The following is a 111748-nucleotide window of genomic DNA, read 5'->3' as shown; positions in this document are numbered from 1 at the left end:
GTCGATCTGCCCGCAGGCGATCCGGAACGGCCTGCCGTCCAGCGAGATCGACTTCGTCAGCCCGGTGATCGCGTGCTTGGTGGCGGTGTAGGCGGCGCTGCCCGGGCGGGGCGTGTGCGCCGAGATCGACCCGTTGTTGATGATGCGCCCGCCCTGGGGATCCTGGGCGCGCATCGCGGTGAACGCCTCCCGGGCGCACAGGAACGAACCGGTCAGGTTCGTGGCCACGGCGGCGCTCCAGGCATCCGGGTCGATCTCGTCGAGCGTGCCGGCGGGCCCGAACGTGCCCGCGTTGTTGAACAGCAGGTCCACCCGCCCCCAGCGCTCGCGGACGGCGCCGAACAGCGCTGCCACCGAGGCGGTGTCGGCGACGTCGGTGGGCGCGACCAGCGCCTCCGGGTGGCCCGCCGCCGTCTCGTCGAGCGCGTCCTTGCGCCGTCCCGCGAGCGCCACCCCGTAGCCCGCGCCGAGCAGCGCCTGCGCCACCACCCGCCCCAGGCCCGATCCAGCACCCGTCACCACCGCGACCCCGCCGTCCGTCATGGGTCGATCGTGCGCCATCCCGGGGGCGGCGACCAGCCGGGGTCAGATCGCGAGGGCGGGTGCGGCGACGGCGCGGTGTGCAGGCGGGCGGTACTCGTGCCAGGCTCGCGCGAGCCTGCGGACGGCCTCCTCCTGCCGCTCGGGCGGGAGCCGGAAGTGCAGGCGCACGCAGGCGTCGCTCGCCCCGGACACGTCCAGGCCCGAGCCGGGCAGCACCGCGACGCCGCAGCGGAGCGACTGCTGGGCGAACGAGTCGCCGTCGCCGTACGGCAGGCGGGCCCACAGGGTCTGACCGCCGCGCACACCGTGGACGCTCCACTGCGGCAGCAGCCACGACAGCGCGTCGAGCAGCCGGTCGTGACGCACCTGCAGGTCGGCGGCCTGCCGGTCGCGGATCGCGTCGAGATCTCCGACCAGCGCCGCCGCCGCCAGCTGCGCCGGGGTGTCCCCGCCGATGTCGTGGACGGCCCGCAACCGGGCCAGTCGGGCGACGGCCGGCGCCACGGCCCGGATCCAGCCGATGCGCAGGCCGCCCCACACCACCTTGCTGAGCGACCCCACGGTGATGGCGGTGTCGCCGAGCGGCACCGGGAACTCTTGCGCGCCGGGGAAGCCGAGCTCGGCGGCGACGTCGTCGATCACCAGCGGCACGCCTTCCGCGGCGGCCACCTCCGCGATCCGACGCTGCTCGGCCGCGGGCAGCACCGCACCGGTCGGGTTGTGGAACCGCGGGATCAGGTACGCCAGCGCCGGCCGGTGGGCACGGACCGCGTCGGCGAAGCCCACCAGCCCGACCGGCAACGGTCGCAGCACCGCCGCCGCCTCGCGGAAGGCCTCCAGCGCGCCGGGATAGGTCGGCGCCTCCACGAGCACCGCGTCGCCGGGGGACACGAGGCAGGCGGCGATCAGCGACAGCGCCTGCTGCCCGCCGTTGGTGACGAGGATCTGGTCGCTCACCGTCGGGATCCCCTGTGCCGTGTAGCGGGCGGCGATCGCGGCGCGCAGGCGCGGGTGCCCGCTCGGGTAGTAGCCGATGTCGCCCGACAGCGCTGCCAGCTCCGGCACGACGCGGGCGTAGGCCCGTGCCACCTCGGGCGGCGGCCCGTCGGGGGCGGCACAGGCGAACAGGATGACGTCGTCGGCCCGCGCCTCGAGGTGGTGCAGGAACATCGGGGCCGTGGTGATCTCGGCGCCTGCCGTGCCCACCTCGCCCGCGACCCGGGTGCCGCTGCCCTGGCGGCGCACGATCCGGCCGTCGGCACGCAGCCGCTCGTACGCGGCCACCACCGTGGACCGGCCCACGGCCAGCACGGCGGCGAGCGTGCGTTCGGGCGGCAGCAGCACGCCGGCCGGCAGCTCGCCGCCGTCGATCAGCTCGCGCAGGCGGGCGGCGAGCAGCACGTAGAGGGGGCCGCGGGCCGACGACCACCGCCCCAGACGCTCACCCAGCTCGATTGGCTCCATGACCAAACCAATTCTGGCCCATTGGCTCTGTCAGCGCCAGCGCAGCCGTCGCACGATGTTGGGCATGGGTCCTCTCCACCGTTTCCCCGCCAGCAACATGATCTCCCTGGTCGGCGCGTCACCCCGGCACGACCTGGGCGAGAGCTTCGGCCCCGAGCTGCTGCTCGGCGACCTGCTGGACGGCGGGCTGCTGGACGGCGACCGGGAACTGGCCGGGTTCGCGCTCGGCTACGGCACCGCCGCCGGTGATCCGCAGCTGCGCGCGGCGATCGCGGCCGCCAACGGGGTGACCGCCGAGGACGTCGTGGTGACCGCGGGCGGGATGCACGCCCTGTTCCTCATCGCCTTCACGCTGTGCGATCCCGGCGACGAGGTGCTGACCGTCGCGCCCCTGTTCCCGCTGGCCCGCAACGCGCTCGACGCCGTCGGCGCCACCGTCCGGGTGCTCCCGCTGTCGTTCGACGACGGCTACCGGCTCGACCCGGAACGGCTGCGCGCGCACCTCACACCCGCCACCAGGCTGGTCAGCCTCGCGTCGCCGCAGAACCCCTCGGGCGTCGCGCTGCCGCAGGCGACCGTCGAGCGGGTACTGGAGATCATGGCCGAGGTGGCGCCCGGTGCGCACCTGCTGCTGGACGAGACCTACCGCGAGGCCGCGTTCGGCGACGACCCGACGCCGCCGAGCGCCGCCGGGCTCGACCCGAGGGTGATCTCGGTGGCGTCGCTGTCGAAGTGCCACGGCGCCGCCGGCCTGCGCATCGGCTGGGCGATCAGCCGCGACCGGGCGCTCGTGGAGCAGCTCGTCGTCGGCAAGTTCAACACCGTGCTGACGTGCGCGGGCGTGAGCGAGCAGCTGGCGCTGCGCGTGTTCGAACGAGCCGACACGATCCTGTCGCCGCGCCGCAAGCAGCTCGCCGCGGCACTCCGCACGACGGCGGACTGGGTGGAGCGCAATGCCGAGCTCGTCGAGTGGGTCCGGCCCGACGCCGGCGCGCTCTGCTGCGTGCGCCTGCGCCCGACGGCGTTCCCCGACAGCGAGGTCGAACCGTTCTACGCGGCGTTGACCGCTGCGGGCGCGCGCGTTGCGCAGGGCGCCTGGTTCGGGGACGAGGCACGGGTCTTCCGGCTCGGCTTCGGGTTCCTGCCCGCCGGGGAGCTGGAGGTGGCGCTGGAGGCGCTGACGATGGTGCTGCACCAGCGTGCCGGGACGTCAGGAGGGCGTCCTTCCTGACGTGGGCGCGGGGCCCAGCAGGTGGTCCACCAGCTCCACCGGGCGGCTCAGCGCGTTGAGGTGCCCGCCCGGGATCTCCTCGAAGGTGACGTCGCCGAGCCGATCTGCCACCACCCTGCGCTGGAACTCCGGCGGGAAGAACCGGTCGTCGCGGCCCTGCAGGAACAGGGTGGGCACGCCGGGCCACGCCGCGAGCGGCCACGGCTTCTCGAACGGGGTTCCCGACTGAGGCGGCTCGCCCTGCTCCATCGCTGCAGCCACGACGTCGGCAGGCACGTCGTGGAAGAACGCGTCCAGGACGTCGGCGGGCATCACGTGCCCGAGGTTGCCCCACCACTCCCCCGGGGACTCGCCCGGCGCGGGCACCATGGCGTTGACCAGCACGAAGTCGGTCATATCGCCCATCCTCCCCCGGCCCGGATCGCAGCATGGTGGCCATGCTGCGATCTGACGCTTGGATGGCCACCATGCTGCAGTTCGGGGCGGTCGGGGGCCGGCGGATCCTTCCCCGCCCGGCGACGGTCCCTTGTTGAGGCCGGGAATAGGGAGTACAAAGTTGGGCACGGGCTCATCGCAAGGCCAAGGCCGAATCGGTGGAGAAGGTTCGTCCTCCCGACCGTTGCGCCCCAGTTCGAGTTCGGGCACCCACGCGGAGCACGCCGCGACGAGGCACAGCGCCGCGGGTTTGCGTCAGCAGCCGATCACCGGTTCCTGACGCCGAGACCACTGAAGCACGGCGCATCAGTTTGCACGCTTGGTAACCCGATCTTCGAACTGTCGGACGTCGCCCCTCGCATGCGGGGCGACGTCCGACATCGTTTGTGGGGACTTCATCGCCGCCGGAGCCGGCCGCGCCAACCCCGGTGTCCGGTGGCTGCCGGTGCTCGGATGAGTCGTGGCGGGTTTCTTGCTCGCGGCCCGGGCGATCCGGCGCCTCCTGGAACCTTGTGGCAGTCCAGGCGAGCCCGGCAACAGCCTCATGGAACCTTGTGGCAGTCCGGAAGTGCTGGCGGCTGCCATGTGGAACCTCGTGGCTGCCAGCAGCGCCGGCTGAGAGCCACTTGGAACCCTGTGGCTGCCAGCAGCCCCGGCCGAGTGCCACATGGAACCTTGTGGCTGTCCGCTGGGCCGACACCAGCCTCATGGAGATCGGGCGCGATCAGGGGTTGCAGCAGTTCACCGACTCGCAGCGAGGCGCGCGGCACGCGCGTCGAGGTAGCGCTGCTCGGGCACGCTGAGGGTGCGCCGCGCGGCCAGCCGGTAGGCCTCGCACGCCGCATCGACCTCGCCGGCCCGCTCCAGCAGGTGTGCCCGCACCGCGTCGACGCGGTGGTGCGCGGCGAGCGCCGGATCGTCCTGCACCGCGCCCAGCTGCGCCAGCGCCACCTGCGGGCCGTCGACCATCGACACCGCGACGATCCGGTTCAACGTGACCATCGGCCCCGGGGCCAGCGCGTCCAGGTGCTGGTAGAGGGCCAGCACCTGGGGCCAGTCGGTGTCCTCGGCCCGAGTCGCCTCGTCATGGACGGCGGCGATCGCGGCCTGCAGCTGGTAGGGCCCGATCAGCGTGTCGGCGAGCGCCGCCGTGACCAGCGTGATGCCCTCCGCGATCGCCGCGTCGTCCCATCGAGTGCGGTCCTGCTCGTCCAGCGGGATCAGCTCGCCGTCGGCCCCGGCCCGGGCCGGCCGGCGGGCGTCGGTGAGCAGCATCAGCGCGAGCAGGCCCGCGACCTCGCCGTGGTCGGGCAGCCGGGTGTGCAGCATCCGGGTCAGCCGGATCGCCTCCGCACTGAGCTCGACCCGGTTCAACGCAACGCCCGAGCTGGCCGTGTAGCCCTCGTTGAAGATCAGGTACAGCACCTGGAGCACCGTGTCGACGCGCTCGGCACGCTGCTCGGGCGGCGGCATCCGGAACTCCGCGCCGCTCGCCTTGATCCGCGCCTTGGCGCGGCTGATGCGCTGCGCGGTGGTGGCCTCCGGCACGAGGAACGCCCGTGCGATCTCCGCGGTGGTCAGCCCGCCGACGGCCCGCAGCGTCAACGCCACCTGGGACGCGCTGGTGAGCGACGGGTGGCAGCACAGCATCAGCAGGGTGAGCGTGTCGTCGACGCCGGGGGCCGGATCGGGATCGGACGGCGCCAGCGCGACCACGGCGTCCTCACGGCGACGGCGCGCGGTCTCGCTGCGCCAGGCCTCGGTGCGCCGCCGCGACGCGACGGTGATCAGCCACGCCTTCGGGTTGTCGGGCAGCCCGGCGGCCGGCCACTGCTGCGACGCGGCGAGCAGGGCCTCCTGCACCGCGTCCTCGCAGGCGTCGAAGTCGCCGTGGTGGCGCACGACCGCCGCGAGCACCTGCGGCGCCAGTTCCCGCAGCAGCCCGTCGGTCGGGGTCAAGCGAGGAACTCCGCGAGATCGCCGCGCACCGGTCGCACCTCGACGAACCCGGCCTGGGCCTCGGGGATGCGGGCCCCGATCTCCACCGCACGCTCCATGCTGTCGCAGTCGACCAGGTAGAAGCCTGCCAGGTGCTCCTTGGACTCGGCGAACGGGCCGTCCGTCGTGGTCACGGTCGCCCCCCGCGGCGTGACGCGCTTGGCCGTCGAGGCATCGAGCAGCGACTCGGACGCGACCCGCTCACCGGACGCGTCCAGCTCCGCGTTGAAGGCCTGGTACTGCGCGATGCCGGCAGCCCGCTGCTCGACCGACAGGCTGCGCCAGACCTCACGCGACGCCGGGTTGCCGTAGATCAGGATCAGGTAGCGCACGGGCACCCCTCCGAAGTTCGGCCGAAGTCCCTTCGTACCGCATGTCGAGAAGCGCCGCCCAGCAGCTACGTCCCTGCTGACGGCGCCCGACCGGGGCGCCCCACCCGAAGGACGGCCACCATCATGCGATCGACCTACATCGGCCTCCCCGCAGCCGACGTCGCGAAGGCCACCGCGTTCCTCACCGCGCTCGGCTTCACCCTCGACCCACGGGCCTCAAGCGATCGGACGGCCTGCGTGCTGATCAACGACTCGACCGCGGTGATGCTGCACGAAGCCACCTACTTCGCCGAGTTCACCGGCGCCCCGGTCACCGACCCGGCCAGGGCGAGCGAGGTGTCGGTGGGCCTCTCGGCCGAGAGCCGCGCCGAGGTGGACGAGCTCACCGAACGGGCGGTGGCGGCAGGCGGGCAGGACGTGGGGGCCCAGGACCTGGGCTACATGTACATGCGGGCGTTCCGCGACCTCGACGGGCACCGGTGGAGCTTCATCCACATGGCCGGATAGTCAGTACATCATCCGCGGGTCGGCGTAGTACTTGAACTCCAGCAGGTTGTTGGACGGGTCGGAGAGCACGAACGCCTCGTGCTCCTCCGCCCGCCCGGCGAAGCGGTGGAACGGCTCGGCGAAGAACTTCAGCCCGCGGTTGCGGGCCAGCCGCAGCAGCCGGTCCCAGTCCTCGCGATGGCGGAACGTGACGCCGAAGTGCCGCGGGTAGAGCTCGGGCGACTCGTCGATGCGGTCCGACAGGTGGCAGACGATCTGGTCGCCGAAGAAGTCGACGGTGATGCGGTCGTCGTAGCGGCGGGCCAGTTTGCAGCCCAGCTTCGCCACGTAGAAGTCCTGCGCCGCATCCAGGTCCGACGCCGGGATGGCGAGGTGGAAGACGTCGTGGGTGTCGCGCATCAGGCCTCCGACCGGGTGTCGATGGAGAGCCGGTCGGATCCCAACGTGTCGGAACGCAGCCCGAGCCGCAAGGTCTCGCAGGCGATCACGTCCTCGGCGTGGACGTTGCCGAGGTTCACCGCAGCCGACAGGCGCTGCACGAAGTATGTCTGCAGTTCCTTGTTCGGCGCCTCGAAGAGCAACCGGTCCGGGTTCACCCCGGACGCGAGCACCGCCTCGATCACCTCGTCGCGCGGTCTGCCGTCGGCGTCGCAGATGCCGCTGCGCCCGCTCTCCCGCGCCTCCATCGTGACCAGCCGCGCACCGGCGGCCAGGTCCTCGTGCACGAACGAGACCCAGTCGGCGGGCATGAGGGCCGCCGAGCGAGCGCTCTCCTTGAAGCCGACCTCGCTGATCACCACGAACTCGGAGGCGAGCTCGCGGACCCAGCGCGACTTCTCGGCGTTGTCCATCTCGATGGTGCCGTTCGAGACCTCGACGTGGGTGGCGCCCATCGTGCGACACAGCGCGCGCCAGTCGTCGACCTGGTCGTCGACGGCGAAACGCTCGAACAGCGTGCCGCCGAGGTAGAAGTCGATGCCGGCCCAGCGCAGGATATCGATCTTGCGCTTGATGTCGTGCGTGACCAGTGCGGTTCCCCACCCGAACTTCACCATGTCGATGTACTCACCGACGCTGTCGATGGCGTCCTCGAACTGGCCGGTGAACATGCCGGAGTCGATGACCATCGTCAGCCCGCGCGTGCGCGGTGCGGACTCACGTTCTGGCAGGACCAACCGGGTGTCGATCATCGTTTCTCTCCTCGTGTCCGGCTGCCTTCCACGCTCGTCGCCGAAGCTGGGCGCGGCCAACGAGCCACCTGGGAACGAGCTGTGAGCGCTGTGGGCGTCCGGTCAACGGCGTGGCGAGAGGGGTCCGCTGCAGCACCTCGACGATCAGGAGCGACCCGACCACCGCCACCGCGTACGCCGCGAAGCTCGACCACGGCGGCGTGAGCTGCGCAGCAGGTGAGTCGACGCCGGCCACCGTCACCGCCCAGAGGATCGCCGGATGCACCAGGAAGACCCCGAACGAGCGGTCCGACGCCCCCTCGACCATGCGCGAGAACCGGCCACCGGCGCGCCGGTCCGACCACGCCGACCCGATGACGAAGAAGACCGCGACCACCGCGACCGACCACGGGATCATCAACGGCTGGAAGACGTCGGTGGCGAACTGCGCGCCGACGCCCTGCACGATCGACCACCAGTACCAGCCCTCTGCCGCGGCGCCCGTCAACACGAACCCGGCCACGACGAGCACGGGGTGGCCCCGGATCCAGGCCTCGACCCGGTCCAGGTGCAGCGCGACGATCCCGCCCAGCACCAGGAAGAACTGGTAGCTGAGCAGGAACGAGCCCAGGTAGGGCAGCAGGTCGGCCTTGGTGCCGGTCGGGGCCGGGTCGTGCAGCCACAGGTCGATCGCCACCTGCAGCAGTGCGCTGCCGGTGAGCAGCAGCAGGTGGTGGCCGCGCGTCGCTCGCAGCAGCCACCGGAACACCGGGAAGACCAGGTAGAACTGCATCGAGACGAGCAGGAAGTACATGTGGAACCACGCGGTGCCGGTGAGCAGGTTGCGCAGCAGCGTGGTGGCCGCATCGGCGGGCGCGAGCGGCGCCGTCACCAGCCCGAGGCCCGTGTAGATCACCGACCACACCACGTACGGCACACCGACCAGCAGGAAGCGGCGGCGCCAGAACGGCGCGACGCGCAGGCTGCTCACGCGGTAGCGGTGCATCAGCACGAACGCGGTGAGGATGAAGAAGGCCTCCCGCGTGAAGTGCAGCAGCATCACCACAGCGCCGCCGGGCACGCTGTCGAGCGGGTTCACCGTGGAGACCGTGTGCACCGCGATCACGCACGCGAACGTCAGCACCCGCACCATGTCGGCCTGGAAGACGTGCTTCGTCGCGGCCTTCCCGCTGGCCGGCGCGGCCGTGGCCGACTCCGCTGTGGCCGACCCCGCGGTGGGCGGTGCCGTCATCGGCCGCTCGCGACGGAGTCTTCCGCTACCAGCCTGCGCACCTCCGTGCGGCGGACCTTGCCCGTCGGGGCCAGCGGGAAGGCGCCGAACAGCTGGATGTCGGCCGGGCGCTTGTAGCGGGCCAGCTCGCGGGCGCACCGGGCGGTGAGCCGCTCGACGAGCGCGGCGCCCGCATCGTCGGCCAGTTCCTGCTCGGTGCGGATGCACGCCACCGGGACGGCCCCCAGCACGTCGTCGGGCCGCCCGACGACCACCGCGTCGGCGACCCCGGGCTCGCCGAGCAGCACCTCCTCGATCTCGCGGGGGTAGATCAGCTCGCCGCCCCGGTTGACGACGTCGTCGGCGCGGCCGACCAGGTACAGGTACCCGTCGGCGTCGAGCCTGCCGAGGTCGGCGGTGTCGAGCCAGTGCTCGGCGTCGATCCGGTCGGCGGCGGCCCCGTCGGCGTAGCTGCGGATGACGCCCGCGCCCCGGATCCGGACCCGGCCGACGTCACCGGTCGGGCACGGCGTCCCGTCCGGGCCGATGACCTGCAGCTCGACGTCGACGGGCCGGCCGGCCGACCCGGGTCGCACCGCGCCGTCGAGCGGGGTGGCGGTGATCTGGCTGGCGGCCTCGGTCATCCCGTAGCTCTCCACGAGCGGCACGCCGGTGCCGGCGACGACGAGCTCGCGCACCGCGGGCGCCAGCGACGCCGATGCCGACCGGACGAACCGCAGGCGCGGCGGCAGCACCGGGATCTCGTCGCGGGACAGGATCGTCAGCACCGCCGGCACCGCGTTGAGCCAGGTGACGTCGTGCGCGGCCAACCGCTCCCAGAACCCGCTGCGGTGGAACCGGCTCTCCAGCACGAGCGTCGCTCCCGACACGAGCGTTGCCAGCAGCGCCACCACCTGGGCGTTGATGTGGAACAGCGGCAGCGCGTTGTAGCCGCGGTCGGCCGGGGTCAGCCGGTTGTGGCGCGCCACGGCGCCCGCGACGTGCAGCAGCTGCTCCTCGCTCAGCACCACGGTCTTCGGCGCGCAGGTGGATCCGGAGGTCAGCAACGCGGCCGAGCCTGCGACGGCACCCGCGTGCCCCGGCGTCGGGTTCGTCGGCACCGCCGGCATCCCGGTGGCCGCGTCGACGCGCATCCCGGGCCGCCCGTCGCGATCGGTCACGACGAGCACCGGTCGCAGTGCCCTGCGGGCCCGCTCCAGCTCGGCGGCGCCCGCCTCCGGGCTGACCGGCGCCGAGCAGCGGCCCGCGGCGATCACCGACAGGTGCACGACCGCGAACGCGATCGGGTCGTCGACGTCGATCAGCACCCGCGCACCGGGCGGCACGCCGTGCGACGCGAGTGCTCGCGACCAGCGGAGCGCGGCAGCGGCCAGGTCGGCGTTGTGGACGACACGATCGCTGCGGGCGTCGACGAGGTACTGCCCGTGCGGGTCGTCGGCAGCGCGGTTGCGGATCACGTCGCGCAGGCGGGTACCCATGGGAACCGACTCTGGTCGCGCATCCTGTGAGCCCCATGTGCGTGCCGTGTGAGGAGCTGATCCACTCATCCCGGTCGCCTTCTCCATGCGGGGTTCGCCCGCGCATAATCCGTGGGTGACGCAGTCGCGGCCGGCCCGCCGCATCGGAGGCATCCGGTTCGTCCACCTCCTCGTCCTCGCCCTCGCGGTGGCGTTGGGGGTCGCGCTGTCCGGTGCCACCGAGGTGTCCTCGACGGTTGCCGAGGCCGCCACCCAGTCACCCCCGACGGGCCCCCGGGCGGTGGAGCACACCGTCGTGGTCGACGGCGCCGCACGGACCTACCGCTCCTACACCCCGTCCGGTGCCGTTTCCCACCTCCCGCTGCTCGTGGTGCTGCACGGGCGGGGGCAGTCGCCCGACACCGTCACCGGCCAGACCGGTTTCCTGCCGCTCGTCCAGAAGCAGCGCGCGGTCGTCGTGTTCCCGGACGGGCTGGGCCGCTCGTGGAACGCAGGGCACGGTTGCTGCGGCGCCTCCGGGCAGCGCGACGTGCCCGACACCGCGTTCGTCGCATCGGTGGTGGCCGACACCGAGCGCTCGCAGCCCGTGGACCCGGCACGGGTGTACCTCATCGGCTACAGCAACGGCGGCAAGCTCGCCTACAGCCTGGCGTGCTCGCACCCGCAGCTGTTCGCGGCGATGGCCACCTACGGCGCCGTCCCGCTCGAGACGTGCCCCAAGGCCACCCCGATGCCGGCCCTGATCGCGGCGGGCGGCGTGGACACCGTCCTGCCGATCGACGGCGAGGCGGCGGGCCATCCGGTGCTGGCGTCGATGGCCACGGCGGTGCACTGGCTGCTGCAGCGCAACGGCTGCACGGGCACCCCACCCAGCAGCACCGAGGGTCCCGCCCTCGTCCAGCGCTGGACGGCCTGCCGCGCGCACAGCGACGTGGAGTCCGTCGAGTACCCGGACCTGGGCCACCCGTGGCCGGCAGCGGCCGTCGTCGGGCAGGCCGCGGCGGGCGCCACCCTGATGTGGACGTTCCTGAGCCCGCACCACCGCTAGATTTCCCCCATGGATCCGCTGATCTACGCCCACCGCGGGGCGAGCGCCCGGTTCGCCGAGCACACCCGGGCCGCGTACCTGCAGGCCATCGCCGACGGTGCCGACGGCGTGGAGTGCGACGTGCACCTGACCCGCGACCTGCAGGTGGTGTGCCTGCACGACGACCTGGTGGACCGCACGTCGAACGGGTCGGGGCCAGTGCACGAGTACACGCTCGCCGAGCTGCGGGAGCTGGACTTCGCGTCCTGGAAGGGCGCAGCGATCCCCGCCGCGTTCGGCACGGTCGCCGAGCAGTTCCTCTCGCTGCACGACCTGCTGGAGATACTGCGCGGCGCGGGGCGCGACATCGGCATCGCCGTGGAGCTCAAGCATCCCTCGCCGTACGGGCCACGGCTCGAGGACGAGGTGCTGGCGCTGCTGGTGGCCGAGGGCTGGGATCCGGCGACGTCGCGGCTGGCGAACATCACGGTGTCGTTCATGAGCTTCGACCCGGCTGCGGTCCAGTACGTGAACCTGCGCGTCGACGCGACCCACCTGTGCATGTTGACCGGGGGCGTCGAGGCCGCCGAGCTCGACGGGCTGCCGGAGGTCGGGATCGCCGGTCCCGGCATCGACGGCGTGCGCACCCACCCCGACACCGTCCGCGCGGCCGTTGTGGCCGGGCAGCGCTTCCGGGTGTGGACGGTGGACGACCCCGCCGACGTCGCGCTGATGGCCGAGCTGGGCGTGCAGGAGATCACCACCAACCAGCCGGCCGAGGTGCGGGCGCAGCTGCCGAAATCGCTGGCCTGAGCCGTCCTCGCCTTCCATCCTGGGCCGATGCCCGAAGGTCTTTCCCCCCACCAGATCGCCTCGTTCGTCTCCGACGGCTTCGTGCACGTACCCGGCGCGTTCCCGACGAAGGTCGCCGACGAGGCGCGCGCCGTCCTGTGGGCCGCCACCGGCTGCGATCCCGACGACCCGGCCACGTGGAGGCAGCCCGTGGTGCGGCTGCCCGGGTTCGGCCAGGCACCGTTTCGCGCGGCCGCCAACACCCCGCTGCTGCATGCCGCCTTCGACCAGCTCGTCGGCGCGGGCGGCTGGGTGCCGCGGACGGGCCTCGGCACCTTCCCCGTCCGCTTCCCGCACCCGGACGACCCCGGTGACGACGGCTGGCACGTGGAGGGCAGCTTCGGCGATCCGGCGTCGGGCTACCGCACCAACCTGCGCTCGCGCGGCCGGGCGCTGCTGATGCTGTTCCTGTTCTCCGACGTCGGCCCCGACGACGCTCCCACCCGCATCCGCGTCGGCTCCCACCTCGACGTGCCCCCGCTGCTGGCCCCGGCGGGCGACGCCGGGATGGGCTTCATGGAGCTGGCGCAGGTGGCCGTTCCCGCCTCGGAACACCGGCCCGTCACGGCCGCGACGGGAGCGGCGGGAGACGTCTACCTCTGTCATCCGTTCCTCGTGCACGCCGCGCAGCGCCACACCGGAACGGCGCCCAGGTTCATGGCACAGCCACCGCTCGACCCGGTGGGCGAGCTCGACCTCGACGGCCCGTCGCCGGTGGCGGTGGCCGTGCGACAGGGGCTGGGCGACGCGGGCTGAGCCGCTGATCAGGACAGCCGGTCGACCTGCTCGCGCAGGTAGCGCTGCTCGGGCAGGCTGGTGGCCCGGCGGGCGGCCGCCCGCGCGCGGGCCGTGCACCTGCCGACCGCGACCACGCGGTTGAGGGCGACGGCCGGACCGGGCGCCAGCCGCAGGAGCAGATCGTAGAGCGCCAGCACCTGCGGCCAGTCGGTGTCGACGGCCTGCTGCGCCTCGGCGTGCACGGCCGCGATGGCCGCCTGCACCTGGTAGGGCCCCACCGGTGCCCGCGCTCGCGGACCCGGCAGCACCTCGCTGCGCGCCCACGTCGCCCTCACCTTCCGGACGTTGACCCGGCGCGGCCGGCTGCTGCCGATCGTCACGATGTCGGTGTTGACGGCGCTGCTCGTGCAGGTGGTCGTGGAGTTCGGTCCGCTGTGGCTGGTGGCGCTCGCCGCCCCCGCGGTCGTCTACGGGCCGTACTGGGCGGGCGTCGTGTCCTCGTTCGGGCTGGGGGGCGTGCTCGCCGGCCGCATCGACCTGCACCGGCCGCGCACGGCCGGCACCGTGGCCGCGCTGACGGTGCTGGCGGCAGCCGTCCTGTGCGTCAGCGACGACCTGCTGGTGATCACCGCGGTCCAGGCTCTGCTCGCGCTGCTCACGGTGGCCGCCGGCATCCACGTCTCGCAGCTGCTGCACGACGCCGTGCGCCCGATCCGGGCCGGCGTCACCTCCGGCACCGGCACGCTCACCTGGCTGGCGTTCCTGCCGCTCACTGCTGTTCGGGTTCGTCAGCGAGCACAGCGGCGTGCACACCGCGGGCGGGCTGCTCGTCGCCCTCACCGTCGTCGCGGGCGGGCTGCTGGTCCGTCAGGCCATGCGGCGATCGAGGGCCGATGTCACCCCGGTTCGATCATCTTGACAACGCTGCAGCGTCATGACTGACTGTCCCACGATTCGGAAACGGCCGTTTCCCGAATCGCGGATCCCGGAGGTGCCGGTGCGACACCGCCCTCGCACTGCGGTTCACGCACAACGCCTCCCCGCTGCCGTGACCCACATGGCCCCGCGGCCGGGTGGCCCATGGTCCGCACTCGCCCGCCGGACGGGCGTCGCCGTGGCGCTGCTGGCGATCGGGCTGGTCGCCGGCGCCACCCTCTTCCCGGACAGCCGCCACGATCTCGCACCGATGGCCGTCGCGGCACCGCACCGCGTCGACATCGGCTTCAGCCAGGACATGATCGTCCACCACCAGCAGGCCGTGGACATGTCCCGGATGGTGCGCGGGCGGGTGAGCCCGCCGATCGCCGCGATCGCGGACGCCGTCGCGACGAACCAGCTGCGCGAGATCGGCCAGATGCAGGGCTGGCTCGCGCTCTGGAACGCACCGCAGCTCACCAGCGGCGAGCCGATGGCCTGGATGGCGGCAGGCGACCCGGCGATGCACCACCGGCGCGACGCCGGGCCGGGCTCCGGTGACGCCAGGATGCCCGGGATGGCATCGGTGGCCGAACTGCAGCAGCTCGGCGTGCTCAGCGGCACCGCGCTCGACGCCTGCTACCTGCAGCTCATGATCCGCCATCACCGCGGCGGCATCGAGATCGCCGCGGCAGCGGTGAAGTCGGCCGAGACCGTGCAGGTGCGCAGCTTCGCCGACAACGTGGTGATCGACCAGCAGCGCGAGAGCGACAGCATGACCGCCCTGCTCACGGGGATGGGGAAGCAGCCCCTCCCGTTCCCCTGACCAGCTCCCGCACGTCGCGGGGTCGGTGCAGGACGTGGACCCGGGCGTCGGGGGCGCGCTGCGCGATCGCCGCCATGATCGCCGGCAGCCAGCGCCTGCGGTAGGTCACGACCCAGCGCCAGAAGTCGATCCGCTCCCGGGACCGGCGCAGTGCCCGCCAGGCGCAGCGGGCGAGGGAGAGATCGAGGACGACCACGGTGTCGGCGCGCCGCAGCCGCACGTCGAGCACGTCGTAGGGACCCAGATCGCCGTCGAGGATCCAGGACGACCCCGCGGCGAGGTCGCGTTGCACGGCCGCCCACTCGGCGGGCGGGGTGACCGTCAGGTCCGCGTTCCAGAACACGGTGTCGAGCTCGATGACCGGCGCCCCCGTGATCGCCCCGAGCCGAGCGGCGAGCGCGGACTTCCCCGCCGCACCGCGGCCGAGCACCACCATGCGCACCATGGCTGATCAGTACCAGTCGCAGTACCGCTCCGCACCCGCGTCGCATCCCGTCGTTCAGAATCGAGGGGTGAACGTCGAACCCTCGCCGCCCGACCAGCCCGGCCGTGTGCAGCCCGGCCGTGTGCAGCGGGGCCTGGCGCTGCTCGTGGCAGGCAGCTTCTTCATGGAGATCCTCGACGGCACCGTCATCGGTCCGGCCGCTCCCCACATCGCCGCCGACTTCGCCATCCCGGCCGTCTCCGTCAACGTCGCGATCACGGCGTACGTGCTGACGCTGGCGGTGCTGATCCCGATCAGCGGCTGGCTGGCCGACCGGTTCGGCGCGCGGCGGATCTTCATGCTCGCCATCGCCGTGTTCACGCTGGCCTCGGTGGGCTGCGCGCTCGCGATGAACCTGCCGATGCTCACGACGACGCGCATCCTGCAGGGCGCGGGCGGCGCCATGATGGTGCCGGTCGGGCGGCTGGTCGTGCTGCGCACCACCGCGAAGTCGGAGCTGGTGAAGGCCATCGCCTACCTGACGTGGCCCGCGCTCGTCGCGCCCGTCATCGCGCCGGCGCTGGGCGGCGTGCTCAGCACGTACGCGTCGTGGCGGTGGATCTTCCTCGTCAACGTGCCGCTCGGCATCGCCGGGTTCGTGCTGGCGCGGCGGCTCGTACCCGACGTGCGCGGTGCCGCGCCGACGAGCCTCGACTGGCGCGGCTTCGCCATGACAGCGGTCGGGGTGGCCGCGCTCGTGATCGGGTTGGAGGCGATCGGGGCGGGCTCACCCGACCGGGCGCTCGTCGTGGTCGCGCTCGCCGTCGCCCTGATCGCGCTGGGGGCGGCGATCGGGTACCTGCTGCGCACGCCGCGACCGCTACTGGACCTGCGCATCCTGCGCGTCGCCACCTACCGCGTCACCGCACTGGGCGGGTCGGCCTACCGGGCGGTGATCACGGCGATCCCGTTCCTGCTGGCGCTGTTCTTCCAGATCGGGTTCGGGTGGTCGGCAGCCCGGGCCGGTCTCGTGGTGATCGCCCTGTTCATCGGCAACGTCGCGATCAAGCCGACGACCACGCCGATGATGCGCCGCTTCGGCATCCGCACGGTCATGCTCACCGCGGTGGCGGCATCGGCTGCCTGCCTCGTCGGCATCGCGTTCCTGCAGCCCGCGACGCCGCTGCCGGTGCTGCTGGTGCTGCTCCTGCTCAGCGGCGTCTTCCGGTCGATCGGGTTCACCGCGTTCAACAGCATCGCGTTCGCCGACGTCGAGCCGGAGCGCATGACGCACGCCAACACGCTGATGTCCACGCTGCAGGAACTCGGTGCCGGCCTCGGCGTGGCGGTCGGTGCGCTGCTGGTAGGTCTCGGCGGGCCCGTCGCGGGTGCCGTCGGGCTGGGTGGCGGTGCCGATCAGCCGTTCCGCGTCGCGTTCGTGCTGCTGGCGGTGATCCTGCTGGTCCCGGCGATCGAGGGGCTGCTGCTGAGCCGGACGGCCGGGGACAAGGTGGCGGGCCGCACCTGACCGCGCCCACCCACCGCGCCAACCCCACCGCGCCAACCCCGTAGCCACCGCGCCGACGTCACGACATCGGCGCGGTGGCCAACCGGTTGGCGCGGTCAGGCTGTGGTGACCCGCATCGGCAGCGCACCCCAGGCCCGCATCGTGTTGTTGAGGCGGCGCCGGGTCGGGCCCGCGATCTCGATCGTCCGCACCCGGGCCGCGAGCGCGGTGAGCAGGCACTCCGCCTCCAACCGCGCGACGTGCTGGCCGACGCACTGGTGGAGGCCGAACCCGAATCCGACGTGGCCGGACGGGTCGCGGGAGAGGTCGAAGACGTCCGGGTCCGACCAGCGGCGGGGGTCGCGGTTGGCGGCGCCGAGGAACATCAGGATCTTCTCGCCGTCCGGGATCACCACATCGCCGATCCGGACGTCGGCGGTGGCGGTCCGGAAGAAGGTCTGCACCGGTGACGCCCAGCGCACGGCCTCGTCGAAGGCGATCCGCGCGAGGCCGGGCTGCTCGCGGAGCCGCTGCCACTGCCGCGGGTGGGTCGCGAAGGCGTGCAGCGCGGCGGCGATCCCCTGCACGGTGGTGTCGACACCCGCCGACAGCAACGACCGGACCACCAGCGGGGCCTGTTCCGGAGTGATCTCGCCGCGGTCGGCCGCGGCCCAGATCTGCGCACCGAACCCGCCCTCGGCGAGCTGGTCGCGCTGGCACTGCGCGGTGACCCAGGCCTGCAGGGCGGGCGCGCGCTCGGCGCCCTCGGCCACCCGCTCGTTCGCCGGTCCGAAGACGTTGAACAGGTGGCTGCCGTAGGGCAGGAGGTTCTCGCGGCCCGCGGCCGGGATCCCGACCGCGTCGGGGAACACCCGCAGCGGGAACGCCTCGGCCAGCGCGGGCACGGCGTCGAACTCGGTACCGGCGGCCAGCACCGTGTCGACGAGCTGCTCGGCCACGTCGCGCCAGCCCTCTCGTAACCGGCGCAGCGCGCGGAGGTCCAACAGCCCCGACAGGACGCGCCGGGGTGCGTCGTGGCCGGGCGGGTCGGCCTCCAGCAGCAGGCTCGGGGGCCGCCACGGCTTCTCGTGGCGGAAGTTCGACAGCCCGACACCGGCCCCGGACTGGAAGCCCTGCCAGTCGCGCAATGCGGCGTGCACCTGCTCGTGGCGCGCCATCGCGTAGACGCCGTGCGCCGACAGGTACACCACCGGGCCGGCGTCGCGCAGCGCCGCGTGGAACCCCGACGGGTCCTCCAGCACGTCGTCGGAGAAGGGGTCGACCGTGCTGGCCGGCAGGTCGGTGCGGATGGTGTGCGTCATCGGTGGTCTCCGTTCACAGATCGAGCACGAGCCGGTCGCTGCACGACCGGGAGACGCAGATGAACATGCAGTCACCGGCCGCCCGCTCGGCGTCGGAGAGGATCGAGTCGCGGTGGTCGGGGATGCCTTTCACCACAGCCGTCTCGCAGGTGCCGCAGGTGCCCTGCCGGCACGACGTCAGCACGTCGACTCCCGCGGCGCGGACGGCGTCGAGAACCGTGCGCTCCGGGGGCACCGTCACGGTCGCGCCGCTGCGTGCGAGCGTGACGGCGAAGGGCTCCGCGCGCACCGGCGCCGGCTGCTCCCTGGCGACGAACCGCTCGGTGCGCAGCGCGGGTGCCGGCCATTCCCGGCAGGCGTCCTCGACGGCGTCGAGCAGCGCCCCCGGACCGCAGCAGTAGATCTTGACGTCGTCGCGCGGGCTGCCGAGCCAGGCCGGCAGGTCGAGCAGCCCGGCCTCGTCCTGCGCCACGACGTGGACCCGCTCCCCGTACCCGCCCAGCTCGTCGAGGAACGCCATCGACGAGCGGCTCCTGCCGCCGTAGACGAGGTCCCACTCCGCGCCGAGCAGATCGGCCTGGTGGATCATCGGCAGCAGCGGCGTGATCCCGATCCCGCCCGCGATGAACAGGTAGCGCTGCGAGGGCACGAGCCCGAAGTGGTTGCGCGGCCCGCCGACCCCCACGAGATCACCGACGCGCAGCACGTCGTGCACGTGCGCCGAACCGCCGCGCCCCGCGGGCTCGCGCAGGACGCCGACGCGGTAGCTGAAGGCGTCCCACCGGGATCCGCACAGCGAGTACTGGCGGACGCTGCCGGTGGGCAGCACGAGATCGACGTGGGAGCCGGGCGTCCAGTCGGGCAGCCGCGCCCCGTCCGGGTGGACGAGCGTGAGCACCACCACCCCGTCGGAGGCGGGCTCCTTGGCGGCCACCCGCAGCGTCAGCACCGCCGAGGCCTGACTGCCGTCTGCATCGAGCACGAGGCGCCTCCCGTCGTTGGTCCTTGGAGGATGCCGATCGGTGTCAGCCCGTGGCCAGGCCACTCTCATTCATCGAGAGCGCGATCCCTCCAGCGTCCGCCCGACCCCACGAGCGGCGGCCATCAGCACGGGCACCACCGCGTGGCCGGTCTCGTCGTTCGGGACGATCGCCGACAGCGCGGCGACGACCGCCCGCGCCGGGTCGAACACCGGCACCGCGAGACCCAGCGCCTCCTCGTGGATGTGCCCGGCACAGTGGACGAAGCCCTGCTTCCGGATCCCGGCGAGCGTGACGCGCAACCGCGCCGCCGTCGTGATCGTGTGCGGGGTGAACGCGCGCAGCGGTCCGGCCAGCACGCTCTCCTGCAGCTCGCGGGGCGCGTGCGCGAGCAGCACGAGTCCCGATGACGACACGTGCAGCGGCAGGCGGCCCGCGATCCGCGTGTAGTTGATCACGGCACCCGGGGCCGAGAGCCGTTCCAGGAACAGCACCTCGCGCCCGTCGAGCACGCCGAGCTGGACGTGGTGGCCGACCACGGCGTGCAGATCCTCCAGGAACGGCATCGCGGCCTCGCGCAATGACAGCGCCGGTGAGGCCCGGGAGGCGAGCTCCCACAGCCGGACCCCGATCCGGACGCGCCGGTCGGCGTCGCGCGCCAGCAGGCCGTGGTCGACGAGCTCGGCGACCAGCCGCGACGCCGTCGCCAGGTGCAGCCCGGTACGCGCCGCGATGTCGGAGACCCGCAGCGTGCGGTCGTCGGCGCTGAAGGCCTCGAAGATCCGCAGGGCGCGGGAGATCACGGACTCCCCGTTCCCCGTGCGGACCATCCCGCGAGTGTCCTCGCTGCGGGCCGGTCCGGTCACGTCCCGGGCGGTCCCGTCGAGCAGGGTGGCGAGGCCGACCGACGCGCCTACCGCGCGAAGGCCGTCAGGAACCGGTCGCGGAAGGTGTCCATCCGCGTGACCGGGGCCTGCGGGCCGGGTCGCAGGCCCGGCTGCCAGCCCCAGCCCGACACCCGGTCCAGCACCGACCGGTCCCGCGTGACGATCGTGATCGGCACGTCGCGGCCGGCGCCCTCCCCCGTCACGATCGGAGCCGCCTGGTGATCACCCAGGAACACGAGCACGAGATCGTCGTCCCCGTAGGTCTCCACGTAGGAGATCAGGCTGCTCAACGAGTACTCGATGGAGCGCCGGTACTCGGTGCGCACCTTGGGACCGTCGCCCCAGATGGTGTCGGGCGGGATGCCGGCGGCCGGCATCGGGCCGAAGACCGAACCGTCACCGACGGCGTTCCAGTCGATCATCTTCGGGATCGGCGCCCAGGGCACGTGGCTCGAGGTCAGCGGGATCTCGGCGAGCAACGGCGCGCGGCCGGGCTTCGCGTGCTCGGCGTGCTCGAAGGCCGACAGGACGTACTGGTCCGGCATCGTGGACCAGCTGAAGTTCGGCCCGCGATAGCCGATGGTGTGGGCGTCGTACACCCGGTCGAAGCCGTAGAACCGGCTCTCCGGCCAGGCGTAGGTGGTGCCGGGCACCATCGCGACGGTCTGCCAGTCCGCGCGGCCGAACGCGGCCGGCAGCGTCAACCGGTCGCTGGCCACGAGGCTGCGGTAGCGCTGCTGGTTGTCGATCCACAGTCCCGACAGGAACGTGGCCTGCGCCAGCCAGCTGCCGCCGCCTGCCACCGGTGAGGTGAGGAACGCGCTGCGGCTCGCGAAGCCCGCAGCGTCCAGCCGCCGGGTGCCGTCGTCGAGCACCGCGTCCACGTGCGGCGCGAACTCCGGGTCGTCGAGCGCGGCCCGCCCGTAGCTCTCGACGAACGACAGCACGACGTCCTTGCCGCGCAGCCCGCCCAGCAGGTCGGGCCCCGGCGTGTCGCGGAACGCGTCGACGGCGGACTGGGCGGCGAACTCCTCCTCGTCCCGCAGGCTGGCCGGCACCTGCGCCGCCTTCTGGTAGACCAGCGCCGCCGCGCTGCGGGCGGCGATCGGGACCGGTGTCACGAGCTGCGCGCCGAGCGCGGCGAAGCCCAACCAGGCCACCGCCAGCACCGCGACGGCGCGCCGCGCAGCGGGCCGGTGACCAGCAACAACACGACTCAGGCGCAGTGCTGCCAGCGCCATCAGCCCGACGACGGCGAGGGTGAGCACCACGGCCGCGATGACGGCGACGATCGCGCCTGCCGGGCCGATCGAGTCCGCCAGTACCGACACCGCGCTCACCAGCAGCGGCCAGTCGAGCACGAGGTCGAACGGCCGGGCGAGCGCGGCGAGGAAACCCATGTCGACGGCCTTCAGGATGGTCAGCACCCCGAGCACCGTCCCGCCGATGACCGCCACCACCCGCCGTGGCCGCGGTGGCAGCACGAGCAGCACCGCGACAGCGACCAATCCCTCCACCGGGATGCGCAGGAACGCGGCGGGCGTGAGCTGGCCGAGCTCGCGGGGAGCGATCAGCGCGACGTAGACGGCCACGGCGGCCAGGCCCGTGATCACCCTGGCCGGGAGCGGGCGGCGGAGCCCATCACCGATCCGGCGCAGGCGCGTGGACAACGACACGAGAGGTCCTTCGGTCCGGAACGCGGCGACGGTGGCCACCGCGGGCGTGCTCTCGGGTGCACGGCCGTTCCGCGCGAGCAGTTCAACGGCGACGGCCGAGTTCGGCCGAACAGCCCAGGCTTGCGCAACCCGTCCGGGCCGGCACGGCACACTGCGCGCATGACCGATGCCCAGCCGGCCGCCGACCCGGTGCCGACCGAACCCGCCGCACCGCCCCGCGTCGCGGGCGAGGGCAACCCCGCGCACCCGGCGGCGCACAGCGGCGGCCTGTTCGGGCTCGCGCTCGGGGCGCTGGGCATCGTCTTCGGCGACATCGGCACCAGCCCGCTCTACGCCGTGCAGACGGTGTTCTCGATCGACGACAACGCCGTCAGCCCCAACCCGGCCGACGTCTACGGCGTGGTCTCGCTGATCTTCTGGTCGGTCACGCTCGTGGTCACGATGAAGTACGTGCTGTTCATCCTGCGCGCGGACAACGACGGCGAGGGCGGCATCATGGCGCTCGCCGCGCTGGTCCGCGCCGTGTCGGCGCCGTTCGCGCGGCGGGCGTCGATCGCGCTCGCGCTCGGCGTGCTCGGGGCGTCGCTGTTCTACGGCGACTCGCTGATCACCCCGGCCATCTCGGTGCTCTCGGCCGTCGAGGGGCTCGAGGTCGCCCGGCCGGAGCTCGCCGAGGCCGTGCTGCCGATCGGGGTGGCCATCCTCGCGCTGCTGTTCGGCGCGCAGCGTTGGGGCACCCACCGGGTCGGCAGGCTGTTCGGACCGGTGATGGTGCTCTGGTTCGTCACGCTGGCGGTGCTCGGCCTGCCGCACATCATCGCGCGCCCCGGCGTGCTGATCGGGCTCTCGCCGACCTACGTCGTCTCGTTCATCGCCGACCACCCGTACACGGCGTTCATCGCCATGGGTGCGGTCGTGCTGGTGATCACCGGGGCCGAGGCGCTCTACGCCGACATGGGCCACTTCGGACGGCGGCCGATCCGCCGGGCGTGGTTCGCCGTCGTGTTCCCCGCGCTGATCATCAACTACCTGGGCCAGGCAGCGCTGATCCTCGACGACCCGCACGCCATCAGCAGCCCGTTCTACCTGCTCGCGCCGGACTGGGCCCGGCTGCCGCTCGTCGTGCTGGCCACCTTCGCCACGGTGATCGCCTCGCAGGCTGTGATCTCCGGCGCCTTCTCGGTGTCGCGCCAGGCGGTGCGGCTGGGCTTCCTGCCGCACCTGACCGTGCGCCACACCTCAACAGAGGAGAGCGGCCAGATCTACGTGCCTGCCGTCAACTGGCTGCTGTTCGGCGGGGTCGTCATCCTGATCGTGGCGTTCCAGTCCTCGGACCGGCTGGCCACGGCGTACGGGCTCGCCGTCACCGGCACGCTGTTGCTCACGACCACGCTGTTCCTCACCTACGCGGCAACGGCGTGGCACTGGGCGCGCTGGAAGATCGTGCTGGCCGCGGTCGTGTTCGGTGGCGTCGAGCTGATCTACCTGGCCGCCAACCTCACGAAGGTGGCACACGGCGGCTGGCTGCCGCTGCTCATCGCGGCGATCGTCGTCACGGTGATGACCACGTGGCAGCTGGGCAGGCGGATCATCACCGCGCGCCGCGTCGAGCTCGAGGGCCCGCTGCCGGCGTTCGTGGAGCGGCTGCACGCGGAGGGGATCAGCCGGGTACCCGGCACCGCGGTCTTCCCGCATCCGACCAACCTGACCGCGCCGCTGGCCCTGCGCGCCAACGTCGAGTTCAACCACGTCCTGCACGAGCGGGTCGTGATCATCTCCGTGCAGTCGGAGAACGTGCCGCACGTCGCGCCGTCGGAGCGGTTGACGGTAGACGAGCTCGGCCATGCCGACGACGGCATCGTGCACCTCTCGGTCCGCTACGGCTTCCAGGACGAGCAGGACCTCCCCGAGGTGCTCCGGGCGGCCCGCGGGCTGTCCGGCGAGCTCGGCATCGACCTCGACCCGGACACCGCCTACTACTTCCTGTCCCGCATCACGATCGAGCGCGGCAGGCAGCCGGGCATGAGCAGGTGGCGCAAGCGGCTGTTCATCGGGCTGTCGCACAACGCGGCCACCCCGGCGGCCTACTTCAAGCTGCCCGTCGACCGCACGGTGGTGATGGGCACCCGCATCGAGCTGTGACGCCGGTCGGCCCACGCAGTCGACGCACACCCTGAGGTGCTGGCGCACACCGTCAACGGTGTGCGCCGGCCCCTGACGGTGTGCGTCGCGGCGCGCCTGGCCTGACCCCGGAACGGATGACGCTCAGGCGTCGGCACCCTGCATCGCGTCGGCGGTCAGCTCCACCGAGCGCAGCCGGTCGGCGATGTCCTGCGAGTGGTGCGCGACGATCAGCTCGTCGGCCTGCACGGATGCGGCGAACTCCTCGAGGAAGCGGCGCACGTCGCTCGCGGTGCCGGTGGCCGTGTACCGCATCATGTCGGCGATCTGCCGGCCGTTCGGCGTGGTGAGGAAGGCGTCGATCTCGGCGTCGCTGTACTCCGGGGTGGCCGGGCCGCGCGCGATCATCGAGCGCACCCGCCTGCGGCGCACGATCTCGAACTGCTGTCGTGCATCGTCGGCGTCATCGGCCGCGATCACGTTGGCGCCCGCCATGACATAGGGCTCGGCGAGCTGCGCCGACGGCTGGAACTCCCGGCGGTAGAGCTCGACGGCCTGGTGCAGCGCGTCCGGGGCGAAGTGGGAGGCGAAGGCGTAGGGCAGCCCCACCGCCGCGGCGAGCTGTGCCCCGAACAGCGACGAGCCGAGGATGTAGAGCGGCACGTTCGTGCCCGCTCCGGGCACCGCCTGCACCCCGGGAACGCGCGACTTGCCCGCCAGGTAGCCCTGCAGCTCCAGCACGTCCTGCGGGAAGCTGTCCGAGGACGAGGCGTCGCGGCGCATCGCGTGCATCGTGACCTGGTCGCTGCCGGGGGCCCGGCCCAGACCCAGGTCGATACGGCCGGGGAAGAGCGTTTCCAGCGTGCCGAACTGCTCGGCGATCGTGAGGGGCGCGTGGTTGGGCAGCATGATTCCGCCTGCGCCCAGCCGGATCGTGTCGGTGTGGGCGGCGACGTACCCGATCAGGACGCTCGTGGCCGAGGACGCGATCGACGCCATGTTGTGGTGCTCGGCGTACCAGACCCGGCGGTAGCCGAAGCGCTCCGCCGCCCGCGCCAGCTCCACGCTCGCCTCGAAGCTGTCACGCGGCGTCTGGCCGGGTGCAACGGGCGCGAGATCAAGGATGGACAGCGTCAGTGACATGTGGAGCGCCTTCGGCTTGACGGGTGCGGGAGGAGCGGGTCGACGCCCCGTGATCCTCAACCCGCAGGGTGCGGAGATGCTTCCCCGGTGATCATGACCGGAGGTCCCGCACGGTGGTGGCTGGTCTGCTCACGGCGCGTACTGGTAGACATCCAGGCGTGACGACCGCGGGGGGCTGGCCGGATGCGGCCCCGCGCCGGGCCACGGCGCTGTTCCCGGAGGGCACCCCGCGACGGCTCGTCGCGGCCACGTGCGTCATGTTCGCGGCGCTGGCGGCGTTCCTCGCCTCGGGCGTCACGATCTCCGCGGTCCGTGCGGCACCGCCGGCGCTGACCGCCCCGGACTTCGACACCGCCGGCACACCCACGCAGCTCGACCGGTTCGCGGCCGTGCCGGACGCGCACGCGGGCGACCCGGCCGGGCTCACCTCCGCTGCCGGCCCGGCCGCCGTCGGCCCGGAGGCAGCGGCGAGCTGCGGCTGTCCCGCGCAGGCCGTGCTGCTGCGCGACGGCATCGCCGAGCGGGAACGGTCCGGGATCCGTTCACACCTCGTCGCGCGGGCCCCACCCCGCACCAGCTGAGCACCTTCGTACTCCCGCGGTCCTCCGCTGTCCGGACGGCCGCGCTCAGCCGACCAACCGATCCCGCAGCACCCCGTGCCCGCACGCCTCGCGGCGAGCCGGCCCGCTGCCGGGGATCGACGTTCCCGAGGGTGGGTCCTCCGTCATGCTCCGTACCGTCCGATCGCTCCTCGCCGCGCCCGACCTGCGGCGCCGCATCCTCATCACGCTGGCCGTTGTCGTCGTCGCCCGCTTCGGCTCCGCCATTCCCGCGCCGGGGGTGTCGTTCCCGAACGTGCAGCAGTGCGCCGCCGACATCGAGCGCACCAGCGGGGGCACCGCCAACATCTCCGACCTGTTCAACCTGCTCAGCGGTGGCGCGTTGCTGCAACTGTCGATCTTCGCGATCGGCATCCTGCCGTTCATCAGCGCCAGCATCATGATCCAGCTGCTGACCGTCGTGATCCCGCGCTTCACGCAACTGCGCAGCGAGGGGCAGTCCGGTCAGGTCAAGCTCAACCAGTACACGCGCTACCTGACCATGGCGCTCGCCACGTTGCAGGCCGCCAGCGTGGTGACGCTCGCGGTGCGCGGCACGCTGTTGCAGGGGTGCGCGCTGCCGGTCATCCCGAACGCCGATCCGGGCACGCTGGCGGTGCTCGTCGTCGTGATGGTCGCCGGTGCCGCGGTGCTCATGCGGCTCGGTGAGCAGGTCACCGAGAAGGGCATCGGGAACGGGATCTCCATCCTGATGTTCACCTCGATCGCCCACCGCATCCCCGCCGACCTGAAGCGGGTCTACGAGAGCACCGGGCTCTTCGGCTTCATCGGGATCTGCGTGTTCGGCGTGGCGATCATCGCCAGCGTCGTGCTGGTCGAGCAGGCCCAGCGCCGCATCCCCGTGCAGTACGCCAAGCGCATGGTCGGACGCCGCATGTACGGCGGCACGTCCACCTACCTCCCCATCAAGGTGAACCAGGCCGGCGTCATCCCGGTGATCTTCGCGAGCTCGCTGCTCTCCCTCCCGACGCTGGTCGCGCCGCTGCTTGGCGGCTCCGGGCCGGTCGCGAAGGCGATCCAGGTGTACCTGCTCGACCAGTCGAGCTGGGTGCACAACGTCCTGAGCAGCCTGATGATCGTCGGATTCGCCTACTTCTACATCGGCATCACGTTCGACCCGGCGGAGCGCGCGTCGGAGCTGAAGAAGTTCGGTGGCTTCATCCCCGGCCTGCGACCCGGCCGGGTGACGCTCGAGTACCTCCGCTTCGTCGTCAACCGGATCACGCTCCCGGGTGCGGCCTACCTCGCGATCATCGCCGTGCTGCCCAACCTGCTGCTCGGGTCCTCCGGCGGGCAGGGCCAGTTCCTCCCGTTCGGCGGCACCACCGTGCTGATCATGGTCGGCGTCGGGCTGGAGACGCTCAAGCAGCTCGAGGCCCAGCTCATCCAGCACCACTACCAGGGGTTCCTCCGGTGACCCGCCTACGGTGAGCGGCATGAGCGTTTCCCTGAACGAGGCGGTCCGCGCGCTCGTGGACGGCAAGAACTACCCGGTGCTCGCCACCGTCAACGCGGACGGCAGCCCGCAGACCTCGGTGATGTGGATCGGCCGCGACGGCGACGACCTGCTGTTCTGCACCGTCGCCGGGCGGCAGAAGGAGCGCAACCTGCGGCGCGATCCGCGGGTCAGCATCACCGTGTTCGACCTCGCGGACCCGGAGAGCTACGCGGAGATCCGCGGCACCGCGGCCATGACCACCGAGAACGCCTTCGAGCTCGACGACGAGCTGTCCTGGAAGTACGACGGCAAGCCCAAGGAGCCCGACCCCGAGGGTGTCGTGCGCGTGGTCGTGCGGGTGACGCCGACGCGGGTCACCGGCTACGCCGCCTGATCGCCGGCCCCGGCGCCACCGAGAGAGGTGGCTCCGGGGTGACAGAACCCTTACCTCCCGCTACAGCCACGCCCCCGTCATGGCGAGCGCCCCGGCCGCCGCCGGCTCGCATGATTGGCATCACCACAAACCAGCCGGAACCCAAACCCCCGGCAGCGAACTCGGGAGATCATCATGAGCAACGCTCAGGGCGGCAACGGCGGCAACGGCGGCACCGCGACGGCCAGCAACTCCGGCAACGTCAACGTCGGTGGACACCAGGACAACTCGGCCAGCGCGAACGCCAACGGCGGCAACGGCGGGGCGGCCACCGCGGGCCACGGCGGACACGCCACCGGCGGCAACGGGGGCAACGGCGGCACCGCCAGCGCCTCCAACGAGGGCAACGTGAACGTCGGCGGCAGCCAGCACAACGACGCCTCGGCCAACGCGAACGGCGGCAACGGCGGCGCGGCACACGCCGGTGGCCACGGCACCGCGACCGGCGGGAACGGCGGCAACGGCGGGCACGCCGACGCCAGCAACTCCGGCAACGTCAACGTCGGCGGGCACCAGAGCAACCACGCCGACGCCAACGCGAACGGCGGCAACGGCGGCGCCGCGACCGCGGGCCACGGCGGACACGCCACCGGCGGCAACGGGGGCAACGGCGGCACCGCCGACGCCCACAACACCGGAAACGTGAACGTCGGCGGGCACCAGGACAACTCCGCCACCGCGAACGCCAACGGGGGCAACGGCGGCGACGCCACCGCCCACGGCCACGGCACCGCCACCGGCGGCAACGGGGGCAACGGCGGCACCGCCAGCGCCTCCAACGAGGGCAACGTAAACGTCGGCGGGAGCCAGCACAACGACGCCTCGGCCAACGCCAACGGCGGCAACGGCGGCGCGGCCACCGCGGGCCACGGCGGCACCGCGACCGGCGGCAACGGGGGCAACGGCGGCACCGCCGACGCCCACAACGTCGGCAACGTCAACGTCTTCGGGAACCAGGACAACTCGGCCACCGCGAACGCCAACGGGGGCAACGGCGGCGACGCCCACGCCACCGGCGGGTTCTTCGGGCACGGCACCGCGACCGGCGGCAACGGGGGCAACGGCGGGCACGCCGAGGCCACCAACGAGGGCAACGTCAACGTCTTCGGGCACCAGAGCAACACGGCCACGGCGAACGCGAACGGCGGCGACGGCGGCAACGCCGAGACCCACGGCGGGTTCTTCGGCACCGGTGCGGCGACGGGTGGCAACGGGGGCAACGGCGGCGAGGCGCACGCCGGGAACTTCGGCAACGTCAACGTCGGCGGGGACCAGACCAACTCGGCCACGGCCAACGCGAACGGCGGCAACGGCGGCGACGCCCACGCCGACGGCGGGTTCTTCGGCCACGGTGACGCGCTCGGTGGCGACGGTGGCTTCGGTGGCCTGGCCATCGCGGTCAACGCCGGCAACGTGAACCTCGGGCACGGCTCGCAGACCAACTCCGCCACGGCCAACGCCAACGGTGGCGACGGCGGCAACGCCGGCGGCAGCCCGGTCACCATCACCCACGGTGGCGACGGCGGAAACGGCGGCATCTCGCTCGCCGTCAACGCCGGCAACATCAACTTCGGGGACGGTGTCCAGGAGAACTCGGCCACGGCCAACGCAGGAGGCGGCAACGGCGGCGACGCGTTCGGTCACGGTGCAGGCGGAGCGGGCGGCGACGGCGGGTTCGCTTCGGCCATCAACGTCGGGAACGTCAACTTCGGTGGCTTCCAGCACAACGACGCCACGGCCACCGCCAACGGTGGCGACGGCGGCGACGCCTTCGGTCACAACCCCTTCGGCGGCTTCGCCGAGGGTGGCGACGGCGGCTTCGGTGGCGAGGCCTTCGCCAGCAACGAGCACAACGTCAACATCTTCGGTGACCAGGACAACCACGCCGACGCCAGCGCTAACGGTGGCGACGGCGGGGCGGCCCACCTGTTCGACTTCCACATCTGATCCGAACCTGCGGTGAACGCCGCGGCGTGAGGTGCCGGCCTGCTGATCCAGCAGGCCGGCATCGCCGTTCCTGCCCTCGTGACCAGCGCGGATGCCTACTTCCCGGTCCGGCGAAAACATCCTCGGATCCGGACGCAACCTCCCCCGCGGTTGTACGTCTTGGGTAGTAGCTGCTGGGGAGTAGCGGAGCCTGCAAGCTGCTGGGGAGCGGCCGACCAGGTCAGACCGGGCCCGTCTCTGACATCAGGGACGGGCCCGGTCTCGTTTCCGGGACCGTGGCTCAGAGCTCGCGGCCGCTGGCCCGCTGCGCCCGGCCCTGCGGCCCGTACGGGTAGTCGCCGATGATCGGCTCGCTCGCGCCGTCGAGCAGCGCCGTCTCCTCGTCGGAGAGATGCAGGGTGGCGGCGGCCATGTTGTCGTCGAGCTGCTCGATCGTCCGGGCGCCGAGGATCACCGACGTGACAGCGGGACGATCCGCCGTCCAGGACAGCGCGACCTGCGCCATCGAGACGCCGTTCGACTCGGCGATCTTGGCGACGGCATCGATGACCTGCCAGGTGCGCTCCTGCGCGTTGCGCGGCGCGTAGGCCTCCATGCCGCGCTCGGGGTTGTCGCCGAGTCTGCTGGCGCCGGTCGGGACCTCGTCGCGGCGGTACTTGCCGGTCAGCCAGCCACCGGCCAGCGGCGACCACGGCAGGATCCCGATGTTCTCGTTCTCGCAGACATCGGTGAGCTCGAACTCGATCTCGCGGACGAGCAGGTTGTACTGCGGCTGCAGCGTGACGATCGGGGTCAGGCCGAGCACCTCGGTGAGCATCGCGGCCTTCTGCAGCTGCCACCCGACGAAGTTGCTCACGCCCGCGTAGCGGATCTTGCCGGCGCGCACGGCGTCGTCGAAGAACCGGAGCGTCTCCTCGATCGGTGTCAGAGCGTCCCAGGCATGGGCCTGGTAGAGGTCCACGGTGTCGACCTGCAGCCGTCGCAGGCTCGCGTCCAGCGCCCGGGTCAGGCTCGTGCGGCTGAGCCCGACGTCGTTGGGCCCGTCTCCCATCGCGAAGCGGCCCTTGGTCGCGATGACGACCTGGTCGCGGACGTCCGGGCGCGCGGCCAGCCAGCGCCCGACGATCTCCTCCGAGACACCACGGGAGTAGACGTTGGCGGTGTCGATGAAGTTGCCGCCCTGCTCGACGAACCTGTCGAGCTGCGTGTGCGACACCTCCTCCGTGCTCTCGTTGCCGAAGGTCATGGTGCCCAGGCACAGCGATGACACGATCGTCCCGGTCCCACCCAGCGTGCGGTATTCCATGCCGTTCCCTCCACAGCGGGCCGCCGCGGTCGCGGCCGCTCGGCTCCCAGCCTCCCCCCGCCTCGCGGCGAGCGACCGGCCGGGTCCCTCGGGTGCGAGGACATGGCCCGACGCTGACGGCGCCAACCAATTGGCCTCGGCGCCGACGTCCGGACGTTGGCGCGGTGGCCACGAGGTTGGCGCGGTGTGCACAACGTCTCGCCCGACGAGTTCTGTCGGCCGTCGCACCGTTCCTCGGTGCCGGCAGACCGAGGGCTCAGCCCGGCAGGTCCACCGACAGGTGCGGGGTCAGCGCCTTGAGGAAGTCCACGGCGTCGAACACCGCGCCGGCCGAGGCGACGCCGACCGTCCGGGTCTGCCCGGCCAGTATCCGCTGGACCGCCTCCACCGCCAGCGGGGCGGTGACCGCGTAGATGTCCTGGCCGCGGGCGGTGGCACGGCGCTCGACGCCACCCTTGGTGACCACGACGTCCACGACGAAGGTCTGGTCCGATCGACCCTGGTCGTCGATGGCTTCCGGCGCGGGCGTGCGCGCATCGCCCAGATCCCGCGCGGCCTCCACCGACATGTAGGTGTGGACGGCGGGCACGTCGAGGTGGCTGGGGACGGTGACGACGTCGGCCATGATGAACCCCGCGATCACCCGGCGCGCCCCCATCGGCTCCGGGAAGTCCCAGTCCTGCTCCGTCGGCGGGTCGTCGTGGTACTCCAGCGTGCCGTTCGCGAACCGGACCCGGCGCCCGGCGCGCCGCTCGTGCGACACCGCACCCGCCAACCGCGTTCCCGCTGTCGGCCGCCAGCTGCTCAGCCCGTACGCGACGTGCGCCGCGTCCGCCGCGGTCCACTCGCCCATCGCGGCCGTCACGAGCAGGTCACCGAGCCCGCCGTAGAAGGCCATCGCGGGCACCATGACCGTGCCCGCCGCCCGGGCCGCGTCGGCGTGGTCGGCGAACGTCGCGACGTTCGCCTCGATCTCGGCCGCCACGTCGACGTACGGGATCCCCGCGCGCAGTGCCGCCTCGACCACGGCTCCGGCCGTCACCGCGAACGGGCCCGCGCAGTTGATGACGGCCACCGCGCCCGCGAGCGCCCGGTCCAGCGAAGCCGGGTCGTCCACCGTCGCCGGTCGCACCTGCGCTGCGGGCCAGCGCGCTGCCAGCGCCTCCAGCCGGCTCGCGTCGCGCCCCGAGAGGATCGGGGTGAAGCCACGCTCGATCAGCTCCGCCACGACGAAGCGTCCGGTGTGTCCGGTCGCCCCGTAGACCACCACGGCGTCCGCAGCATCCACCACAGCCATTGCTTCCCCCAGATCTCGATGTCCGACCAGCCCAGTCTGGGGCGCCGGAGACCCCGATCGTGAGCGTCTGGAACGACACCCTTCGTACATTTTCGGACAACTCAGGTGTCGAGGCCGGCGCGTCGCCCGCGCAGGAAGGCCTGCTCGGTCTCGTTGGTGGCCAGAGCGATCGCCTCCTCGTAGGCATCCCGGGCCTCGGCGACGCGGCCGAGCCGGGAGAGGAAGTCGGCCCGGGTCGCGGGGAGGAGGTGGTAGCCGGGCAGGACCAGGTCCTCGATGGTGGCCAGCGCCAGCGCCGGGCCGTGCACCTCCGCGACCGCGACGGCCCGGTTGAGCGCGACGATCGGCGTCGGGCTCAGGCGCAGGAGCTGGTCGTAGAGGGCCAGCACCTGGTTCCAGTCGCTGGCGGAACCGTCGGTGTGCACCGCGTTGATGGCGGCCTGGACCTGGTAGGGCCCGGGCCGGTCCCGGCGCAGGCAGGCCCGGACGAGGTCGTGGCCCTCGTCGATCAGCGTCCGGTTCCAGAGCGAGCGGTCCTGCTCGGCCAGGGTCACCAGCTCACCGCCGGGCCCCACCCGCGCCGGGCGGCGGGCCTCGGTGAGCAGCAGCAGCGCGAGCAGGCCGAGCACCTCCGGCTCGTCGGGCATCAGCGTGGCGAGCGCCCTGGTCAGCCGGATGGCCTCCAGGCACAGATCGGTGCGCAACAGCTCGCCCGACGTCGAGGTGTAGCCCTCGTTGAAGATCAGGTAGAGCACGGTCAGCACCGGCGGCAGCCGGTCGGGGAGCTCGCCCGCTTCCGGAACCCGGTACGGGATCGCCGCGTCGCGGATCTTCTTCTTCGCCCGCACGATCCGCTGGGCCACCGTCGCCTCTGGCACGAGGTAGGCCCTGGCGATCTCGGCGGACTCGAGCCCGCCGAGCAGGCGCAGGGTCAGCGCCGTCTGCGCGAGGGGCGAGAGCGACGGGTGGCAGCAGGTGAAGATCATGCGTAGCTGGTCGTCCTGCACGGGTCCCACCTCCTCGGACTCGTCGGTCTGGTGCAGCAGCAGCGCCTGGGCGTGCCGGGCCTCGCGCGTTGACTCGCGGCGCAGCCGGTCGATGGCCCGGTTACGGGCGGTGGTCACGATCCAGGCGCCAGGGTTGGGCGGTGGCACGATCCACTTCTGCAGCGCCACCGCGAACGCGTCCTGGACGAACTCCTCGGCCAGCCCGATGTCGCCGAGGATGCGGGTCAGCGTGGCCACGCACCGGCCGTACTCGTCACGGTAGACGCTCGCGATATCCATTCCGAACCCCCCGGTTCCGGGCTCAGGCCTCGGGCTCGTCCTCGAAGGGGCGCACCTCGACGGGGTTCATGCACGCCACGGAGCACTTCGCGGCCCAGGCCAGCGCCTCGTCGAGGTCTGCGCAGCGCAGCACCCAGAAGCCACCGAGCTGCTCCTTCGTCTCGGCGAACGGACCGTCGGTCATGGTGGTGGCGCCGCCGTCCACCCGGACGACGGTGGCGGTGGCGGGCGGCATCAGGCCGGCCCCGAACACCCACACGCCGGCCGCCTTCAGCTCGGCGTTGACGCGGTCGGTCTGGGCGTAGGCGATGTGCATCTCCTCCGCCGAGGGCACCGGTGCGCCCTCGACGCCGTGCACGGCGAGCATGTACTGCTTCACGGTCACTCCTCCACGATTGGGTCGACAGCGAGTCGGGCCGGGAGCCGGCGCGCGACTGCGGGGATCACGATGGCAGCAGCCACCAGGTGCGTCAGCATCAGCAGCACCTTCGTGGCCGGCGCGGCGTCCGCGAGCAGGTCCGGCACGAACGACAGCGCGGTGAGCACCACGGTGGTGCGGACGAAGACGAGGCGCGGGCGGCGGGCCACGCGGCGCAGCACCGCCGCGATGACGAGCCCGATCACCGAGAAGACGGCCGTCAGCATCGCGAAGCCGGACACCGGGATCGGCGCGCCCTCGATGTCGAGGCTGATCCCGACGGCCTGACCGGCGGCGGCGACGATCGCGGTGGCGGCGCTGGCCACCACAACGGCGACGAGTCCGCCCTTCGCGAGCGAGCCGGTCGTGGCGGCGACGGCGGTGGGGGCGGCGATGTGGGTCGTGGTCATGTTGGCCTCCGGTGTGCGGGACCGGTCTCGTGCCGGTCTCTCATCCGGGCTACGAACGGGATCGACGCCAGTCGACATCTCCGCCAGAAGTTCTGAAGAACTTTTTCGCCGGGGTCGAAACACCCCGCTGCAGGACGGCCTCACACCTTCTCGGCGTGCACGACCCGTTCGATCTCGGTGACGGGCAGGTCCCGGCCGCTCGGCAGCACGTAGCGCTCGGCGAACTCGGCGGCTCCCACCTGCTCGACCAGCCGCCAGCCGTTGTCGGCGAGGAACCCGGCGACCTCGACGGGATCCATCCCGAACTTCCACAGCGGGCGCCGGACGACGAAGTCCTGGTACGCGGCGTCGGCCCCGTAGCGGTTGCGACCGTCGAGGAAGTCACTGCGGACGTAGGTGAAGAGCAGCCTGCTACCCGCGGGCGCCTCGCCGAGCGTGTCGAACGTGTCCTGGACGGCCGCCGCGGTCAGGTACTGCGTGACCGCCTCCATGACGAAGACGGTGGTGCCGTCGCGCCGGTAGCCGGCGGCAGCGAGCGTGCCGGCGAGGGCACCGGCTTCGAAGTCCGTCGGCACGAGCGTGACGTGGGCGGGAACGCTGCCGTAGATCGCCCGCAGCCGGGCCCGCTTGCGGTCGATGGTGGCCGGCAGGTCGACCTCGTACACCGGCATCGCGGCGAGCGTGGGCAGCCGGTAGGCGCGGGTGTCCAGCCCGGCTCCGAGCACCACCGCAGCAGCGGCGCCCGCACCTGCATGCTGCGACACCACCTCGTCGATGTAGCGCTTGCGGCACAGGATGCCCGCCCACAGCCCCGGGATCCGCTTCTCGGAGAGGCCGACGACCAGCCGTCGCACCGGGGCCCACCGCGCGAGCGCGGCGACGGGCCGCGCACCCGCCGGCAGCATGCGGGCCGCCAGCGCGTCGCGGACCAGCGGATGGGTCTCGTGCTGGTCGAGCGCCACGATCACCATCGGACCGACCGCGGTACCGGTCGCTGGATTCGCCATCATCTGCCCTTCGGGACGTGCTGGGAGGCGAAGACTACGGCGGAGATCCGCTGCGACCGTGCCATGACGATCGACCGCCCGCGACAACCGGTGAAACGGCCAGTGCTGTCGCACCGAGAGAGCAACGGCATCTCGGGACGCAGCAAGGGGGCACGGGTGGTCGAGTTACCCAAGGGTGGGAACACCGCCGTGCCGGGGCCGGTGATCCGTTCGACGCTGCAGACCGGGCTCGCACCCGGCGACATCGACATCTGCGCGCTGCTGGTCGACGAGCATCGTCGAGCCCGCTCCGATGACGACTTCGTGTTCTTCAACAACGAACGCTCCCGCTGTGGGAGCACCCGCCGGCTCTCCCCTCTCGAGATCGAGGTCGACCTCAGCAGCGTTCCGAACACCATCGACGCGATCATCATCGCCGCGGCGATCGACGACGGCGTCGCGGGTTCGGTCGCCGACCACGGCGGAGGAGGGATCACGATCTCCGGCGGATCGACGGTCACCCACACCTTCACCGGACTCACCACCGAGCGATGTGTCATCGCTGCCGAGGTCTACCGCCGCGGCGGCGGGTGGAAGGTCCGCGCGGTATCGCAGGGATTCTCCGAACTGTCCGGGCTCATCGGCGTGTTCGGTGTCGAGACCGACGACGAGTCGCCCTCCGCGCCGCCGGCATCCCCGACAGCGCCATCCGAGACGAGCGAGATCGTGGACCGGATCCGATCCGGCGCCGCTGCCCGTCGTGCCAACGCCGCGTCCGCTGCGCAGCGGCCGGCATGGCCGGCCCGGCGCAACCGGCGCGCCGCCGGCTCACCGGCCCAGCAGCAGGCCGCCTACCGTGCGCAGCGGCGCGCCGAGGCCGCACAGATCACCGCCGACATGGCCGAGCAGGGCCTGCGCCTCGAGCGGGTCCTGAACCACCTCCCGCACTGCGACCTCGAGATCCCCACACTGCTCGGTCTGATCGATGCCTCCGTCGTGCAACCGCGACAGCCTCGGGTCCGGTTGTTCCGCCGCAGCGAGCCGTCACCCCCGCCCCCGCAGCCGTCGGCCCACCTCTCGTCCGCGCTGCGCCGGTTGCACGGCGCCGCCGGGTCGACCGCGAACCACGATGCGGTACACGCCTGGTTCTGGCTGGGCATGCACGCCACCGGTCTGCAACCCAGCTTCGGTCATCCCGAGAACATCAGCGTCGCTCCCGATGGCAGCAGGGTCGTCGTCGATATCAGCCTCCCCGACCGCGCCACGTTCGTTCCCGCACATTCCCGGGCCGTCTACACACCCGGCGACGACACCATCCGGTACCAGCCTGCGAAGCCGAAGGAGCAGGCGCGGCTGGCCGGGATCCTGTTCAGCGCGTCCTTGCTCGCTCACGTCCACGTCGTGGCCGGTGCCGCCGCAACTGCTGGCCTGCCGTCCGACCTGCTGCTCGTGATCAACGGTTGGGAGGACACCCTCAACCCGGCCACCGGGCTGCCCGAGCGGATCTGCCGCGCCACGCTCGCCACGAACACCCGGAGCCTCGCCGGCATCGACTTGCGCGCCGTCGATCCGCTGGCCTGCCTGCGCGGTTTCGCCGGTTCGCTGGACGAGGCCGGCCGCGTGGCACCCATCGCCATTCGCACCGGTCGCGTGCCACCCGGGCGCCGGATCGACCTCGCCACGATCGACTCGTACGAGTTCGAAGGCCTGATCACCGAGCTCGCCGAGGCCATGGGCTACACCGCCTACCGCACTCCACGCAGCAACGACCACGGCGTCGATGTGTACGTGGAGTCCCGCGACACGCTGGCCGGCGGCAAGATCGTCATCTCCGTCAAACGCTACAACCACACGGTCGGCCCCGATCACGTCCGCGCTCTCGACAGCGTGATCGGCGACCAGGGGGCCATCAAAGGCATCCTGGTCACCACCTCGGGGTTCGGTCCCGAGTCCTACCGCATCGCGCGGGACAAGCCACTGGCCCTCATCGACGGCCCGAAACTGCGGGAATGGCTCCACGAGTACCTCGGGGTCAGCGCGCACTGATCGAGCGTGGCAACCTCACCGCCCCGACGCCGCCACCCGGACGCGGTGGTGCTCGCCGCCGGACAGCAACGATGCCAGTTCCCGGCCCTCCTCGGTCACGTCGACGCGATCGACACGCGAGAAGCGGCGAAGGGGTGTGACGACCACCGTGTCGGCCTCGGTCGTCCAGGTCGCGGCGACCCGGCCGTCCACCAGCACGACGCGCTCGCCTGCCACCGACAGGCCGCGGTGCTCGCGGTCGATGATGCGGCTGCGGTCGTCGTAGCCCAGCACCGCGTTGTCGAAGGCCGGCAGGAACCGCACCGGCGCCGGGGTGTCGGGGTCCGGCCGCGGCGCGTCGGGGAGATCCAGCAGCTCGCGCCCCCGCTCGTCCCGGAACGACACGAGCTCCTCGCGCACCGCGGCGACGGCGGCGGGCAGTCCGGCGAGCCCGCTCCAGGCCCGCAGGTCCGCCGTTGCGGCCGGGCCGAACGCCGCGAGGTAGCGGCGGACGAGCTGCTCCCCGACCGGATCGGAACCCTCGGCGGCCGGCGGGTCCGCGGCTCGACCCAACCATGCCGCGAGCGGCACGTTCTGCACCCCCGCTGTCTGGCCCCACACCCCGCGCGGCGGCAGCTGCACCATCGGCACCAGCGCCGCGACCGCCGCCTCCCCGAGCACCCGAGGCGCCACCTGCGGCCAACGCTCGACGAGCACCCGCCCCAGCTCACCCATCGCCCGCGGCTCACCGTCGGCCATCACGTCGACGGCCGCCGCCGCGAGCTCGTCGAGATCGATCCCGTCGAGATCGCGGCGGTAGACCCCGAGCATCCGCTGGCGCAGCATCGCGTCGTGGCGGGACCGCCACGCTAGCGCGTCGGCCGCCGTGACCAGGTGCACCGTTCGTCGCATGAGGTGGGTGCGCACCACCTTCCGGTCCACGAGCAGCTCCGACAGCGTCGCCGGGTCGAACCCGCGCAGTCGTGACCACAGCCCGACGATTGGTTCCTGCGGTTCCTGCGCCTGCAACCCGCCCAGTTGCGCCACCGCGTCCAGGACCGGGACATCGGCGCGGGTGAGCAGGAACTGCCGGGCGAGCGTCGCGCGGTTGAGCGCCCGGACGCCGAGACGGGTCACCATGCCCGGATCATGCCGTGGCGTACTGGACCGCGACGTCGACGACCCAGGTGATGCCGAACCGGTCGGTGAGCATCCCGTAGAGCGGTGCCCACTGCGACGGCGCCAGCGGTGCCACGACCGTCGCACCGTCGGAGAGCTTCTCCCACAGCGCGCTGATCTCCTCGGCGGCCTCGCCGCGCAGCGAGATGAAGAACGGGTCCTCGCCGCGGCTCCACGGCCGGGCGGACGGCACGTCGTAGGCCATGACGTGGAAGCCGTTCGCGGCGGTGACCTGGCCCCACACCACCTGCTTCGCCTCGGCCGGGTCCTGGACCTGGTCCCCATGTCCTCGTAGGTGATGATCGCCAGCGCGCCGTCGAAGACGGACCGGTAGAACTCGAGCGCTGCACGGGCGTCGCCGCGGAAGTTCAGGTGGGTGACGCTGGTGACGGTCATGAGGTGCTCCTGCGGTGGCTGTTCTCGTTCCCTGACAACCACCATGGTCACAGGAGTAGAGGTCAGCTCCTGGCCTCTACTCGTGACAACATCAGGGCATGATGGAGACCTCGGCGCGGCTGCTCTCGCTGCTCTCGTTGCTCCAGGCGCGCCGAACTGGCCCGCCGCTACGCCGGTGCCGCGCGCTGATCGAACCGACGTCGCACCCGTTCACCCGTCCTCGCACGGCGTACAACCCGTGCGAGGACCGGAGCAGGTGTGCGACGACCGTCCCTGCGCCGGGAACCGGCCGCGGTCACCCGGAGCCGGCGATGTTCACCATCCACGCCACGCCGAACCGGTCGGTGCACATGCCGAACGAGTCGCCCCACGGAGCCTTCTCCAGTGGCACGCCGACCGTCCCGTCCGCAACGAGCCCGTCCCAGTAGCCGCGCAGCTGGGACTCGTCCTCACCGGAGAGCGTCAACGTGCCGTTCGCGCTCACCTCCATCCCGGTGGGGACGTCGGCGGCCATGATCGTCATGTCCGGCCCGACGATCAGCATGGAGTGCAGGACCTTGTCCTTCTCCGCGTCGTCGAGGCCCATTCCGGGCGTCTCGCCGAAGGTGTTGACGATCAGATCGCCACCGAAGACGGACTTGTAGAACTCCATCGCGTCCCGGGTGCCGTCACGGAAGTTGAGGTAGGGCGTCAGCTTCGTCGTCATGCGGCGCGATGCTACTCAGCCGGCCCACCCCAACCGCGCGATCCGCGGATCGCCGCTACCCCGGGTGCAACGCGCGCGGGGTGGTGCGGTGGCACCCGGGAGCGCCGGAACCTCGACGACACCATCGTCTCGTCCGGAGGTCCGCCCGACGGTGCCGACGGCGAGCGGGTGGCGCGCGTCGAACTGGCACCCGTCGCTGCCCGCAGCGAGCCGCTGTACGAGGTGATCGACCGCCGCCACACCAACCGTGGCCCAGCCCATGCCGGTACCGGTCGCCGAGCTCGCCGACCTCACCGACCAGGGCCTGCCGGGGGGCCTCGCACTCCACTGGATCACCGCAACCACGTTCTCGACGCCCACGGAAGGGCCATCGATCGGCGGCATCCTTGTTCGCAGTAGCGGCGGACGGGCACGATCTCGGGATCGGGCCCGTCCGGGCCGGATCGAGGGGGTACGGATGGCCGAGCCACCGGCGACCGGGACCGTGCCGCCCGGGGCTGGGCCGCCCGGGGCTGGGCCGACCGGGACTGGGCCGACCGGGACTGGTCTGATCGGGGCTGGGCCGTCGGGACCAGCCGAGCTCGGTCTCACCGCCACCGAGGTCGCCGAACGCGTTGCGGCCGGCCGGACCAACGCCGTCGACGCACAGACCAGCCGCAGCATCGGCCAGATCATCCGGGCGAACGTCGTCACGCCGTTCAACGGGCTGCTGACACTGCTGTTCCTGATCATCCTGGCCACCGGCCGCTGGCAGAACGGCCTGTTCGGGCTGGTCATCGTCGCGAACACGGCCATCGGCGTGTTCCAGGAGGTGCGCGCCAAGCGCACGCTCGACAGGCTTGCCGTGCTCAACGCACCGCGGGCGCACGTCGTCCGCGACGAGACGACCACCGACATCGACGTCGCCGGCGTCGTCGCTGATGACCTGCTCGAGCTCCGCTCCGGCGACCAGGTCTGCGCCGACGGCACGGTGACGGCGTCCGCCGGGCTCGAGATCGACGAGTCACTGCTGACCGGCGAGTCCGATCCGGTGCCGAAGGGGCCCGGCGACCACGTCCGGTCGGGCTCGATCGTCATCGCCGGTTCCGGACGGTTCCGGGCCACCGGCGTCGGACCGGATTCCTACGCCACCCGGCTGACCGCGGAGGCCCGGCGGTTCACGGTGGTGCGGTCGGAACTGGTGGCGGGCACCAACCGGCTGCTGCGGTGGATCTCGCTGATGATGGTCGTGGTGGCGCCGGTGCTGGTGTGGAGCCAGTTCCGCAGCGTCGACACCTCTGGCTGGAACGAGGCGGTGACCGGCACGGTCGCGGCACTCGTGGGCATGGTGCCCGAGGGGCTGGTGCTGCTCACGAGCCTGGCGTTCATGGTCGCGACGATCTCGCTCGCCCGCAAGCAGACGCTGGTGCAGGAGCTGCCTGCGGTGGAGGTGCTCGCCAGGGTCGACATGGTGTGCCTGGACAAGACCGGCACGCTCACCCACGGCGACATCGTGTACGACCGGCTCGTGCTGCCGGACGGGATCGAGCCTGCGGACGAGGCCGGCGTGCGGCAGGCGCTCGCGCTGTGCGCCTGCGGCCCCGACCGCAACGCGACGGCCACGGCACTGGGGGCCGTGTTCACCGAGACCGTGTGGACCGCCACCGACCGGGTGCCCTTCTCGTCGGCGCGCAAGTGGTCGGCGGTCAGCACCGAGTTCAACGGGACGTGGGTGTTCGGGGCACCCGAGATGGTCTTCCCCGGCGAGCCGGACGCCGGGTCCGGGCTGCTGCTCGACCGGGCGCTCGCGATCGCGGCGGAAGGGCGTCGCGTGCTGGTGCTCGCGGCGACGGACACGGTGCCGGACCCGGGCGACAGCGCTCCGGAAGACAGGGAGCAGCACGAGGTCACGCTCCCGCCGGACCTCGTCGCGCAGGCGCTGGTGGTGCTGGCGGAACGGGTCCGCGAGGACGCCGCCGACACGCTCCGGTACTTCGCCGAGCAGGGCGTGGCGTTGAAGGTGATCTCCGGGGACAACCCGCGCACCGTCGGCGCCGTCGCGATGGCGGTCGGCCTCCCCGGGATCACGTCGGCCACCGAGGCGATCGACGCCCGCACGCTGCCGGAGGACCCCGACGCACTCGCCGACGTGCTGGCGGGCGCCGCCGTCTTCGGTCGGGTGACCCCGCAGCAGAAGCGGGCGATCGTCGGCGCCCTGCAGCGCCGCGGGCACGTCGTGGCGATGACCGGCGACGGCGTGAACGACGCCATGGCACTCAAGGACGCCGACATCGGCGTCGCCATGGGCAACGGGGCCGCCGCGACGCGGGCGGTCGCGCAGCTCGTGCTGCTCGACGGGAAGTTCTCGCACCTGCCCGACGTCGTCGCGGAGGGGCGCCGGGTGATCGCCAACATCGAACGGGCGGCGAACCTGTTCCTGGTCAAGAACATGTACTCGCTCGTGCTCGCCCTGATCGTCGTGGTGACCGCCACCGCCTACCCGCTCGCGCCGATCCAGCTGACGTTGATCTCGACGGTCACGATCGGCATCCCCGGCTTCGTCCTCGCGCTGGGGCCGAACCGGCGCCGCTACGTCCCGGGCTTCCTGCGCCGCGTCCTGCGCCTCTCGGTGCCCACCGGCCTGGTCATCGGGGTGGCGGCGTTCGCGGGCGACCGGGTCGTCCGCGCCATCGATCCGACGGCGGGCCTCGCGGGTGGGCAGACGGTCGCGACCGTCGCGGTGCTCGTGGCATCGCTGTGGACGCTGACCCTGCTCGCCCGGCCGTTCACGGCCTGGAAGGCCGGGCTGGTGGCAGCGATGGCGCTGGTCGTCGGCGTGATCCTCGCGGTGCCGGCGCTGGCGCACGGGGTGTTCCTGCTCGAGGTGACGTGGCTGCGGCTCGGGCTGGCGGTCGGGATCGGCCTGGTGGCGGGCCTGATCGTGGAGCTCGTCGGCCGGGTGATCCTGCGCGACGTCGAGCGGGCCGCCTGACGACCGCGCCAACCGGTTGGCCACCGCGCCGACGTCGGGACGTCGGCGCGGTGGCCAACGGGTTGGCGCGGTGGCCCAGGTGCTCCGGGAAGACCTCACGGCCGGCGCAGGATGTCGGCATGCCCGGCGTGGCGGTTGGTCTCGGTGAGCACGTGGACCATCACGTCGAACAGCTGCACGTCCGGGCGCGGCCACCATGGCACGTGCCCGGGTGCGTCGATGGCGAGCGCGGCGATCGTGGCGACCGCGTGCTCCCACGAGCGCCGGTACCGATGATTTCGAGCGGTATGCCGGGTCAACAGCACGACAGACAACGAAGGGACACCCCCATGACCGAGCTGAACGCCGAACGGGCCCGGCAGGCGATCGTCGAGCACACCCGCCGCCTGGCGGAATCCGCCGCGGCGGCCGGACCGGATGCGGCCGTGCCGACAGCTCCGAAGTGGACCGTCACCGACCTGGTCGAGCACGTTGGTCGGACTCAGCACTGGGTCGCGGAGATCATCGAGCGACGCATCACCGACCCCACCCAGCTGCCCACCGAGCTGGCCGCACTCCCCTCCGGTCCCGATGCGTGGCAGGCGTGGCTGACGGAGTCCGCGCAGCGGGTCGCGAACGCGTGCTCCGACGACGCGCTCGACGCGCCGGTGTTCAACCCCTCGGCCGACGAACGGTCGGGGACGCGATTCTGGATGTCCAGCATGGTCAACGAGGCGGTCGTCCACGGCTTCGACGCGGCCGGCGCGGCCGGGCGACCGGTCGAGGTCGACGCCGACATCGCTGCCGCGCTCATCACCAACCACCTCGCGATGCTCACCGCCCCCACCTGGGCGATGCAGCGATCCGAGTCGGCCAACGCCATCCGCGGCACCGGCCAGACCCTGCAGTTGCTCGCCACCGACACCGCCGACGCCTGGTCGGTCGAACGACGGCCCGACGGAGCGACGTGGCAGCCCGGCACCCGACCCGCCGACGTGACGGTGACCGGCCCCGCCCGATCGCTGCTGCTGACGCTGACCCGTCGACTCCCCCTCGCCGACCGCGACACCACCGGCATCGGCGTCGACGGCGACATCGCCCTCATCCAGCACTGGATCGACAACACCGCCCACGACAGCGACTGACCGGAACCGAACGCCCTTCACCACGACGGAGCGAGCGTGGAGCAGCAATCCGCGGCCACATACGCAGCAGCAACGGTCGCCCCTGCCCGAGACGATCCCCCGGCGAGGCGTCACGGGCTCCGGCTCAGGAGGTCGTGACCTGCGGTCGGGCGTGCAGCCGGCGGCCGAGCACCAGTGCGGCGATCGCACCGAGGTAGACGAGCGGGGCGAGCTGGAGGGCACCCTGCAGCCCGAGGCGGTCGGCGAGCACCCCGACGACCAACGGGCCGAGCGCCAGCCCGAGCACGTTGTTCGCCACCGTCAGCGTGCCCATCGCCGAGGCCCGGACGGAGCCGTGCGTCAGGCTCGCGACCATCGCCGCGGTGGGGCCCGATGACCCGGCGGCGAAGAAGGCTCCGATCGCGATGAGGGTGAGCTGGACCGGGCCCGGGGAGAGCTGGAAGCCGAGCCCGAGGCACGTCAGCGAGATCGTGCAGTAGGCGATCGTCGTCGACCACCGGCGCCGCGGATCGTCGCGCCCGAGCCGGTCGGTGATCATCCCGCACACGATCATCCCGCTCCCGACCAGCAGGACCGCACCGGCGGCCAGTCCGGCGGCCTTGTCCGGGCCCAGGCCGTAGTAGCGGTTGAAGTAGCTCGGCGTCCACGACAGGAGCACGGCGGCCGTGAACATCTGCAGGCCGCTGCCGAGGTACGCGCACCACACGGGTGGGCTGGTGAACAGGCTCGACAGCGGCGCGCGGCCGGGCGCCTCCTCGGTCACCTGTGCGTGGCGGGCGAGGCGCTTCTCGGTCACGAGCACGCCGAACAGCGCCACCAGCACCAGCCCGAACACGGCCATCGCCACGAACGACCAGCGCCACCCGAACTGCACGGCGAGCACACCGCCGAGCCCCACGCCGAGCACGGACCCGAACGACCCGCCCGCCATGAAGGCGCCGCTGAGAGCGGCGTGGCGGCGGCGGGCGAAGACCCCGAGAACGACGGCGATGCCGACGCTGCCGTAGGCCGCCTCGCCGACACCGACGAGGAACCGGGCGCCGAGCATCTGCCCGTACCCGGTGGACAGGGCGCACAGCAGGGTCGCGATGCTCCACAGCACCGCCATCACCACGAGGCTGCGAACCCGACCCCACCGGTCGGCGACGATCGAGAGCGGGAACGTCAGCAGGCCGACCATGAGGGCGACGACGCTGCTCAGCGTCGCGAGGTGGGTGTCGGTGAGCGTCCATTCGGACTTGAGGATCGGGAAGACGGCGCTGAGCACCTGGCGCGACATGTAGTCGGCGAGGAGCAGCCCGAAGGCCAGCGCGAGGACGATCCGGGGGAATCGGCGCGCGGTGGCGGCGGGCGCCACGGCGACGAGATCGGGAGGGGCGGTCGGTCCCATTTCGGACTCCTGTGGCCGAGGGGGGTGGGCGGGGAGCATCCGCTCCCCGCCCGCAGACGGGTCAGGCGTGGGCGGTGAAGCCGACCTGGCCGGGCTTGCGGTTCGGCGCGAAGCCGATCTTGGCGAGGGTCTCGTCGGCGTCTGCGTAGCGCTCGTCGAGCTTGTAGATCTCGCGCGCTTCCTTGCCCGTCGCGACGCCCCGACCGAGCTCGCCCGCGATGCGCACCAGCTGCTGGATCTGGGCGACGGAGCTGATCTTGCGACCCCTGTCTCCCCAGATGGTGTCCTCGTTGCCGCAGCGGGCGTGCAGGCCCATCGCGATCGCCATCGTGTTGACGGGCAGCACGCTGCGCATCAGCGTCTCCAGGGTGAGCACCGCACCGTCGGGCACGCGGCGGACGAACTCCATGATGTTGTACGGGTTCGGGCCGTCGAAGCCCCCGCCGATCCCGACCCAGGTGAGCATCAGCGGTCCGGTGTAGACACCGCGGCGGATCAGCCGTTCGACGGTCTCGAGCTGCGGGATGTTCGCCAGCTGGAAGTGCGGCTGGATACCGGCGGCCTGCAGCCGGCGCAGGTGCTCGACCACCCAGCCAGGACCGGCCGGCACGTACATCTCGCGGTAGGCCTCGGCCACCTCGGGACGCTCGAACGAGGTGCCCGCGATGTCGTCGCTGGTCATCAGCTCCATGATGTTCATCTGGCTGGTGTTGATCGCGATCGTGACCTGGTCGGGCGCCGGGTCCAGCGCGGCCAGCATGTGCCGGGCGTCATCGGAGAGCCACTTCGCGTCGGCGCCCTGGCCCTCCGGCGCGAACGAGATCGAGCCGCCGACCTGCAGGATCATGTCCGGCACGGCCTCGCGCAGCCTGCCCAGCAGCTCGTTGAACTTCGACAGCCGCTTGGATCCCTTCCCGTCCAGCTCGCGGACGTGGATGTGCAGCACCGTGGCACCGGCCTCGTAGCAGTCCACCGCCTGCTGGACGTGCTCGTCCATCGTCAGCGGGAGGTCCTCGCGGAAGTCGTCCAGCTCCCACTCGGGGCCGTAGGGCGCCGCGGTGATGACCAGCTTCTCCTGGTTCTCGGGGAACAGTGCGTCGTCGTGGAAGTGCATGGTCTGGCTCCGTTCGATCGGGTGCGGGTGTGGCTCAGAACGGGCGGTCGCCGACGATCCCGGCGCGTTCCATCCGGCGGACGGCGGGCCAGTAGTCCTGCACCGCGTAGTGCTGGGTCGAGCGGTTGTCCCAGATGGCGACGCTGTTCGGCGTCCACCGCCAGCGGACCTGGAACTCGGGGACGGTGGCCTGGCTGATCAGGTACGACAGGAGGCTCGCGGCCCCCGGTGCGAAGTCCAGGCCGAACCGGACGTTCTCCGGTGTGTGGAAGTTGACGAAGTGCGTGGTGAACCCGTTGACAAACAGGGCCTTCTCACCGGTCTCGGGGTGCGTGCGCACCACGGGGTGCTCGGCGTCGGGGAAGCGCTCGCGCAGCCGGTGCCGGTCGGCGGTCGGCATCGCCGCTCCGAAGCTCGCCTCGATGCTGTGCCGGGCGCGGAGCCCCGCGATCCGCTCCTTGATCTCGACGGGGAGCCGCTCGTGGGCGGCGACCATGTCGACCCAGATCGTGTCGCCGCCGACCGCGGGCGTCTCGACGCAGCGCAGCACAGAGCCCATCGGCGGGCACTCCCGCCACGTCGCGTCGCAGTGGAAGGCGTTCTCGTAGTGCTCGGCGGGGCTGTCGAGGTCCTTGTAGATCCGGACGAGCCCGGGGTGGTCGGGATCGCCGCCGAGTACGGGATGGTCCTCCAGGTCGCCGAATCGCCTGGCGAGCGCGACGTGCTCGGCGCGCGAGAGGTCCTGGTCGCGCAGGAACAGCACCTTGTGCCGGAGCAGCAGCTCGCGCAGCCCGGCGAACAGTGCGTCGTCGCGCACGACGTCGCCGAGCTGGAGGCCGGGCAGCTCGGCACCGATGGTGCAGGTCAGCGGCTCGGCACGCAGGGAGGTCGCGGTGGTCATGGGTTCACCTCTCCGACGGTGAGGACCGAGGACCCGACACTCCGGCCGGCCTCGAGGTCACGATGGGCGTGCGCGGCGTCGGCGAGCCGGTAGCGCAGGCCGATGTCGATGGTGATCCGGCCCGCGGTGACGTGGCCGAACAGCTCGCCTGCCAGCTCGTCGCGCTCGGCACGGTCGGCGATGTAGTCGGCCAGTGCGGGCCGGGTGACGAAGACGGAGCCACGGCGGGCGAGCTCGGCGGCGTCGATCGGCGGGACGGGGCCCGACGCCGTGCCGAAGCACACCACCAGTCCCCGCCTGGCCACACAGCCCAGCGAGGTCGCGAACGTCGCGCGGCCGACGCCGTCGTAGACGACCGGCACGCCGCGGCCGTCGGTGAGCTCCCGGACCCGGGCGACGACGTCGTCACGGGAGGGCAGCAGGACGTGGTCGCAGCCGTGGCGGCGGGCGACCTCGGCCTTCGCCTCGCTGGACACCGTGCCGATCACCCGCAGCCCGAGCAGCTTCGCCCACTGCGTGACGATCAGCCCGACGCCGCCGGCCGCCGCGTGCAGCAGCACGGTGTCACCCGCCGCCAGCGGGGTGATGCGGCGCAGCAGGTAGGACGCGGTGAGACCGCGCATCGTCATCGCGGCCGCGGTCTCGAAACCGATCGCGGACGGCAGCCGGATGAGGTGCTCGGCCGGCATGATCCGCTCCGTGCTGTAGGCGCCCAGCGGGCTGCCGGTGTAGGTGACCCGGTCGCCCGGCTCGACCGACCGCACCCCCGGCCCGACCTCCTCGACGATCCCGGCGCCCTCGACGCCGAGGCCCGCGGGCAGCTCCGCCGGGTAGAGGCCGGTGCGGAAGTAGGTGTCGGCGAAGTTCAGCCCGACCGCGCCGTGCCGGACCCGGACCTGTCCGCGACCCGGCCTGCCGACCTCGATCGACTCCCACCGCATGACGTCCGGGCCTCCCGGCCTCGCGAAACGGATCGCCTCGGCCATTCGCCCACCTCCTTGTGTCGCCTTGTGACAAGGACGACGCTATGGCGGCCGGACGTGCCAAACTTGTCCCTCTGGGACAGCTCTCTAGTCATTTCGGGACAGGAGCACCGTGGCGCCCGGACCGTTGGCCCGCTACGCAGCGCTCGCGAACTTCGTCGAGCTCAGCACCGCGCTGTCCGCGGACCCGGCCGCGATGATGCGCGCGGTCGGGCTCGATCCCGCGGGTCTGGCGAAGCAGGACCGGTGGATCCCCGCCTCGTCCGTAGCCCGGCTGCTGGAGCGAGCGGCCGTCGCCACCGGGCGGCCGGACTTCGGCCTCCGGCTCGGCGAGCTGCGGCGGCTGTCGCACCTCGGGCCGCTGAGCATGGTGATCCGTGAGGAGCCCGACGTGCGCAGCGCGCTCGACGTGCTGATCCGCTACGAGCACCTCTACAACGAGGCGCTCCACGTGCGGGTCCACGAACACGCCGCGGTCGCGACCGTGTCCGTCGAGATCGCGCTCGACGACGCACCGGTGCGGCAGTCGGTGGAGCTCGCCGTCGCCGTACTGCACCGGCTCGTCCAGGGCTTCGTCGGCCGGCACTGGCAACCGCTCGGGGTCGACTTCACCCATCCCGCACCGCAAGGCCCGACGATCCACCACCGCGTGCTCGGCCCGGCCGTCCACTTCGGACGCGAGCGCAACGGGCTGACCCTCTACGCCACCGACCTGCACGCCCCCAACGCGATGGCCGACCCCCAGCTGCGCGAGTACACCGCCCAGCTCGTCGGGCCGCTCACCCCATCCGAGGCAGACATCGTGAGCCGGGTCCACGACCTCGTCGAGATGCTGTTGCCGACCGGGCAGTGCTCCGTCGAGCAGGTGGCTCGCAGCCTGGGCGTCGACCGCCGGACGGTGCACCGCCACCTGGCCCGCGAGGGCGAGACCTTCAGCTCCGTCGTGGAATCGACCCGCCACAGCCTGGCCGGGCAGCTGGTGCGGCACGGCCGCCGCCCGCTCGCCGAGGTCGCCGAACTCGTGGGTTTCTCGTCCCACAGCAACTTCACCCGATGGTTCCGCCGCAGCTTCGGCACCAACCCTGCGCGGTGGCGACGACGACCGGAGTGAGCGCACCACGGATGCGGGTCAGCCCTTGGCAGTCTCCCGGATCGCGCGGGCGATGTGGGCCGCGAGCGCCTCGGTCAGCGGCGCGAAGAACGCGGGCTCGAGCATGTGCCCCATCCCGTCGACGGTGTGCAGCGTGGCGTGCGGGATGGCGTCGACCGTGAGCCGGCCGGTGGGCGGCGGGAAGATGGGGTCGTCGGCGCCCTGGATCACCTGCACGGGCACGGCGAGCTCGCCCAGGCGGGGCGCCAGGTCGAGCCATGCGGGGTCGGTACGGTCGGCCGCGAGCTTGTGGTCGAAGGCCAGCGTCGTCTCCGGGGAGTCGGTGACCCGCGCGATCTCCGCCAGCCAGTAGGCCTCGTCACCGTCGCCACGGCTCCCGCCTGCCAGCCGGAAGGCCGCCGCCAGCAACTGTGGGTACGGCTGGTCGACCGGAACGGCCGCCACCGCCGCCAACCAGTCGGCTCGCGGCGCCGGGAACGTCGGGTTGCGCGGCTCGCGACCGTGCAGGGTGGCGGCGAGGAGCACCGTGTAGTCGGCGGTCGACATCATCGACGTCACCGACGCGACCCGATCGGGGTGGCGAAGTGCCGTGAGCAGGGAGAGGAACCCACCCATCGACAGGCCTGCGAGATGGACCCGCTCGCGGCCGAGCGCATCGGCCACCGCACAGACGTCGTCGGCGAGGTCCAGCAGGTCGTAGGGCTGCTGCGCGAACGCCCCGGGCGTCGAGCCGCCGACGTCGCGGTAGTCGTACTCGGTGACGTGCAGCCCCGTGGCGGCGAGCCCGGCGCAGAACTGCGGTGGCCAGAAGCCGCCGGGCATCGTGTTGCCCATCAGCAGGATCAGCGCCGGGTTCGCCGGATCGCCGTACGAGCGGCAGGGGAGTGTCGACCCGGGGACCGACACCAGCCGGTCGTGCGTCGTGCTCACCGATTTGATCCTAGTAGGCCGAGACAAGAGTGATTCCGCCCGATCCGGTCTCAGACCGAGACGGACACTAACCCTCATATCAATTTTGGAAGGTTAGTTTCGCTGCGCAGCGTCTCCCGCCTGCCACATGGGGAGGAACGGGTTGTGAACGAAGAAGAGCTGATCGCGGCCGAGCCGAGTGCCACCACCGCCGCGCCGGTGGGTGGCCGCGCACCCGCCCCGCACGGTCGTCGCCGGCCCGTCGTTCCGTTCGCGATGATCGGCGCCGGGGTGGCCCTGCTGATCGTCGGGATCAACATGCGTCCCGCGATCGTCGCGCTCTCCCCGCTCCTCGCGGAGATCCAGGCGGCAACCGGGATCTCCAGCAGTACGGCGGGAGCGCTCCACGCCCTGCCGGTCCTCTGCTTCGGCATCTTCGCGCCGCTCGCCCCGCGCCTGATCCACCGGTTCGGCATGGAAGCGCTGCTGGCGGTACTCCGCCGCTCGACCTGATCTTCAGTCGGACACGCGGGAGATGAACGCGCCCGCGTGATCCAGTGCGTCAGCGGCCTCGGGCAGGAATGACCAGAAGTAGTGGAACACATGCGTGGCGGCCGGATAGATCTCGAGGCGTGCGTCGACGCCGAATGAGCACGCCCGTTCGACGATCCGGCGGGCGTCTCCCGTCAGGGGGTCACCGGTGGCGGTCTGCACGAGGATCGGCGGCAGGCCGGACAGGTCCGCTGTGAGCGGGCTGACCCGCGGGTCGCCGGGATCGTGGTCGCCCAGGTAGGCCGCGGCGAACGCTCGTTGCTGCTGGGGATCGAGGAACGGCTGCGGCTCGTGGACCGGCTGCTGCAGCTCGCAGGTCAGATCGACCCACGGGCACAGCAGCAGCGCCTGCGCGGGCAGTGGCACCTGCTGCTCCTTCAGGGTCATCAGCAGCGAGAGCGCCAACCCACCGCCTGCGGAATCACCGGAGACGGTGATCCGCTCCGGCGGTACGCCCGAGTCCAGCAGCCACTCGTAGGCGTGCACGGCGTCGTCGACTGCGGCCGGGAAGGGGTGCTCGGGAGCGAGTCGGTACTCCGGCACCAGCACACCGACACCGGTGGCGACCGAGAGCGCCCCGGCCAACGGGCGGAACCCGAAGGCCGATCCCCCCACGTACGCGCCCCCGTGCAGGTGCAGCACGGTGAGCGGCCGATCCGCCGCATCGGACACCGCGAGCGCAGGCACCCCACCGGCGTTCACCGGTCGCACGACGGTGCCTTCCGGTGGAGCCAGGTCGGCGTGGAACTCCTCCATCGCGGCCCGGACCTGGTGGATCTCGGCACCGCCGTTCGTCAGATCGTGGACCGGCCGCCAGGCGCGGTCGACCCGTTCGGCCAGCTCGCCACCCGCCGAACGGGTCGACCGGACCGCGTCGTCGAGGTCGGCCAGCAACCGGCGCGCCCGGTCCAGCAGCGCGTCACCGGCAAGCGTGAGCTCCACCCGATGCGTCGAGCGGCGCAGCAGGTCGCTGCCGATCAGCCGCTCGAGCGCACGGATCTGCCTGCTCAGAGCCGGCTGGGAGAGGAAGAGCCGGGCCGCGGCCCGGCCGAAGTTGAGCTCCTCGGAGACGGCCACGAAGGCCCGCAGGTGTCGCAGCTCGATCGCGTCCGGCGCAGGCGGGAGAGGCAGCACCTGCCCGGGCCGCGCTCGCTCGTCCCGTTCTCGCTCGTCGGCGGCCATGGGGCGATTATCAGCCCGGAACACCCGTCAGTGGTGATGCGCGATCGGCAAGACTGCGATGCGCCATCAGCCTTTCCCTCACCGCCTGCGTCGCTGCCAACCTCGTCGCATGGCCGATCGATGCCCCGTACGCCTCGTCGCCGACACCCGGCTGCGAGGTCTGACCGGTCCACAGCCGGCGCGCACGTACTGGCCGTCGACGGCAGGCGACCCGCCGATGCTGGTGTTCCTGCCTGCCGAGGGCATCGAGCACGCGGACCGGCTCTGCCGTGCCGTGTGCGCCGCCGCCGGCGTCGTCGTCCTGTCCGTCTCGTACCGGCAACCGCTGTGGCCGGACGGGTGGAGCGACGCGACCCTGGCCACCGAATGGGCCGCCGACCACGCCCGCGAGCTGGGCGCCGATCCCGATCGCCTGCTGCTCGCCGGTGCCGACGGCGGCGCCGAGCTCGCGGCCGCCGTCACGGCGCACGCACGCACGCAGGGCTGGCCACCCCTGGTCCACCTCGCGATCGACGACCTGCTCGATCCCACCCACCTCAGGAAGGAAGTCCTGTGAACAAGGTCCTCACCGTCCACGCGCTCTACGAGGTGTCCCGATGATCCTGGTCACCGGAGGGCTGGGCATGATCGGCGCCCACACCGCCCGTGCGCTCCACGACCTCGGCCACGAGGTCGTCGTCACCGCGCACCGCCGCACCGGGGTCCCGTCGTTCCTCGCCGGCCGGGTCGTCGTGGAATCCTTGGACGTCACCGATCGCGACGCCGTCCTCTCCCTCGCCGACCGTCACGACATCACGGACATCGTCCATCTCGCCGGCACCATCCCCGACGAGGACCCGGTGGACTTCTTCCGCCGCGACACGATCGGCCTGCTCAACGCGCTCGACGCGGCCCGTACGTGGGGCGTCCGCAGATTCGCCGCCGCCAGCAGCCTGGGCGTCTACATCGGACGATCCGAGATCCCGTGGCACGAGGGGCTCGACCTGCCCTCGACGGCGCTCCCGCACCTGATCGTCGCCTTCAAGAAGGCCGTCGAACCGCTCACGACACACAGCCTCGCCGGCAGCGGTGTCCAGCCCATCGTGCTGCGCATCGGGAGCATCTGGGGACCGCTGTTCGATCCCTGCTCCCCGTTCGAGGGCATCGTGACCTACATCAGCACCGTGCTCCGCGGCGAGCAGCCGCCGCCCGTGCACGCCGACGACGGTGGCGACTGCTGCTACGCCCCCGACGCCGGACGCGCGATCGCCCTGCTGATGACAGCACCGAACCTGCGTCACGACACCTACAACGTCTCCGGCGGTCGCCCGGTCACCAACGGTGAGATCGGCGCAGCCCTCGAAGCACTCGTCCCCGGACTGCAGCTCGATCTCCGTCCGGGCCGGCAGCACGGCCCGGGCACCGACCCCTACCTCGACATCGGCCGGCTCACCGCCGACACCGGCTTCACCCCGACCTTCGACATCGCGAAGGCGGTCGCCGACTACCTCGCGTGGCGCGCCGACAACCCGCGCTGACGAGACGACACCACTCACCACGAGCGCTGGAGGACCGACCCGTGCCACACGTACGACGCTTCGACCACGTCGGCATCACCGTCGCAGACCTCGACACCGTGACAGCGTTCTTCGTCGGCCTAGGCCTCGAAGTCGCGGGTACGCGCATGGTCGTGGACGGCAAGTTCCTCGACACGGTCATCGGGATCCCCGACTCCCGCACCGAGATCGTCATGCTGCGACCGCCCGGGGGAGGAACCACGCTGGAGCTGTCGAGCTTCGTCCGACCCGACCACGAGCCGGGATCACCGAGCGCGATGGCCAACGAGCTCGGGCTGCGCAACGTGGCCTTCGAGGTCGGTGACCTCCGGACCACCGTCGATCAGCTGGCCGCGGACGGATACAGCCTGGTCGGCGGCATCGGCGAGTACGAGCACATCTGGCGCATGGCCTACGTACGCGGCCCGGAGGGGATCGTCGTGTCCATGGCCGAGCGCATCGACTGACGCCGCGGTCTCCGGCGTCATCCGCACGACCACGAACCACTACTCACATCGAGCCGGCGCTGGCCTGCAGCTCGACCGCATGAGCAGGACCGAGAATTGGGGTTGGTCAGGATTCGGCGGGATCGTTCGGACCGGCCTTGCGTCGCGCGCGGTAGGCGCGCATCGACGCCTGCGACCGGCATCCGGACGAGCAGAACCCGGCCGTTCTGTTGCGGCTGTGATCGAAGAACCCCGTGTGACATGGCGGATTCCGGCAGGCCTTCACCCGCGCCCAGTCGCCGCTCAACGCCGACTCGACGACCGCTGCCAGCACCGTCCCCATCAGATGCGGAACCCCCGCCTGGCGCGAGACCAGGTTCGCGCCCCTCGCCGTAACGACTGACGTCAGCGGGAACCGTTCGGCAATCGACCACAGGAAGGTCTCCGCGTCGGACTGGGCCTCGCCGGCGACAGCGTCGTCGCCGGAGTGCGCCAGCAGCACGGTGATCAGTGCGTCCCGCAGCTCCCTAGCATCGGCGGCGTCGACATCCGATGCCGTGGCCCCGCCTGCGGCGGGCGTCCCGATCACACCGCGAACAGCCCCCACTGCGCCTGGCGCTCGGCTCCGCCAGCGCCACGGACATGCGCGCCGCTCTCCAGGCTCGCCTCGCCGATCTCGACAACTGGCAGAACGTGTCGAACGCCGTCAACGCCTGAGCCACGTCACGGGCTCCGGGTGTGATCTCGGAGTTCAGCGCTTCAGCACCGACCGTCACGCCGCCGACCGGGCGGCGTGACGGCTTGCGTTCGCCAAGTCGTGCGCGCGGCCACCGGTCTCTCGACCCTCCTGCGCTGTACCCGTGGCTCTGTCGGGTTCCACAGCGGGTATCGGTTGGCGTACCGCGTCGATGACGGTGCCGGCTGATCTGACGCTGCACCCCTGACCTGCACACCGTCGGATTGGATCATGGGCCAGTGGGCGCTCGCGACCCGCACAGGCGTGTCGGTCGATCGGGGGACAACAGCCTCACCCGGCGCATCGACCAGCACGTGGACAGATGCGCTCGCAGGCCAGCGCGAGAGTTGGGGACATCGCAGACACCGAGTCCGCGCCCCACCGAGGAGCCACCAGCCATGATCACCAACGCCATCGTCCGCGGCGCATCCACTCTCGCCATCGCCGGACTGCTCGCCGGCTTCGCCGCCACCAGCGCCCAGGCCGCCACCCCCACCACGACAACCGCCCCCGTCGCGCTGACCGCCCAGACCACCGCGGCCAGCAGCCCGTCCGGGCCCGGTCACCTCACGCCGGCACCGCAGATCAGCAAGCACTTCACCATCAAGAACGAGTTCTCGGCATGCACCATGAAGCTGGTCAGCGCTACCGGCGACAACGAAGGCATGCCGGTCGACGGCAGCACCATGGACGAGGGCGGCACCCAGGGGTTCGAGGTCCAGTACAGGGCCGGCAACATCGGCATCATCAACGCCACCTACGACATCTACCAGATCGGCAGGCCCACCAAGATGGGCACCTTCACCGTCCGCATGACCTACGACTGGACCGGCGAGACCAGCATGGCCATCACCAGCCGCAGCGGAGACCACGACTCCCACTACACCCTGCTCCAGCCCGACGACTCCACCGACGCGTGGGTCGAGTTCACCTGATCCGCCGGCCCGCAGCACTACCGGTGGGGCGCTGAAGCGGAGGATCTCCGATCGGCGCGACTCCCGGAGCCCGACCACCTCCTGTCAACCTGAGTTGACACGCGTTTGCTGTCAACCTACATTGACGATATGGGGAGCTGCAGCGACTCTGGCGGATGAACGGATTCCCATCGCTTGGACGAACCAACGCCATCCTCGACGTTCGTCGGGATGGTTCGAACGCGGCGCCAGGCTGACCACCGGCGACGGCCCGGCCCTGATCAGCGCCAACCAGCTTGTCCTGGCCGGTCGCGGACTGAGCATCGCTGCGGCGCGTAGCACCGACCGCTCCGAGCGAAACGGGCGAGACCGGTGAATCGGGTGATCGAGTGCCGGGCGCTGCGGATGCGCTACGGGAACAAGGACGTCTTGGCCGGTGTGGACTTCGATGTGGCGGGATCGGCATCGTGTTGCAGTCGTGGCGTGATCACCCCAAGTGGCGGGTGGATGAGTTGCTGGCCTACCAGAGCTCGCTCTACGACCCTTCGCCGCTGCCGAGGCGTCGAGACCGTGGGAGGTGGCCGATCCGATGCGGTCACTGGGTCTCACCGACCTGGCCGATGCACGCATTCACACTCTGTCCGGTGGACACCGGCGACGGCTCGACATCGCGATCGGGCTCGTCGGCAGTCCCGAAATCCTGTTCCCTGATGAGCCGACCGCCGGCCTCGATCCAGGTGCCCGACGCGAGTTCCTCGATCTCATCAAGGGAGTCGGCAAGGATCGCGGCTCGACGGTCCTGATCACCACGCACGATCTGATCGAAGCCGGCGAGCTCGCCGATCGCATCCTGATCATGGCCGGCGGCTGCATCATCGCCGCCGGCACCCCGCAAGCGCTGCCGCCAGACCCTTGCCCGCCCAGGGCGCACCGCCCAGGGCTAATCACGAGCCCACCGAGTACACGGGCACGTCAGGTCTCGTCGCGTCGATATCGCGCGACGTAGCGGGCCTCGGCGGCGGCACGCTCGTCGGATCGGGCAGCGTCACGCTGCGCTTGTGCGGTGCCCGATGGGTAGCCGGCTTGTCGGACGCGATGCTCGACGGACAGGTGCATGTTGAACACCGCGAACTGCAGTGCGACGAGCCAGCCCAGCAGAATCCCGACTAGCGGAACCCATCGTGGTCCCGGAACGATCAGCAGCACCGGCGGTGCGATCAGGCTCATCTGAACGAAGGCCCGCGCTAGGTGCCGTGCTTGCCAGGTCCGGCACGTGGTGTCGTAGAGCACCCAGGTCTTGTGGCGGGTTGGTAGTCGACCGCCGAGCGCGTACCAGAGCCACAGGAAGGGATTCGGCCGTTGCGGTGTCATGGCAGGACGCGACAATCTCTTGTTGGTCCGGAGCCGAACCGGGGGAGGCAGTAGCGCGCTCCGTGACTGCCGTCAGTGGTGCGCGATCGGGAGGCGCACGGCATCAGGCGAGCGCCTTCTGCAGATTCTCGGCCAACGTCGAGAGGAACTCCTCGGTGCTGCTGTACGGCGCCGTCGGGTTGATCAGCAGCGACAGGTCCTTGGTCATGTTGCCCCCCTCCACGGTATGGATGACGACGTTCTCGAGTGTTTCGGCGAAGCCGAGGAGTTCGGTGTTGTTGTCCAGCTTGCCGCGGTGGGCGAGGCCTCGGGTCCAGGCGTAGATCGAGGCGATCGGGTTGGTCGAGGTCGGTAGGCCCTTCTGGTACTGGCGGAAGTGGCGGGTGACGGTGCCGTGCGCGGCTTCGGCCTCCATGGTTTTGCCGTCGGGGGTGATGAGTACTGAGGTCATCAGGCCGAGTGACCCGAAGCCCTGGGCGACGGTGTCGGACTGGACGTCGCCGTCGTAGTTCTTGCAGGCCCAGATGTAGCCGCCCTCCCATTTGAGTGAGGCGGCAACCATGTCGTCGATGAGCCGGTGTTCGTAGGTGATGCCGGCGGCAGCGAACCTGTCTTTGAACTCGGTGGCGTACACGTCAGCGAACAGGTCTTTGAACCGGCCGTCGTAGGCCTTGAGAATCGTGTTCTTCGTGGAGAGGTAGACGGGGTAGCCGCGACTGAGGCCGTAGGTCAGGGATGCGCGGGCGAAGTCCCGGATGGAGTCGTCGAGGTTGTACATGGCCATGGCGACGCCGGCACTGGGGGCCCGGAAGACCTCGTGCTCGATCGGGGTTGAACCGTCGGCGGGGGTGAAGGTGAGGGTGAGGGTGCCCGCGTCGGGGAAGGTGAAGTCGGTGGCCCGGTACTGGTCGCCGTAGGCGTGTCGGCCCAGGATGATCGGCTTGGTCCAGCCTGGTACCAGGCGTGGGATGGTCGAGATGATGATCGGTTCGCGGAAGATCACACCGCCGAGGATGTTGCGGATCGTCCCGTTCGGGGATCGCCACATCTCCTTCAGGCCGAACTCTTCGACGCGGGCCTCGTCGGGGGTGATCGTGGCACATTTGATACCCACGCCGTGGCGAGCGATGGCGTTCGCGGCGTCGATCGTGATCTGGTCGTCGGTCGCGTCACGCGAGTCGATGCCGAGGTCGTAGTACTCCAGATTCACGTTCAGGTGCGGGCGGATCAACATGTCCTTGATGAGCTGCCAGATGATGCGGGTCATCTCGTCGCCGTCGAGTTCGACGACGGTGCCCTCAACCGTGATCTTCGCCATGGATGTCGGGCTCCTGTTCTGAAACTTGCTGAGGACAGCGGATTGCTGGATCGCGGGGCGTGCTCCTGGGCCCGGGCCCTGCTCAGCCGCAGTGGGTATCGCTGCGGCTTCACTGCATCGGCGGCTACGGTCGGCCAGCGAGGATTGCGGCAGCGTCGGACATGCCCTGATCGGCGGCGTCGTGCGCGGCGACCGGCGGGGACGGACTGAACGCGGTGACGAGATCGCTGCTCGCGATGGCCGTCAGGTCCTTCGCGAGCAGCACCTTCCGGCCGCCGCACCGATGGGAGAAGGACCGGGCCACGCCGCATCGTTGAGGTCACGACGGGGCCCCTGACCGGCCGCAGGCGGTGTGGGGCTCGGCCAGTTCGGTGGGCGTGTAGTACTTGGCCAGCGCGGCCGGTCCGAAGAGTTCGAGCAGGTCGGTGCGCACCAGGAGTCGGTGTCGCCAGTCGGGGCGTCCATCGCGGGGTAGCCGTGCGGGTGTGCCCGCTGCGGCTCTCGATGCGCGCCAGTGCTGCTGTGGCGACGCGTTGGGAGACAAGCAGCATGTTGCGCGGATCCAGGGCGAGGTGCCAGGCGGGGTTGAACTTCCGGTCGCCGCCGACGGTGACGGTGCGGGCCCCGTCGTCGAGGCCGTTGAGCCGCGATCTGGAGATGATGGCGGTCCGTTTGCCGTGGGCGCGGGCCTCGATCGCGGCACGAAGCCCGGAGCCGCCGCCGATGACCACGACGTCGTAGGTGTGCCGCTCGATGTCGGTCATCGCCGCTTCTCTCTCGACGGATGGGCTCAACGCAGGGGGTGGAGTGGGGTCCGGCCGAGGCGGCGGGGCTGTTCTCGGCCGGAACCCACCGCTGGGGACTGCTGCTCAGCCGAGGCGGTGGCGCAGGTGGTCGAGCTCGTCGCGCAGCACGCCGGGCAGCTTGTCGCCGAGGGTGGCGAACCATTGCTCGATCAGGGGTAGCTCCGCTCGCCACTGCTGGCTGTCGACGGCCAGGGCGGCGCGCAGGTCCGCCGCGGGCACGTTGAGACCCTCGAGGTCGAGTGCCTCGGCGGTGGGGACCAAGCCGATCGGTGTCTCGAGCGCGTCACCAGTGCCTTCGATGCGGGCGATCGCCCAGGCCAGCACTCGGGAGTTCTCGCCGAACCCTGGCCACAGGAACCGGCCGTCCTCGCCGCGGCGGAACCAGTTGACGTAGAAGATCTTCGGCAGGGCGGCGGCGTCGGCGTTCTTGCCGGTGTCGATCCAGTGCTGCAGGTAGTCCCCCACGTGGTAGCCGATGAAGGGCAGCATCGCCATCGGGTCCCGCCGTACGACACCGACCTGCCCGGTGGCGGCGGCGGTGGTCTCCGAGGACAGAGTGGCGCCCAGGAACGTGCCATGCTGCCAGTCACGGGCCTCGGTGATCAGCGGCACGGTCGTCGCGCGGCGGCCACCGAAGAAGATCGCCGAGATCGGCACGCCCTGCGGATCGTCCCACTCCGGGGCGAGGATCGGGCATTGGGCGACCGGGGTGCAGTAGCGGGAGTTGGGGTGCGCCGCGGGCTCGTCGCTGGCCGGGGACCACTCCTGGCCTTTCCAGCTCAGCAGGTGCTGCGGTGGGGTGGCGGTGGCGCCTTCCCACCACACGTCGTTCTCGTCGGTGAGCGCGACATTGGTGAAGATCGAGTTGCCGCGGGCCAGGGTGGTCATGGCGTGCGGGTTGGTGTGCTCACCGGTGCCCGGGGCGACACCGAAGAAGCCGTATTCGGGGTTGACCGCGTAGAGGCGCCCGTCGGGGCCGAACCGCATCCAGGCGATGTCGTCGCCGAGCGTTTCGACTCTCCAGCCGGGGATGGTGGGTCGCAGCATCGCCAGGTTGGTCTTGCCGCATGCCGACGGGAACGCTGCGGCGATGAAGTGGACCTTCTGCTGCGGTGAGGTGAGTTTCAGGATGAGCATGTGCTCGGCGAGCCAGCCCTCGTCGCGCGCCATCACCGAGGCGATCCGCAACGAGTAGCACTTCTTACCCAGCAACGCGTTGCCGCCGTAGCCGGATCCGTAGCTCCAGATCTCGCGGGTCTCGGGGAAGTGGGTGATGTACTTGGTGGTGTTGCACGGCCACGCCACGTCGGGCTGGCCGGGTTGCAGCGGGGCACCGACGGAATGCAGTGCCGGCACGAACTCGGCCTCAACAGCGTCACCGCCGCCGAACAGGTCCAGGGCTGCCGTGCCCATCCGCGTCATGATGTGCATCGAGACCACGACGTAGGCGGAGTCGGTGATCTGTACCCCGAGCTTGGGTTCTGCCGCGGTGAGCGGGCCCATGCAGAAGGGCAGCACGTACAGGGTGCGACCGCGCATGCATCCGCGGTAGAGCTCGGTCAGCCGCTGCTTCATCGCGGCCGGCTCCATCCAGTTGTTCGTCGGCCCGGCGTCGGCCTCGTCGGTCGAGCAGATGTAGGTGCTGTCCTCGACCCTGGCCACGTCGGCCGGGTCGGACGCGCACCAGAACGAGTTGGGTTTGCGATCCTGCGCCAAGCGCACGAACGTGCCGGCGTCCACGAGTTCGCGGGTCAGCCGCTGCCACTCCACCGCAGACCCGTCACACCACAGCACCTCATCGGGGGTGGTCAGCTCGGCGATCTCGCGCACCCACCGCAGCAGCTTGCGGTGGGTGGTTGGTGCCGGGTCGAGCCCGGGAATGGGTACTGCGGTCATGGGTGTGTCTCCTCACGAACGCGAGCGTCATCGCTCACGTCCGTCGTCATCGATTCGGGTGGAGGTGCTGATCGCGGTGGATGAGCACGGGGTCGGCTACCGCTGCGAGGCCGGATCCGACACCGCCGAAGCCGACCGAGCGGGATCTGACAGTGCGGGCGGGAGTTGGCCGGGTGGGTTGTGTTGCGCCAAGGCGTGTGCACAGGCCAGGCACTCGGGGAGGGCCGGTGGGTGGCCACGTTGGTGAGCCATGGTCAGCAGGTACGGCAGGGCCAGCAGCGCGGTGGTGGGGTCGTCGACAGCGATGATCGGGGTGCGTGAGGTCGCTGCAGCAGTGGCCTCGCCGCAGGGTTGCGTGGCGCCGATCAGATCGATGACCAGCGCGCCGCGGCGAGTCAGCGTCGATAACGGGAAGTTGTGCGCGTCATCGAGGCCCCATCGGTCGATCTCGCCGATCCCGGCCGCGGCCGCGAGCGCGACCAGCAGCGGGTTGTGTTCTGCACCCACGATCACCACATGCCCCGCTGCGGGAGGAATTCCCCGGCGGTCCAGGCTGCTCAACATCGCGGCAGTTAGCGCGATCGCGGTGGTCTGCCGGTCGGTGATCACCGTGGAGGTGCCGGCCAGCGCAACCTGTGCAGCAGCAGCTCGGGCTGGGTTCGTGAGGGTGAGGTAGACCCCGGAGAAGTCGACTGCGACGCGACGGAGTTCAGCGATCAGCTCGTCGGCGTCCTCGGCCGTGACCAGCAGCGCGGTCGCGGCGATCCCGGTGTGCTCGCGCAGCAGTGACGCCGTGCCCAGCAACCCGGTCAACAGGGTCGATCCGGGTTCTCGGTGAAAATCGCTCGCGTCGCTGACCACCGCCACGCGCTGGGCAGCGGCGGTGGGGGCTACGTCGGCGGGGGCTGCGGCGCTCACGAAGAACGGGTCGTGCCCGGGGCGGGAGATGTCGGGCGAAGGGGGGGTGCCCGCCGCTGGACCTGCGCGTCCCGGGTCGGATCGCGGTCCAGCTGCGTCCAGCACGCCGCCGCGTCCACCGCGATGCCCTGGCCGCGTGTCCTCGCCGCTTTCCGTCGCGGCACCCGCCTGGGCGCCATGGTGGAGCTGGCCCGGGTGGATGTCGCTGCGGATCTGGTCGTCATCTCACCGAGACCGGCCTCTTGCAGGAGTGCAGGGAGTGGCTCGGCCACGAGGGCCTCGGTCGGCGGGGGCAGCGTGCTCAGCGGCGGATCAGTGTCGGATCGCTGCGCTGCGGAGCCCGGCAGGGAGGAGTCCTGGGGGCTGCTTCGCTTCACCGCGATCCGCCCTCGGCCGGTGACGTCAGCAGCGAGCGGTCGACCCAAGCGCTGACATCGATGCCGTGGCGGGTGGCCATCTCAACCAGGTCCTCCAGTCGGGCGCGATGCAGGGTTGCCTCATAGGGCAGACCGGCTTCGGTGGCGAGCCCGAGGTTGTGTTGGACCGTCTTGATCTGTGCGTGCAGCTCTCCGATCACGACTGCCATCCCTTCCACGACGCCAGAACACAATAATGTCTGCACTTACGAAATTGTGCAAGTCTTGGGTCGGTGGTGTGTGCCAGGACGCAAATGGTGGTCAGGGCGTTCGTCATCCGCCCGGGTGGGGACGCCACTGGAACTGCGGGGGCGGCCAATTGTCGGGATCTTCCGCGGTGAGCGCGACGTGGATGGAGTGGGCGACCGCGGCAGCGATCGACTGGGCGGCCACGGTGGGGATCGGGCCACCGATGGAAGGGTCGTCCGGACGACGTCGCGGCGGCATGGCGCGCGCTACTGCTTCGGCGCACATCTGGTAGATGCCCAGCCCGAGAGGCACTGCTCCAGCGGGGTGCTCGGCAACGGCGCGGAGCAGCCCGGGCGCGATGAGCGTGCGGGGTTCGAGGCCATGGAGGGTGATGACCGATCCTTCGGGACGGTCGAGGTCGAACTCGGTGGTCTCCGCCCGGGTAGCTCCGGCGGGGTCGCCGGGTGGGTCCTCCCGGAACAGGTCGATCACGACGTCGGCGTCACGAGCGGCGCGGTGCAGCGGGAACCAGGCTGCGTCGGGGGCGTTCCACAGGGAGATGTCGGGAAATCCGCTGGCGACCAACATCGGGGACAGGATGGGCATGCGGAGGGCTTCGGCGATCAGGATCCTGCTGCGGTAGGGGTCGCGACCCAGCCGGCGCAGGTAGAGCAGGGCTGCTGCGGTCAGAGCGATCGCGGTGGCGTCCTCGGCGGTGAGTACCGGCGCTCCACCTGCCTGTTCCACTAGGCGTTGCACGGTGCGCGCTCGTGACAGGTCCGTGCGGGTCAGGTAGATCGCAGCAGCCGAGTCGGGGAGCTGCAGGATCTTCGCCGCGAACTCGTGCGCGGTATCCGCGTCGGTGGCGGTCTGGACCGTGGTGGGAATCCCGGCCAGTTGTCGGATGAGGGTGGCGTCAGCGGCCAGCGCGGCCTGCAGCACCTGGGCCGGCGACGCGGGCGGGTTGGTGGTGTTCAGGTGGGGCACGTCGGGCCCGGGTGCGGTGCCGTCGCCGACGACCAGGATGTGACGCAGCGCCGGGGACTCAGCGTTCCCAGATGCGTCGCCGCCGGTCGCGCCACGAAGATTCACGGCGTGGGTTCGAGACGTCGACACGTCCGGTGCCCAGCAGCGGCAGTCGCGGCGGTGGCGGTGGAAGTGGTGGCGGCGGCAGTGCCCGTGCCGGCGTCGGTCGGCCGGCAACGAACCGCTGCGATCAACAGTCTGTGCATGTGCAAACTCCTGCAAGTCTTCGGTGTGGGTGTCCGCGTGCGAGATTCCTGGTCTCGCGGGGTTCGGGTTGGCTACAGGTCGTTGCCGGCGTAGGAGAGGTTGAAACTCTTGTTGACCAGCGGGAAGTCCGGGACGATCGTGTCGGCCAACGCGACCGGTAGTGCCGGCCAGTTCAGGAAGCTCGGATCGACGACCTTGACCCGGGTCAACCGGTCGTCGGGACCGATTTCGACGCGGTGCACGATCGTGCCGCGCCAGCCCTCGACGATCCCGACACCCGACATCCCGGCCTCGGCGAGGGGCGGGATGAGCGGGTGGGGCTGCGGTGCTGCTGCTGTGCCCAGGTCGCCGCCGAGGTGTGCGGTGAGCGTGGTGAGAATGCTGACGGAGTAGTTGATCTCCTCGGCGCGGGCCGCGAAGCGGGCCAGCACGTCGCCGCCGGTATGGGTGTGGGTGAGGCGGGGGAACCGGGCGCTCAGCGCGGGGTGGTCGTGGCGGGCGTCGACGGCGAGGCCGCTGGCCCGGGCGACGTAGCCCAGGGCGCCGATGTCGCGGGCTTGCTCCGTGGTCAGTACAGCGGTTCCCGCGAAGCGGTCACGGACCACGCTGTGCTCGAGAGCGAGGTCGACGATCTCGGCGACGTCGGCGGCGATGGTCGCGAGCATGTTCGGGTCGGGCAGCGCGCGCAGGACCGTGGCACCGGGGCGGATCGCGCCACGCAGCAGTCGGTGCCCCGTGACCTGGTCGTTGATCCGCAAGAGTTGTTCGCGGATGCGCTGGGCGTGGGTGTTGAGAATGGGGTGAGCAACGTCGTTGCACAGCGCACCGATGTCGGTGATGTGGTTGTAGAGCCGTTCGAGCTCGAGCAGCACTGCGCGTCGGCGTGCGACGTCCTCGGTCACCGGCATCGACCGGGCGTCCTCGATGGCCTGACAGAACGCGAGGGTGTGCCCGACGGAGGTGTCGCCGCTGATGCGTTCGGCCAGTTCCACACCGTGCTCGGGGGCACGGTTCTGGAAGAGTTTCTCGATGCCGCGGTGGACGAACCACAGTCGCGCTTTGAGGTTGAGGATGGTCTCGCCGACCACGGAGAACCGGAAATGGCCAGGTTCGATCATGCCGGCATGCACCGGGCCGACCGGGATCTCATAGACGCCGGGGCCTTCCACGGTGCGGAACGGATATGGGCCGTCCACGTTGCCGAACGCGGGTGGCTCGCCGGCGTCGGACAGCATCGGGTACCAGCCCTGTGGCCAGTGGAAGTGGCGTACCAGCCGTTGGGGAAGCGGGTGATCGATCGGGGTGATGCCGAACAGGTCGCGCATCTCGCGTTCGAACCGGCCGGCCGGAAAAGACATGCCCGCCAGGCTCGGCACACGCGGCGCGGCCGGATCGAGCCCGACATGCAGCTCCACCCGAGACTCCCGCGCCGTCTCTTCCCGCGGTGCCCGCTCCTCGTGCGGTGCCGCCTCGGCGGCGCGGGTGAACAGGTAGACCGCGCGCAGCCCCCCGCCGCGGGTCCGGTCATCGTGCCCAGCGACCAACGCAACGCGGTGCCCGGTGGCGAGCAGGGTCGCGGCACGGGCCGGAAGCTCGTCGGGATCCAGGGCGACAGACCGGGTGCGGGCCAGGGGCCCGCCGGTGGGGACGCTGGTCATGGTGCTCCGGACACGGTGTGGGCTGCCGCGGTGAGCAGCGTGGACAGCGGGCCGGTACTGACCCCGAGCGCCGCCGCGACCGCCAACCCCAACACCAGCGCAGCGGTGACCGAACGCGGTAGCAGGATCGGCGCGGCCGCGGCGCCGGGGCCCTCCACCCAGACCCTCGGCTTCACCGCAGCATCGTGAGGCTCACCAGCGGTGTCGTCAGGCCTCGCGGCGAAGTCGTTGGCCCTGGCGGCGGTGTCGCCGAGCAGCATCCGGCTGGTGTGCCCGATCATGGCGGCGGCGATGACGATGACGATGAGCAGCGCGACCGCGGTGGCCCATCCGAGGGCGGGGAAGGCACTGCTGAACCCGGCACGCACGATGCCCAGTTCACTGGCGAAGATGCTGAACGGAGGTAACCCGATCAGCGCAAGAACCCCGAGCCCGAGACAGCCCGCCAGCGCCGGTTGGCGACTCGCGAGTCCCTGAACCCGATCTATCTGGGTGGTCCCGCTGCTCTGCAGCAGCCGGCCGGCTCCCAGGAACAACACGCTCTTCACCAGAGCGTGCCCCAGAACGTGCAGCAGAACCGCGGCCATCGCCACCGGTCCGCCCACTGCCGCGCCGAGCGCGAGCAGCCCCATGTGTTCGATGCTGGAATAGGCCAGCATCCGTTTGTAGTCCCGCTGGGCCAGCAATAGTGACGCGGCCACCAGGAGGGAGGCGAGCGCGGCGGCTATCAGCAACGCCCGGGTGAACCCCGGCCCGAGAGCGATGTCGGCGATCACCTTGATCCGCAGGATCGTGGAGAACGCCACCGCGAGCAGCACCCCTGACATCAGCGCCGACACCGGGGCGGGAGCTTGGCTGTGCGCGTCGGGCAGCCAGGCGTGCAACGGCGCCAGCCCGGCCTTGGTGCCGAACCCGATCACGAGCATCACCACCGCAATGCGGGTGACCCCGGGGTCGAGGTGCGTCGCGGCGGCGGTGAGACCGCTCCAACTCAGCCCAGCACCGGTGCCGGTGTGCAGGGAGGCGAAGTTGAGCAGCACGACGCCGAGTAGCGCGAGCGCGATCCCGGCCGAGCAGATCACGACGTACTTCCACGCGGCCTCGACCGCGGTACGGGTGTGGTGCTGACCGACCAGGAACGCGGTGATGATGGTGGTGGCCTCGATCGCCACCCACACCACACCGAGGTCAGCGGCCAGCACGGCCAGCGCCATCGCCGCGAGAAAGGCTTGCACGAGCATGCTGTGACGCGCGGCAGTGCGGGCACTCGCCCGCCCTGCGGTGATCTCGGTGTGCAGGTAGGCCGGGGTGGCGAGCGCGGTGAGCACCGCTACTGCTCCGATCACTGTCAGCATGAACACACTGAGCGGATCCACCAGCAGCAACCCGACCACCGTGACACCCTCGCCACCGCGATCGGGGCCCAGCACGTGGGGTGTGAGGCCGATCGCGGCAAGCAACACCAAGATGGCGCTACCGGTCCCGACCCACACCGTCACACGGCGCCACCCGAGCAGCGCGTAGATGGCCGCGCCCACGGCGGGAACGACGATCGGGGCGAACGCGAGCAGTGGCGTCGCGAGCAGTGGTGTCGGGAGGAGGGGTGTCATCAGTCGTGCAGCTCCCGCAGCTCGTCCAGGTCGGTTCCGCCGAACACCTGCCGCATCCGCCCGGTGAGGATCTGCAGCACCAGCACCACCAGCAGCACGTCCAGGGCCACCCCCACCTCGACGACCAGCCCGATCCCGGCCGTGGTGAGGAACCCGACTGCGGTGATGCCGTTGTCCATCAGCAGGAACCCCACCAGCTGCGAGAGCGCGCGCCGGCGGGTGACCAGGACGAAGAATCCGATCAGCACCACGGCAGTGCCGATTGGGACGGCCTGGGTCGCCGGGGAGGGTGCCAGCGCCACCAGTGGTTGCGACACCGCCATGGCCAGCAGGGTCAGCACGGCTGCGGCCAGCAGCGACGCGGCGACGTTGACCAATGGCCGGGTCTCGCTGCGTTCGGCGCCGGACGCGGCCAGGGCGCGGCGCAGGAACCCGGGCAACACCCCGGCCCGCAGCACCAGCACACCCAGCGCTAGCGCGCCCAGCTCGATCGACTCCTCGTGTGCGGCGAGGACGGCGACGAGCCCGGCCAGCGCGACACCTTGCAGCGCGAACACCCGGATGATCACCGACAGTTCCCGGCGCCACAGCACCAGGACCGCGGTCAGCAGCAGCGCACCCGCAGCGAGGTTGAGCAGCTGCACGTACAGCGCCTCGGTCATGTCCTCCCCGTTCTCAGGAGCTGGACGGTCATGAGAGGAAGTAGGACGAGGTCACGGCGAGCAGCGCGAGCAGGAACGACCCGGCCAGCAGTTCCGGCACCCGGAACAACCGGACCTTGGCCAGGAACACCTCGGCGTAGGCCAGTGCCGCTGCGAGCACCGAGACCTTGATGATCAGCGCAGCGATCCCGACGACGATGGCGAGCACGCCGAGGTCGGTGGCGATGCCCCATGGCAGGAACAGGTTGGCCAATAGCCCCAGATAGACCGACAGGCGCATCGCGGAGCCGAGCTCGATCAGGGCGAGGTCCGGTCCGGCGTACTCGAGGACCATCGCCTCGTGCACCATGGTCAGCTCCAGGTGCGTGGACGGGTTGTCCACCGGCAGCCGCCCGGTCTCGGCGACGACCACCACGATCAGCGCGACCGCGGCCAGCAGGCTCGCCGGGGACAGCACCCGCGCCGGCTCGGCCAGGCTGGAGCTGACGATCGCCGACAGGTTCGTCGATCCCACCCGCACCGACAGTGCGAAGATCGCCACCAGCGCGGTCGGCTCGACCAGCGCCAGGATGGTCATCTCGCGGCTGGCACCCATCCCACCGAACGCGGTGCCGGTGTCGATCCCGGCCAGGGCCAGCACCACCGTGCCGTGCACGAGCAGCGCGATGACCACGAACAGGTCAGCCACCGCGGGCAGCGCGGACGCGGTGGTGACAAACGGGGCGATCACCGCCACCACCAGCGTCATGGCGACCAGCAACACCGGTGCCACCCGGAACATCTCACTGGTGCCGCGCGGGGTGATCGGCTGCTTGCGCGCCAGTTTGCGCAGGTCCCGCCACGGCTGCAGAACCCCCGGCCCGACCCGTCCTTCGGTGCGTGCCTTGATCTGGCGCATCAGCCCCAGCAACAGCGGGGAGCCGACGATGATGAGTACGCCCTGCAGCGCGCCACCGAGCGTTCCGAGCAGGGTCACCGGGTCACCACCAACAGGATCAGCAGCGCGCACAGGGTGTAGAAGCCGTAGCCCAGGTAGCGGTGCACGCTGCCGGTCGCGAGCCTGCGCCCGGCCCGTCCCCACACCTCGGCCGCGGCAAGCACCGGCTGGTAGAAGCGCCGCTCGACCCGATCGGGCACACGGCGCCGGTAGGCCACCGACGCCACCAGGTAAGCCGATTCCCGCAGGTGGGTGACATCGATGTCCTGGTCGGGCTGCAGCACGTTGTCGAACACCCGCTGCAACGGTTCCGCGAACGAGGTCGCGGTGTATTCCATCCGCTCCGACAACGGGCCCGCACCGCAATCCCACAACCGGGCCGCGCGCCGTGCCCTGCTGCGCCTGGTCCTCGGCGCGATCAACAGCCGCGGCACCGCTACCACCAGCACCATCACCAGCACTGTCGCGACTAGGAGTGCGACGACGAGCAACACCGGCGACAGCGACCCGGAGATCCCGACCAACTCCGCGGTGAGCGCTCCGCTCACCGGTGGACCCGACCCGACGAGCTGACCGGCTATCCGGCCCAGCACCGGAAGGAACGTGGTGGGCGCGATGGCCAGCCCGACGCAACCCAGCCCGGCCACGGCCAACGCGAGCAGCATGCTTGGTGAGCTCTCGTGAGCGTGCGCTGCCGCGTCGCTGCGCGGGCGGGCCAGAAAGCCCACCCCGAACGCTTTGACGAACGTCGCGACCGCGAGGCCGGCGGTGAGCGCGACCGCCGCGACCGCGACCGGGAGCACGATCGATGTGGCCACTCCCTGTGCCGGCAACCCGTGGATCAAGGCCTGCAGCAGGACCCACTCGCTGACGAAGGCGGTACCCGGTGGCAGCGCGGACGCCGCCAGCGCGCCGAGCCCGAACGCCGCGGTGGTCACCGGCATCACCGGGCGCAGCCCACCCAACGCGTCCAGGTCGCGGGTGCCGGTGGCGTGCACCACCGACCCGGCCGCGAGAAACAGCAGCGATTTGAACGCGGCGTGGCCCAGCACGTGCAACAGCGCGGCCGTCAACGCGAGCGCCGCCAGCACTGGACGCCCGGTCGAGGCGAACAATCCGCTGGCCCCGACCCCGATCAGCGCCAAACCCATGTTCTCGGTCGTGGAGTACGCCAACATCCGTTTCAGATCGGTGCTGATGACGGCCTGCAGGATCCCGTAGACCGCCGAGATCGCCCCCAACGCCAGAGCAAGCAGCCACCACCACTGGGTGCCGCCACCCGTGAGGGCGCCCATCAGGTCGAGACCGACCCGGATGATCCCGTACACCCCCAGGTTCACCATCGCGGCCGACATCAGCGCCGACACATGGCTGGGAGCCTCCGGGTGGGCCCGAGGCAGCCACGCGTGCAGTGGCACGATCCCGGCCTTCGAACCGAATCCGATCACGCACAATACGAACACCAGACCCGCCGTGACCGGCGACAACGTGGCGGCTGCTGCCCGCACCTGCACGTAGGAGTCACCCGAGGCCGGGGCGGCCAGCACCAGCAGCCCGATCAGGATCGCGACGAACCCGAGATGGGTCATCACCGCATACCAACGCCCCGCCGACGCCACCGCGGCACGGCGGCGGTGCTCGGCGACGACCAGCAGCAGCGAGGTCAGCGCCATCAGCTCCCAGCACACCAGCAGCGTGGCCACACTCCCGGCGGCCGGCACCAGCAGCAGCGACACCACGAACAGCGGCAGCACCGCCTGCACACCACGACCGTCCAAGCCGTGACCGCCCGCGACACCGGGTCGTGAGTACCCGATCCCGTAGATCGCAGCGACCGCAGCGACCGCGCCGCTCACGGCTATGAAGACCCCGCCCAGTGCGTCCACCGCGACCACGACACCCGACAGCGGTAGCAGGCCAGGCAGCTGCACCGACAATGTCTGCCCGCCCATCGCAGCAACCCCGGCGATGGCGCCGAGCACCCCAGCCCCAGATGTCAGCACGCCGACCACGACCGGGCGCGCGGCCCGCATGGTCAGCAGCGCGGCCAGCAGCGCGGCCACCCCGAGAACCAGCGCCGAGCCGAGACCTAGTGCGACCAGGTTCATCGGCCGGTCAGCGTCCGCAGCGCGGCAACGATCGCGTCCGGACGCGGCGGACAGCCAGGCACCTCGAGGTCCACCGGGACGACATCACCGACCGCGCCCACCACCCCGTAAGCGCCAGCGAACACACCACAGTTGCGGGCGCAGTCCCCGACCGCCACGACCAGCCGTCGCTCGGGCACGGCGTCAAAGGTGCGGCGCAGCGGCTCCGCCATGTTGCGGGTGACCACACCAGTCACCAGCAGCACATCCGCGTGCCGCGGCGACGCCACCAGCCGCGCCCCGTACCGCTCGGCGTCATACACCGGCCCGAAGGCTGAGGCGATTTCCACCTCACACCCGTTGCACGAACCGGCATCGACGTGGCGGACCTGCACCGACCCGGCCAGCTCCGCTGCCGCCACCGGTCGCGGACCCGAGGAGGCCGGTGGCGCTGGTTCTGCCACCCGGCCGGTCCGGCGGATCTTGCGCCACAAGCTCAGCACGACAGGTGAATCGTTGCTGTGGAAGCGGTTACCCCACCAGCGGAAGGTGGGATCACATGACGGGCTGACCGCAGCTGAGGCAGGCCCGGCCGGACCAGGCTCAAGCGGCCCCCAGCCTCATCCCGGCGCGACACTGACGGTGGCCGGCCTGACCCTTTCGAGATCAGGACGTGCGCAGGTCCTGCAGCAACTCGATCTGTCCCGACAGCATGCCCGTCAAGATGGCGCGCGCCACCGCCATCAGCTCGGACACCTGCGGGCTGGTCACCGAGTAGTGCACCGTGGAGCCCTCCTTGCGCGTGGTTACCAACCCGGCTCGGCGCAGGACGGCCAACTGCTGCGACAGGCTCGCTGGTTCGACCTGGGTCGCGACCAGCAACTCCGACACTGCATGCTCGCGGACGCTGAGCAGCTCCAACACTCGGATACGTACCGGGTGGCCCAGCGTCTTGAAGAACTCCGCCTTCAGCTGATAGAGCGGGCGACTCATCGGCGAGCTCCCGCGGCGCCAGCTTCGGTGCCCACCATGCAGACACGCCGCGCCGCCGCATCGCTTTCGCTGCCCACCTGGACCTCCGCGCCCGTGCCTCGCCACCCGCTCGCCGGACCTCGTCCGGCCGAGATTTGCAGACCTTCACAACTATAGAAGTCATAAATGCCCTAGGTCCACTCGAACAGCGAACGCCTGGCCCGGCGGGTGCAGCCGCCCGGTGATCCTCCTCGGCGAAGTCTTCGGCATTCATCCCAGACCCCATCTCTTCCAACACCCGACGAGCACGGGACACTGCGCGACCCCGCAACAGGATCCCGAAAAGTGCAATTGCAAACATCGGCAACTCTTGAAGCCTAGTGCACCGCCGGGTCCCAACCGGGACGGGGGGAAGCTGAGCGCTGGACTGGGTCAGCGGTCGATCGGGTCGCTCAGGTGATCGTGGTGCGGGTGGAGCTGCGAACCACGGCATAGGTTTCGGTGCGCGGGAACGTCGCACCGACCCGCGTCGCGGCGACCTCACGCAGATCGCCGATGATCTTGTCGGTGTTCACCGCGTCAGACTCGGCGGTCCATCCCGTCAGGAACAACCCGGTGCCCGAGTCCCGATCGATCAGTACCTCAGCACCGCGGAATCCGGTACCGGCCTGCAACGGCGGCAGAACCTCGTCGCGGACGAACGTCAGCCCCTCGGCGATCCGTGCCGACTCGATCTGGACCCGCGTCAGCCGCACCACGGAGCCTGGCTCCAGGGCCGACGCGCTCTTCCGCGTCGCCACCTCGTAGGTTTCGACGACCAAATTCCCGTCAGCGGCGGCGACCGCACTCTCGCGGGCACGGGTCAGTGCGGCCTCCGAGGAGTGGGCAGGCTCATCCCAGTAGGACAGCGCCACGATGACACCAGCATCACGGTCAACGAGCGTTGTCAGCCCACGGTTGCCGACCGTCGACTCGACCGCCAGGCGATCGAACTCCTCGAGCTGGGCGATTCCGTTCTCGACCTTGTCTGGCTTGCCGAAAATGATGTTGACCCGTGCGAACATGGGAACCCTCCTTCGTTCTGCCTACCGTAGGGACGTCGTCACTATGGCCCGGCCCGTGGAGCCTCGAGCACGGCGACACGAGCCGATGATGTGCTCTACGACACACGCAACGTCGGCAGGGGCGATCAAGTGCGGCCTGATGCCGTTCCGCAACGAGGATGAGCGCGTCGTCCCCGTCGCGCCGCGACCCCGCCGAGGGGAGTCGATCATCGGTCCGGTCTCGTCTCGCGGCCGGCTCCAAGTTGCCCGCATGGCTCCCGTCATGGGGTCGTTCGCCCCTCCGGCGGCGTGATCGGTCGCGTCGCGTTCATCGAGGCAGCACCACCCTCCGCGCAGCCAGTCAACTACCTCCTCGACGAGGAAGAGATCATCCTCCGGACAGCGAATGGCAGCGAACCTGCTGCGGCGGCACGCCATGCCGTTGTGGCCTCCCAAGTCGACGAGTTCGACTCGCGAACCCGCCAGCGCCATCTCGCTGCAACTGCTCGGTGGCCGCCGACTTGTGGCACACGACAAACGCGACACGCACCAGCCCGGTTGAGCGGGCGTTGCAGCCGTGGGATCGCGGCACCGGCGTGCTCGGCGGTGATCCAGCAGTTCTTCGGGGGCAACTCAGCGAACAGTCGAAGAGGAACCCGCGGCCCGATGCCGCGACTCAACCCGAGCGAACCGCCACACCGGACCCGAGCAGCCTGCCCGGACCCGCCACACCAGACGAAGATCACGCAATACCGCTCGAATACTAGTGGACAATCAGCGCTATGCGCGATTTCCCGTCATCACCGGCTGAAGCCTTCCTCGAGTTGATGGAAGGCAACTACCGCTTCGTGCGCGGGGAGCGTTCACACCCGAACCAGGACGCCGACCACCGGGAGGCGCTCGCACCCGCGCAGCGACCCTTCGCTGTGCTGTTCGGATGTTCCGACTCACGGTTGGCCGCCGAGATCATCTTTGATCGAGGCCTGGGCGACTTGTTCGTTGTACGCACCGCCGGTCACGTATCGGGTCCCGAGGTGATCGGCAGCATCGAATACGGCGTCGCGATGCTCGGCGTGCCGCTGGTGGTGGTGCTGGGCCACGACTCCTGCGGCGCCGTCACCGCCGCTGCCGAGGCCGACCGATCGGGTTCCACCCCAGCGGGCTACCTGGGAGACGTGGTGGATCGCGTGATGCCCAGCGTGCTCGCCGGCCGCGCCGCGGGTTTGCACACGGTGGACGAGTTCGTGGATGAGCACATCAAACGGACTGCCGCGTACCTTCTCGGACGCTCATCGCTACTTGCGGTCGAAGTCAACGAGGGCCGCTGTGCAGTGGCCGGACTCTCCTACCGGCTTACGGAGGGGACAGTGCGCCTGGTGGCCAGCCACGGCCCGTTGTCGGCAGGGACACCTGACGGTGTAGGTGTGGATGCGGAGAAGCTGACAGGTCTCTAGCTTCTGGCCCCGCCGATGTCGTCGCCGTTGCGTGCCTCGCACAGGGTGCGGGTCGCGGCGGAGAAAATGCGTCGCTCGCGGCTCGCAGCGTTGACGGAAGGAGTCGCCGCGCCCTTGCCGCGATCAGCGGGAGCAGCAAACCCGGGGGCATGAGGCGACTGACCCACGTTCCACGTCGGTTGCTGCCCTCAAGAAGGGTCCGCGCGGCCGCGCAGTGCACAAGAGGTGCCCGCCGCCGTGCCCGAAGGGATGTATCGGACACGCCCGTAGCTGCTCTGATCGGCGTGGCTGCATGGTCTTCCGCCGGCCGAAGCGCAAGTCCCGACGAGTCGTCACCTTCCCCGTAGAACTCGTGGCGGCACTGCGTGAGCAGCGTGCAGCGCAGAACGTAGAGCGGCTGCTCGCCGGGTCGGTCTGGGAGGAATGGGATCTGATCTTCGGCCAGCCGAACGGCCGTCCGATCGATCCCCGCGCCGGCTGGGCGGAGTGGTCGACGTTGCTCGAAGCAGCAATGGTGCGACGCGTTCGCGTCCATGACGGTCGGCACACCGCCGCAAAGCTATTGATCGAGCAGGGGGTCCACATCCGGGCGGTCCGGCACATCCTGGGTCACTCCGACGCCCGCACGACCGAGGCGTACACGCACGTCGGAGATCACACGGTGCGAGACGCCGCGGCTCGGATGGGGAGTCGAACCCCAGACCTATGCATTACGGGTATTTCCGTCATCGGGTACGCCATGCGCACCGAGTACATCCGTGCACGTCAACGTGCTCACGGTGCACACCGAGGGCATCGCTGCGCCCACGTTTGAGGCCACGAAGGAGGCCACCCCGGCTGACTGGAAGCGCGCGATCATCACCTGAAGCCCGGCGTCCGCACGCGAATCAGGCAGTGCATCCTGCGATGCCACCGTCCACGGGTAGAACGACACCGGTGAGATAGGACCCGGCGGGCGAGGCGAGATAGCGGATGGCGCCGATGATGTCGTCGGCAGAGCCGAGCCGCCGAAGGGGAATGGTCTGCTCGATCAGCGCTCGACCGGAATCCGACGCGAGCGCAGCGGCCGTCATGTCACTCGGAAACGCGCCCGGGGCGACCGCGTTGACGAGTACGCCGTCCCGCGCGAGGACTGCGGCGAGGTGGCGGGTCATCATGTGCACAGCGGCCTTGCTCGCCGAGTAGGAGTAGTTCTCGAACACCGGTACCCGCAGCCCGTCGACCGAGCCGATGTTCACCACCCGTGCCGGGTGCTCGGCGCTCGCCGCACGGCGCAGCGCGGGTAGCAGCGCCGTGGTGAGTTCGAACAGGCCGACCACGTTGGTGCTCAGCACGCGGTCCCACCCTTTGCGTGGGAAGGCGTCGAGCGGGGCGCCCCAGGTCAGGCCCGCGTTGTTGACCAGCACGTCGAGGGATCCGTCGAACTCCGCGTCCACGGCGCCGACGACCGCGGCGACCCCGTCGGCCGTGCTGACATCCGCGGGCACCGCGGGGCAGCCGAGCCGTTCGCCCGCGGCGCGGCAGGCGTCGGCCTTGCGGGAGGTCACCAGGACCCGGGCCCCGGCGTGGAGCAGGCCCTCGGCGGCCATCGCACCGATCCCCCGGGTCCCACCGGTGACGACGACCGTCCGGCCGCCGATGTCGAACAGGTCCTTCGTCACGCGTCCACCGCCGGGTTCCAGTCCAGGTCGGTGGTCACGGGCTCGGAGCCGACGGCCTGCGCTGCGGCGACGAGCGCCGGGCCGAGCAGGTCGGACTCGGTCATCCCCGCAACGGGGCAGCAGCGCTGCACCTCGTTCAGGATCCGCGGGGGCGTGTCGGCCACCCCGATCCCGGTGTGCTCGGCCCACTTCTGGGTGGAGTTGCGGAAGTACCGGGTCACGGTCGGGGGCACGATCTGGTTTGCCGGGTCGCTCATCGCCTCCTCGAGGGTGACGAACTGGACGCCGGCGGCCGCGTAGGCGGCGAGGACCTCGGCGTAGGCGTCGGCGGCGATCGGGGTCCCGTGGATGAGCGCGATGTGCGGAGGCTGCCGTCCGAACACCTCCTGGGCGGCAGCGGCCTGGTTGCGCAGGGCGTCGACCGCCGTCTCGGCGAAGCGCCGCCGCACCCATGCCGCGGCCTCGGTGTCGCCTGTGACCAGGGTTCGCAGGTAGGCCACGAGGAACTGCACGTCGTAGAACCAGTGGGTGATCGGCGCGGGCAGCAGGGCGCGGCGGACGAGGTGGGTCTGCACGTGGTCGGTCTTGTCCCGCGTGTCGCCCCACATGTCGAAGGCGTAGCGGAAGTACCGGGTGGGGGCCTTCGCCAACCACGGTTCGAGAATGTCGACGTTGCGGTCGAGGTCGGCGATGTACGACGCGGCGTCGGTCCAGTTGAGGCTGGCGTGGCTGTGGGTGTGCGCCGCGACGTGGTGGCCGCGGTCGGTCCAGTGGTCCAGCGCCTTGAGCCAGTCCGGGTGGTCGTCGACCGGCGCGGTCGACGTGAAGGCGTACACCTCGGGGACCCGGTACTGCTCGAACGCGTCGCACAGTCGGCCGAGCACGATGTCGGGGTCGTAGCCGGGAGGGAAGCCGGCCCCTCTCCACATGAACGGGTCGTCGAGCGTGACGGCGAGCCGCAGTGGCTCCTGCGCGCGTCCGCTCTCGTCGATGAGCGCGGTGGTGTCGGTCATGGGTCGAGCGTGGGGGACGCCGCAGGATCCCCGCGACGCGTCCGGCGCACACCGCCCGGTGTGGTCTCGCCACACCCGACCGGACCGCGGGCGACCCTACGATGCGCCCATGCCGAACTCCGGGACCGGAGCCAGGTCGACGACGCCGTCGGACCCACCCGTTGCGGAGTTCGTCACCTGGCTCGACCAGCGCGTCGCCCGCATCGTCGACGACATGTTCGCCGCCGTCGTCGCCGCCACGCCCTCCGTGGTGCGCGACGATGCGGACGTGCGGCTTCTCCGCGAGGCTCTGGACTCCCACATGCCGCTCCTGCGGGACGCCGCTCAGTCCGCGACACCCAGGGTGGATGTGCAGCTGGGCCGGCCCGCGGAGCGCTGGGCCCGCCATCTCGCCAGAGCCGAGACCGACCTGGCCGACCTGGTGCTCGCCTACGACGCCGCCGCAGACGTGATCGTCGCGACCTTCGCGGCGCACCTGCGCGAGAGCGGAGTGTCCGACGCCCGCCGGGCTGACGCCCTCGAGACCGTGCTGGACCGGCTCTTCCGCTACCTGCGCACCGCCTGCGCCGCCGCGACCGCGGCCTACGTCCAGGAGTGCGAGCTCCTGCGTCAGCGCGACGCCTCCGACCTGCGGGCGGTGATCGTCGACGTGCTCGCGGGGACCGCGGACAGCACCGCTGCCGAGGCACGTCTGGGCTACCGCTTCGCCGACGCCCACACCGCCTTCGTGATCTGGGGATCACATGCCACCTCCGCCGAGCTCGACCGCGCCGTCGCCCGGCTCCGCGCCGTCGCCCGTCCCCGTCAGCTCGTCGCGGTTCCGGACGGCCCCACGGCCATCCACGGCTGGTTCTCGGGCGGCGACGTCGAGGCCTGGGTGTCCGGCACCTCGGGATTGCGCCTCGCCCTCGGCAGCTCGCACCCGGGCCTCGCCGGGTTTCGGGCCTCGCACCGGGAGGCTGCCGAGACGTGCAAGCTCGCGACGCGCTGGGTCGACGGCCCCGTGGTCCGGTTCGACGACGTCGTGGTGCTCGCCCTGGCCGACGGCACCCCCGGACTCGCCGCGCCCTGGGCAACCGCCCGGCTGGGTGCCCTCGCCGACCCCGCCCACTCCGACCTCCTGCAGACCCTCCGGATCTGGCTGGCCGAGCTGGGCAGCCCGACCCACGCGGCACGCAGGCTCACCGTGCATCCCAACACGGTCGTGAAACGGCTGGAGCGGATCGCGGCGCTGCTCCCGGTCCCGTTGGATCCGAGGTCGGCCGTACTGCGGGTCGCGGTGGAGCTCGCACCCCTCACCCGAGGCTGACCACGAGCTTCCCCACGTGGCCGCCGTGGATCGACCCGACGAACGTCGGGACGACGCTGTCGAAGCCCTCCACCACGGTCTCGAACGCGCGCAGCCGGCCCGTCTCGACCTGCGTGCCGAGTTCGGCCTCGCACCGCGCCGCGCGGTCGGCGTGGTCGACCACGATGAACCCCTCCGCCCGGATGCGCTTCGTCACCAGCAGGCCGAAGTTCCGCGGCCCCGGAGGCCGGACGACGTCGTTGTACCCGGCGATCAGCCCGCACAACGCGATCCGGCCGCGGTTGTTCATCCGGTCCAGGACGGCTTCCATCATCGGGCCCCCGACGTTCTCGAACAGCGCGTCGACCCCGTCCGGCGTCGCGTCGCGGAGCTGGTCCGCCCAGTCGTCGGCCCGGTGGTCGACGACCGCGTCGACGCCGAGCTCGTCGGTGAGCAGCGCGCACTTGCGCGGCCCGCCCGCACTCGCGACGACGCGCGCCCCCGCGAGTCGGGCCAGCTGGACGGCGGCCGAGCCGACCGCGCCCGCGGCGGCGGACACGAACACCGTCTCCCCGGCCCGCGGCGAGCAGATGTCCCCCATGCCCACCCACGCGGTCAGGCCCGTCATGCCGAGGATGCCGAGCCGGGCGGTCGACGCGTCTGGCAGCCGGTCCCACCCCTTCGGGTCCTCGATCAGCACCTCCTCCTGCCACCCGGTGAACCCGCGGACCACGTCCCCCGGAACGAAGTCCGGGTGCCGGGACTCATCGACCACTGCGATACCGAGCGAGCGGACGACCTCGCCCAGACCGACCGGCGGCAGGTAGCTCGGGCGGTCGTCGAGCCAGCCCCGGATGGCCGGGTCGATGCTGAGGTGGCGGGTCCGTGCCCGGACCCCGCCCTCCGGGCAGGGCTGTCGGGGGACCTGGACCTGCGCGAAGTCGGAGCCGCGGACCCGGCCGCGCGGACGCTGGGCGAGAACGACGGAATGAGGCACCTCCCCAGGCTGGAGGCGGCGCCGACGTCCGACCACGGTCCGGGGCACCACCGTGCGGTGGCGGCCGGGCCTATCGCGGGTGGGATCCGACGGACCTAGCGTCCGAGGGATGCCGGACACCGTTGTCTCCGCCTTCGCCGCACACGTCACCGCCCGGCCGGACGCCGTCGCCCTCAGCTCGGGCGACGGCTCGGTGCGCTGGACCCGGCGCGAGTACGCCGAGAAGGCGGCGCGACTCGCGTCCGCGTTCAGCGCCCTCGGGGTCCGTCCCGGGGACACCGTCGCACTCCTGATCGGGAACCGGCCGGAGTGGCAGCTCAGTGACCTCGCGGCGCTACTGGTGGGCGCGGCTCCGTTCTCCCTGTACGTCACAGCGCCCCCGCGGGAGTCCGCTGAGCTCATCACCCGGGCGTGCGCCCGTCTCGTCGTCGCCGATCCCGAGCTGCTGCGCGACGACCACATCCCGGCCGGCGTCCCGGTCGTGACCGTCGACGAGCTGGATCACCTGCCGACCGATCCCACGTTCGTTCCCCACGAGCCGAGGCCGGACGACGTCGCGACCCTGATCTTCACCTCGGGCACGACCGGGAAGCCGAAGGGCGTGGAGCTCACCCACGCCGCGATCGTCTTCCAGCTCCGCGCCCTGGACTCCATCGTCCGCCTGGACGGCGGCGCGACGGTCTCCTATCTCCCCCACGCGCACATCGTCGACCGGGTGATCGGCCACTACGCCGCGTTGATCGGCGGGGCGAGCGTGACGACCGTGGCCGACCCGACCACCCTGTTCGACGTCCTCCAGCGCGTACGGCCGCGGCTGTTCACCTCCGTCCCCCGGATCTGGCAGCGCATCGAACGGCTGATGCGCGCCATGCTCCGCGACGGCGCCACGCACGAGCAGCTGGCCACCCGGTTCGGGCTCGACGGCGCGCAGTGGCTGGTCACGGGGTCGGCGCCGCTACCGCCCTCGACACACGAGTTCTTCGCCTCGGTAGGGCTCCCCCTGCACGACCTCTGGGGCCTGAGCGAGACCACCGCCGTCGCGACCTACACCGGGCCGGACGACGCCTACCGGGACAGGGCCGGCACGGTCGGTCGCCCGCTCCCCGGCACCGCCGTCCGGCTCGCCGGCGACGGCGAGATCCTGGTGCACGGCCCCCACCTCGCCCGCGGCTACCGCGACGATCCGCAGGCGACAGCGGACTCGTTCGCCGATGGCTGGTTCCGCACCGGGGACCTCGGGGAGTGGCGAGGCGAGCTCCTCACGGTCACGGGCCGGAAGAAGGACCTCATCATCACCGCCGGCGGGGAGAACATCTCGCCCAGCCGGATCGAGGACATCCTCGCCGAGTCACCCCTGATCGACCAGGTACTCGTCATCGGCGACGGACGGCCCTTCCTCGTCGCCCTCGTGGTTCCCGACCTCGCCGAGCTCGCCCTTCGCGGCGTCCACGGCGACCCCGAGGAGGTCGTCGCCGACCCGAGAACCCGCGCACTGCTCGAGACTGCGCTCGACACCGCGAACCAGAACCTCGGCAAGGCCGAGAAGGTCCGAGCTCATGCCATCCTGCCGCGGGCCTGGACCGGCGACTCCGGCGAGCTCACCCCGACGCTCAAACTGCGTCGCGGGGCGGTCGAGCAGAGCAATCGCGCCCTCGTCGACGAACTCTATGCCGGCACCCGTCCGCGCGACCGACATGCCGACAGGACACCTGATGGCGCGGCTAGTCAACTGAACTTCACGCGTTGCGGGTCCTTGCCGCCGGGTTGAGGCCGGCAGCGTGGTGTGGAGCGGCTGTGTCAGCGATCGGCGTGGGGTGCGTCGTGCTCGTGGATGCCGTCTGCTTCCGGGACTGTGTGTGGCGGGCTCCGGCCAGGAGTCGCAGTCCGTTGAGGCAGACGATGACGGTGGACAGCTCGTGGCCGGCGACGCCGAGCGCGAGAGGGAGGGTATCGAGCAGGTCCCAGCCGACGAGCCCAACGATCACGGTCGCGGCGAAAGCGAGGTTGGCTCGGGAGATCCGGCGGGCTCGTCGGGCAAGTTTGATCATCGGTGCCAGGTTGGCGAGAGGGTCTCGGGTCAGGACACCGTCGGCGGCTTCCACGGTCAGGGCTCCTGCTCCTTCTCCGACGACCAGGCCCACATCGGCGCAGGCCAACAGGGGGGAGTCGTTGAGCCCGTCTCCCGCGGCAAGAACATGCCGGCCGTGGGCTTGCCGGGCCTGCACGTGATCGACCTTGCCTGCGGGCAGGAGGCCGGAGTGGACGCGTCGGATACCGACGCGGTCGGCGAGGATCTGCGCGGGTCGGTCCGCGTCGCCGGTGAGGATCTCGGGTTCGTCGTCGACGACCTGCCGGAGCGCCGACACGGCGTCTGCGGCACCGGCGCGGGGTTCGTCGGCCAGCCCGATGACGGCGACGGCTGCGTCGTTGATGACCACCACGACGGCGGTCTGCCCGTCGTTTTGCAGGGCATTGACGATGGTGTCGACGACGGTGTTGCGGGTGGGAAGGATCTCGGGGCGCCCCACGAGGACGTGTGCCGTGCCCACCCGCGCGCGCACCCCTTCGCCGGGGATGGCCGCGAAATCGGCCGCGTCGGGCACGACGAGCCCGCGGTCCAGCGCGTGCCGACGGACGGCCTGGCCCAGGACGTGTTCGCTGCCGGCCTCAGCGGCAGCAGCGACGGCTAACACGGCGTCGATATCGACGTTGGCGGCGGGACCGTCGTGACTGGTGATGGGGACGGTGGTGATGACCTGTGGTCGGCCGGTGGTCAGCGTGCCGGTCTTGTCCAGCACGACCGTATCGATCTCGGCCAGGGCCTCCATGACGGTGGCGTCCTTGACCAGGACACCTCGGCGCCCGGCCACCGCGATCGCGGCCAGCAGGGGCGGCATGGTCGCCAGCACGATCGCGCACGGCGATGCGACGATCATGAATGTCATCGCGCGCAGCAGGGTCGAGGTGAAGTCCGCGCCGAGCAGCAGTGGCACCGCCAGCAGGGCCAGCGTCGCGGCGACGACCACGATCGAGTAGCGCTGCTCCACCCGCTCGATGAACAACTGCCGATCCGACTTGGTTGCCGCGGCCCGTTCGACCTGGGCAGCGATGCCCGCGACCACGCTGTCGGCCGCATCGCGTACCACCAGCACCCGCAACACCCCGGTGCCATTCACCGTGCCGGCCAGCACCTCGTCTCCGACGCTACGGCGGACCGGGACCGGCTCACCGGTCAACGCGGCCGTGTCGACCTCGGAGGTCCCCTCGGTGACCCGCCCGTCACCGGGGATGCGTTCCCCGGGCCGCATCACGACCTCCTGACCGGCGACGAGCTCAACGGCCGGGATCTCCCGTTCCACACCGTTGACGAGCACGGTGGCGGTCTCGGGCGCGATATCGAGCAGCGCGGTGATGCCGGCCCGGGTGCGGGCGGTCATGACCGCCTCCAGCGCGCCGGAGGTCGCGAAGATGACCATCAGCAGACCACCGTCGAACCACTGACCGATCGCCGCGGCGGCGATCGCCGCGACCACCATCAACAGGTCGACATCGAGCTTCCGCTCACCCAACGCGCGCAGACCCGCCCACGCCGGCTCCCACCCGCCCGCGACACAACAGACCAGGTACGCGGCGACCACCAGCAACCACGGCGCTCCCACCAGTCCCAACACCACCGCAACGAGGAACGCCACCAACGAGACAGCCGACCACCGAACCTCGGGAACCCCCATCAGAGCGCGCATCGCACCAACATACATACGCAATCATGAAGGTATGAAGGCGCACATTAACGATTGGATAACTGCGTATCCGCGCAGGCGTTCAGGTGCGTTATCGTGCCGGGGTGCACGAGTCGATAGCCGGCTTCGAGATGCCGACCGAGATCGAGGTCCGACGTGCCGCGGACCTGCTGCGGATGCTGTCGGACCCGACCCGCGTCAAGATCCTCTGGGCACTGCTGCAGGGCGAGAACTCCGTGGCGTGCTTGGCCGACCTCATCGGGGCCACCCCCACCGCCGTCAGCCAGCACCTGAGCAAGCTGCGCCTGGCCGGTCTCGTGGAGAACCGCCGCGACGGAACCTTCATCTTCTACACCGTGGAGAACGCCGCGATCCGACCGGTCCTCGAGCAGGTCCTTGCCATCGCTCCGACCAGCGCAGCCGAGCGCGGATAGGCCCCTTCGCCCGCACATCGGCGAAGGCTGGCGCACCCCTTCGCTAGCGATCCGTCTCCGGGCGGTGCTCTCTCGCCGGGCTCCCGGTCCGGGCGCAGCCCTCGTCACAAGGGGTGGCGGAACGCGCCGTCGGGGCCCAACGACCGGTACTCGATCTCCCCGACCAGCCGCGGCTCCACCCCATGGGTGACCTCGGCGGGGTGCCGGATCGGTGTCTTGATCCTTGTCCGCACCACGCCAGGCGACACGCCGCAAGGCGTCCTCGCGAGTCGTCAGCTTCAGAGACACACTGGAGTGTGTGACCACGACCGAGGCCGGGCTCTTGCGTCGCGGGCGCCGGCTGGAGCACGCCACACTGGGCTGGAACCTGATCGGCGTGGTCGTCCTCACCGTGGGGGCGATCTCCGCCGGGTCGGTCGCGTTGGCCGGGTTCGGTCTGGACTCGCTGATCGAGATCGGCGCCTCCACCGTGGTGCTCTGGCAACTCGCCGACACCACCCGTCCCGACCGCGAACATCGGGCCATCCGACTGATCGGGTTCGGGTTCGCGCTGCTGGTGATCTACCTGGTTTCGCAGGTCAGCTACACCTTCGCCATCGGCGGCCGGCCCGGGCCATCCCTGTTGGGCATCGTCTGGACCGCGCTGACCTTCCTCGTGATGCTCGCGCTCGCCGCCGGGAAGGCCCGCACCGGCGCCGCGTTGGGCAACCCTGTGCTCACCGCCGAGGGCCGGGTCACCCTGATCGACGCCTATCTCGCAGGCGCGGTGCTGCTCGGGCTCGTCCTCAACGCCACGCTGGGCTGGTGGTGGGCCGACCCATTCGCTGGGCTGGTGATCGTCTACTACGCCCTGCGGGAAGCCCGCGAAGCCCTCCGCCGTCGGCCCACCGACTCACCTGAGTGACAACGACCCCGTCCACTCGGCCCACTCGGCGGGCTCCAGCCTGGCGCCGCGTCCCTACCACCTCACACTCGACCGGACGCGGGCCGCGGATCGATCGACGCCGGAGATAGAGGTAGCGCCGACCCTCGATCGACTCGTCGTGTTGCTCGACAAGCACCACGCCGACGAGCCGGCTGACCTGTGACCGCTAGGTGTGGCCGTGACCGCGTTGCTCGCGTGGCTGTGGCGGACGGGGGCGAAGCGGTGACCGGATCAGCGCTGCGCGTCGTATCGCGCGCTGGGCACGTCGTTGCTCCCGGCTTGCGTCGACAGCGCGGCGGACGAGGGCTGCGACGTCGGCGGGGCAGGGTGGAAGCGCTCGGTCCTCGCCGGTCAGCTGCTTGCCGTCGACCGCGATGGACCACGTGCGGGCAGACGCAGACTTGGGCGCACACGGTCGCGACGAGACCGTGCTGACCTCGACGAGTAGCCGGCCCGGCAATCGGATCGTGGCGCGCAAGACGCTGGTCGTCAGTTGCGCGTCGATGGACTCAGAGACGTGGAGTTCGACAGGTCGCGCCCCAGTCGCTCGGCAGGCCTCGATCAGGACGCCGCGGGCGTGATTCCAGCCCGGGCCGTCATCGGCGGCAGGTCGGTGCCGGATGTTGCTGCGGACGTACGCGGGCATGACGTAGCGCTCATGCTGTCGCAGTGGGTCGCTGTACCATGCGCGGTTCATCGGGCCGTCCTTCACCTCGGGATGGCGAGCCGTTCGGGGTGCTGCGCGGGACGGGCAGTGCTGGGCGCAGGCCGTCGTCGGTCAGGACCGGGCACAGGGGCTCGCGGTCGGGGTGTGACCAGGCGGGGACGGGGTCGCCTGCCATCCGCCAGTACGCGGGCTGCACGGGGCGGGCCGGTCGACGACAGAATGGGCAGACGAGCTGGTCGGTCCTGGCCCACCGCTGCTCGTCCGGGTTCGGCGTCGAACTGCGGCTCGCGCCGGAGCCGCTGCCGTCGGCGCTTCGCTCGTCTCGGGCGGGTCAGGTCGGCGATGATCTCGGTGGCCACCGTCTGGACGGTCTCCGCAGCAGCGGCGATGACCTCCGGATAGTCCGGTAGCGCTGGGTCCTCGGGTGGCCCGGTACCCGCGATCGCGCGGTGGGCCATCGACACGCCTGCGGTTCTCCCCGGGTCAGCCGCCGGCCGCGCCGAGTAGTTCGATCACGGCGTTGTGGACCGCAGCCGGCAGCGCAAGGGCGGCGAGTTCGGCAATGCGTTCCGCGTCAGGTCGTGACCTGTTGACGATGCCCCAGGCTGCGATCTTCAGCTGGTTGGCGATCTGGGCCCGTTCGAGGAGCTCACGGATCGTCTCCAGGTGATTGTTGTTGCGGCGCAGCGGCCCACCCGCAATGCGGATGACGATCGCCTCGCGTGATCCAGCCGACGTGGTCACGCTCCAGCGACCGTCGACGCCCTTGATGGCGACCGGTTGACCGTCGACGGTGACCGGTCCGTCCGGTCGCTGCGCCAGAAATGTGACAGTCCACTCGCGTACCGCGGGCACCACTCCAGGGCGGCCTGTGGCGGGTCCAATCCGGAATTCACCGGTGTGGGGATCCGCGCTGGGGGCGGGATCCCATCGCAGGGTCGTGCGTGCGGCAGGACCGCCATCGACGCCGGGCACGAGGTCATCCTCGTCGTCTTCTGCGAGTACGAATTCGCCGGCCGCCGCCGGCGCCACGAGCACCTCGATCGCAGAGGGGTTACGGCTGGCGTCGAGGCTGGTCAGTGCGGCGAGCGGGAGGATGCCGCCGTTGCGGAGCAGCACGGGGATGGACGCCGTGGTGCGGTGCAGCTCAACCGAGCGGTCGCCGTGGTAGACGGTGCCGGTGAAGATGTCGGTCCAGATTCCAGGAGGAAGCCATGCTCGGGCTCGGCCGCGAAGCGATTCGGGGCTGTTCGGCTCACTGATCGGCACGACAACCAGTTCGGTCCCGAACGCGTACTGATTCGGCACATCGAATGCCTCTGGACGGCGCGGTTCTACGTGATACATCGGCCGCACCAAAGGCGTTCCCGCTGCCGCGCGGTGATTCATCGTGTGGAGGTAAGGCACGAGCCGGTGGCGAAATCGCAGTGATTCGCTCATCGCGGACCGGTGCTCAGCATCGAATTCCCAAGGCTCCTTTCGGATGAACGGATTCGCACCGGAATGCATTCTAAGGATCGGCGAGAACACTCCGAACTGCAGCCATCTCGTTGCAAGCTGGTCATCGCAGATCCCGTGGTCGTGACCGCCGATATCGTGGCTCCACCAGCAGTATCCGATATTGGAGGCAGTCGCGGTGAATTCAGGCTGGAACGCCAGTGAATTCCACGAGATGATGGTGTCACCAGAGAATCCGACTGCGTAGCGGTGGCTGCCGGGCCCGGCGTACCGGGAGAACAACATGCCGGGCCCACCGTTGCGCGAGGCGTCCAAGTGGTGGAAATGGTTGAGCAGCCAGAGTGGGTCGACCCCGGGCATGTTCGAGTGGCGCCCTTGTTGCCAGTCGATCCACCAGAAGTCCACGCCGTCGGCTTCGAGCGGGCGATGCAACGACGTGAAGTACGCGTGAAGAAACTCTGGATCCGTCGGATCGAACGCCACCGTCTCGCCCGTTCCAGGATCGGTGCCAACAGCGCGTGCCATCTTTGGATATGCATCCTCGTATGCCCGGACTCCATCAGCGGGATGCAGATTCAAGGCAGCGTGCAGCCCGCGCTCGTGCAGCGCGCGAAGGAAGCCGCGCGGATCCGGGAACAGCGCAGGGTCCCACGAGTACCCGGTCCAGCCGGTTCCGAACTCCGGCGGAACCGACTCGACACGGTGCCAGTCCATGTCGATCACTGCGACTGCGAACGGCAGTGCTTCGGCGCGGAATCGGTCCATCAGGGCGAGGTAGGAGTCAGCCGTGTACGGGTGGTATCGACTCCACCAATTTCCGAGCGCCCATCGTGGTAGCAGCGTGGGCATCCCGGAAACCGCGTAGAACGCTGAGATCGCCGCCGTGAAGTCGCGCCCGTAGGCGAACACATAAAGGTCGCGGCGGCCGGGTCGGCGAGTAGCGATCCAGCCATCGTCGTCGAACAGGAACGAGTCGGTGTCGTCGATCACTGCGACGCCTCCACGCGCGATGACCCCGGGCTCGAGGCGGATAGGGCCGTCGACCCCGTCAAGGGTGCGTGTGGTACCGCCGAGGTCGCCGGCAACGTCGCCGTACCGCCATTGACCGCCGTCGGCTCCGAGGCACTCGACGAGGAGGCCGTGACTGGAGAACGGGTGGCCGTCATAGTGCACGCGAGCGCGCTCGGTGGTGATGACAACCCCGGTGTCGTCGCGTTCCACATGACCGGGCACTGGGTCCAGATCGCGGCGCAGTGCGAAGGTCGAGGCGCGGTCCTCGAATTCGCCATCGTCGGACCACTCGATGCGGAACAGTCCGGCGTCGAGCACTGTGATGCACCAATGGTCGCCGCGCACCTGCTGATCGGTCCGTGCGCGAGGCGCCGATCCAGGGAACGGACGGATAGGATCCATCTCAGTTGGAGGGCGTTCCGGGAGATTGATCATGATTTTCCTGTAATGGCCGGTCACCTGATTCCGCGATGGTTGCCGCGGGTGTCAAGCAATGTCGCGTGGGCCCGGGGACGGCCGGGTTACCGGGAGACGCGACAATCGCTTCCCGAGACACCAAGTCGCCCGCATCGAGTCATCTCTTGTTGGTACCTGCGGTCAGCACGTTGCCGCTTGACTACTGCGCATTCGCCGGCTGTGCGCGGTGAGCGTTGGCGATCACGGGCGACTGCTCGTGCACGGCCCGGTCAGGGGCGCATCTTCGCCGTCTCGACCGAGACGTAGTCGACGAGCAACGAGTGGCCGGGTTCGGTCGCGGGCGTCGGGGTCGGATGTCCCGCGACGCCGTCAGGGAAGCCGCCTCCCATGGCCAGGTTCAGGATGATGAACGACCCGGAGTGCCCGGTCGCGTTGTTCCACGTGGCCGCGTCGACCTGATCGGCACGCACCGTGTGGTACAGGCGACCGTCGAGGTACCAGCGCATCTCTTGGGGGGCAATCCTCTTGTCGAGGATGAAGGTGTAGGTGTGGAACTGGCCGGGACAGGGGGACGTCTCGGGGCACGGGGTGCTGCCACCGATGCCGTTCGGTTCGTTGCAGATCCCGCCGGGGAAGGTCCCGCAGTGCAGGGTGCCCCACAGGGTGTTGGCGCCGTTGACGTTCTCCAGGATGTCGTACTCCCCGACGCCCGGCCAGGTCTGGCCGTGCCGGAGTCCGGCGCCGAGCATCCAGAAGGCCGGCCAGTAGCCCAGCGCCTTCTCGCCGGTGACGTCGGGAATGCGGATGCGTCCCTCGACCTTCAGCATTCCACCCTCAGGCGCCTGGAAGTCCTCGCGCTTGGTGTTGATCCGGGCCGACGTCCACTTTCCGCCGGCGTCCCGCAATGCCGTGATGGCGAGGTTGCCCTTGCCGTCGAGGCCGATGTTCGCCGGATCGTCGGTGGTGTGCTCGATCTCCCCGGTCCCGAAACCCGTTCCGATCTCGAACTTCCAGTCCTTCGCGGACGGCGGCGCCCCGGCGCGGCCGTTGAAGTTGTCCTTCCACTCGGGCTTCCACACGGGATGGCTGGCCGGCGGCTTTGCGGGGAGCGCGGGGTCAGCCGCTGCTGAGGAGGTGAACGCGGCCATCGCGGCGAACGCTATGGCCAGCCCACCTGTCAACAGTTTCCTGGAGGGTTTCATGGAAGCGCCTTTCCCGGGATCGTTGTTTACGGTCCAGTGTTTCTGCGCGCGGGGGACGCGCAGATTTGAAGCACGCAGGAGTACGAGATTCCTCAGCACTCCTGCGACACAGTCGGAAGCTGCCGACTACCAGTCGTGCACAGTTCCGTCGAGAAGCCGGTTCACCGGCAGGTAGGACTGTTGGTAGGGGTGGGCGGCGGCGATCTCCTCGTCGATGTCCACGCCGATCCCGGGTGCGTCTCCGGGGTGCAGGAAACCGTCGGTGAAGGTGTAGGAGTGCGGGAAGACCCGGTGGGCGAGCGGGGAATGGCCGGAGTACTCCTGGATGCCGAAGTTGTGCACGGCGAGATCGAGGTGGATCGCGGCGGCGGTACCGACGGGTGAGACGTCCTCCGGGCCGTGCATCGCGCTCTTGATCTGGTGCATCGCGGCGAAGTCGAGGAGCTTGCGCAGTGGTGAGATGCCGCCGAAGTGGGTCACCGAGGCGCGGACGTAGTCGATGAGCTGCTCGGAGATCAAGGTCTGGAAGTCGAAGACGGTGTTGAAGACCTCGCCGATCGCCAGCGGCGTGGTCGTGTGCCGGCGGACCAGTCGCAACCCCTCCTGGTTCTCGGCAGGTGTGCAGTCCTCGAGCCAGAACAGGTCGTAGGGTTCGAGGGCTTTGCCCAGCCGTGCCGCCTGTAGCGGGGTGAGCCGGTGGTGGGAGTCGTGTAGCAGCGGCAGGTCGGGCCCGAACTCGGCGCGGACCGCCTCGAACACCCTGGGCAGGTGCCGCAGGTAGGCGCCGGTGTCCCAGTCCTCGACGGCCGGCAGCGCGAATCCGTTCGCCGGGTCCGGTGCGGCATCAGGCGCGGTGGGTGTGGCGTAGACCCGGTGCAGGCCGGGCACGCCGCTCTGCACGCGGATCGCGGGGTAGCCATGGGCCAGGCGCTCTCTGATGGAGTCGAACAGCTGCGGCAGGTCGCGGCCGCTCGCGTGGCCATAGGTCGCCACGCGGTCGCGGCTGGCACCCCCGAGCAGCTGGTAGAGCGGCAGGCCGGCGACCTTGCCCTTGATGTCCCACAGCGCGACGTCGACCGCGCTGATCGCGGCCATCGTCACCGGGCCGCGCCGCCAGTAGGCGCCACGGTAGAGCAGCTGCCAGGTGTCCTCGATGCGATGGGGGTCCGTGCCGAGCAGCAGGGGAACGACGTGGTCGCGCAGGTAGGACGCGACGGCGAGCTCGCGCCCGTTGAGGGTCGCGTCGCCGAGACCGGTGACACCCTCGTCGGTCCCGATCTTCAGGGTGACGAAGTTGCGCCCTGGACTGGTGACGACGACGGACACGTCAGTGATCTTCATCTGCGCACTTCCTCCGCTGAGCGCTCGGCCCGTGGGGAACACTCGTGTTCGGGTTCATTGGTGGATTTCGGTCGTGGGTCAGCACGCGGCCGTCATCGGGTGGATGCCGGCCACGACGCGGGTTCGTCTTGCCGGCGCGTCTTTGCACGAGCGCGGGCCGCAGAGACGGCGGGGTCAGGCCGGGTGCTCGTCGTGGGCGTCCCAGCCGAGCAGTCGCTGCGCGGCGTCCGTGGTGTAGAAGCCGGCGTTTCCGACGAGTGGCTGCCGCCGCGGCACCTCCGGGAACCACTTGTCGGCCAGCTCGGCCGAGGGCGTGGCGCTGGCCGTGCGGGCGGCCACGATGTTGGCCACTGCATGACCGGGCGCCCGGCGGCGAACCGCGAGCAGGCAGGCGGCGGCCGCCTGGTCCACCGCGGTCCATCCCCACAGATGCCGGTAGTCGACCTCGTCCTGGCAGGACCTCGCCGCGGTGTCGTAGTCGTCGTGGAGCGCGTGCAGCCGCAGCGCTGTGAACGGCACGTGCGGGCGGCGGCGCGCGAACGCCGCCGACTGCTGCTCCAGGATCAGCTTCGACAGGCTGTAGGAGTCCTCGCAGTAGGAGGGGTGGTCCTCGGTGATCGGGAACTCGTCGTAGCGCGGGCTGTAGCTGAAGGCACCGCCGATCGCGTTGACGCTCGATGCGAGGCACACCGCTGCGAGCTGCAACTCCTCTGCCGCCACCAGCACGTTGTGCGTGCCGTTCACATTGGTCCGGTGGACGATCGGTTCCGGGTGGTACGGAGAGGTCAGGGCGCCCAGGTGCACCACGACGTCCGTGCCGGTCAGCGCGGCCCGTACCGCGTCGAGATCGATGACGTCTGCCGCTCGCCAGTCGACCCGGCCGACGCCGTCCCCCGGGACGGCGTCGGGCAGGTCGACAGCCACGACGTCGTGACCGGCCGCCGACGCCCGCTCGATCACCCGCCGGCCGAGGATGCCGGCGGCACCGGTCACCGCGATCCGCATCGTCGGGGCGACGACGGGCGACGATGCCAACCGGGGGGATCTGGCGCCGCCCGCACTGCTGCTCACCCCTTCACACCCCCGGTCAGTGCCACACCGCGCAGGAACTGCCGCTGGAAGATCAGGAACAGTACGACCGGGATCACGATGGTCAGGAACACACCGGCCAGTCCGACTCCGAGGTCGGCGGAGGCGGTGCGGGCAGGAAGCGCTACCGAGACCGGCTGAACAGCCGGATCCGGCATGACCAGCAGCGGCCACAGGTAGTCCTTGAACGCCCCGATCAGCGACAACAGAGCCATCACACCGACGATCGGTCGCGACAGCGGCAGGATGATCAGCAGCAGGATCCGCAGGGGTCCGGCGCCGTCGATCCGGGCTGCTTCGACCAGTGAGGGCGGGATGCCGTCGAAGAACCGCTTCGTGATCATGACGTTGAAGGCGCTGGCCCCCGCCGGCAGCCACAACGCCCAGAACGTGTTCAGCAGTGACACGTTCAGCAGCGGCATGTCCAGCACCGTCTGGTAGAGCGGGACCAGGGTGATCACCGCCGGCAGGAACAGCGTTGCCAGTACAGCACCGCTGAGCACCTTGGACCAGCGGGGTTTCAGGATGCTCAGGACGTAGCCGCCGGTGATGGCGACCACGAGGGCGACCACGGTGCAGCCGATGCCCATCACCATCGTGTTGAACAGCGCGGTGCCGATCTGGATGCGGTCCCACGCATCGGCGAGGTTCTGCAGCCGGATGCCCGACGGCCAGAACGACAATGGTGCGGCGATGATGTCGTTCGGGTATGAGATGGCCGCCTTCGCCGACCACAGGATCGGTCCCAAACCGGCCACCACGAGGCCGATCAAGACGATCACCTGCATGACACTCAGGCCGAGCCGGATCCGCGGGTTCGCCCGATCCTGGTCCGAGAGCAGACCGCGCTCGACGGATTCATCCCGTCCTGCTGCTGCCTTCGCCACGTCAGTCCCCCCACCGCTTCGTTGCCATCTGGTACAGCCCGGAAAGCACGCACAAGAACACGGCAAGGACCAGGCTCAATGCCGCTGCGGCGCCGAAATCACCGTTCACGAATGCGTACTGGTAGACCATCAACATGATGGTCAGGGTCGCATTGTCGGGGCCGCCGCCGGTGAACAGCCATGGTTCGGTGAACAACTGGAACGTGCCGATCAGTTGGAGCAGCATCATCACGAGGATGATGCTTCGCAGCTGCGGGACCGTGATGTTCCACACCTTGCGCCAGATTCCGGCACCGTCGATCTCAGCAGCTTCGTAGAGATCGGTCTGCACCGACGTGAGCGCCGCCAGGTAGATGATCGCCGTGGACCCCGCCCCTGCCCAGGTCGCCTCGATGACGATCGAAGGCATCGCCATCACCGTCGAGTTCAGCCAGGGGAACGGCCCGAGCCCGACCACTCCCAATATGGTGTTGAAGATGCCCGTCGCGCCCGGGTCGTAGAAGATCTTCCAGAGCAGGATCGCGGCGACCGGTGGAACCACAGCAGGCAGGTAGGCCAGCACGCTGTAGATCCAGCCCGACTTCTTCAGCTCGTTCATGAAGACCGCGAGGAAGATCGGCGCCGGGAACCCGACGATGAGTGCCAGTAGTGCGAACCAGGCCGTGTTCAACGCTGCTGTCGGCAAGAGCGGGTCCGACAGCACGTAGCTGAAGTTGTCGATCCCGACCCACTCGGCCGGCCCCACCAGATTCGTCTTCTGGAGGCTCATCAACAGCCCCTGGACGATCGGACCCCAGGAGAAGTAGGCGAAGATGAGCACGATCGGGATGGCGAACAGGATGGCCGCCGGCCCGGTCGTGCGACGCCAGGACTGGAACCTGGCGACCCACCCGCTGCCCGGTCCCCCCGGCGGCTCGGAGAGTCGGTGTGCCACAGGTCGCTGCCGCACATTCAGGTCAGTCACGGTCCCGACTCACCGCCCCAGCTTGGCGGCGACGGTGGAGTTGGCCTCGTTCAGCAGCGCCGCCGGATCCGCTGACGGATCGGTCAGCGTCTTCTGCACGACGGTGTCGAGGGCCTTGTAGACCTCCTGGGTCTTGTTCGGCGGCTCGGCCAGCAGCGGCATCGTGGTGAGCGAGTCCCCGTACGGCTTGAACGCCTGCTCGGAGACGTTGCGAACGGGGGCGAGCCACGACTGCCATGTGTCGTACTCGGCCTGGTTCAGCGGCGTCACGCCCGGAATGCCGACGAACTTCCCATCGGCGACCGTGGCCTTCGCCTTGGCGACGGCGACGGACTGGTCGCTGTACTGCCGGAACTCGGAGAACTGGATGTACTTCAGCGCAGCTGCTTGCTGGGCCGGTGTCGCCTTGATGCTGATGATGCTCACGTTGCCACCGACGAGGACACCGTCCTGCTTCGCGCCGGCCTGCGGCGACGGCCCCACACCCACGGACTCGGGCTTCATCCCGAACTTGCGCACCAGGTCGTTGTAGACGTCCGGCAGATGAACCATCATGCCGACCTTCCCGGCCGCGAAGTCCTGGTTGGCACCGTCAGCGTCGTAGAGGTACTGGCTGCCGAGGGAGTTGTCGGACCAGCGCATGTCCTTGATCAGTTGGAGGCCCTGCTTCACCTGATCGCTGCTCAGCAGTGGCGTCTTGCCGTCCTCGGACTCGATCTGGCCACCCAGGCCGTACACCATGTTCGTGAACGTCCACCCACCCTGGTTCTTCGTCGACAGCTGCGCGAACCCGGTCGCACCCGTCTTCTGGGTGATCTCCCGCGCAGCGGTGCGCACCTCGTCCCAGGTGGTCGGCGGCTTGTTCGGATCGAGGCCGGCCCGGGCGAAGAGATCACGGTTGTAGATCAGCCCCATGGTGTAGGCGTAGATCGGCACCGCGTAGATGCGCCCGTCGCGAGTGACGTTCTTGAGCAGGGCCGGGTTGAGCTGATCCAGGATCCCCGACTGCTTGAGCGGGTCGGTCAGATCGGGCAGCTGCTTGTTGGCGATCAACAACGCCGGCTCGGTGAACGCGACCTTCAGGACGGTGGGCAGCGTGCCGCCGGCGACCTGCGCCTGGAAGGTCTGCGCCTGCCAGGCCGTCTCCGAGGTCTCCACCTTGATGTTCGGGTTGGCCTTCATGAACTCGGCAACCGTGTCGTCGTACTGCTTGAGATCCGCGACGTTGTCCGCGGTCGGCCGATCCCCGACGGTGATCGTCACCGGGGCGTTCGGATCGACGCTAGCGGCCGAACCGCCGCCAGAACACGCGACGAGTTGCAGTGCGACGGCCGAGGTCGCGACGGCGGTGAGCAGTTTACGTCGTGTCAGCATTGACAGCTCCTGGCTCTCAGAAACACGCGCGCCCTCGCGCCGCGCTTCCCGGTGGACGTCGACGAGCCAGCTCCATCATCGCGCTGGTCGCCGCTTCGAACCCGTGTGGGTACGTTCCCAGACATGTATGATGGAGACCTTCTACCTGCCATGTCAATGATGGGTTCGTTCCCAATCAATGGTGCGGAGAGCCCGACCACGTCCCAGCTAGAGTCGTCATGCGTGAACACACTGTCGGCGTTGACCAGCACGCACAGCCGGAATGCCGATCAACGCCCGACCCGAACAGGGGAACGCCGATGATGTCCTCCCGACCGACGATCGAGGACGTGGCGAAGTTGGCGGGCGTCGGACGCAGCACCGTCTCGCGGGTCATCACCGGCTCACCGCTCGTGTCCGGAGTCGCCCGACAGGCCGTCGAGACTGCCATCGCGAAGATCGGCTACGTCCCGAACGCCGCCGCTCGATCCCTGGTCACGCGCCGCACCGATGCCATCGCCGTCGTCATCACCAGCGAGGAGATCGTCGTCGGCGGGTACACCTACCTGCACGGAGTGCTGCGCGGGATCTCGAACGAGGCGGCGGCGCGGGACCGGCAGCTCGTCCTCGCGTTCGGCGACGATCTCGACCGCCTCGATTCCTACCTCGCCCGCCACGTCGTCGACGGCGTCGTGCTGATCTCCTCGGTGCCCGACGGTCCCTCGCCGTGGCAGGTCCAACGAGCGCGCCTACCCGTCGTGCTGGCCGGCCGGCCGCAGGGATGGACGGGTAGCTCGTGCGTGACCATCGACAACGAGGGCGGCAGCCGGGCTGCCGTCGATCACCTCATCGCCACCGGCAGCGAGCGGACCGCGATGATCACGGGCTCGGCGGAGTTCCTCGACTCCCGCGAGCGGTACGCAGGCTACGTCGCGGCACTCCGGGCGGCGGGGCGCGACCTCGACCCGGCGCTGGTCGCCGAGGGGGACTTCCGCTATCCCGACTCCGGCGAGCACGCGATGAACCTGCTCCTGCAGCGAGATCCGCACGTCGACGGCGTCTTCGCGGCCAGCGACACCATCGCGATCGGCGCCCTCCGCGCTCTGGCGGCCGCAGGCCGACGCGTGCCGGACGACGTACGGGTCATCGGCTTCGACGACGACCCGCTAGCCGCACGGGCCGAACCACCGCTGAGCACGGTGCGGGTGGAGTTCGGCGAGATCGGCAAGCGGGCGGTGTCGATGCTCCTCGACCTCATCGCCGCCGGCGACGGCTCCGACGCGCCCTCGGTCGTCGTCGGCACCGAGTTGGTACTGCGCGCCTCCGCGTGATGGGGACCGCGCGGACACGGGTGGCCATCAGCGCCGTCGGAGCAACAGATGTACGGCCGGGCGAACTTCGACCTCCTGCGCGAGTCCTGCTCGCCAGATGAACCTCCCCAGGGTCAACTCGATCACGAAATACGGGCCAGATCCGGTCGAGGCGTGCGCGTTGAACCACACCAACATCTCCCCGTTGATGGCCCAAGAGGTGACACCCGCCCTCGGCCGCCGACACTGGAGCCAGCCCCGGGTTCGTCAACAGATGCGAACGGCCGTCACGGGATACGCCCACAACCGCCGCCGCGCGGGTCAGCGTCGTGATCGTGATCCCCCCGTCTCCACCACCACCACCGGGACGCCGCCGCGGCTGGGATCTGCGCCCAGCTCGGCCTGGAGTGCTTGCCGGTATCGCGTTCGGGGCCGGCGTGCTGCTGTGGGCGCTGGCGGGCTCGCCCGGGCTCGTACTCGCCACCGCGCTCGGCACCACAGTCGTCATCCGGCTCCTCGGCTCCCTGTTCCTGCCGCGCCGGCTCCGGGAACACTCGATCATCGCGGCGTTGCTCGCCGGCCTGGTCGTGCTGCTGCACCACCGCCCTGCGCGCCCTCGGCGCGACCGTCACCGAACCCGAGCGCTACAACCGGATCGAATCCGACTCCCTCACCCTCACCCCACAACCCGACGGCACAGTCGACGTGGACACCCCGGTTCCACCCAGTGCACCTGACCGCGGCTCGGTGCCCGACCGGGCCAGCCCCGAGCTCGACGGAACGCGCCGGGGAACAGTGGGGTGTCGCGGTGCAACGGGCCCAGGAGCTCCAGGAGCTGGCGGCGGGCAGTGTCGGTGAACCCGGTCCCGAGGGCCCCGACATGTACCAGCAGCCCGTCTCGTCGTGTGCTGCCAGCAGGAGTGCGCCCAGGACGTTGGCGTTGCCGCTGCTGGGCGCCCACCCGGCGATGATGACCTCGGCGGTGTGTCGGATCGGTGATTTGATCCAGGCTCAGGACCGGCGCCCCGGCGACAGATAGGGCGACGACAGCCGTTTGGCCACCACACCTTCCAAGCCTTGCTGCTGGGCGGCGGCCATCACCAGAGATCCGGGGGTGTCGGTGAAGTTCGCCGGGACCGTCACTCCCGGCCGCTCCAGCCGCAACTCGGTCAACAACCGGCGCCGGTCGCGACGTGCATGCGGTGCTGCAACAACCCGAAATCCGGCCTGCCCCGCTCATCCAAGGCCACGATCTCGCCGTCGAGGACCAGGCCGGCGAGCAGGTCCAGGCAGGCGACCTCCGGGTAGGACCGCGACACGTCACGATCGTTGCGGCTGCAGAGCCGCGCGCCATCGGGGCCGGTGTAGCTGGTAGCGCGGTTGGTTGACTGAACTCGGCCTGCGACCCTGAGCTCATCGACGTTGTCAGCGTCAGGGTCGTGGCATGAGTCCGTGCAGGAGCGTGTCGACCAGCTGTTCGGGGAGGGCGGGGTCGAGTGGCTCGCGGGTGAGCAGGACCTTCATATGCAGCGGGCCGACGAGCATTTCGATGGCCCGGCGCGGGTCCGCGTACTCCGGCAGCTCGCCGCGGCTGATAGCTCGCTGGATGATCTGGGTGGACTGGCGGAAGCGGGTGAGCCAGTAGTGGTCGCGGACCTGGCGGGTCGGGGGGTCGTCGCCGCCGGAGGCGAGTGAGCGGTCGAGGGTGTCGCCGATGTCGCTGTTGAGGAAGGCGACGAGCTGGGTGATGTAGATGATCAAGTCGTCGCGGACCGAGCCTGTGTCGGGGATCGGGGCCAGCTCGGCGGCGTCCTCCAGTAGTGCCTCGACCATCAGGTTCTCCCGCGTGCCCCACCGCCGATAGATCGACGACTCGTGCACGCCGGCCTCGGCGGTGGTCATGGGCGCAGCGGGTGTCGAGACGGGGATCGTGCAGCGGTCCGAGGCGGTGGACGGGATGCGGATCGACTGGGACGTCCCCGTGCCGATGACAGACGGTGCGGTGCTGTCGCAGGACTGCGTGGCTGATCTTCCGCTGTACGTGCCGTCGATACGGTCCGGGCCGTACCGGGCTACGAGATCAGGCCCCGGGGTCGCTCGAGGGCCGGGTCCGGCTGGCGCGGCCGGGCCGGGCCGTGCTCGGCGGCACCGGGTTTGGGCAGTTGCGACGTCGACCACCACGCCGACACCGCCGTCAAACACATGTCCCACCCCGTCCGGGTCGTGTCCAACGCGACGAGCAGCAAGCCGCCGGGGTACCGCTTCAACGCCCCCGGCATAGCCTGGTCCCAGGCCAGATCCGCCGGCTGCGGCGGTGCGACTGCCGCAGTGTCGGATCAGGCTCCGGCAGTATTGATCGGTGGGGCCCACCCGGGGCGCCGGATCAGACAGAACGGGTGACCGGCCGGGTCGGCATAGACATGGTTGCCATCCGGTAGCAGTCGAGCCCCGATGGCCAGGACCTGAGTGCCAGCGGTGTCGAGATCCTCGACCATGACGTCGAGGTGGAACTGCTGTGGACGCGACGGGTCGAGCCAGCACGGCGGCTGGTGATCGGGAGCGCGTTGGAAGGCGAATCCTGATGTGGTGTCGTCGTCGGCGATCACGACGAAGTCATCTGACCGGTAGGTCACCGGGAGCCCGAGCAAGTCGGAGCAGAAGGTGGCCAACGCGGCTGGATCAGGGCAGTCGATGACCACGTGGTGTCGGCGTCCGATCATGATTCGGCATCCTCGCGCACCCACCGGGGCCGCACCACGAGGAATAGAAGACGCGATGCCGCAAGGGACCTCGCGACTGGCAGAACGCGCCGCCGAGGTCGACCGGATCGGACCGGATCGGCTCAGATCGGCAGTGCCGGCGTGACTACTGGTCACCGAGGCTGCGCCAGCTCCGCAGACATCGGGCACCAGCCGTCTGCGCGCAGCAGAGGCGGGCGGCACTCACGCTGACGGCGAGGATGGCCAGCGTGGGGGAATTGGCCAGAACCGTTGTCGAACAGGTAGCCGCGATGATCATGACTAGATCACCCAGCACGGCCGACCCGATCACGATCATCGCCCCAGGAAGGCCATGGCCGACCAGCTGTCCGAGCCGGCGATGTGGGCGACGGGTCGCGACCAGCACGACCAGGCCGACTCCGACGGCGATGCCGATCGCCGGAGCGACCGGTACCGCCGCCCACAAGCTCGCCACGGACATGGTCGCCGCCCCTTGCCGCCACTGCGCGGGCGCCAGCATCAGCAACCATGCCGACCCGACGATCGGACCGGTGAGTAGATAGGCAGCGATAACGCGGCGGGCGCGACCCGTGGCCAGCTCGCCGGTGAACGACGCTGCCACCACCGCGGGCGGACCGAACTCGCGCAGCGCGGCAGCGACGGCAGCTTCCGAGGACACGCCCCGTTCGCGGCGACATCTCGTGGCCTCGTGGAGTCCGTCGCGCAGCTCGTCGAGGATCGCCGTGCACGCCGCCGGCGGCCCGACCAACCCCGCGGACACCGCGGTCAGGTAGGTCTCGATCTGGCGCCCGGCTACGTCATGACCGGCCACGGCCGCCTCCGCAGCAGCGCCGACACCGCGGTCGAGAACTCCTCCCACCCGCTGCGGGTGGTGTCCAGTGCAGCGATCCCGCCCGGTGTGAGCTCGTAGCTGCGCCGCCGCCGGCCCGAACCCGACGACCACTGGCTGCGGACCAGACCGGCCCGCTCCAGCCGGTGCAACGCCGGATATACCGTGCCGGTCGGTAGGTCGATCCGCCCCTCGCTGCCGGCACGCAACCGTTCGATTACTGCGTAGCCGTGCAGCGGGCCCTGCTCCAACGCGGCTAGCAGTAAGCCATCCAGGTGCCCCTTTAACGCCTCCGCCCGCATACGTAGCGACGCTACTCCTTTCCAGCGGAGTCCACGTCCACAACGGTGGGCTGTGCACGTCCAGGCGTAGCATCGCTATACGTAGGAACGCTACATCTCTGAGGCGGCGGCATGACCCTCCCTGCATGGATAGGGCTTCTCATCGTGGTGCATGTCGGCTGCGGGATCGTCGCGGCCGGATGCGGGGTCGCCGCGATGCTCAGCCGCAAAGGCAGCCGTCGCCATCGCCGCTTCGGCCGCACCTTCCTGCTCGGCTTGCTCGGATTGGGCCTCACGGCGCCGGTGCTGGCCGCGGTGGACTGGCCGCACCGCTGGCACCTCGCAGCCCTGGGTGTCGTCGCCCTCGGCGCCGCAGCCGCCGGGCTCAGTGCCGTGCGGTGGGCGCACCCGGCCCGACTCGGCGTCCACATCACCGGGATGGGCGTCGCCTACATCAGCATGCTGACCGCGTTCTACGTCGACAACGGGCCCCGACTTCCACTGTGGGACCAGTTGCCGACGTTCGCGCTGTGGCTACTTCCCGCCGCGGTCGGTGCACCGATACTGATCCGGGCACTGCTCCGACGCCGCGTTCCTCCCGCTGTCAGCAGCAGCTGCTGAGCGCCGCTTCGGCGCCCGCGGGTCCCGCGCAACAGACTCCGGCGTCGGGCTGGTTGGCCGGGCGGATGCCGGTGTCGTCGGGGGCGTCAGCCTTGACGGTGTAGACCTCCCACGGCTCCTGACCGGGGCCGTGGACCCACACCTTGTCCTGCACGGCGTAGCAACAGGTGGTGTCGTTCTGCACCGCGGTGAACAGCCCCAGCTCCGAGAGCCGGGTGGTGGCGGCGTTGACCTCGTCGGTGGTTTCGACCTCTACCCCGAGGTGATCCATGACGGTGGGCTGGTCGGCCTCACCCTCGATCAGGACGAGCTTGAGCGGCGGCTCGACGATCGCGAAGTTGGCGTAGCCGGGCCGGCGCTTCGCCGGCGCAACGCCGAACAGGGACTCGTAGAACGTGATCGACGCTTCGAGGTCCGACACCCGCAACGCCAACTGAACACGTGACATGAGATCCACTCCCTGTTTCGATGACCGTCGAGACAGAGGTTGCACTCTGGTTTGATGCCTGTCAAGGTAGACGCATGTCGAATCAGGAGCGGATGCTGATCGAGCTCACCGACGTCGTCGGGTGCTGCTCACCGCTGGCCCGCGAACCCTTGACCGCTGATCAGTCGGTCGAGTTGGCGCGGCTGTTCAAGGCGATGGGCGACCCGGTCCGGCTGCGCCTGATGTCGCTGATCGCCTCCCACGAAGGTGGCGAGGCGTGCGTGTGCGACCTGACCGACGTGTTCGACCTGTCCGGCCCGACCATCTCCCACCACCTGAAGGTGCTCCGCGAGGCCGGCCTCATCGCGGGCGAGCGGCGCGGCACGTGGATCTACTACCGGGTCCTGCCCGACGCCCTGCGGCAGCTCTCCGCGGTGCTGGTCCTCGACGACGCCCCGGCGCTGCCGGCATGAGCACCGAGAACTCCACCACCTCCGACCCGGCCGCGCCTGGGACTGGTGGCGAGGCGGGTGTGGTCGCGAAGCTCTCCACGCTCGACCGGTTCCTGCCGGTGTGGATCATCGCCGCCATGGTGGTCGGACTGCTCGGCGGCCGGCTGGTCCCCGGCCTGGGCGCTGCACTGGACGCGATCTCCATCGACGGCGTCTCGTTCCCGATCGCGCTCGGGCTGCTGGTGATGATGTACCCGGTGCTGGCGAAGGTCCGCTACGACCGCCTCGACACCGTCACCGGCGACCGCAAACTCCTGATCTCGTCGCTGATCCTCAACTGGGTACTCGGCCCGGCGCTGATGTTCGCCCTCGCCTGGCTGCTGCTGCCCGACCTGCCCGAGTACCGCACCGGGCTGATCATCGTCGGATTGGCGCGCTGCATCGCCATGGTCATCATCTGGAACGACCTCGCCTGCGGAGACCGCGAGGCCGCCGCCGTGCTGGTCGCCCTCAACTCCGCGTTCCAGGTCATCGCGTTCGCCGCGCTGGGCTGGTTCTACCTCGACGTCCTGCCCGGCTGGCTCGGCCTGCCCCAGACCGACCTCACCGTCTCGCCGTGGCAGATCGCTGCCTCGGTGCTGATCTTCCTCGGGGTTCCGCTGGTCGCCGGCTACCTGTCGCGTCGTCTCGGGGAGCGAGCGAAGGGCCGGGATTGGTACGAATCCAGGTTCCTGCCGCGGATCGGGCCGTTCGCGCTCTACGGGCTGCTGTTCACCATCGTCATCCTCTTCGCCCTCCAAGGCGACGCGATCACCTCGCGGCCCTGGGACGTCGCCCGCATCGCACTGCCACTGCTGGCCTACTTCGCGATCATGTGGGCCGGGTCCTACGCCTTCGGCCGCGCCATTGGCTTGTCGTACGAGCGCACCACCACCCTCGCGTTCACCGCGGCGGGCAACAACTTCGAGCTCGCCATCGCGGTTGCGATCGCGACCTTCGGAGTCACCTCCGGGCAGGCGCTGGCCGGGGTCGTCGGCCCGCTGATCGAGGTCCCCGTCCTGGTCGCGCTGGTCTACGTGTCCCTCGCCGCCCGCCGCCGCTGGACAACCCGCACCCCCACTTGACCACCCCTGTTCGCGCACGCCGATCCTTCGAGGAAGTAGGCCGCCATGACCAGTACGTGGCACCGCGACACCCTGTCCATCGACCAACACGTCGCCCTCAAAACCGCTGCCGGGCATCTGGCCCGGGAGTTCGACGGCACTTTCGGCAGCGAGACGATCGAGCGGTTCCTGCACTCCTCCTATGACGAGTTCGCCGGCCGCGCCGTCGTACTCAACTTCCTCCCGCTACTGGCCGAGAAGTTCGCTCGCCAGCGCCTGCGCGCGCTGGCGAAGGTGGAGGGCAAAGCCCTGGTCGGCACGCCGGTGGTGCTGTTTCTGTGCACTCACAACGCGGGGCGTTCCCAGATGGCGCTCGGGTTCTTCACCCACCTCGCTGGTGACCGCGCGGTTGCCTGGTCGGGCGGGTCGGAGCCTGGCGAGACCGTCAACGCCGCTGCGGTGGCGGCGATGGCCGAGCGTGGGATCGACATCGCCGCCGAGTACCCCAAGCCCTGGACCGATGAGGTCGTTCGGGCTGCGGACGTGGTGATCACCATGGGCTGTGGGGACGCCTGCCCGGTGTTCCCCGGCAAGCGCTACGAGGAATGGGTCCTCGACGACCCCGACGGCCTCACTGTCAGCGGTGTGCGCCCGATCCGCGACGAGATCGGACGCCGCGTCCGCGCCCTGCTCGACGAACTCCTCCCCACCACCCCTACCGCCTGAGACTGGAGACCACGACCGATGACCGCTATCCCCGAGGTGCTGTTCGTGTGTGTGCACAACGCCGGTCGCTCGCAGATGGCCGCCGCGCTGCTGCACCACCACGCCGCCGGCACCGTGACCGTGACCTCCGCCGGCTCCGCGCCCGCTGACACCATCAACCCCGCTGTGCGCGAGGTGATGGCCGAGATCGGGCTGGACCTGTCCCAGGAGTTCCCCAAGCGGTTGACCACCGATGCGGTCCAGGCCGCCGATGTCGTGATCACCATGGGGTGTGGGGACGCATGCCCGATCTTCCCGGGTAAGAGCTACCTCGACTGGGACCTCGCCGACCCGGCGGGCAAGACCATCGAGGAGATCCGGCCCATTCGCGACGACATCGACGCCCGCGTCCGGGCTTTGCTCGCCGAGCTTGTCCCGGCCAACGCCTGAACCACCTGCGCCCCTGATCCGGGGCCGACCCCTCGATCCTTCGAAACGGGAGCTGATCGTGACCGACACCGATGACCTGCGCGAAGCCGTACGGGCCCGCTACGCCGCCGCCGCGACCCGCTCCGCAGCAGGCGAGTACGCCGAAGCCCGCACGCTCGAAGCTGCATCGTGCAGCGGGCCGGCCCCGGTGTCCACGACCGACGAGCACAGCGAGCCCGTGTTCGGGGCCCAGCTCTACGCCCCGACCGAAGCCGCGGGTGCACCCGAGGAAGCCGTGGCAGCATCGCTGGGCTGCGGGGTCCCGACCGCTGTCGCGGACCTGCACCCCGGCGAGACCGTGTTGGACCTGGGTTCCGGCGCCGGTGCTGATGTCCTGATCTCCGCTCGCCGGGTCGCCCCGGGTGGCCGGGCGATCGGGCTGGACATGACCACCGAGATGCTCGTGCTTGCCCGGCGCAACGCCGCCGAGGCCGGGGTCGACAACGTCGAGTTCCTGCAGGGGTACCTCGAAGACATCCCGCTGCCCGACGCGACCGTCGACGTCGTCATCTCCAACTGCGTGATCAACCTCGCCGGGGACAAGACCGCGGTCCTGCGTGAGGCCGCGCGGGTGCTGCGACCGGGTGGCCGGTTCGCCGTCTCCGATGTCATCGCCGACCCCGACATGGACGACACCACCCGCATCGACATGCAGCAATGGACCGGCTGCATCGCCGGCGCCCTGACCCGCGACCAGTTCGAACAAGCCCTCGCCGATGCCGGCCTGATCGACGTCGAAATCATCGAGACCCACCGCGTCCACACCCACGCTGCGGCGGCGATCATCCGCGCCCAGAAGCCTCGCTAGCTGAGGTCGGATCCGCTCGATCACGACATCCCGCCAGGTGCGCCAGCAGCACCCGAACACCACACTGATCACCACACCAGCAGCGATGATCACCCCTCCGTGATCACGAGACCTGCGCGACACACCTAGACGAGCCCAAGTCGATCACGCAAAGTGGGACAGATCCAGATCCAGTCTCAGCGCGCCGTTGACACATGGCCCCGTCGCCGATGGTCGCCTTTTCTTCGATGTCTACGTGTGCGGGTCGGTGATCTCGCGGAGGCGGGTGAGGGTATCGCGCAGTTGCGCCATCCGCCGCGATCCGAGGTGCGCACGCCACTCGGCCTCGACGTCGGCAAGAACCTTCTCGCCTACGGGTATGGTCGAGGCGCCGCGCTCGGTGAGGCGCACCAGCCGGGCGCGGGCGTCGGTGGGATCGGGAGTGCGCTCGACGTAGCCGGCGCGTTCGAGTTGGTCTACCAGGAAGCCGGCGGTCTGTTTGGTGACCTGCGCGGCGTCGGCGAGCTCGGTCAGTCGGCTGCCGCTGGCACCGATGCGTTGGAACACCCGTGCTTGCGCCCGGGTGATGTCGCCGTAGCCCGCCTCGGCGAGCGCCGCGAACACGCGGTCTTCCGCGGCACGGTAGGGGATGAACAGCAACAGGCCCAGGTTGAGCGTGTCTGCAGTGCTGCCGTGGGTCACGACACTCCCTTGCACTAGTACGAACAACTGACTAAAGTGATCAGCCTAACGTACCAAACTTGGGGGTTGGGATGGATCGTGACGCGATGTGGCACGCGCTCGACGAGCAACGAGCAGAGCTGGCCGACCTGCTCGAGGAGCTGACGGCCGCAGAATGGGCACAGCCGTCGCTGTGTGCCGGCTGGACCGTCCGCGACGTCGCGGCGCATCTCGTGCTCGGACCGCGCACCGGCGCCGCAACCGTGATCGTCGAGATGGTCCGTGCCCGTGGCAGCTTCAACCAGATGATCCACGACACAGCCATCCGCCATGCGACCCGACCGGTCGAGGACCTCGTCACCGAGCTACGGGCGATAGTCGGGGCGCGCCGACTCGCCCCGGGCCAGAAGTTGGCCGACGCGCTGATGGACGTGCTGGTCCACGGCCAGGACATCGCGATCCCTCTTCGCCGACGACGCGATATGCCCGCCGAAGCGGCACAGGCCGCGGCGCAGCACCTGTGGCGGATCGGCTTCCCGTTCCACGCCCGCAGGAACCTGCGCGGGTTCCGGCTGCGCGCCACCGACGTGAACTGGGCCGCCGGCGAGGGTGCTGAGGTCCGGGGACCCATCGCCGCGATCGTGGCGTTGCTCGCCGGGCGCACCGCGACCTTGCCCCACCTGACCGGTGACGGAGTCCCCACACTGGCCTCCCAGCTCACGGCCCCCGCCCCGCAACATGCCCGAACTGCATTCGAATGCCGTAACAGAGCAGAGGAGTAGTCGCCATGGCAGCGCGATATACCGGGCCAGGGAAGGGCATCGCCCTGGACACCTTCGACGGCATCCACACCGTCAAGGTCAGCGCCGAGGACACCGGTGGCGCCTACGAGCTGTTCGAGGTCGATGCACCGCGCGGGCCAGCCGTTCCGATGCTGCGCACCCCGTGGGCCAAAGCGTTCTACCTGCTCGCCGGAACCATGACGGTGCACGTCGAGGGCGAGCATCACGAACTCGAACCCGGGGCCACGATCACCATTCCCGATGGCGCCGCCCACGCGTTCGAGGTGACGACACCGACGGCGAGATTTCTCGCCTTCACCCTCACCGATGCAGCGGGGCGCCTGTTCGCCGACATCGTCGCCTCCATCCCGCCCGGGCGATCGATGCAGGACCTCGCGCCCCTACTCGAACGGGTCGCACACCGCCACGGCGTCACCTTCGCCGCCGACGACCCGCCGTAGCGCTCACCCAGCCCGACTCCGCACCGATGACCGGCGCCCTGGATCCGCAACCGCGCCCCCGACACCCGCACAGGCAGCACGATCCTCGGCCACGCCGTTCTGCGGCGCGGACCAGGCCTGGACGGCGCAGGCGAGCAGATCAGGCGGCCGAAGTCACGTCGCAGCCGAGAATCGGCACAGTCCCGCTGGAATCTCCTGTGGGCCGATTCATCGCTGCCTCGCCCAGTGATCAACCTCAGGGGAATCTCTGTGTGGCGGGATACCCAGTTTGGCCTGGGTTGCACACGCCGACACGCTCAATGGTGCACAGCCTGGCGGTGCACGTGTTCGCGTTGTGAAGAACGCGCGGGCGAGGGCAGGATCCCGGCTGGGTGGGCCAGTTCTCACGCCGTGGGCGTGTCCTCGGCGCGGCGGCGTTCGAGGAAGACGGTGTCACGCCAGATGCCGTAGTGGCGTCCGATACGTTCTCGTACGCCGAGGGTGCGGTACCCGGCGAAGCGGTGCAGCACGATGCTGGCCCGGTTCTCCGGGAAGATCCCGGTCTGCAACGTCCACATCCCGGCGTCATCCGCGACGGTGACCTGCTGGTGGATCAAGGCCTTTCCGGCTCCTCGACCGCGGTACCCGTCACCGACGTAGATCGAGCTCTCACCGACCCCGGCATAGACCGCACGAGCGGACGTGGCGCGGATGGCGGCCCACCCGACGACGCGCCCGTCGATATCGGCGACCCAGACGCACTGCCGTCCAGTCACTGCTACGCAGAGCTCGCACCGTGACGTCTGTGGGCAGATCCGGCGGGTAGCCCCGTCACCCGCGCTCACGTGCGCGCCGCGGCCAGCCAATCATTGCCTCCGAGGGGACCTGACCAGCGACGCCGCTGACCCGAGCTCGACGACATCGACGCCCACCCCACGATGCGGATCGACTCAGCACTGTCAGGCTCCAATGCGATCGGCCAGGATCGGTTGACCGGGACCAGACAGCTCCGCAAGCGCCTCTCGACGGCCGGCAACAGCCATGATCAAGGCCTCCGCGGAACCCTCGACATTAGGCCCGGTGCCGGTGGTCCAGTCCAGGTCGGTCGCAGTGAGCGTGAGGCCCTCCACGCGTTTGCTCGCGCCGATCGGGCGCGCGGTGCAGGCGAACGGCAGCGCGCAGAGCATGCGGTCGGCAGGGATCTCCCGGGGCAAACCGAGCGAGCGGCGGATGTCCTGCTGATGGATCAGCCCATCGGTCAGCGCGATCCGACCACCGAACTTGGCCGGGAGCCCGCTGGGCTCCAGGTGCTGCTTGACCCGCGCCAAGAGATCGTCGGGGGTGTGGTCGGCGAAACGGGCGACACCAGCGGCGTTCACCCGATCGGCGTTAAGCCCACCGGCAATGAAGCGCCCGATCAGCGCACCCATGCCGAGCTCTTCGTAGCTGAACATATGCGCGACCACATCGCGGACCCGCCATTTCGTGCACAGGGTCGGTGCTCTCCACTGCTCAGGGGTCAGGCCAGCGAGGAGCGCGGCGAGCTCGGCCCGCTCGTCGTGGGCGAGGGCTGTCGCGTCGACGGCCGCGGTCACGATTGATCGGCCACGGACTTGGCGAACCCGTCGAGCAGCAGCTCCCAGCCACCGCCGCCGCGGATCGCGTCGTTGATGGCCTGGCCGCCTTCGAGTCGCTCGAAGTAGCGGTGTTCCACGGTGACGGTGGTCTGGTCGGGGCCGTCCGCGGCGAAGGTGGCCTCGATCTCGCTGGCATGGGTGGGGTCGGGGTCGAACTGCCACATCCCGTTGATCTGCCAGGTGAACACCAGCCGGTTCGGCGGCTCCCAGGCCAGCACCCGACCCCAGTCGCACTCGACGCCGTCGACACCGCGCTCATACCAACGCCCGCCCTCGCCGGACTCCAGGACCACCTCGGCCACCTCGGCAGCGCCGATATGGAACTGATGCGGCCACCAGGAGTTGATCGAGCTGGTGAACACGCCGAACGCCTTATCGAGCGGCAGCGCGACGGTCACGGTTCCGGTGATCGGCGGAATGGGTGCCGTGGTGGTCATGAGGTCTCCCCTGTGAGATCGAGGTGCGCGGATCGGGATTCGTCGACGGCCGCCTCGGCAACCTTGTGAAAACCCGTCAGTGCGTCGCTCCAGACGCCGTCCAGCCAGGTCCGCAGCGCGGTGACACCGTCGGGGTTGAGGCGGTAGATCCGACGGTTGCCCTCGGCATGGCTGACGACCAAACCACCGTCTTTGAGCACACGCAGATGCTGAGACACCGCCGGCCGGCTGACCGGTAACCGGTCAGCCAACTCCTGCACCGAACACGGCCGTCGGGCGAGCAACTCGAAGATGGCGCGCCGGGTCGGATCCCCGAGCAGACCCAACCCACCATCTCCGTAAGCTGACACGAACGGTAAGGCTAGACGCACGTAGGCCGGGAGAGCAACCAATCGGGTGGCATGACCTCGCCCTACACCCGTGCCGAACACCTCGCCGCGGACGCCCGCGCGGCCAGCGCGGAGATCAGAGTGGCCGCGGAGGTACTGCTCCAGGTCGCCAAGCACGACGGCCACATCGACGCCCACCGCGGCGACGTCAGCCTCGCCCTCGCCGGACTGGTCGAGGCCTGCGCACTGAACTACACCAACATTTCGCCGCTGATGGCCCAAGAGGTCTTCGCCGTGGTCGACGCCGTCGACCGAGCCACCGGGCGGCGTCGCTCCACCGGCACCCGACCCGGCGATCCGTGCAGACCCCAGGATCTGATGCGCCGGATCGCGATCGCGGTCACCGAGCCCACCGCGAGCTGCGCCCTGTTGTTCGACGAGCACGGCCTGCGGGCACCGCGGTACGGGCCAGACCGGCGTCACACCGGCGTACCGGGTGGCATGGCAGATCACCGACCACCAACCCTGCTAACAGACCCCACGGCCAATCGCACCTCGGCGGACAACGTCGCCGACAGGGCTGGGCCACGAGACGGCCGCCGGCCGTGGTCAGCTCGGGGAGATGCGGGCCGTGCCCAGGACGTGCGGGCTGGACGGCTGGGTGAACCGGCTCTCCGGGAACCGCAGCCGCCGGACGTCGGTGATGGTGAATCCTGCGGCCGTGATCGCGGCGGCCGGATCGGTGGCGGTGTGGCATCCCCCCGCCAGCAAGGGCCAGAACGTCGCATCGGCGACCCACTGTGCGATGCGCAGCCCGCGGGTCTCGGCGATCGTGTGTTCGAGAAACCGCAGGACCCCGCCCGGACGCAGCACCCGACCGACCTCAGCCAGCGCCGCGGCCCGATCTGTCAGCGAGCACATGACCAGGCACAGCACCGCGGCATCGACGCTGTCATCAGGCAGCGGGAGCCGATCAGCCAGGCCGGCACGGACCGAGACCGCGACCGGGGCGTGGGCTGCCCGGTCGGTGGCGAGACCTCGCAGGTAGGGCTCGGGCTCGATCGCGGTGACCTGGCTGACCGTGGCCGGGTAGTGACCGAAGTTCAGACCGTTGCCGGCACCGATCTCGACGACGTCGCCGACAAGACCTGCGAGTAGCTCTTCGCGCAGCCCGGCCATCCCCTCGCTTTCCATGCGTGCACTCACGCTGGCATAGAAGCGGCTGAACAAGCGGCGCGGTCGATCTGTTGCCACGGAGGACGGGCCGTGCTGTGTCATCTGACCGTCTCTTCATTGTTGTCGGCAACTCATGTGCTAAATACATCATTACCACAGTTCATAGTGTTACTGTTCCTGCGTGCAGGTGGACCCGGTGGCAGTGCTGGACAAGGTGTTCGAACTGGCCGGGCAGGTCGGCGACCTGATGGCCTCGACATTGACCGAACGCGGCCTCACCCCAGCCCGCGCGGAAGCGCTCCTCGTGTTGCACACCTCTGGCGAGCCGATGGTGCAGCGGCAACTGAGCCAGGCGCTGCAATGCACACCGCGGCATGTCACCGCGCTGGTCGATGCCCTCGAACAGGCCGGAATGGCGCATCGGGGACCGCATCCCACCGATCGCCGCGCCACCCTCGTGACACTGACCGATCTCGGCGCGCGAACCGCGCACCGGATGGCCCAGGAACGCCAGAGCTCCGCCCACCAGCTGCTAGGTCACCTCACACCCGCCGAACTGGCCGGGTTCATGGCCGTCGCTGACCACGTGTTGCGCCATCTCGGACACAGCGCCCCACCCGACACGTCGCCCACCGGCCCCCATGTCGCCCCGCAGGTGGACACCGGAACACCGTCATGACCGAGCAGGCCGGGACACGAGCCGCACATTGGAACGCGGTCTACGGGCGTCTCGACGACACCCAAGTCAGCTGGTACGAACCCGACCCGACCTCCTCGCTGGCGATGCTCGACACGGCTGGTGTCGACCCGGGCATGTCTGTGATCGATGTCGGGGCCGGCGCATCCCGACTGGCCGATGCCCTGCTGGCGCGCGGGTTCGGTGATGTGACCGCGCTCGACGTGTCCGACGACGGTCTCGCCCACACCCGGGCCCGGCTCGGGGCTGCAGCGGCTGAGCGTGTCGCGTGGGTCGTGGCCGATCTGCTGGGCTGGGTACCGCAGCGCCGCTACCAGGTGTGGCACGACCGGGCGGTCTTCCACTTCCTGACCGACCCAGCAGACCAGGCCCGCTACCGCGACCTCCTGCACGCCGCATTGCGGCCCGATGCCCGGGTCATCATCGCCACCTTCGCCGACGACGGCCCCCGGTCCTGTTCCGGGCTTCCGACCGCGCGCTACAGCCCCACGCAACTCGGTGCGGTCCTTGGCTCATCGTTCGACGTCATCGCGACCCGCCGCGAGCATCACCGCACCCCCGCCGGAGCAATACAGCCCTTCACCTGGCTCGCTGCCCACCACCACGCCATTCGGCCTGCACCGGTCACAGTTGATGACGCCAGCGGCACCGGACAGCGTTACCGAGGCCATCTGTAGTTGCCGTGGCCCTACGATCCGCGGGTGCAGCAGTTCAGGATCTCCGAGGCAGCAGGTCTGCTGGGCGTCAGCGACGACACCGTCCGCCGCTACGTCGATCAGGGAAAGCTCCCCTCACGCCGCGATGCCTCCAACCGCGCCGTCATCGACGGCGTCGCCCTCGCAGAGTTCGCCCGCGACACCGCGCACGCCGCCCCCGACCCGAGCGGTGTGTCCCGATCGGCACGCAACCGCCTCGTCGGGCTGGTCACCTCCGTGACCGCCGACCGCGTCATGGCCCAGGTCGAGATCCAGTGCGGCCCCTACCGCGTCGTGTCGCTGATGAGCACCGAAGCCGCTACCGAACTGCAGCTCGAACCCGGCGCCCTCGCCGTGGCCATCATCAAGTCCACCAACGTCGTCGTCGAGATCCCAGACAAGTCCCTGCGCCGCTCCACATCGGAATGATCACCGCCCGGCAATCCCTGACTGCCCGCATCGCAACTACCCCGCACGACGGCACGGGATCTCGGTGGACCCGACGCTGATCGTGCTCGGATTCACCGCCGGGCTGTCCCTCGCCGTTCTGACCGCGCCCGTCGGCATCTCCGGTGCCGTGTTCCTGCTCCCGATCCAACTCGACGTTCTTCACGTCCCCAGCCCCGCGGTGACACCTACCAATCTGCTGTTCAACGTGGTCGCCACCCCCGGGGCACTGTTGCGCTACCGCCGACAGGGACAGCTCGGCGGGCCACTGGCGCGCCAACTCGTCGCCGCCACCCTTCCCGGGGTGGTCATCGGCGCGATCATTCGCGTTTACGTGTTGCCCGGCGAGGCGGTGTTCCGGCTCGTCGCCGCTGCGGTACTGCTCCCGCTCGGTGTCTGGCTCTGGCGCCGGACCCTGACCCGCTCCATCACCCGGACCCCGCGCCCACTAGCACCAAAGCCGTTCAGTTAGCGGTCGCGGCTGCTGGTCAAGGATCTTGTTGCGGCGTGTCGTTGCCGGAGA

General features: G+C 70.4%; 114 protein-coding genes and 4 pseudogenes (1 of these 118 cut by a window edge). 43 read left to right on the top strand and 75 right to left on the bottom strand.

Annotation, left to right across the window (positions count from 1 at the left end; genetic code table 11):
* Both ACFPFQ_RS22745 and ACFPFQ_RS22740 read right to left on the bottom strand, forming a co-directional pair.
* Window positions 1–543, bottom strand: the 5' portion of a protein-coding gene (locus tag ACFPFQ_RS22745; protein WP_379622035.1) for an SDR family oxidoreductase. It extends 201 nt beyond the left edge of the window; 543 of the gene's 744 nt are visible here — the first part of the coding sequence; the start codon lies at window positions 541–543; its stop codon lies off the left edge, out of view.
* Window positions 544–585: 42 nt separating this feature from the next.
* Window positions 586–2007, bottom strand: coding sequence for a PLP-dependent aminotransferase family protein (locus tag ACFPFQ_RS22740; RefSeq protein WP_379622033.1), 1422 nt, complete (start codon window positions 2005–2007; stop codon window positions 586–588).
* 64 nt (window positions 2008–2071) lie between these two features.
* On the opposite strand from ACFPFQ_RS22740, the gene ACFPFQ_RS22735 reads away from it, so the two are divergent.
* On the top strand, window positions 2072–3238 hold the full coding sequence (locus ACFPFQ_RS22735; protein ID WP_379622031.1) for a pyridoxal phosphate-dependent aminotransferase: 1167 nt from the start codon (window positions 2072–2074) through the stop codon (window positions 3236–3238).
* Here ACFPFQ_RS22735 and ACFPFQ_RS22730 read toward each other — a convergent pair.
* From ACFPFQ_RS22730 to ACFPFQ_RS22720, 3 genes are all read right to left on the bottom strand, one after another.
* Window positions 3218–3634 carry an alpha/beta fold hydrolase gene (locus ACFPFQ_RS22730; protein ID WP_379622029.1) on the bottom strand — a complete coding sequence of 139 codons (417 nt, stop codon included), beginning with the start codon at window positions 3632–3634 and terminating at the stop codon, window positions 3218–3220. The genes ACFPFQ_RS22735 and ACFPFQ_RS22730 overlap by 21 nt on opposite strands.
* A 780-nt stretch (window positions 3635–4414) precedes the next feature.
* Entirely contained in the window at window positions 4415–5632 is a 1218-nt protein-coding gene (locus ACFPFQ_RS22725) for an RNA polymerase sigma factor (protein ID WP_379622027.1), read from the bottom strand.
* On the bottom strand, window positions 5629–6003 hold the full coding sequence (locus tag ACFPFQ_RS22720) for a YciI family protein (protein WP_379622025.1): 375 nt from the start codon (window positions 6001–6003) through the stop codon (window positions 5629–5631). Before ACFPFQ_RS22720 ends, ACFPFQ_RS22725 begins: the two co-directional genes overlap by 4 nt.
* Before the next feature lie 123 nt (window positions 6004–6126).
* Here ACFPFQ_RS22720 and ACFPFQ_RS22715 point away from each other — a divergent pair, with 123 nt between their 5' ends.
* On the top strand, window positions 6127–6510 hold the full coding sequence (locus ACFPFQ_RS22715; RefSeq protein ID WP_379622023.1) for a VOC family protein: 384 nt from the start codon (window positions 6127–6129) through the stop codon (window positions 6508–6510).
* On the opposite strand, the gene ACFPFQ_RS22710 is transcribed toward ACFPFQ_RS22715, so the two are convergent.
* From ACFPFQ_RS22710 to ACFPFQ_RS22695, 4 genes are read right to left on the bottom strand one after another with little or no spacing between them, the layout of a single operon-like run.
* A complete protein-coding gene (locus ACFPFQ_RS22710) occupies window positions 6511–6909 on the bottom strand; it encodes a VOC family protein (RefSeq protein WP_379622021.1) in 399 nt (132 codons plus the stop codon).
* Complete coding sequence (locus tag ACFPFQ_RS22705) at window positions 6909–7700, bottom strand: phosphosulfolactate synthase (protein ID WP_379622019.1); 792 nt, start codon at window positions 7698–7700, stop codon at window positions 6909–6911. The genes ACFPFQ_RS22710 and ACFPFQ_RS22705 overlap by 1 nt, the downstream gene beginning before the upstream one ends.
* Window positions 7666–8931, bottom strand: a complete 1266-nt coding sequence (locus ACFPFQ_RS22700; protein ID WP_379622017.1) for an acyltransferase — start codon at window positions 8929–8931, stop codon at window positions 7666–7668. Before ACFPFQ_RS22700 ends, ACFPFQ_RS22705 begins: the two co-directional genes overlap by 35 nt.
* A complete protein-coding gene (locus tag ACFPFQ_RS22695; RefSeq protein WP_379622015.1) occupies window positions 8928–10409 on the bottom strand; it encodes an AMP-binding protein in 1482 nt (493 codons plus the stop codon). The genes ACFPFQ_RS22700 and ACFPFQ_RS22695 overlap by 4 nt, the downstream gene beginning before the upstream one ends.
* Window positions 10410–10524: 115 nt before the next feature.
* On the opposite strand from ACFPFQ_RS22695, the gene ACFPFQ_RS22690 reads away from it, so the two are divergent.
* From ACFPFQ_RS22690 to ACFPFQ_RS22680, 3 genes are read left to right on the top strand one after another with little or no spacing between them, the layout of a single operon-like run.
* Window positions 10525–11457, top strand: coding sequence for an alpha/beta hydrolase family esterase (locus ACFPFQ_RS22690; RefSeq protein ID WP_379622013.1), 933 nt, complete (start codon window positions 10525–10527; stop codon window positions 11455–11457).
* Between the two features lie 9 nt (window positions 11458–11466).
* Window positions 11467–12249: a glycerophosphodiester phosphodiesterase gene (locus ACFPFQ_RS22685; protein ID WP_379622011.1), complete on the top strand. Its 783-nt coding sequence runs from the start codon at window positions 11467–11469 to the stop codon at window positions 12247–12249.
* Window positions 12250–12276: 27 nt separating this feature from the next.
* The gene (locus ACFPFQ_RS22680; RefSeq protein ID WP_379622009.1) at window positions 12277–13044 is read left to right on the top strand and encodes a phytanoyl-CoA dioxygenase family protein; all 768 of its coding nucleotides are present in this window, start codon (window positions 12277–12279) and stop codon (window positions 13042–13044) included.
* Between the two features lie 8 nt (window positions 13045–13052).
* Here the strand turns inward: ACFPFQ_RS22680 and ACFPFQ_RS22675 are convergent, their stop codons facing one another.
* Window positions 13053–13361 carry a hypothetical protein gene (locus ACFPFQ_RS22675; protein WP_379622007.1) on the bottom strand — a complete coding sequence of 103 codons (309 nt, stop codon included), beginning with the start codon at window positions 13359–13361 and terminating at the stop codon, window positions 13053–13055.
* Window positions 13362–13371: 10 nt separating this feature from the next.
* Between ACFPFQ_RS22675 and ACFPFQ_RS22670 the strand changes: the two genes are divergently transcribed.
* Both ACFPFQ_RS22670 and ACFPFQ_RS22665 read left to right on the top strand, forming a co-directional pair.
* Window positions 13372–13968, top strand: a complete 597-nt coding sequence (locus tag ACFPFQ_RS22670) for a hypothetical protein (protein WP_379622005.1) — start codon at window positions 13372–13374, stop codon at window positions 13966–13968.
* 115 nt (window positions 13969–14083) lie between these two features.
* Complete coding sequence (locus ACFPFQ_RS22665; protein WP_379622003.1) at window positions 14084–14767, top strand: DUF305 domain-containing protein; 684 nt, start codon at window positions 14084–14086, stop codon at window positions 14765–14767.
* Here the strand turns inward: ACFPFQ_RS22665 and ACFPFQ_RS22660 are convergent.
* A complete protein-coding gene (locus ACFPFQ_RS22660) occupies window positions 14730–15212 on the bottom strand; it encodes a hypothetical protein (RefSeq protein WP_379622001.1) in 483 nt (160 codons plus the stop codon). The two genes, ACFPFQ_RS22665 and ACFPFQ_RS22660, sit on opposite strands and share 38 nt — an antisense overlap.
* Before the next feature lie 67 nt (window positions 15213–15279).
* Here ACFPFQ_RS22660 and ACFPFQ_RS22655 point away from each other — a divergent pair, with 67 nt between their 5' ends.
* Window positions 15280–16719, top strand: a complete 1440-nt coding sequence (locus tag ACFPFQ_RS22655) for an MFS transporter (RefSeq protein WP_379621999.1) — start codon at window positions 15280–15282, stop codon at window positions 16717–16719.
* Between the two features lie 95 nt (window positions 16720–16814).
* Here ACFPFQ_RS22655 and ACFPFQ_RS22650 read toward each other — a convergent pair whose 3' ends face one another.
* The 4 genes from ACFPFQ_RS22650 to ACFPFQ_RS22635 all read right to left on the bottom strand — a co-directional run bounded on the left by ACFPFQ_RS22650 (window position 16815) and on the right by ACFPFQ_RS22635 (window position 21563).
* Window positions 16815–18020 carry a cytochrome P450 gene (locus ACFPFQ_RS22650; protein ID WP_379621997.1) on the bottom strand — a complete coding sequence of 402 codons (1206 nt, stop codon included), beginning with the start codon at window positions 18018–18020 and terminating at the stop codon, window positions 16815–16817.
* A 13-nt stretch (window positions 18021–18033) separates the two neighbouring features.
* Window positions 18034–19002: a PDR/VanB family oxidoreductase gene (locus ACFPFQ_RS22645; protein ID WP_379621995.1), complete on the bottom strand. Its 969-nt coding sequence runs from the start codon at window positions 19000–19002 to the stop codon at window positions 18034–18036.
* A gap of 69 nt (window positions 19003–19071) precedes the next feature.
* The gene (locus ACFPFQ_RS22640; RefSeq protein WP_379621993.1) at window positions 19072–19830 is read right to left on the bottom strand and encodes an IclR family transcriptional regulator; all 759 of its coding nucleotides are present in this window, start codon (window positions 19828–19830) and stop codon (window positions 19072–19074) included.
* A gap of 83 nt (window positions 19831–19913) precedes the next feature.
* Entirely contained in the window at window positions 19914–21563 is a 1650-nt protein-coding gene (locus tag ACFPFQ_RS22635; protein WP_379621991.1) for a sulfatase, read from the bottom strand.
* A 159-nt stretch (window positions 21564–21722) separates the two neighbouring features.
* On the opposite strand from ACFPFQ_RS22635, the gene ACFPFQ_RS22630 reads away from it, so the two are divergent.
* Complete coding sequence (locus tag ACFPFQ_RS22630) at window positions 21723–23705, top strand: potassium transporter Kup (RefSeq protein ID WP_379621989.1); 1983 nt, start codon at window positions 21723–21725, stop codon at window positions 23703–23705.
* A 123-nt stretch (window positions 23706–23828) separates the two neighbouring features.
* Here the strand turns inward: ACFPFQ_RS22630 and ACFPFQ_RS22625 are convergent, their stop codons facing one another.
* Window positions 23829–24827, bottom strand: coding sequence for an LLM class flavin-dependent oxidoreductase (locus ACFPFQ_RS22625; RefSeq protein ID WP_379621987.1), 999 nt, complete (start codon window positions 24825–24827; stop codon window positions 23829–23831).
* Between the two features lie 158 nt (window positions 24828–24985).
* Here ACFPFQ_RS22625 and ACFPFQ_RS22620 point away from each other — a divergent pair, with 158 nt between their 5' ends.
* The 4 genes from ACFPFQ_RS22620 to ACFPFQ_RS22605 all read left to right on the top strand — a co-directional run bounded on the left by ACFPFQ_RS22620 (window position 24986) and on the right by ACFPFQ_RS22605 (window position 29265).
* Window positions 24986–25408, top strand: coding sequence for a hypothetical protein (locus ACFPFQ_RS22620; RefSeq protein WP_379621985.1), 423 nt, complete (start codon window positions 24986–24988; stop codon window positions 25406–25408).
* A 145-nt stretch (window positions 25409–25553) separates the two neighbouring features.
* A complete protein-coding gene (gene secY, locus ACFPFQ_RS22615) occupies window positions 25554–26864 on the top strand; it encodes a preprotein translocase subunit SecY (protein WP_379621983.1) in 1311 nt (436 codons plus the stop codon).
* A gap of 19 nt (window positions 26865–26883) precedes the next feature.
* The gene (locus ACFPFQ_RS22610; protein WP_379621981.1) at window positions 26884–27279 is read left to right on the top strand and encodes a PPOX class F420-dependent oxidoreductase; all 396 of its coding nucleotides are present in this window, start codon (window positions 26884–26886) and stop codon (window positions 27277–27279) included.
* A gap of 174 nt (window positions 27280–27453) precedes the next feature.
* Window positions 27454–29265, top strand: coding sequence for a hypothetical protein (locus ACFPFQ_RS22605; RefSeq protein ID WP_379621979.1), 1812 nt, complete (start codon window positions 27454–27456; stop codon window positions 29263–29265).
* A gap of 280 nt (window positions 29266–29545) precedes the next feature.
* On the opposite strand, the gene ACFPFQ_RS22600 is transcribed toward ACFPFQ_RS22605, so the two are convergent.
* From ACFPFQ_RS22600 to ACFPFQ_RS22575, 6 genes are all read right to left on the bottom strand, one after another.
* Window positions 29546–30571 (bottom strand): aldo/keto reductase, encoded by a 1026-nt coding sequence (locus ACFPFQ_RS22600; protein ID WP_379621977.1) that lies wholly within the window; start codon window positions 30569–30571, stop codon window positions 29546–29548.
* A gap of 256 nt (window positions 30572–30827) precedes the next feature.
* The gene (locus tag ACFPFQ_RS22595) at window positions 30828–31868 is read right to left on the bottom strand and encodes a saccharopine dehydrogenase NADP-binding domain-containing protein (RefSeq protein ID WP_379621975.1); all 1041 of its coding nucleotides are present in this window, start codon (window positions 31866–31868) and stop codon (window positions 30828–30830) included.
* 101 nt (window positions 31869–31969) lie between these two features.
* Entirely contained in the window at window positions 31970–33154 is a 1185-nt protein-coding gene (locus ACFPFQ_RS22590) for an RNA polymerase sigma factor (RefSeq protein WP_379621973.1), read from the bottom strand.
* Window positions 33155–33176: 22 nt separating this feature from the next.
* Entirely contained in the window at window positions 33177–33533 is a 357-nt protein-coding gene (locus tag ACFPFQ_RS22585; RefSeq protein ID WP_379621971.1) for a YciI family protein, read from the bottom strand.
* 2 nt (window positions 33534–33535) lie between these two features.
* A complete protein-coding gene (locus ACFPFQ_RS22580; RefSeq protein WP_379621969.1) occupies window positions 33536–33982 on the bottom strand; it encodes a DUF6069 family protein in 447 nt (148 codons plus the stop codon).
* A gap of 140 nt (window positions 33983–34122) precedes the next feature.
* The gene (locus ACFPFQ_RS22575; protein WP_379621967.1) at window positions 34123–34989 is read right to left on the bottom strand and encodes an SAM-dependent methyltransferase; all 867 of its coding nucleotides are present in this window, start codon (window positions 34987–34989) and stop codon (window positions 34123–34125) included.
* 156 nt (window positions 34990–35145) lie between these two features.
* Here ACFPFQ_RS22575 and ACFPFQ_RS22570 point away from each other — a divergent pair, with 156 nt between their 5' ends.
* Window positions 35146–37014, top strand: a complete 1869-nt coding sequence (locus ACFPFQ_RS22570) for a restriction endonuclease (protein ID WP_379621965.1) — start codon at window positions 35146–35148, stop codon at window positions 37012–37014.
* Between the two features lie 15 nt (window positions 37015–37029).
* On the opposite strand, the gene ACFPFQ_RS22565 is transcribed toward ACFPFQ_RS22570, so the two are convergent.
* The 3 genes from ACFPFQ_RS22565 to ACFPFQ_RS22555 form a co-directional block, all read right to left on the bottom strand.
* Entirely contained in the window at window positions 37030–38133 is a 1104-nt protein-coding gene (locus ACFPFQ_RS22565) for a winged helix DNA-binding domain-containing protein (protein ID WP_379621963.1), read from the bottom strand.
* Window positions 38134–38140: 7 nt separating this feature from the next.
* Entirely contained in the window at window positions 38141–38419 is a 279-nt protein-coding gene (locus ACFPFQ_RS22560) for a VOC family protein (RefSeq protein ID WP_379621961.1), read from the bottom strand.
* Between the two features lie 444 nt (window positions 38420–38863).
* Window positions 38864–39274 carry a VOC family protein gene (locus ACFPFQ_RS22555; RefSeq protein WP_379621960.1) on the bottom strand — a complete coding sequence of 137 codons (411 nt, stop codon included), beginning with the start codon at window positions 39272–39274 and terminating at the stop codon, window positions 38864–38866.
* Between the two features lie 457 nt (window positions 39275–39731).
* Here ACFPFQ_RS22555 and ACFPFQ_RS22550 point away from each other — a divergent pair, with 457 nt between their 5' ends.
* A complete protein-coding gene (locus tag ACFPFQ_RS22550) occupies window positions 39732–42245 on the top strand; it encodes a cation-translocating P-type ATPase (RefSeq protein ID WP_379621959.1) in 2514 nt (837 codons plus the stop codon).
* Window positions 42246–42349: 104 nt separating this feature from the next.
* Here ACFPFQ_RS22550 and ACFPFQ_RS22545 read toward each other — a convergent pair.
* A pseudogene (locus ACFPFQ_RS22545) lies at window positions 42350–42517 on the bottom strand (DUF664 domain-containing protein); the annotation flags it as partial.
* 57 nt (window positions 42518–42574) lie between these two features.
* On the opposite strand from ACFPFQ_RS22545, the gene ACFPFQ_RS22540 reads away from it, so the two are divergent.
* On the top strand, window positions 42575–43369 hold the full coding sequence (locus tag ACFPFQ_RS22540) for a maleylpyruvate isomerase family mycothiol-dependent enzyme (RefSeq protein ID WP_379621957.1): 795 nt from the start codon (window positions 42575–42577) through the stop codon (window positions 43367–43369).
* A gap of 124 nt (window positions 43370–43493) precedes the next feature.
* Here ACFPFQ_RS22540 and ACFPFQ_RS22535 read toward each other — a convergent pair whose 3' ends face one another.
* The 4 genes from ACFPFQ_RS22535 to ACFPFQ_RS22520 form a co-directional block, all read right to left on the bottom strand.
* Window positions 43494–44759: an MFS transporter gene (locus ACFPFQ_RS22535; protein ID WP_379621955.1), complete on the bottom strand. Its 1266-nt coding sequence runs from the start codon at window positions 44757–44759 to the stop codon at window positions 43494–43496.
* Between the two features lie 61 nt (window positions 44760–44820).
* The gene (locus ACFPFQ_RS22530; protein WP_379621953.1) at window positions 44821–45873 is read right to left on the bottom strand and encodes a 3-keto-5-aminohexanoate cleavage protein; all 1053 of its coding nucleotides are present in this window, start codon (window positions 45871–45873) and stop codon (window positions 44821–44823) included.
* A 34-nt stretch (window positions 45874–45907) separates the two neighbouring features.
* Window positions 45908–46774, bottom strand: coding sequence for a TauD/TfdA dioxygenase family protein (locus ACFPFQ_RS22525; RefSeq protein ID WP_379621951.1), 867 nt, complete (start codon window positions 46772–46774; stop codon window positions 45908–45910).
* Complete coding sequence (locus ACFPFQ_RS22520) at window positions 46771–47760, bottom strand: quinone oxidoreductase family protein (RefSeq protein WP_379621949.1); 990 nt, start codon at window positions 47758–47760, stop codon at window positions 46771–46773. The genes ACFPFQ_RS22525 and ACFPFQ_RS22520 overlap by 4 nt, the downstream gene beginning before the upstream one ends.
* A gap of 109 nt (window positions 47761–47869) precedes the next feature.
* On the opposite strand from ACFPFQ_RS22520, the gene ACFPFQ_RS22515 reads away from it, so the two are divergent.
* Window positions 47870–48868 (top strand): AraC family transcriptional regulator, encoded by a 999-nt coding sequence (locus ACFPFQ_RS22515; RefSeq protein ID WP_379621947.1) that lies wholly within the window; start codon window positions 47870–47872, stop codon window positions 48866–48868.
* An 18-nt stretch (window positions 48869–48886) separates the two neighbouring features.
* On the opposite strand, the gene ACFPFQ_RS22510 is transcribed toward ACFPFQ_RS22515, so the two are convergent.
* Window positions 48887–49798: an alpha/beta fold hydrolase gene (locus ACFPFQ_RS22510; RefSeq protein ID WP_379621945.1), complete on the bottom strand. Its 912-nt coding sequence runs from the start codon at window positions 49796–49798 to the stop codon at window positions 48887–48889.
* A gap of 144 nt (window positions 49799–49942) precedes the next feature.
* Here ACFPFQ_RS22510 and ACFPFQ_RS22505 point away from each other — a divergent pair, with 144 nt between their 5' ends.
* Window positions 49943–50290, top strand: coding sequence for a hypothetical protein (locus ACFPFQ_RS22505; protein WP_379621943.1), 348 nt, complete (start codon window positions 49943–49945; stop codon window positions 50288–50290).
* A 3-nt stretch (window positions 50291–50293) separates the two neighbouring features.
* Here the strand turns inward: ACFPFQ_RS22505 and ACFPFQ_RS22500 are convergent, their stop codons facing one another.
* Window positions 50294–51511, bottom strand: coding sequence for an alpha/beta hydrolase fold domain-containing protein (locus ACFPFQ_RS22500; RefSeq protein WP_379621941.1), 1218 nt, complete (start codon window positions 51509–51511; stop codon window positions 50294–50296).
* 109 nt (window positions 51512–51620) lie between these two features.
* Between ACFPFQ_RS22500 and ACFPFQ_RS22495 the strand changes: the two genes are divergently transcribed.
* Genes ACFPFQ_RS22495 through ACFPFQ_RS22485 form a run of 3 tightly spaced genes read left to right on the top strand, consistent with a single transcriptional unit; the run spans window position 51621 to window position 53513 of the window.
* Window positions 51621–52067 (top strand): alpha/beta hydrolase, encoded by a 447-nt coding sequence (locus ACFPFQ_RS22495; protein WP_379621939.1) that lies wholly within the window; start codon window positions 51621–51623, stop codon window positions 52065–52067.
* 40 nt (window positions 52068–52107) lie between these two features.
* On the top strand, window positions 52108–53028 hold the full coding sequence (locus ACFPFQ_RS22490; protein ID WP_379621937.1) for an NAD-dependent epimerase/dehydratase family protein: 921 nt from the start codon (window positions 52108–52110) through the stop codon (window positions 53026–53028).
* A 41-nt stretch (window positions 53029–53069) separates the two neighbouring features.
* Entirely contained in the window at window positions 53070–53513 is a 444-nt protein-coding gene (locus ACFPFQ_RS22485) for a VOC family protein (RefSeq protein ID WP_379621935.1), read from the top strand.
* Window positions 53514–53619: 106 nt separating this feature from the next.
* Here the strand turns inward: ACFPFQ_RS22485 and ACFPFQ_RS22480 are convergent, their stop codons facing one another.
* A complete protein-coding gene (locus ACFPFQ_RS22480; protein WP_379621933.1) occupies window positions 53620–54081 on the bottom strand; it encodes a CGNR zinc finger domain-containing protein in 462 nt (153 codons plus the stop codon).
* Window positions 54082–54626: 545 nt separating this feature from the next.
* Between ACFPFQ_RS22480 and ACFPFQ_RS22475 the strand changes: the two genes are divergently transcribed.
* Both ACFPFQ_RS22475 and ACFPFQ_RS22470 read left to right on the top strand, forming a co-directional pair.
* Entirely contained in the window at window positions 54627–55163 is a 537-nt protein-coding gene (locus tag ACFPFQ_RS22475; protein ID WP_379621931.1) for a hypothetical protein, read from the top strand.
* A 556-nt stretch (window positions 55164–55719) separates the two neighbouring features.
* Window positions 55720–56148: an ATP-binding cassette domain-containing protein gene (locus tag ACFPFQ_RS22470; protein WP_379621929.1), complete on the top strand. Its 429-nt coding sequence runs from the start codon at window positions 55720–55722 to the stop codon at window positions 56146–56148.
* Here ACFPFQ_RS22470 and ACFPFQ_RS22465 read toward each other — a convergent pair.
* From ACFPFQ_RS22465 to ACFPFQ_RS22385, 17 genes and pseudogenes are all read right to left on the bottom strand, one after another.
* Window positions 56115–56513, bottom strand: coding sequence for a DUF5313 family protein (locus ACFPFQ_RS22465; protein ID WP_379621927.1), 399 nt, complete (start codon window positions 56511–56513; stop codon window positions 56115–56117). The genes ACFPFQ_RS22470 and ACFPFQ_RS22465 overlap by 34 nt on opposite strands.
* 103 nt (window positions 56514–56616) lie before the next feature.
* Window positions 56617–57831: an NADP-dependent isocitrate dehydrogenase gene (locus ACFPFQ_RS22460; RefSeq protein ID WP_379621925.1), complete on the bottom strand. Its 1215-nt coding sequence runs from the start codon at window positions 57829–57831 to the stop codon at window positions 56617–56619.
* Between the two features lie 124 nt (window positions 57832–57955).
* Complete coding sequence (locus ACFPFQ_RS22455) at window positions 57956–58096, bottom strand: hypothetical protein (RefSeq protein WP_379622115.1); 141 nt, start codon at window positions 58094–58096, stop codon at window positions 57956–57958.
* 262 nt (window positions 58097–58358) lie between these two features.
* Window positions 58359–58490, bottom strand: a pseudogene (locus ACFPFQ_RS22450) (hypothetical protein); the annotation flags it as partial.
* Window positions 58479–58595 (bottom strand): annotated as a pseudogene (locus tag ACFPFQ_RS22445) (FAD-binding protein); the annotation flags it as partial. The pseudogenes ACFPFQ_RS22450 and ACFPFQ_RS22445, both read right to left, overlap by 12 nt.
* A 105-nt stretch (window positions 58596–58700) precedes the next feature.
* On the bottom strand, window positions 58701–60533 hold the full coding sequence (locus ACFPFQ_RS22440) for a phosphoenolpyruvate carboxykinase (GTP) (RefSeq protein ID WP_379621923.1): 1833 nt from the start codon (window positions 60531–60533) through the stop codon (window positions 58701–58703).
* Window positions 60534–60629: 96 nt separating this feature from the next.
* On the bottom strand, window positions 60630–61451 hold the full coding sequence (locus ACFPFQ_RS22435) for a hypothetical protein (RefSeq protein ID WP_379621921.1): 822 nt from the start codon (window positions 61449–61451) through the stop codon (window positions 60630–60632).
* A 373-nt stretch (window positions 61452–61824) separates the two neighbouring features.
* A complete protein-coding gene (locus ACFPFQ_RS22430) occupies window positions 61825–62028 on the bottom strand; it encodes a hypothetical protein (protein ID WP_379621919.1) in 204 nt (67 codons plus the stop codon).
* Between the two features lie 112 nt (window positions 62029–62140).
* Complete coding sequence (locus ACFPFQ_RS22425) at window positions 62141–63043, bottom strand: hypothetical protein (RefSeq protein ID WP_379621917.1); 903 nt, start codon at window positions 63041–63043, stop codon at window positions 62141–62143.
* A gap of 317 nt (window positions 63044–63360) precedes the next feature.
* A complete protein-coding gene (locus tag ACFPFQ_RS22420; protein WP_379621915.1) occupies window positions 63361–64947 on the bottom strand; it encodes an NADH-quinone oxidoreductase subunit C in 1587 nt (528 codons plus the stop codon).
* Window positions 64944–66557 carry a proton-conducting transporter membrane subunit gene (locus ACFPFQ_RS22415; protein ID WP_379621913.1) on the bottom strand — a complete coding sequence of 538 codons (1614 nt, stop codon included), beginning with the start codon at window positions 66555–66557 and terminating at the stop codon, window positions 64944–64946. Before ACFPFQ_RS22415 ends, ACFPFQ_RS22420 begins: the two co-directional genes overlap by 4 nt.
* Window positions 66557–67219: a hypothetical protein gene (locus tag ACFPFQ_RS22410; RefSeq protein WP_379621911.1), complete on the bottom strand. Its 663-nt coding sequence runs from the start codon at window positions 67217–67219 to the stop codon at window positions 66557–66559. The genes ACFPFQ_RS22415 and ACFPFQ_RS22410 overlap by 1 nt, the downstream gene beginning before the upstream one ends.
* 28 nt (window positions 67220–67247) lie before the next feature.
* Window positions 67248–68195 carry a respiratory chain complex I subunit 1 family protein gene (locus tag ACFPFQ_RS22405; RefSeq protein WP_379621909.1) on the bottom strand — a complete coding sequence of 316 codons (948 nt, stop codon included), beginning with the start codon at window positions 68193–68195 and terminating at the stop codon, window positions 67248–67250.
* On the bottom strand, window positions 68192–70264 hold the full coding sequence (locus tag ACFPFQ_RS22400) for a proton-conducting transporter membrane subunit (RefSeq protein ID WP_379621907.1): 2073 nt from the start codon (window positions 70262–70264) through the stop codon (window positions 68192–68194). The genes ACFPFQ_RS22405 and ACFPFQ_RS22400 overlap by 4 nt, the downstream gene beginning before the upstream one ends.
* The gene (locus ACFPFQ_RS22395) at window positions 70261–70665 is read right to left on the bottom strand and encodes an NADH-quinone oxidoreductase subunit B family protein (protein WP_379621905.1); all 405 of its coding nucleotides are present in this window, start codon (window positions 70663–70665) and stop codon (window positions 70261–70263) included. The genes ACFPFQ_RS22400 and ACFPFQ_RS22395 overlap by 4 nt, the downstream gene beginning before the upstream one ends.
* 244 nt (window positions 70666–70909) lie before the next feature.
* Window positions 70910–71236 carry an ArsR/SmtB family transcription factor gene (locus tag ACFPFQ_RS22390; protein ID WP_379621903.1) on the bottom strand — a complete coding sequence of 109 codons (327 nt, stop codon included), beginning with the start codon at window positions 71234–71236 and terminating at the stop codon, window positions 70910–70912.
* A 431-nt stretch (window positions 71237–71667) separates the two neighbouring features.
* Window positions 71668–72279, bottom strand: a complete 612-nt coding sequence (locus tag ACFPFQ_RS22385; RefSeq protein ID WP_379621901.1) for a hypothetical protein — start codon at window positions 72277–72279, stop codon at window positions 71668–71670.
* A 288-nt stretch (window positions 72280–72567) separates the two neighbouring features.
* On the opposite strand from ACFPFQ_RS22385, the gene ACFPFQ_RS22380 reads away from it, so the two are divergent.
* From ACFPFQ_RS22380 to ACFPFQ_RS22370, 3 genes are all read left to right on the top strand, one after another.
* On the top strand, window positions 72568–73086 hold the full coding sequence (locus ACFPFQ_RS22380; RefSeq protein WP_379621899.1) for a pyridoxamine 5'-phosphate oxidase family protein: 519 nt from the start codon (window positions 72568–72570) through the stop codon (window positions 73084–73086).
* Window positions 73041–73712, top strand: a complete 672-nt coding sequence (locus ACFPFQ_RS22375) for a carbonic anhydrase (protein WP_379621897.1) — start codon at window positions 73041–73043, stop codon at window positions 73710–73712. Before ACFPFQ_RS22380 ends, ACFPFQ_RS22375 begins: the two co-directional genes overlap by 46 nt.
* 292 nt (window positions 73713–74004) lie before the next feature.
* Complete coding sequence (locus ACFPFQ_RS22370; protein ID WP_379621895.1) at window positions 74005–74526, top strand: tyrosine-type recombinase/integrase; 522 nt, start codon at window positions 74005–74007, stop codon at window positions 74524–74526.
* A 73-nt stretch (window positions 74527–74599) separates the two neighbouring features.
* On the opposite strand, the gene ACFPFQ_RS22365 is transcribed toward ACFPFQ_RS22370, so the two are convergent.
* Complete coding sequence (locus tag ACFPFQ_RS22365; protein WP_379621893.1) at window positions 74600–75373, bottom strand: SDR family oxidoreductase; 774 nt, start codon at window positions 75371–75373, stop codon at window positions 74600–74602.
* Complete coding sequence (locus ACFPFQ_RS22360; protein ID WP_379621891.1) at window positions 75370–76386, bottom strand: polysaccharide deacetylase family protein; 1017 nt, start codon at window positions 76384–76386, stop codon at window positions 75370–75372. Before ACFPFQ_RS22360 ends, ACFPFQ_RS22365 begins: the two co-directional genes overlap by 4 nt.
* Window positions 76387–76495: 109 nt before the next feature.
* On the opposite strand from ACFPFQ_RS22360, the gene ACFPFQ_RS22355 reads away from it, so the two are divergent.
* Complete coding sequence (locus tag ACFPFQ_RS22355) at window positions 76496–77695, top strand: PucR family transcriptional regulator (protein WP_379621889.1); 1200 nt, start codon at window positions 76496–76498, stop codon at window positions 77693–77695.
* Here ACFPFQ_RS22355 and ACFPFQ_RS22350 read toward each other — a convergent pair.
* Window positions 77682–78671 carry an NADP-dependent oxidoreductase gene (locus ACFPFQ_RS22350; protein WP_379621887.1) on the bottom strand — a complete coding sequence of 330 codons (990 nt, stop codon included), beginning with the start codon at window positions 78669–78671 and terminating at the stop codon, window positions 77682–77684. The genes ACFPFQ_RS22355 and ACFPFQ_RS22350 overlap by 14 nt on opposite strands.
* A gap of 109 nt (window positions 78672–78780) precedes the next feature.
* Between ACFPFQ_RS22350 and ACFPFQ_RS22345 the strand changes: the two genes are divergently transcribed.
* The gene (locus tag ACFPFQ_RS22345; protein WP_379621885.1) at window positions 78781–80439 is read left to right on the top strand and encodes an AMP-dependent synthetase/ligase; all 1659 of its coding nucleotides are present in this window, start codon (window positions 78781–78783) and stop codon (window positions 80437–80439) included.
* Here the strand turns inward: ACFPFQ_RS22345 and ACFPFQ_RS22340 are convergent.
* The gene (locus ACFPFQ_RS22340) at window positions 80408–82414 is read right to left on the bottom strand and encodes a heavy metal translocating P-type ATPase (RefSeq protein ID WP_379621883.1); all 2007 of its coding nucleotides are present in this window, start codon (window positions 82412–82414) and stop codon (window positions 80408–80410) included. The two genes, ACFPFQ_RS22345 and ACFPFQ_RS22340, sit on opposite strands and share 32 nt — an antisense overlap.
* 101 nt (window positions 82415–82515) lie before the next feature.
* Between ACFPFQ_RS22340 and ACFPFQ_RS22335 the strand changes: the two genes are divergently transcribed.
* Complete coding sequence (locus tag ACFPFQ_RS22335) at window positions 82516–82845, top strand: ArsR/SmtB family transcription factor (protein WP_379621881.1); 330 nt, start codon at window positions 82516–82518, stop codon at window positions 82843–82845.
* Between the two features lie 104 nt (window positions 82846–82949).
* Here the strand turns inward: ACFPFQ_RS22335 and ACFPFQ_RS22330 are convergent, their stop codons facing one another.
* Window positions 82950–83078 (bottom strand): hypothetical protein, encoded by a 129-nt coding sequence (locus ACFPFQ_RS22330; RefSeq protein WP_379621879.1) that lies wholly within the window; start codon window positions 83076–83078, stop codon window positions 82950–82952.
* A gap of 65 nt (window positions 83079–83143) precedes the next feature.
* On the opposite strand from ACFPFQ_RS22330, the gene ACFPFQ_RS22325 reads away from it, so the two are divergent.
* On the top strand, window positions 83144–83749 hold the full coding sequence (locus ACFPFQ_RS22325) for a cation transporter (RefSeq protein WP_379621877.1): 606 nt from the start codon (window positions 83144–83146) through the stop codon (window positions 83747–83749).
* Between the two features lie 1171 nt (window positions 83750–84920).
* Here ACFPFQ_RS22325 and ACFPFQ_RS22320 read toward each other — a convergent pair.
* The 7 genes from ACFPFQ_RS22320 to ACFPFQ_RS22290 all read right to left on the bottom strand — a co-directional run bounded on the left by ACFPFQ_RS22320 (window position 84921) and on the right by ACFPFQ_RS22290 (window position 94180).
* A complete protein-coding gene (locus ACFPFQ_RS22320) occupies window positions 84921–87341 on the bottom strand; it encodes a glycoside hydrolase family 31 protein (RefSeq protein ID WP_379621875.1) in 2421 nt (806 codons plus the stop codon).
* 251 nt (window positions 87342–87592) lie between these two features.
* Window positions 87593–88624: a glycoside hydrolase family 16 protein gene (locus ACFPFQ_RS22315; RefSeq protein ID WP_379621873.1), complete on the bottom strand. Its 1032-nt coding sequence runs from the start codon at window positions 88622–88624 to the stop codon at window positions 87593–87595.
* 27 nt (window positions 88625–88651) lie between these two features.
* Entirely contained in the window at window positions 88652–89866 is a 1215-nt protein-coding gene (manD, locus tag ACFPFQ_RS22310) for a D-mannonate dehydratase ManD (RefSeq protein WP_379621871.1), read from the bottom strand.
* Window positions 89867–90040: 174 nt separating this feature from the next.
* Entirely contained in the window at window positions 90041–90937 is an 897-nt protein-coding gene (locus tag ACFPFQ_RS22305; RefSeq protein WP_379621869.1) for an NAD-dependent epimerase/dehydratase family protein, read from the bottom strand.
* Complete coding sequence (locus ACFPFQ_RS22300) at window positions 90934–91737, bottom strand: carbohydrate ABC transporter permease (RefSeq protein ID WP_379621867.1); 804 nt, start codon at window positions 91735–91737, stop codon at window positions 90934–90936. The genes ACFPFQ_RS22305 and ACFPFQ_RS22300 overlap by 4 nt, the downstream gene beginning before the upstream one ends.
* Before the next feature lie 106 nt (window positions 91738–91843).
* Window positions 91844–92806 (bottom strand): carbohydrate ABC transporter permease, encoded by a 963-nt coding sequence (locus ACFPFQ_RS22295; RefSeq protein WP_379621865.1) that lies wholly within the window; start codon window positions 92804–92806, stop codon window positions 91844–91846.
* A 9-nt stretch (window positions 92807–92815) separates the two neighbouring features.
* A complete protein-coding gene (locus tag ACFPFQ_RS22290; RefSeq protein WP_379621863.1) occupies window positions 92816–94180 on the bottom strand; it encodes an ABC transporter substrate-binding protein in 1365 nt (454 codons plus the stop codon).
* Between the two features lie 329 nt (window positions 94181–94509).
* Between ACFPFQ_RS22290 and ACFPFQ_RS22285 the strand changes: the two genes are divergently transcribed.
* Window positions 94510–95490, top strand: coding sequence for a LacI family DNA-binding transcriptional regulator (locus tag ACFPFQ_RS22285; RefSeq protein ID WP_379621861.1), 981 nt, complete (start codon window positions 94510–94512; stop codon window positions 95488–95490).
* A 990-nt stretch (window positions 95491–96480) separates the two neighbouring features.
* On the opposite strand, the gene ACFPFQ_RS22280 is transcribed toward ACFPFQ_RS22285, so the two are convergent.
* From ACFPFQ_RS22280 to ACFPFQ_RS22255, 6 genes are all read right to left on the bottom strand, one after another.
* Window positions 96481–96645, bottom strand: a complete 165-nt coding sequence (locus tag ACFPFQ_RS22280) for a hypothetical protein (protein ID WP_379621859.1) — start codon at window positions 96643–96645, stop codon at window positions 96481–96483.
* On the bottom strand, window positions 96639–96788 hold the full coding sequence (locus tag ACFPFQ_RS22275) for a hypothetical protein (RefSeq protein ID WP_379621857.1): 150 nt from the start codon (window positions 96786–96788) through the stop codon (window positions 96639–96641). Before ACFPFQ_RS22275 ends, ACFPFQ_RS22280 begins: the two co-directional genes overlap by 7 nt.
* Before the next feature lie 112 nt (window positions 96789–96900).
* Window positions 96901–97371: a TetR-like C-terminal domain-containing protein gene (locus tag ACFPFQ_RS22270; RefSeq protein ID WP_379621855.1), complete on the bottom strand. Its 471-nt coding sequence runs from the start codon at window positions 97369–97371 to the stop codon at window positions 96901–96903.
* Between the two features lie 434 nt (window positions 97372–97805).
* Entirely contained in the window at window positions 97806–98189 is a 384-nt protein-coding gene (locus ACFPFQ_RS22265; protein WP_379621853.1) for a VOC family protein, read from the bottom strand.
* 145 nt (window positions 98190–98334) lie between these two features.
* Window positions 98335–99021: a permease prefix domain 1-containing protein gene (locus ACFPFQ_RS22260; protein WP_379621851.1), complete on the bottom strand. Its 687-nt coding sequence runs from the start codon at window positions 99019–99021 to the stop codon at window positions 98335–98337.
* Window positions 99003–99341, bottom strand: a complete 339-nt coding sequence (locus tag ACFPFQ_RS22255) for a PadR family transcriptional regulator (RefSeq protein ID WP_379621849.1) — start codon at window positions 99339–99341, stop codon at window positions 99003–99005. Before ACFPFQ_RS22255 ends, ACFPFQ_RS22260 begins: the two co-directional genes overlap by 19 nt.
* A 111-nt stretch (window positions 99342–99452) precedes the next feature.
* Here ACFPFQ_RS22255 and ACFPFQ_RS22250 point away from each other — a divergent pair, with 111 nt between their 5' ends.
* Complete coding sequence (locus tag ACFPFQ_RS22250; RefSeq protein WP_379621847.1) at window positions 99453–99941, top strand: hypothetical protein; 489 nt, start codon at window positions 99453–99455, stop codon at window positions 99939–99941.
* Here ACFPFQ_RS22250 and ACFPFQ_RS22245 read toward each other — a convergent pair.
* Window positions 99925–100389, bottom strand: coding sequence for an ArsI/CadI family heavy metal resistance metalloenzyme (locus ACFPFQ_RS22245; protein WP_379621845.1), 465 nt, complete (start codon window positions 100387–100389; stop codon window positions 99925–99927). The two genes, ACFPFQ_RS22250 and ACFPFQ_RS22245, sit on opposite strands and share 17 nt — an antisense overlap.
* Before the next feature lie 74 nt (window positions 100390–100463).
* Here ACFPFQ_RS22245 and ACFPFQ_RS22240 point away from each other — a divergent pair, with 74 nt between their 5' ends.
* The 5 genes from ACFPFQ_RS22240 to arsM are packed head-to-tail and all read left to right on the top strand — an operon-like array spanning window position 100464 to window position 103925.
* Window positions 100464–100841: an ArsR/SmtB family transcription factor gene (locus ACFPFQ_RS22240; RefSeq protein ID WP_379621843.1), complete on the top strand. Its 378-nt coding sequence runs from the start codon at window positions 100464–100466 to the stop codon at window positions 100839–100841.
* Window positions 100838–101944 (top strand): ACR3 family arsenite efflux transporter, encoded by a 1107-nt coding sequence (gene arsB, locus ACFPFQ_RS22235; RefSeq protein ID WP_379621841.1) that lies wholly within the window; start codon window positions 100838–100840, stop codon window positions 101942–101944. Before ACFPFQ_RS22240 ends, arsB begins: the two co-directional genes overlap by 4 nt.
* Before the next feature lie 45 nt (window positions 101945–101989).
* Complete coding sequence (locus ACFPFQ_RS22230; RefSeq protein ID WP_379621839.1) at window positions 101990–102649, top strand: arsenate reductase ArsC; 660 nt, start codon at window positions 101990–101992, stop codon at window positions 102647–102649.
* Window positions 102650–102667: 18 nt separating this feature from the next.
* On the top strand, window positions 102668–103078 hold the full coding sequence (locus ACFPFQ_RS22225) for an arsenate reductase ArsC (RefSeq protein ID WP_379621837.1): 411 nt from the start codon (window positions 102668–102670) through the stop codon (window positions 103076–103078).
* A 58-nt stretch (window positions 103079–103136) separates the two neighbouring features.
* Window positions 103137–103925, top strand: a complete 789-nt coding sequence (gene arsM, locus ACFPFQ_RS22220) for an arsenite methyltransferase (RefSeq protein ID WP_379621835.1) — start codon at window positions 103137–103139, stop codon at window positions 103923–103925.
* A gap of 231 nt (window positions 103926–104156) precedes the next feature.
* On the opposite strand, the gene ACFPFQ_RS22215 is transcribed toward arsM, so the two are convergent.
* Entirely contained in the window at window positions 104157–104606 is a 450-nt protein-coding gene (locus ACFPFQ_RS22215; RefSeq protein ID WP_379621833.1) for a MarR family winged helix-turn-helix transcriptional regulator, read from the bottom strand.
* Window positions 104607–104692: 86 nt separating this feature from the next.
* On the opposite strand from ACFPFQ_RS22215, the gene ACFPFQ_RS22210 reads away from it, so the two are divergent.
* Together ACFPFQ_RS22210 and ACFPFQ_RS22205 are read left to right on the top strand one after the other, a co-directional pair.
* The gene (locus ACFPFQ_RS22210; protein WP_379621831.1) at window positions 104693–105367 is read left to right on the top strand and encodes a maleylpyruvate isomerase family mycothiol-dependent enzyme; all 675 of its coding nucleotides are present in this window, start codon (window positions 104693–104695) and stop codon (window positions 105365–105367) included.
* A 5-nt stretch (window positions 105368–105372) separates the two neighbouring features.
* A complete protein-coding gene (locus tag ACFPFQ_RS22205; protein WP_379621829.1) occupies window positions 105373–105828 on the top strand; it encodes a cupin domain-containing protein in 456 nt (151 codons plus the stop codon).
* A gap of 383 nt (window positions 105829–106211) precedes the next feature.
* On the opposite strand, the pseudogene ACFPFQ_RS22200 reads toward ACFPFQ_RS22205, so the two are convergent.
* The 5 genes and pseudogenes from ACFPFQ_RS22200 to ACFPFQ_RS22180 form a co-directional block, all read right to left on the bottom strand.
* A pseudogene (locus tag ACFPFQ_RS22200) lies at window positions 106212–106629 on the bottom strand (GNAT family N-acetyltransferase); the annotation flags it as partial.
* 137 nt (window positions 106630–106766) lie between these two features.
* Complete coding sequence (locus ACFPFQ_RS22195) at window positions 106767–107402, bottom strand: maleylpyruvate isomerase family mycothiol-dependent enzyme (protein ID WP_379621827.1); 636 nt, start codon at window positions 107400–107402, stop codon at window positions 106767–106769.
* Window positions 107399–107881 carry an SRPBCC family protein gene (locus ACFPFQ_RS22190; protein WP_379621825.1) on the bottom strand — a complete coding sequence of 161 codons (483 nt, stop codon included), beginning with the start codon at window positions 107879–107881 and terminating at the stop codon, window positions 107399–107401. The genes ACFPFQ_RS22195 and ACFPFQ_RS22190 overlap by 4 nt, the downstream gene beginning before the upstream one ends.
* Window positions 107878–108654: an ArsR/SmtB family transcription factor gene (locus ACFPFQ_RS22185; RefSeq protein WP_379621823.1), complete on the bottom strand. Its 777-nt coding sequence runs from the start codon at window positions 108652–108654 to the stop codon at window positions 107878–107880. The genes ACFPFQ_RS22190 and ACFPFQ_RS22185 overlap by 4 nt, the downstream gene beginning before the upstream one ends.
* Before the next feature lie 165 nt (window positions 108655–108819).
* On the bottom strand, window positions 108820–109404 hold the full coding sequence (locus ACFPFQ_RS22180; protein WP_379621821.1) for a class I SAM-dependent methyltransferase: 585 nt from the start codon (window positions 109402–109404) through the stop codon (window positions 108820–108822).
* A 163-nt stretch (window positions 109405–109567) separates the two neighbouring features.
* Between ACFPFQ_RS22180 and ACFPFQ_RS22175 the strand changes: the two genes are divergently transcribed.
* The 4 genes from ACFPFQ_RS22175 to ACFPFQ_RS22160 all read left to right on the top strand — a co-directional run bounded on the left by ACFPFQ_RS22175 (window position 109568) and on the right by ACFPFQ_RS22160 (window position 111697).
* Entirely contained in the window at window positions 109568–110065 is a 498-nt protein-coding gene (locus ACFPFQ_RS22175; RefSeq protein WP_379621819.1) for a MarR family winged helix-turn-helix transcriptional regulator, read from the top strand.
* A complete protein-coding gene (locus tag ACFPFQ_RS22170; RefSeq protein ID WP_379621817.1) occupies window positions 110062–110760 on the top strand; it encodes a class I SAM-dependent methyltransferase in 699 nt (232 codons plus the stop codon). The genes ACFPFQ_RS22175 and ACFPFQ_RS22170 overlap by 4 nt, the downstream gene beginning before the upstream one ends.
* A 24-nt stretch (window positions 110761–110784) precedes the next feature.
* Complete coding sequence (locus tag ACFPFQ_RS22165; RefSeq protein WP_379621815.1) at window positions 110785–111207, top strand: TOBE domain-containing protein; 423 nt, start codon at window positions 110785–110787, stop codon at window positions 111205–111207.
* Window positions 111208–111271: 64 nt separating this feature from the next.
* Window positions 111272–111697: a TSUP family transporter gene (locus ACFPFQ_RS22160; RefSeq protein ID WP_379621814.1), complete on the top strand. Its 426-nt coding sequence runs from the start codon at window positions 111272–111274 to the stop codon at window positions 111695–111697.
* Window positions 111698–111748: the final 51 nt, after the last annotated feature.

This window comes from Pseudonocardia sp. GCM10023141 (assembly GCF_042653605.1).
This window is presented reverse-complemented; position numbering and strand designations above follow the sequence as displayed.

Bases quoted from the DNA above. Each gene is read 5' to 3' on its own strand.
- ACFPFQ_RS22410 (WP_379621911.1), bottom strand. From the start codon at position 67,219: ATGACCGAGGCGCTGTACGTGCAGCTGCTCAACCTCGCTGCGGGTGCG.
- ACFPFQ_RS22640 (WP_379621993.1), bottom strand. From the start codon at position 19,830: ATGGTCCGCACGGGGAACGGGGAGTCCGTGATCTCCCGCGCCCTGCGG.
- ACFPFQ_RS22665 (WP_379622003.1), top strand. From the start codon at position 14,084: ATGGCCCCGCGGCCGGGTGGCCCATGGTCCGCACTCGCCCGCCGGACG.
- ACFPFQ_RS22370 (WP_379621895.1), top strand. From the start codon at position 74,005: ATGGTCTTCCGCCGGCCGAAGCGCAAGTCCCGACGAGTCGTCACCTTC.
- ACFPFQ_RS22475 (WP_379621931.1), top strand. From the start codon at position 54,627: ATGATCACCAACGCCATCGTCCGCGGCGCATCCACTCTCGCCATCGCC.
- ACFPFQ_RS22610 (WP_379621981.1), top strand. From the start codon at position 26,884: ATGAGCGTTTCCCTGAACGAGGCGGTCCGCGCGCTCGTGGACGGCAAG.
- ACFPFQ_RS22170 (WP_379621817.1), top strand. From the start codon at position 110,062: ATGACCGAGCAGGCCGGGACACGAGCCGCACATTGGAACGCGGTCTAC.
- ACFPFQ_RS22270 (WP_379621855.1), bottom strand. From the start codon at position 97,371: ATGACCACCGCCGAGGCCGGCGTGCACGAGTCGTCGATCTATCGGCGG.
- ACFPFQ_RS22695 (WP_379622015.1), bottom strand. From the start codon at position 10,409: ATGGGTACCCGCCTGCGCGACGTGATCCGCAACCGCGCTGCCGACGAC.
- ACFPFQ_RS22590 (WP_379621973.1), bottom strand. From the start codon at position 33,154: ATGGATATCGCGAGCGTCTACCGTGACGAGTACGGCCGGTGCGTGGCC.
- ACFPFQ_RS22715 (WP_379622023.1), top strand. From the start codon at position 6,127: ATGCGATCGACCTACATCGGCCTCCCCGCAGCCGACGTCGCGAAGGCC.
- ACFPFQ_RS22555 (WP_379621960.1), bottom strand. From the start codon at position 39,274: ATGACGACGAAGCTGACGCCCTACCTCAACTTCCGTGACGGCACCCGG.
- ACFPFQ_RS22625 (WP_379621987.1), bottom strand. From the start codon at position 24,827: ATGTCACTGACGCTGTCCATCCTTGATCTCGCGCCCGTTGCACCCGGC.
- ACFPFQ_RS22230 (WP_379621839.1), top strand. From the start codon at position 101,990: ATGACCAGTACGTGGCACCGCGACACCCTGTCCATCGACCAACACGTC.
- ACFPFQ_RS22500 (WP_379621941.1), bottom strand. From the start codon at position 51,511: ATGGCCGCCGACGAGCGAGAACGGGACGAGCGAGCGCGGCCCGGGCAG.
- ACFPFQ_RS22600 (WP_379621977.1), bottom strand. From the start codon at position 30,571: ATGGAATACCGCACGCTGGGTGGGACCGGGACGATCGTGTCATCGCTG.
- ACFPFQ_RS22290 (WP_379621863.1), bottom strand. From the start codon at position 94,180: ATGCTGACACGACGTAAACTGCTCACCGCCGTCGCGACCTCGGCCGTC.
- ACFPFQ_RS22440 (WP_379621923.1), bottom strand. From the start codon at position 60,533: ATGACCGCAGTACCCATTCCCGGGCTCGACCCGGCACCAACCACCCAC.
- ACFPFQ_RS22535 (WP_379621955.1), bottom strand. From the start codon at position 44,759: ATGGGACCGACCGCCCCTCCCGATCTCGTCGCCGTGGCGCCCGCCGCC.
- ACFPFQ_RS22735 (WP_379622031.1), top strand. From the start codon at position 2,072: ATGGGTCCTCTCCACCGTTTCCCCGCCAGCAACATGATCTCCCTGGTC.
- manD (WP_379621871.1), bottom strand. From the start codon at position 89,866: ATGAAGATCACTGACGTGTCCGTCGTCGTCACCAGTCCAGGGCGCAAC.
- ACFPFQ_RS22210 (WP_379621831.1), top strand. From the start codon at position 104,693: ATGTGGCACGCGCTCGACGAGCAACGAGCAGAGCTGGCCGACCTGCTC.
- ACFPFQ_RS22320 (WP_379621875.1), bottom strand. From the start codon at position 87,341: ATGATCAATCTCCCGGAACGCCCTCCAACTGAGATGGATCCTATCCGT.
- ACFPFQ_RS22490 (WP_379621937.1), top strand. From the start codon at position 52,108: ATGATCCTGGTCACCGGAGGGCTGGGCATGATCGGCGCCCACACCGCC.
- ACFPFQ_RS22520 (WP_379621949.1), bottom strand. From the start codon at position 47,760: ATGGCCGAGGCGATCCGTTTCGCGAGGCCGGGAGGCCCGGACGTCATG.
- ACFPFQ_RS22355 (WP_379621889.1), top strand. From the start codon at position 76,496: ATGCCGAACTCCGGGACCGGAGCCAGGTCGACGACGCCGTCGGACCCA.
- ACFPFQ_RS22385 (WP_379621901.1), bottom strand. From the start codon at position 72,279: ATGTTCGCACGGGTCAACATCATTTTCGGCAAGCCAGACAAGGTCGAG.
- ACFPFQ_RS22565 (WP_379621963.1), bottom strand. From the start codon at position 38,133: ATGGTGACCCGTCTCGGCGTCCGGGCGCTCAACCGCGCGACGCTCGCC.
- ACFPFQ_RS22225 (WP_379621837.1), top strand. From the start codon at position 102,668: ATGACCGCTATCCCCGAGGTGCTGTTCGTGTGTGTGCACAACGCCGGT.
- ACFPFQ_RS22650 (WP_379621997.1), bottom strand. From the start codon at position 18,020: ATGACGCACACCATCCGCACCGACCTGCCGGCCAGCACGGTCGACCCC.
- ACFPFQ_RS22730 (WP_379622029.1), bottom strand. From the start codon at position 3,634: ATGACCGACTTCGTGCTGGTCAACGCCATGGTGCCCGCGCCGGGCGAG.
- ACFPFQ_RS22240 (WP_379621843.1), top strand. From the start codon at position 100,464: ATGTCGAATCAGGAGCGGATGCTGATCGAGCTCACCGACGTCGTCGGG.
- ACFPFQ_RS22375 (WP_379621897.1), top strand. From the start codon at position 73,041: ATGCGCGATTTCCCGTCATCACCGGCTGAAGCCTTCCTCGAGTTGATG.
- ACFPFQ_RS22710 (WP_379622021.1), bottom strand. From the start codon at position 6,909: ATGCGCGACACCCACGACGTCTTCCACCTCGCCATCCCGGCGTCGGAC.
- ACFPFQ_RS22190 (WP_379621825.1), bottom strand. From the start codon at position 107,881: ATGACCACCACGGCACCCATTCCGCCGATCACCGGAACCGTGACCGTC.
- ACFPFQ_RS22575 (WP_379621967.1), bottom strand. From the start codon at position 34,989: ATGGCGAATCCAGCGACCGGTACCGCGGTCGGTCCGATGGTGATCGTG.
- ACFPFQ_RS22495 (WP_379621939.1), top strand. From the start codon at position 51,621: ATGGCCGATCGATGCCCCGTACGCCTCGTCGCCGACACCCGGCTGCGA.
- ACFPFQ_RS22605 (WP_379621979.1), top strand. From the start codon at position 27,454: ATGAGCAACGCTCAGGGCGGCAACGGCGGCAACGGCGGCACCGCGACG.
- secY (WP_379621983.1), top strand. From the start codon at position 25,554: ATGCTCCGTACCGTCCGATCGCTCCTCGCCGCGCCCGACCTGCGGCGC.
- ACFPFQ_RS22180 (WP_379621821.1), bottom strand. From the start codon at position 109,404: ATGGAAAGCGAGGGGATGGCCGGGCTGCGCGAAGAGCTACTCGCAGGT.
- ACFPFQ_RS22250 (WP_379621847.1), top strand. From the start codon at position 99,453: ATGACCCTCCCTGCATGGATAGGGCTTCTCATCGTGGTGCATGTCGGC.
- ACFPFQ_RS22685 (WP_379622011.1), top strand. From the start codon at position 11,467: ATGGATCCGCTGATCTACGCCCACCGCGGGGCGAGCGCCCGGTTCGCC.
- ACFPFQ_RS22340 (WP_379621883.1), bottom strand. From the start codon at position 82,414: ATGCGCGCTCTGATGGGGGTTCCCGAGGTTCGGTGGTCGGCTGTCTCG.
- ACFPFQ_RS22680 (WP_379622009.1), top strand. From the start codon at position 12,277: ATGCCCGAAGGTCTTTCCCCCCACCAGATCGCCTCGTTCGTCTCCGAC.
- ACFPFQ_RS22595 (WP_379621975.1), bottom strand. From the start codon at position 31,868: ATGGCTGTGGTGGATGCTGCGGACGCCGTGGTGGTCTACGGGGCGACC.
- ACFPFQ_RS22415 (WP_379621913.1), bottom strand. From the start codon at position 66,557: ATGACACCCCTCCTCCCGACACCACTGCTCGCGACGCCACTGCTCGCG.
- ACFPFQ_RS22390 (WP_379621903.1), bottom strand. From the start codon at position 71,236: ATGAGTCGCCCGCTCTATCAGCTGAAGGCGGAGTTCTTCAAGACGCTG.
- ACFPFQ_RS22255 (WP_379621849.1), bottom strand. From the start codon at position 99,341: ATGCGGGCGGAGGCGTTAAAGGGGCACCTGGATGGCTTACTGCTAGCC.
- ACFPFQ_RS22265 (WP_379621853.1), bottom strand. From the start codon at position 98,189: ATGATCGGACGCCGACACCACGTGGTCATCGACTGCCCTGATCCAGCC.
- ACFPFQ_RS22740 (WP_379622033.1), bottom strand. From the start codon at position 2,007: ATGGAGCCAATCGAGCTGGGTGAGCGTCTGGGGCGGTGGTCGTCGGCC.
- ACFPFQ_RS22700 (WP_379622017.1), bottom strand. From the start codon at position 8,931: ATGACGGCACCGCCCACCGCGGGGTCGGCCACAGCGGAGTCGGCCACG.
- ACFPFQ_RS22540 (WP_379621957.1), top strand. From the start codon at position 42,575: ATGACCGAGCTGAACGCCGAACGGGCCCGGCAGGCGATCGTCGAGCAC.
- ACFPFQ_RS22550 (WP_379621959.1), top strand. From the start codon at position 39,732: ATGGCCGAGCCACCGGCGACCGGGACCGTGCCGCCCGGGGCTGGGCCG.
- ACFPFQ_RS22245 (WP_379621845.1), bottom strand. From the start codon at position 100,389: ATGTCACGTGTTCAGTTGGCGTTGCGGGTGTCGGACCTCGAAGCGTCG.
- ACFPFQ_RS22460 (WP_379621925.1), bottom strand. From the start codon at position 57,831: ATGGCGAAGATCACGGTTGAGGGCACCGTCGTCGAACTCGACGGCGAC.
- ACFPFQ_RS22400 (WP_379621907.1), bottom strand. From the start codon at position 70,264: ATGAACCTGGTCGCACTAGGTCTCGGCTCGGCGCTGGTTCTCGGGGTG.
- ACFPFQ_RS22530 (WP_379621953.1), bottom strand. From the start codon at position 45,873: ATGCACTTCCACGACGACGCACTGTTCCCCGAGAACCAGGAGAAGCTG.
- arsB (WP_379621841.1), top strand. From the start codon at position 100,838: ATGAGCACCGAGAACTCCACCACCTCCGACCCGGCCGCGCCTGGGACT.
- ACFPFQ_RS22360 (WP_379621891.1), bottom strand. From the start codon at position 76,386: ATGACCGACACCACCGCGCTCATCGACGAGAGCGGACGCGCGCAGGAG.
- ACFPFQ_RS22345 (WP_379621885.1), top strand. From the start codon at position 78,781: ATGCCGGACACCGTTGTCTCCGCCTTCGCCGCACACGTCACCGCCCGG.
- ACFPFQ_RS22580 (WP_379621969.1), bottom strand. From the start codon at position 33,982: ATGACCACGACCCACATCGCCGCCCCCACCGCCGTCGCCGCCACGACC.
- ACFPFQ_RS22660 (WP_379622001.1), bottom strand. From the start codon at position 15,212: ATGGTGCGCATGGTGGTGCTCGGCCGCGGTGCGGCGGGGAAGTCCGCG.
- ACFPFQ_RS22420 (WP_379621915.1), bottom strand. From the start codon at position 64,947: ATGACCAGCGTCCCCACCGGCGGGCCCCTGGCCCGCACCCGGTCTGTC.
- ACFPFQ_RS22465 (WP_379621927.1), bottom strand. From the start codon at position 56,513: ATGACACCGCAACGGCCGAATCCCTTCCTGTGGCTCTGGTACGCGCTC.
- ACFPFQ_RS22525 (WP_379621951.1), bottom strand. From the start codon at position 46,774: ATGACCACCGCGACCTCCCTGCGTGCCGAGCCGCTGACCTGCACCATC.
- ACFPFQ_RS22630 (WP_379621989.1), top strand. From the start codon at position 21,723: ATGACCGATGCCCAGCCGGCCGCCGACCCGGTGCCGACCGAACCCGCC.
- ACFPFQ_RS22205 (WP_379621829.1), top strand. From the start codon at position 105,373: ATGGCAGCGCGATATACCGGGCCAGGGAAGGGCATCGCCCTGGACACC.
- ACFPFQ_RS22705 (WP_379622019.1), bottom strand. From the start codon at position 7,700: ATGATCGACACCCGGTTGGTCCTGCCAGAACGTGAGTCCGCACCGCGC.